This window comes from Pseudomonas sp. H2_A10, from assembly GCF_054680085.1.
In genome coordinates, this window is the sequence record NZ_CP162821.1 from 4,341,196 (window position 1) to 4,456,538 (window position 115,343).

Annotated in this window: 68 protein-coding genes and 4 pseudogenes (2 of these 72 only partly in view); 29 read left to right on the plus strand and 43 right to left on the minus strand. The window is 62.5% G+C overall.

The annotated features are described in order from the left end of the window. Positions 1–89, plus strand: the final stretch of a protein-coding gene (gene dhaL / locus AB4O23_RS20340; RefSeq protein ID WP_065878333.1) for a dihydroxyacetone kinase subunit DhaL. Its footprint begins 556 nt before the window's first position; only the last 89 of its 645 coding nucleotides appear in the window; its start codon lies beyond the left edge, outside the window; the stop codon is at positions 87–89. A gap of 51 nt (positions 90–140) precedes the next feature. Here the strand turns inward: dhaL and sohB are convergent, their stop codons facing one another. Continuing rightward, entirely contained in the window at positions 141–1,166 is a 1,026-nt protein-coding gene (gene sohB / locus AB4O23_RS20345) for a protease SohB (protein ID WP_017528007.1), read from the minus strand. Between the two features lie 195 nt (positions 1,167–1,361). Here sohB and AB4O23_RS20350 point away from each other — a divergent pair, with 195 nt between their 5' ends. Both AB4O23_RS20350 and AB4O23_RS20355 read left to right on the plus strand, forming a co-directional pair. Then, on the plus strand, positions 1,362–2,072 hold the full coding sequence (locus AB4O23_RS20350; protein WP_135196533.1) for a histidine phosphatase family protein: 711 nt from the start codon (positions 1,362–1,364) through the stop codon (positions 2,070–2,072). Positions 2,073–2,128: 56 nt separating this feature from the next. Next, a complete protein-coding gene (locus tag AB4O23_RS20355) occupies positions 2,129–2,443 on the plus strand; it encodes an SCP2 sterol-binding domain-containing protein (protein ID WP_005788868.1) in 315 nt (104 codons plus the stop codon). Between the two features lie 116 nt (positions 2,444–2,559). Here AB4O23_RS20355 and AB4O23_RS20360 read toward each other — a convergent pair whose 3' ends face one another. Beyond that, on the minus strand, positions 2,560–3,969 hold the full coding sequence (locus AB4O23_RS20360; RefSeq protein WP_135196532.1) for an OprD family outer membrane porin: 1,410 nt from the start codon (positions 3,967–3,969) through the stop codon (positions 2,560–2,562). A 289-nt stretch (positions 3,970–4,258) separates the two neighbouring features. On the opposite strand from AB4O23_RS20360, the gene hglS reads away from it, so the two are divergent. After that, a complete protein-coding gene (gene hglS, locus AB4O23_RS20365) occupies positions 4,259–5,635 on the plus strand; it encodes a 2-oxoadipate dioxygenase/decarboxylase HglS (protein WP_017528010.1) in 1,377 nt (458 codons plus the stop codon). 126 nt (positions 5,636–5,761) lie between these two features. On the opposite strand, the gene AB4O23_RS20370 is transcribed toward hglS, so the two are convergent. Beyond that, positions 5,762–5,986, minus strand: a complete 225-nt coding sequence (locus AB4O23_RS20370; protein WP_017528011.1) for a DUF465 domain-containing protein — start codon at positions 5,984–5,986, stop codon at positions 5,762–5,764. 174 nt (positions 5,987–6,160) lie between these two features. Here AB4O23_RS20370 and tkt point away from each other — a divergent pair, with 174 nt between their 5' ends. After that, positions 6,161–8,215, plus strand: a complete 2,055-nt coding sequence (gene tkt / locus AB4O23_RS20375) for a transketolase (protein ID WP_460106178.1) — start codon at positions 6,161–6,163, stop codon at positions 8,213–8,215. 110 nt (positions 8,216–8,325) lie between these two features. Here tkt and uvrA read toward each other — a convergent pair. The 7 genes and pseudogenes from uvrA to AB4O23_RS20410 form a co-directional block, all read right to left on the minus strand. Further along, positions 8,326–10,844 (minus strand): annotated as a pseudogene (gene uvrA, locus AB4O23_RS20380) (excinuclease ABC subunit UvrA). A 2-nt stretch (positions 10,845–10,846) separates the two neighbouring features. After that, a complete protein-coding gene (locus tag AB4O23_RS20385) occupies positions 10,847–12,553 on the minus strand; it encodes an ATP-binding protein (protein ID WP_017528014.1) in 1,707 nt (568 codons plus the stop codon). 109 nt (positions 12,554–12,662) lie between these two features. Then, the gene (locus AB4O23_RS20390) at positions 12,663–15,755 is read right to left on the minus strand and encodes an error-prone DNA polymerase (RefSeq protein WP_206665933.1); all 3,093 of its coding nucleotides are present in this window, start codon (positions 15,753–15,755) and stop codon (positions 12,663–12,665) included. Further along, complete coding sequence (locus AB4O23_RS20395) at positions 15,731–17,143, minus strand: Y-family DNA polymerase (RefSeq protein ID WP_065878322.1); 1,413 nt, start codon at positions 17,141–17,143, stop codon at positions 15,731–15,733. The genes AB4O23_RS20390 and AB4O23_RS20395 overlap by 25 nt, the downstream gene beginning before the upstream one ends. Before the next feature lie 7 nt (positions 17,144–17,150). Beyond that, positions 17,151–17,765: a translesion DNA synthesis-associated protein ImuA gene (gene imuA / locus AB4O23_RS20400; RefSeq protein WP_065878320.1), complete on the minus strand. Its 615-nt coding sequence runs from the start codon at positions 17,763–17,765 to the stop codon at positions 17,151–17,153. Beyond that, positions 17,765–18,382, minus strand: a complete 618-nt coding sequence (gene lexA / locus AB4O23_RS20405) for a transcriptional repressor LexA (protein ID WP_017528018.1) — start codon at positions 18,380–18,382, stop codon at positions 17,765–17,767. The genes imuA and lexA overlap by 1 nt, the downstream gene beginning before the upstream one ends. Before the next feature lie 69 nt (positions 18,383–18,451). Then, on the minus strand, positions 18,452–18,889 hold the full coding sequence (locus AB4O23_RS20410; RefSeq protein WP_017530336.1) for a DUF3995 domain-containing protein: 438 nt from the start codon (positions 18,887–18,889) through the stop codon (positions 18,452–18,454). A 93-nt stretch (positions 18,890–18,982) separates the two neighbouring features. Between AB4O23_RS20410 and AB4O23_RS20415 the strand changes: the two genes are divergently transcribed. Both AB4O23_RS20415 and AB4O23_RS20420 read left to right on the plus strand, forming a co-directional pair. Continuing rightward, positions 18,983–19,372: a DUF2946 domain-containing protein gene (locus AB4O23_RS20415; protein ID WP_017530335.1), complete on the plus strand. Its 390-nt coding sequence runs from the start codon at positions 18,983–18,985 to the stop codon at positions 19,370–19,372. A gap of 95 nt (positions 19,373–19,467) precedes the next feature. Next, positions 19,468–21,594, plus strand: a complete 2,127-nt coding sequence (locus tag AB4O23_RS20420; protein ID WP_020379922.1) for a TonB-dependent receptor — start codon at positions 19,468–19,470, stop codon at positions 21,592–21,594. Positions 21,595–21,675: 81 nt separating this feature from the next. On the opposite strand, the gene AB4O23_RS20425 is transcribed toward AB4O23_RS20420, so the two are convergent. Then, positions 21,676–22,692 (minus strand): ABC transporter substrate-binding protein, encoded by a 1,017-nt coding sequence (locus AB4O23_RS20425; RefSeq protein WP_017530333.1) that lies wholly within the window; start codon positions 22,690–22,692, stop codon positions 21,676–21,678. 133 nt (positions 22,693–22,825) lie between these two features. Next, complete coding sequence (locus AB4O23_RS20430; RefSeq protein WP_050554011.1) at positions 22,826–23,275, minus strand: hypothetical protein; 450 nt, start codon at positions 23,273–23,275, stop codon at positions 22,826–22,828. Positions 23,276–23,688: 413 nt separating this feature from the next. On the opposite strand from AB4O23_RS20430, the gene AB4O23_RS20435 reads away from it, so the two are divergent. The 3 genes from AB4O23_RS20435 to AB4O23_RS20445 all read left to right on the plus strand — a co-directional run bounded on the left by AB4O23_RS20435 (position 23,689) and on the right by AB4O23_RS20445 (position 24,614). Beyond that, a complete protein-coding gene (locus tag AB4O23_RS20435) occupies positions 23,689–23,955 on the plus strand; it encodes a hypothetical protein (RefSeq protein WP_026067460.1) in 267 nt (88 codons plus the stop codon). Between the two features lie 114 nt (positions 23,956–24,069). Next, complete coding sequence (locus AB4O23_RS20440; protein WP_026067459.1) at positions 24,070–24,300, plus strand: hypothetical protein; 231 nt, start codon at positions 24,070–24,072, stop codon at positions 24,298–24,300. A gap of 71 nt (positions 24,301–24,371) precedes the next feature. Further along, on the plus strand, positions 24,372–24,614 hold the full coding sequence (locus AB4O23_RS20445) for a DUF2789 domain-containing protein (protein ID WP_017530330.1): 243 nt from the start codon (positions 24,372–24,374) through the stop codon (positions 24,612–24,614). Here AB4O23_RS20445 and AB4O23_RS20450 read toward each other — a convergent pair. From AB4O23_RS20450 to AB4O23_RS20510, 13 genes are all read right to left on the minus strand, one after another. Beyond that, positions 24,580–26,289 carry a methyl-accepting chemotaxis protein gene (locus tag AB4O23_RS20450; RefSeq protein ID WP_460060369.1) on the minus strand — a complete coding sequence of 570 codons (1,710 nt, stop codon included), beginning with the start codon at positions 26,287–26,289 and terminating at the stop codon, positions 24,580–24,582. The two genes, AB4O23_RS20445 and AB4O23_RS20450, sit on opposite strands and share 35 nt — an antisense overlap. Before the next feature lie 98 nt (positions 26,290–26,387). Beyond that, positions 26,388–26,792 carry a TraR/DksA family transcriptional regulator gene (locus AB4O23_RS20455; protein WP_003191666.1) on the minus strand — a complete coding sequence of 135 codons (405 nt, stop codon included), beginning with the start codon at positions 26,790–26,792 and terminating at the stop codon, positions 26,388–26,390. 358 nt (positions 26,793–27,150) lie between these two features. After that, on the minus strand, positions 27,151–28,173 hold the full coding sequence (locus AB4O23_RS20460) for an ABC transporter permease (protein ID WP_460146897.1): 1,023 nt from the start codon (positions 28,171–28,173) through the stop codon (positions 27,151–27,153). Between the two features lie 58 nt (positions 28,174–28,231). Further along, complete coding sequence (locus AB4O23_RS20465; protein WP_026067457.1) at positions 28,232–29,785, minus strand: sugar ABC transporter ATP-binding protein; 1,554 nt, start codon at positions 29,783–29,785, stop codon at positions 28,232–28,234. 65 nt (positions 29,786–29,850) lie between these two features. Then, complete coding sequence (locus AB4O23_RS20470; RefSeq protein ID WP_017530326.1) at positions 29,851–30,780, minus strand: sugar ABC transporter substrate-binding protein; 930 nt, start codon at positions 30,778–30,780, stop codon at positions 29,851–29,853. 64 nt (positions 30,781–30,844) lie between these two features. Continuing rightward, positions 30,845–31,021 carry a hypothetical protein gene (locus AB4O23_RS20475; RefSeq protein WP_175404205.1) on the minus strand — a complete coding sequence of 59 codons (177 nt, stop codon included), beginning with the start codon at positions 31,019–31,021 and terminating at the stop codon, positions 30,845–30,847. Between the two features lie 110 nt (positions 31,022–31,131). Then, complete coding sequence (locus AB4O23_RS20480; RefSeq protein WP_068934752.1) at positions 31,132–32,178, minus strand: Gfo/Idh/MocA family protein; 1,047 nt, start codon at positions 32,176–32,178, stop codon at positions 31,132–31,134. Between the two features lie 155 nt (positions 32,179–32,333). Continuing rightward, the gene (locus AB4O23_RS20485) at positions 32,334–33,344 is read right to left on the minus strand and encodes a bifunctional inositol 2-dehydrogenase/D-chiro-inositol 1-dehydrogenase (protein ID WP_017530324.1); all 1,011 of its coding nucleotides are present in this window, start codon (positions 33,342–33,344) and stop codon (positions 32,334–32,336) included. Positions 33,345–33,363: 19 nt separating this feature from the next. Then, the gene (gene iolD, locus AB4O23_RS20490) at positions 33,364–35,295 is read right to left on the minus strand and encodes a 3D-(3,5/4)-trihydroxycyclohexane-1,2-dione acylhydrolase (decyclizing) (RefSeq protein WP_017530323.1); all 1,932 of its coding nucleotides are present in this window, start codon (positions 35,293–35,295) and stop codon (positions 33,364–33,366) included. A gap of 10 nt (positions 35,296–35,305) precedes the next feature. Next, positions 35,306–36,121: a TIM barrel protein gene (locus AB4O23_RS20495; protein WP_017530322.1), complete on the minus strand. Its 816-nt coding sequence runs from the start codon at positions 36,119–36,121 to the stop codon at positions 35,306–35,308. Positions 36,122–36,147: 26 nt separating this feature from the next. Beyond that, entirely contained in the window at positions 36,148–36,936 is a 789-nt protein-coding gene (gene iolB / locus AB4O23_RS20500) for a 5-deoxy-glucuronate isomerase (protein WP_017530321.1), read from the minus strand. After that, positions 36,933–37,826 (minus strand): myo-inosose-2 dehydratase, encoded by an 894-nt coding sequence (iolE, locus tag AB4O23_RS20505; RefSeq protein WP_017530320.1) that lies wholly within the window; start codon positions 37,824–37,826, stop codon positions 36,933–36,935. The genes iolB and iolE overlap by 4 nt, the downstream gene beginning before the upstream one ends. 106 nt (positions 37,827–37,932) lie before the next feature. Beyond that, on the minus strand, positions 37,933–39,870 hold the full coding sequence (locus tag AB4O23_RS20510; protein ID WP_460060373.1) for a bifunctional 5-dehydro-2-deoxygluconokinase/5-dehydro-2-deoxyphosphogluconate aldolase: 1,938 nt from the start codon (positions 39,868–39,870) through the stop codon (positions 37,933–37,935). A gap of 284 nt (positions 39,871–40,154) precedes the next feature. Here AB4O23_RS20510 and AB4O23_RS20515 point away from each other — a divergent pair, with 284 nt between their 5' ends. After that, a complete protein-coding gene (locus tag AB4O23_RS20515; RefSeq protein ID WP_017530318.1) occupies positions 40,155–41,063 on the plus strand; it encodes a MurR/RpiR family transcriptional regulator in 909 nt (302 codons plus the stop codon). Positions 41,064–41,194: 131 nt separating this feature from the next. Here AB4O23_RS20515 and AB4O23_RS20520 read toward each other — a convergent pair whose 3' ends face one another. Beyond that, positions 41,195–42,088 carry a hypothetical protein gene (locus AB4O23_RS20520; RefSeq protein WP_017530316.1) on the minus strand — a complete coding sequence of 298 codons (894 nt, stop codon included), beginning with the start codon at positions 42,086–42,088 and terminating at the stop codon, positions 41,195–41,197. A gap of 315 nt (positions 42,089–42,403) precedes the next feature. Between AB4O23_RS20520 and AB4O23_RS20525 the strand changes: the two genes are divergently transcribed. Together AB4O23_RS20525 and AB4O23_RS20530 are read left to right on the plus strand one after the other, a co-directional pair. Further along, on the plus strand, positions 42,404–43,087 hold the full coding sequence (locus AB4O23_RS20525; RefSeq protein WP_010564812.1) for a response regulator transcription factor: 684 nt from the start codon (positions 42,404–42,406) through the stop codon (positions 43,085–43,087). Continuing rightward, positions 43,065–44,459, plus strand: coding sequence for a sensor histidine kinase (locus tag AB4O23_RS20530; protein WP_017530315.1), 1,395 nt, complete (start codon positions 43,065–43,067; stop codon positions 44,457–44,459). The genes AB4O23_RS20525 and AB4O23_RS20530 overlap by 23 nt, the downstream gene beginning before the upstream one ends. 79 nt (positions 44,460–44,538) lie before the next feature. Here the strand turns inward: AB4O23_RS20530 and AB4O23_RS20535 are convergent, their stop codons facing one another. From AB4O23_RS20535 to AB4O23_RS20545, 3 genes are all read right to left on the minus strand, one after another. Further along, positions 44,539–44,955, minus strand: coding sequence for an SRPBCC family protein (locus tag AB4O23_RS20535; RefSeq protein WP_135196527.1), 417 nt, complete (start codon positions 44,953–44,955; stop codon positions 44,539–44,541). Between the two features lie 277 nt (positions 44,956–45,232). Further along, the gene (locus AB4O23_RS20540) at positions 45,233–46,027 is read right to left on the minus strand and encodes a class II aldolase/adducin family protein (protein WP_017530313.1); all 795 of its coding nucleotides are present in this window, start codon (positions 46,025–46,027) and stop codon (positions 45,233–45,235) included. Positions 46,028–46,133: 106 nt separating this feature from the next. Continuing rightward, on the minus strand, positions 46,134–47,039 hold the full coding sequence (locus AB4O23_RS20545) for a LysR family transcriptional regulator (RefSeq protein WP_137220258.1): 906 nt from the start codon (positions 47,037–47,039) through the stop codon (positions 46,134–46,136). Between the two features lie 217 nt (positions 47,040–47,256). Here AB4O23_RS20545 and AB4O23_RS20550 point away from each other — a divergent pair, with 217 nt between their 5' ends. The 6 genes from AB4O23_RS20550 (at position 47,257) to AB4O23_RS20575 (ending at position 54,049) form a co-directional block, all read left to right on the plus strand. After that, a complete protein-coding gene (locus AB4O23_RS20550; RefSeq protein ID WP_017530311.1) occupies positions 47,257–47,868 on the plus strand; it encodes a cysteine dioxygenase family protein in 612 nt (203 codons plus the stop codon). Then, the gene (locus AB4O23_RS20555) at positions 47,865–49,445 is read left to right on the plus strand and encodes a rhodanese-related sulfurtransferase (protein ID WP_065878313.1); all 1,581 of its coding nucleotides are present in this window, start codon (positions 47,865–47,867) and stop codon (positions 49,443–49,445) included. Before AB4O23_RS20550 ends, AB4O23_RS20555 begins: the two co-directional genes overlap by 4 nt. Before the next feature lie 99 nt (positions 49,446–49,544). Beyond that, a complete protein-coding gene (locus AB4O23_RS20560) occupies positions 49,545–50,519 on the plus strand; it encodes an ABC transporter substrate-binding protein (RefSeq protein WP_017530309.1) in 975 nt (324 codons plus the stop codon). 11 nt (positions 50,520–50,530) lie between these two features. Next, positions 50,531–51,886 carry an LLM class flavin-dependent oxidoreductase gene (locus AB4O23_RS20565; protein WP_065878311.1) on the plus strand — a complete coding sequence of 452 codons (1,356 nt, stop codon included), beginning with the start codon at positions 50,531–50,533 and terminating at the stop codon, positions 51,884–51,886. Between the two features lie 37 nt (positions 51,887–51,923). After that, positions 51,924–53,093 (plus strand): acyl-CoA dehydrogenase family protein, encoded by a 1,170-nt coding sequence (locus AB4O23_RS20570; RefSeq protein ID WP_065878309.1) that lies wholly within the window; start codon positions 51,924–51,926, stop codon positions 53,091–53,093. Further along, on the plus strand, positions 53,090–54,049 hold the full coding sequence (locus tag AB4O23_RS20575; RefSeq protein WP_068934740.1) for a D-isomer specific 2-hydroxyacid dehydrogenase family protein: 960 nt from the start codon (positions 53,090–53,092) through the stop codon (positions 54,047–54,049). Before AB4O23_RS20570 ends, AB4O23_RS20575 begins: the two co-directional genes overlap by 4 nt. Here the strand turns inward: AB4O23_RS20575 and AB4O23_RS20580 are convergent. From AB4O23_RS20580 to AB4O23_RS20600, 5 genes are all read right to left on the minus strand, one after another. Beyond that, complete coding sequence (locus AB4O23_RS20580; RefSeq protein ID WP_017530305.1) at positions 54,036–54,917, minus strand: LysR family transcriptional regulator; 882 nt, start codon at positions 54,915–54,917, stop codon at positions 54,036–54,038. The two genes, AB4O23_RS20575 and AB4O23_RS20580, sit on opposite strands and share 14 nt — an antisense overlap. Before the next feature lie 195 nt (positions 54,918–55,112). Then, the gene (ycaC, locus tag AB4O23_RS20585; RefSeq protein WP_017530304.1) at positions 55,113–55,730 is read right to left on the minus strand and encodes an isochorismate family cysteine hydrolase YcaC; all 618 of its coding nucleotides are present in this window, start codon (positions 55,728–55,730) and stop codon (positions 55,113–55,115) included. 29 nt (positions 55,731–55,759) lie between these two features. Continuing rightward, a complete protein-coding gene (locus tag AB4O23_RS20590; RefSeq protein WP_460060378.1) occupies positions 55,760–57,598 on the minus strand; it encodes an amidohydrolase in 1,839 nt (612 codons plus the stop codon). Then, complete coding sequence (locus tag AB4O23_RS20595; RefSeq protein ID WP_065878303.1) at positions 57,595–58,185, minus strand: antibiotic biosynthesis monooxygenase; 591 nt, start codon at positions 58,183–58,185, stop codon at positions 57,595–57,597. Before AB4O23_RS20595 ends, AB4O23_RS20590 begins: the two co-directional genes overlap by 4 nt. Before the next feature lie 100 nt (positions 58,186–58,285). Further along, positions 58,286–58,756 (minus strand): Lrp/AsnC family transcriptional regulator, encoded by a 471-nt coding sequence (locus AB4O23_RS20600; protein WP_017530301.1) that lies wholly within the window; start codon positions 58,754–58,756, stop codon positions 58,286–58,288. 123 nt (positions 58,757–58,879) lie between these two features. Between AB4O23_RS20600 and AB4O23_RS20605 the strand changes: the two genes are divergently transcribed. Next, positions 58,880–60,100, plus strand: a complete 1,221-nt coding sequence (locus AB4O23_RS20605) for a methionine gamma-lyase (RefSeq protein ID WP_135196525.1) — start codon at positions 58,880–58,882, stop codon at positions 60,098–60,100. 11 nt (positions 60,101–60,111) lie between these two features. On the opposite strand, the pseudogene pvdP reads toward AB4O23_RS20605, so the two are convergent. After that, positions 60,112–61,736: pseudogene (pvdP, locus tag AB4O23_RS20610) on the minus strand (pyoverdine maturation tyrosinase PvdP). Positions 61,737–61,878: 142 nt separating this feature from the next. Here pvdP and pvdM point away from each other — a divergent pair. The 7 genes from pvdM (at position 61,879) to AB4O23_RS20645 (ending at position 72,092) form a co-directional block, all read left to right on the plus strand. Beyond that, the gene (gene pvdM / locus AB4O23_RS20615) at positions 61,879–63,222 is read left to right on the plus strand and encodes a pyoverdine-tailoring dipeptidase-like protein PvdM (protein ID WP_017530298.1); all 1,344 of its coding nucleotides are present in this window, start codon (positions 61,879–61,881) and stop codon (positions 63,220–63,222) included. Between the two features lie 19 nt (positions 63,223–63,241). Next, a complete protein-coding gene (gene pvdN / locus AB4O23_RS20620) occupies positions 63,242–64,510 on the plus strand; it encodes a pyoverdine-tailoring periplasmic protein PvdN (protein WP_460106190.1) in 1,269 nt (422 codons plus the stop codon). Between the two features lie 31 nt (positions 64,511–64,541). Continuing rightward, a complete protein-coding gene (pvdO, locus tag AB4O23_RS20625) occupies positions 64,542–65,414 on the plus strand; it encodes a dihydropyoverdine dehydrogenase (protein WP_116079592.1) in 873 nt (290 codons plus the stop codon). A gap of 117 nt (positions 65,415–65,531) precedes the next feature. Beyond that, positions 65,532–67,184 (plus strand): cyclic peptide export ABC transporter, encoded by a 1,653-nt coding sequence (locus AB4O23_RS20630; RefSeq protein ID WP_065878297.1) that lies wholly within the window; start codon positions 65,532–65,534, stop codon positions 67,182–67,184. 272 nt (positions 67,185–67,456) lie between these two features. After that, entirely contained in the window at positions 67,457–69,871 is a 2,415-nt protein-coding gene (locus tag AB4O23_RS20635; RefSeq protein ID WP_460069245.1) for a TonB-dependent siderophore receptor, read from the plus strand. Between the two features lie 228 nt (positions 69,872–70,099). Beyond that, the gene (locus AB4O23_RS20640) at positions 70,100–71,815 is read left to right on the plus strand and encodes an S-type pyocin domain-containing protein (RefSeq protein WP_068934733.1); all 1,716 of its coding nucleotides are present in this window, start codon (positions 70,100–70,102) and stop codon (positions 71,813–71,815) included. A gap of 1 nt (position 71,816) precedes the next feature. Further along, a complete protein-coding gene (locus tag AB4O23_RS20645; RefSeq protein ID WP_065878292.1) occupies positions 71,817–72,092 on the plus strand; it encodes a bacteriocin immunity protein in 276 nt (91 codons plus the stop codon). A gap of 55 nt (positions 72,093–72,147) precedes the next feature. Here AB4O23_RS20645 and AB4O23_RS20650 read toward each other — a convergent pair whose 3' ends face one another. The 3 genes and pseudogenes from AB4O23_RS20650 to AB4O23_RS20660 all read right to left on the minus strand — a co-directional run bounded on the left by AB4O23_RS20650 (position 72,148) and on the right by AB4O23_RS20660 (position 109,359). Further along, complete coding sequence (locus tag AB4O23_RS20650) at positions 72,148–73,107, minus strand: alpha/beta hydrolase (protein WP_065878290.1); 960 nt, start codon at positions 73,105–73,107, stop codon at positions 72,148–72,150. A gap of 61 nt (positions 73,108–73,168) precedes the next feature. Then, positions 73,169–93,757: pseudogene (locus tag AB4O23_RS20655) on the minus strand (non-ribosomal peptide synthase/polyketide synthase); the annotation flags it as partial. 173 nt (positions 93,758–93,930) lie between these two features. Continuing rightward, a complete protein-coding gene (locus AB4O23_RS20660) occupies positions 93,931–109,359 on the minus strand; it encodes a non-ribosomal peptide synthetase (RefSeq protein WP_460060384.1) in 15,429 nt (5,142 codons plus the stop codon). Positions 109,360–109,568: 209 nt separating this feature from the next. Here AB4O23_RS20660 and AB4O23_RS20665 point away from each other — a divergent pair, with 209 nt between their 5' ends. Continuing rightward, positions 109,569–109,820, plus strand: a complete 252-nt coding sequence (locus AB4O23_RS20665; protein ID WP_065877936.1) for a type II toxin-antitoxin system HicA family toxin — start codon at positions 109,569–109,571, stop codon at positions 109,818–109,820. Continuing rightward, positions 109,817–110,181: pseudogene (locus AB4O23_RS20670) on the plus strand (type II toxin-antitoxin system HicB family antitoxin). The gene AB4O23_RS20665 and the pseudogene AB4O23_RS20670 overlap by 4 nt, the downstream one beginning before the upstream one ends. On the opposite strand, the gene AB4O23_RS20675 reads toward AB4O23_RS20670, so the two are convergent. From AB4O23_RS20675 to AB4O23_RS20695, 5 genes are all read right to left on the minus strand, one after another. Further along, positions 110,182–111,354, minus strand: a complete 1,173-nt coding sequence (locus AB4O23_RS20675; protein ID WP_065877933.1) for an MFS transporter — start codon at positions 111,352–111,354, stop codon at positions 110,182–110,184. It abuts the pseudogene before it with no gap. A 40-nt stretch (positions 111,355–111,394) separates the two neighbouring features. Then, positions 111,395–112,750 carry an MATE family efflux transporter gene (locus AB4O23_RS20680; protein WP_065877943.1) on the minus strand — a complete coding sequence of 452 codons (1,356 nt, stop codon included), beginning with the start codon at positions 112,748–112,750 and terminating at the stop codon, positions 111,395–111,397. 193 nt (positions 112,751–112,943) lie between these two features. Continuing rightward, positions 112,944–113,750: an ammonia-dependent NAD(+) synthetase gene (nadE, locus tag AB4O23_RS20685; protein ID WP_017530277.1), complete on the minus strand. Its 807-nt coding sequence runs from the start codon at positions 113,748–113,750 to the stop codon at positions 112,944–112,946. Position 113,751: 1 nt separating this feature from the next. After that, on the minus strand, positions 113,752–114,969 hold the full coding sequence (gene pncB / locus AB4O23_RS20690) for a nicotinate phosphoribosyltransferase (protein WP_017530276.1): 1,218 nt from the start codon (positions 114,967–114,969) through the stop codon (positions 113,752–113,754). 11 nt (positions 114,970–114,980) lie between these two features. After that, positions 114,981–115,343, minus strand: the 3' portion of a protein-coding gene (locus AB4O23_RS20695; RefSeq protein ID WP_116079732.1) for a nicotinamidase. It continues 285 nt past the right edge of the window; 363 of the gene's 648 nt are visible here — the last part of the coding sequence; the start codon falls outside the window, past its right edge; it ends in the stop codon at positions 114,981–114,983.

The window sequence follows — 115,343 nt, forward strand, 5'->3', positions numbered from 1 at the left end:
GTTCACTGGGCGTGCTGGATGCCGGAGCGGTGTCGTGCTGCCTGATCCTTACGCGGTTGGCGGACTCTATCCAGCCCCGCTTGACCTGACAGGGCCGCAAGCCCGCTCCCACAAGGGATTACCTGGATTTCAGTTTTGGGTTACCAGAAGCGCTGCTGGGTCAAGCGGCTCCACCAGGTCAGCAGCACGCGGTCCACCGAACCGCTGGCCGCCAGGCCCACGCGCTCCTGCAGGCTTTTACGCTCGGCATAGTGCAGGTGGAACACCTCGGCGGTCTTGGCCTTGGTGGCCAGGTATTCGTCGCTGGTCTGCAGTTCGTCGACCAGTTGTTTGTCGAGCGCCGCAACACCCAGCCACACTTCCCCGGTCGCGACCTCATCAATCGCCAATTGGGGGCGATAGCGCGACACGAAGTTCTTGAACAACTGATGGGTGATGTCCAGGTCTTCCTGGAACTTCTCGCGGCCTTTTTCGGTGTTTTCGCCGAATACCGTGAGGGTGCGCTTGTATTCACCGGCGGTCAGCACTTCAAAGTCGATGTCGTGCTTTTTCAGCAGGCGGTTCACATTGGGCAACTGCGCCACTACGCCGATGGAGCCGAGGATGGCGAACGGTGCGCTGATGATCTTCTCGCCGATGCACGCCATCATGTAGCCGCCGCTGGCCGCTACCTTGTCGATGCACACGGTCAACGGCACGCCCGCCTGGCGGATACGCGCCAGTTGCGAGGACGCCAGGCCGTAGCTGTGGACCATGCCGCCGCCGCTTTCAAGGCGCAGCACCACTTCATCCTTGGGCGTGGCCAGGCTCAGCAGCGCGGTGATCTCGTGGCGCAGGCTTTCGGTGGCCGAGGCCTTGATGTCGCCGTCAAAATCCAGCACGAACACCCGTGGCTTGGCCTCGGGTTTATGCTTGCTGTTCTTCTTTTCGGTTTTGCTTTCGGACTTGCGCAAGGCCTTGAGTTGGTCCTTGTCGAGCAGGGTCGATTCCAGGCGTTCACGCAGGCCTTTGTAGAAATCATTGAGCTTGCTGACCTGCAATTGGCCGGCGGATTTGCGACGACCTTTGCTGCGCAATGCCGCGAAGCTGATCAGTACCACCAGAATAGCGACCACCAGGGTGACGGTCTTCGCCAGAAAGCTCGCGTATTCGGCCAGGAAATCCATGTTGCTCCTTACAAGTGCAGTGCGCCAGGCGCGGATTGTCCCAGCATACCGGCGGCCAGGCGTTCGGGCCAGTGATCAAACCGCCAGCAACCCAGCACTCCAACAGCCTTTTAAAACAAGCGTATGTTTTTTCATTGACAGCTCCCTGGCATCCTCATAACCTCGCCAGACTTTCAACGTACCGGGAAAACGGACGTGGGCAGCATCTATCTGATTCGACATGGCCAGGCCTCCTTCGGTGCAGACGATTACGACGTGCTGTCGCCCCTCGGCGTGGAACAAGCCCAAGTCCTCGGTCGCCACCTGGCCGACATGGGCCTGGTATTCGACCGCTGCATAGCCGGCGACCTGCGCCGCCAACAGCACACCGCCAGCGCTACGTTCGATCAATACAGCGCCCGGGGCCTGCCGGTCCCGCCGCTGGAAACCGACGTCGCCTTCAATGAATTCGACGGTGAGGCCATTATTCGCGGGTTGCTCCCTGACCTGCTCGGCGCCGAACCCAACGCGATGCACATCCTGCGTAACGGCGCGCAAAACCGCAGCGAATTCCAGCGCATCTTCGCCCTGATCATCGAGCGCTGGCTGGCCGGCACCTATGATCCGCCAGGGCTGGAAAGCTGGCAGGGGTTCGTCGAGCGCGTTCAAGGCGGCCTGCAACGTATTCTCGAGGCAGCGGACAATTCGCACAAAGTCGCCGTGTTCACCTCGGGCGGCACCATCACCGCCCTGCTCCACCTGATGACCCGAATGCCTGCCGCCCAGGCCTTCGAGCTGAACTGGCAAATTGTTAACACCTCGCTCAACCAGCTGAAATTCCGCGGTCGCGAGGTGGCACTGGCTTCCTTCAACAGCCATACCCACTTGCAACTGTTGAAGGCGCCGCAGCTCATCACCTTCCGGTGAATTGCGGCCAACCGTGACCCCAGGGTCACTGGACTCTACCCCAAAGGATCGAAACCATGACTGACGTAGCTAAAGCCGTAGAAGCAATGAAAGCCAAATTCAACCCAAGCGCTGCCGAAGGCCTGGACCTGGTATTCGGTTTCCGCATTGACGACACCAAGAATTTTTCCCTGGTTGTCAAAGACAAGACCTGCGAGCTGCAAGAAGGCGAAAACCCGGACGCCCAAGTGACCCTGGTCATGGACAGCGAAACCCTGGAAGGCATCGTCGACGGTTCCACCGACGGCATGCAGGCCTTCATGGGCGGCAAGCTGCGCACCGAAGGCGACATGATGCTGGCGATGAAGCTGAGCGAGTTGTTCCCTTCCTGATTCTCGGGCAACCCTGAATCTCTGTGGGAGCGGGCTTATGCCCGCTCCCACATTTTTTTGCGTCGCTGGTAGCTCACCGTCAACGCCGGGTACCTACACAGTGGGGCGCAGCCCGGTTAGAAGATCGCGTAGGTGTAGTTGAAGATCAGACGGGTCTGGTCCTGGTCGGCGGTGCCGGTGTTTTTGCCGTGATAGGTACCGGTACGCAAGGTGGTACCGAAGCCTTTCAGCGGACCTGCCTGCACCACATAGTCCAAGCGGAAGTCGGCTTCGTTTTCTTTCTGGTCGGGGCCACCGGCGACATTGGACTTGATGTCCTTGCCGTCCAGATACGCCACGGACGCCTTCAGGCCCGGTACGTAGGCCTTGAAGTCATAGGCATACTGGCCGAAGTTGACCTGCTCGCCTGCCCGGGAGAACTGGCCGACCACCGCATCGGTAAACAGGTAGAAGTCGCTGCCGCCGGCGCCTTGCGCGTGCGGGTCGGCCAGGCTGCCCTGGTTGACCCAGACGAAGCCACCGTCATCCCCCACGCCAATGTGGCCGAGCATCAGGCTGCTGCCACCCAACTGATAAGTGAAGGCTGCGCTGTAGGTTTTGTTGTCCACTTCGCCAGCATGCTTGGCATAGCCGCCGTTGTTGTTGAACGCATAGCCACTCGAACCATTCTTGCCGTCGCTGGTGCTGTCGAAGTAACGCAGGTCGGTCTTGAACGATTGGTCATTGCCCAACGGCAGCACGTGCACCAGGCCTACATAGTTCTGTTTGTAGAAGTCCTGCAGCTGCGCGTAGTAGTACTGCAGCGTCAGGTTTTTTGCCAGGCTGTTGTCGGATGAACCGAAGGGTTTGTAGTCCACGCCACCGAATTTGAAGCTGTCGCTATCGCGCTGGCCACCGGCAACGCTCAACCCCGTGGAGTTACTGGAAGCACGGCCTTCGACGCGGTTCAGCTCACCGCCGGTGAAGGTCACGTTGGGGATGTCGTTCGAAGTCAGAACGCCGCCGTCAAAGGTCTGCGGCGCCACACGGCTGTCGTTGGCGACCAGGATGGGCAACACCGGTGCCAGGCCACCACCGACGTGCAATTCGGTCTGGGAAATCCTGAACTTCACATTACCCGCAGCGCGACCAAAGGAGTCGGCAGGTTCGGTACCGTTGTTCCTGGTTGGAAAGAAGCTGTTGCCGTTGCCCGCCAGGCCGGGGCCGGCGGCGTGACCGTCGCCGCCATCGAGGCGCAAGGCACCGAACGCCATCACGTCGAAACCGACGCCGAGCGTGCCTTGGGTAAAGCCGGATTTGTAGTCAAAACGCAGCGCGGTTGCGGCTTCGCGCAGGTCGTTGTTGGTACCCGAGCGGTTGTCTGCGCTGTAGTACATGGTTCGTGAGCTGATGGACGCATGACTGTCCTCCACAAAACCGCTGTGACCGTTGCCCGTGCCCAGCGCGCCGAGCCCGAAATCATCCGCGCAAGCCTGCTGTGCCAGCACGGCGGCGGTGATGGATAACGCCAGTGTAGATAGCTTCATTAACGACGGCCCCTGAATATTTTTTTATGTAAAAGGTGTGCGAAACGGCGTTTTCATCCCTACAAACGTGACGATTGTTTCATGGGGGCCGGGGCGGACTCCGTGAAGAATAAGTTAGGAAAACCGCTCGAAAATGAAGTTTTGCCAGGCGCGGTTTTTGACATATTCGTGTCATCTCATTCATTTGCAGAATGAAGTCCAGAGGAATCTTCGTTTGCAAGCGCACCCTGGGCCCAACAAAATCCAGAAAACGGTCACACCTATCACGTCCGTCATCAGGAATTTTTCTATGCCAAGTACCGCACATGTGAGCCCCGACGAGATCCGCAAGGGCTTTTCCAAGGCCATGTCCGATATGTACCGAGATGAAGTTCCCCTGTACGGCGCGCTGATGGATCTGGTGGCCGAGGTCAACACTCGCGTGCTCCAGAGCGAACCGGGTGTGGCGCAACAACTGCAACGCACCGGCGAGATCCAGCGCCTGGACAGGGAGCGCCACGGTGCCATCCGCCTGGGCACTGCAGCGGAACTGGCGACCATCGGCCGCCTGTTCGCAGTGATGGGCATGCAGCCGGTGGGCTATTACGACCTCACGCCGGCGGGCGTGCCGGTGCATTCCACAGCGTTTCGCGCGGTCCATGAGCATGCGCTGCAAACCAGCCCGTTTCGTGTGTTCACCTCGTTGCTGCGCCTGGAGCTGATCGAAAATCGCGAGTTGCGCGCTTTCGCCGAAACCGCCCTGGCCAAACGGTCGATCTTCAGCCCAGGCGCCCTGGCGCTGATTGGGCAGGCGGAAACAGACGGCGGCCTCGATGCCGAGGACGCCGCGCACTTTATCCGCGAGGCCCTGGAAACCTTCCGCTGGCACCACGCCGCCACCGTCACCGCCGCGCAATACCAGCAACTGAGCGACCAGCACCGCCTGATCGCCGACGTCGTCGCGTTCAAGGGCCCGCACATCAACCATCTGACTCCGCGCACCCTGGACATCGACCAGGTGCAGGCCGCCATGCCCGGCAAAGGCATCACGCCCAAGGCCGTGATCGAAGGCCCGCCGCGCCGCCAGTGCCCGATCCTGCTGCGCCAGACCAGCTTCAAAGCCCTTGACGAAGCCATCGCCTTCACCGACGCCCAAGGCAGCCACAGCGCACGTTTCGGCGAAATCGAACAACGCGGCGTCGCGCTGACGCCCAAGGGCCGCGCCCTCTACGACCAACTGCTGAACGCCGCCCGCGACGAACTGGGCGCATTCCCCAACGAGGCTAACGCCGCACGCTACACACAATTGATGGAGCAGCACTTCCAGGCCTTCCCCGACAACCACGCACACATGCGCGAACAGGGCCTGGCGTACTTCCGCTACTTCGCCACGCCAAAAGGCCTCGCGGCACGCGGCCACGCCGACCAACCACGCACGCTGGAGGCTCTGGTCGCCGCCGGCCACGTCGATGTAGAGCCGTTGGTGTATGAGGACTTTCTACCGGTGAGCGCGGCGGGGATCTTCCAGTCGAACCTGGGGGATGGCGCGCAAAGCCACTACGCGGCCCATTCGAACCAGGCGGCGTTCGAACAGGCGCTGGGGCGCAACACAATTGATGAGCTGAAGTTGTATGCGCAAACGCAGCAACGCTCGGTGGATGCGTGCCTGGACGCACTGCTGGCCTAAACCCGATGCCCGCGCCGCTCCAATGGCAAAGGCGTGTGGGTGGCGAGGGCGTGTCAGTTGATGCATCGGTGCCTGACACACTGCTATCGGGAGCAAGCCCCCTCGCCACGGTCGTTGCGGGACTGCTTAACCCAATCGCCCCACAATTTCATCTTTGATCAGAAGCCGCTTTTTCTTCAGTTTCTCAACATCTTCATCGCTGGCACTGGCTGATTCCGCCTTGAGCACCTCCCCGTCGGCAGCGTCATATTGCGTGAGCAGCGAGTCCAGGCGTTTATCGTTCGCCCTGCGTTCGTGAACGACTTCCTTGCTCAACCCCAAATCCTGATACAGGTCGTGTTTCACTGGCATGGCGTACCTCCGCATGTTGATCAATGGTCTACGCCCTTGAAGCTAGCCCATTCCTGGCGGTCTTGTCATGTTTGCGCTCAATACGCCCCGTTCGTCGCGGTAACGGCGATGGGACAAAACCTTTGCGACGCCCTGCCCTCAACAATAGATCGTCCTTCGAGGGAGACCGGTTTCATGACTCACGCGGCTACCACTGTCGACACTCAATGCATCAACACCCTGCGCACTCTGGCCATGGACGCCGTGCAGAAGGCCAATTCCGGCCACCCCGGCACGCCCATGGGCCTGGCGCCGGTGGGGTATACGCTGTGGAGCCGGTTCCTGCGGTATCACCCGGCGCATCCCGACTGGCCCAACCGCGACCGTTTTGTGTTGTCGGTGGGGCATGCGTCGATGCTGCTGTATTCGCTGTTGCATCTTGCCGGTGTGGTGGAGATCGATGCCCAGGGCCAACGCACCGGGCAACCGGCGATCAGCCTGGACGATATCAAGCAGTTTCGCCAAGCCGACTCAAAAACCCCAGGGCATCCGGAATACCGCATGACCACCGGCGTCGAGACCACTACCGGGCCGTTGGGCCAAGGCTGCGCCAACAGCGTGGGCATGGCCATGGCCGAGCGTTGGCTGGCCGAGCGCTTCAACCGCGACGGCCAGGTGTTGTTTGACTACAACGTCTACACCCTGTGCGGCGACGGCGACATGATGGAAGGCATCAGCAGCGAAGCGGCATCGATGGCCGGGCATTTGAAGCTGGATAACCTGTGCTGGATCTACGACAACAACACCATCAGCATCGAAGGCCACACCGAGTTGGCGTTCAGCGAGGACGTGATCAAGCGCTTCCAGGCGTATGGCTGGCACACCTTGCACGTCGCCGACGCCAATGACTTGCAGGCATTGAGCGAAGCCCTGGAGACCTTCCAGGTCAACACCGGCGCACCGACGCTGATCGTGGTCGACAGCGTGATCGGCTACGGCTCGCCCCACAAGCACAACACCGCTGCCGCCCATGGCGAACCGCTGGGCGATGAAGAAATTCGCCTGACCAAGGCGGCGTATGGCTGGCCGCAGGATTCGAGCTTCCTGGTGCCCGATGAGGCACGCACGGTATTACGCGACGCGCTGCAGGCGCGCGCCGAGCCGCTGTACCAGCAATGGAACCGGACCCTGGCCGCTCTTGACCCGCAGTTAGCCGACGAACTGCGGCGCATGCGCGCCGGCGAAATGCCCGCGCAGTGGCAGGCAGATCTGCCGGGTTATGCGGCGGATGCCAAAGGCGTCGCCAGTCGTGCGGCAGGCGGTGAGGTGTTGAATGCCTTCGCCCGGCAAATCCCCTGGCTGATCGGTGGCTCGGCTGATTTGTCGCCGTCGACCAAGACCCACCTCACCTTCGACGGCGCCGGGCGTTTCAGCGCCGACGACTACCGCGGGCGTAACCTGCATTTCGGCATTCGCGAACACGCCATGGGCGCGATTGCCAATGGCATGGCGCTGTCCTACCTGCGCCCGTACACCTCGACGTTCCTGGTATTCAGCGACTATATGAAACCGCCGATCCGCCTGGCGGCGATCATGGAGTTGCCGGTGGTGTTTGTGTTCACCCACGACTCCATCGGCGTGGGCGAGGACGGGCCGACCCACCAGCCCATCGAACACCTGACGCAATTGCGCGCCACGCCGGGGCTGCTGACCCTGCGCCCTGGCGATGCAAATGAAACCCTGGAGCTGTGGAGAGTCGCCCTGGCGCAAACCCATCGGCCGAGCTGCGTGGTGCTGTCACGCCAACCGCTGCCGACCCTGGACCGCACGAAGTATGCGGCAGCGACTGGCGCAGCCAAGGGCGCTTATGTGTTGGCCGGGGCGAACAAGCCCGAAGTGGTCCTGATCGGTACCGGCAGCGAAGTCAGCCTGGCCGTGGCGGCCTATGAACAGCTCACCAACGAAGGGGTCGCCGCGCAATTGGTGTCGATGCCCAGCTGGGAATTGTTCGAAGAACAGGACCAGGCTTACCGCGACAGCGTGTTGCCACCGGCGGTAAAGGCACGGGTAGTGGTCGAACAGGCAGGGCCGTTGGGATGGGACCGTTATGTCGGACAAACCGGCGCCAAGGTGGTGATGAACAGCTTTGGCGCGTCGGCGCCGCTGGCCAAGCTGCAGGAGAAATTCGGCTTTACGGTGGAGCATGTGGTGAAGCAAGCCAAAGCGCAGATCCAACTGAATCAACACTAAACCACATGTGGGAGGGGGCTTGCCCGATAGCGGTGAATCAGTCATGTAAATTTCTTCTGACCCACCGCTATCGGGAGCAAGCCCCTCCCACATTTGAAGCTTTTTTGCGCTTAGGTGAGTGCCCGTGCCAGGAATGGCGCGGTGCGACTCTTTTTGCTCCTGGCGACTTTCTGTGGCGTGCCACTGGCAACCACCTTGCCCCCCAGATCCCCTGCTCCCGGCCCGATATCGATCACCCAGTCACTCTGCGCGACCACGCGCATTTCATGCTCGACCACCACCACCGTGTGCCCCGCATCCACCAGATGGTTGAGCTGGCTGAGCAGGCGATCCACATCCCGTGGATGAAGCCCCGTGGTCGGCTCATCCAGCACATACAAGGTCGCGCCCCGGGCGTTGCGTTGCAGTTCGGTGGCCAACTTGATGCGTTGCGCCTCGCCGCCGGACAGTTCGGTAGCCGGTTGGCCAAGCCGCAGATAACCCAGGCCGATATCGCGCAATACCTGCAACGAACGCAACACACCCGGCTGCTCGGCAAACACCTCGACGGCCTGCTCAACGGTCAGGCCCAGCACCTGGGCGATGCTCAAGCCCTGCCATTTGATCGCCAGTGTCTCGGGGTTGTAGCGCGCCCCATGGCAGGTCGGGCACGGCGCGTACACGCTGGGCATGAACAACAACTCGACGCTGACAAACCCTTCGCCCTCACAGTTGGGGCAACGGCCCTTGGCGACGTTGAAAGAGAACTGGCCGGCATCGTATTGGTGCTTCTTCGCGGCGGGCGTGGCGGCGAACAGTTTGCGCACGTTATCGAACAGCCCGGTGTAGGTCGCAAGGTTCGAGCGCGGCGTGCGGCCAATGGGTTTCTGGTCTACCTGCACCAGGCGGCGGATATGTTCCAGCCCGCTGCTGATGCGGCCACCGAGGGGTTGCGGCGCGTCATCTTCCAGGCTCTGTTCTTCGTCATTGTCGACCACGCGCCCAAGGCCTGCGCCCACCAGTTCCAGCAGGGCCTGGCTGACCAGACTGGACTTGCCCGAGCCGGAAATGCCGGTCACTGCGGTGAAGCAACCCAGCGGGAATTCCACGCTCAGATCATGGAGGTTGTTACGCGTCACACCCGCCAGTTTCAACAGGTGACGGGGTTCACGGCGCGCCTGATTCGACGGGCGCGGTTCGGCAAACAGATAGTCACGGGTCTGCGATGCCTGCACATCCACCAAGCCGGCGGGCGGGCCGCTGTACAGCACTTGCCCGCCATGCTCGCCGGCGGCCGGGCCGACATCGATCAGCCAGTCGGCGCGGCGCATGGTTTCCAGGTCGTGCTCCACCACAAACAGCGAGTTGCCGGCGGCTTTCAAACGCTCAAGCGCGGTGAACAGCGCCTCGCCATCCGCCGGGTGCAGCCCTGCCGACGGTTCATCCAGCACATAGATCACGCCAAACAATTGCGAGCCCAATTGCGTGGCCAGGCGCAGGCGTTGCAACTCGCCGGACGACAACGTCGGCGTGCTGCGTTCCAGGCTCAGATACCCCAAGCCCAGCTCGGTCAAGGTGCTGACGCGCTCCAGCAAATCCTGGGCGATACGCTGCGCGGCCAGGCGCTTTTCCACGGACAGTTTCATCGTGTCCTGCCCCGCCGCCACCGGCCGCAGCAACTCGGCCAACTGCGCCAGCGACAGCTGCGACAACTCGCCAATGTCCACCCCGGCGAACTTCACCGAGAGTGCCGCCCGGGTCAGGCGCTTGCCCTCGCACAACGGGCAGGCGCTGCCCTGCATGAACTGCGCGACGCGCTTTTTCATCAGCGCGCTCTGGGTATGGGTGAACGTGTGCAGGATATAGCGCCGCGCGCCGCTGAAGGTGCCCTGGTAGCTCGGCTCCAGCTTGCGCTTGAGCGCGTCGCGGGTTTGCTGCGGGGTGAAGCCGGCATACACCGGTACCGTGGGGGTTTCTTCGGTGAAGAGGATCCAGTCGCGGTGTTTTTTCGGCAGGTCACGCCAAGGGATATCCACGTCGTAACCCAGGGTTACGAGTATGTCGCGCAGGTTCTGGCCCTGCCAGGTCAGGGCCAGGAAGCTACCGCGCGCTGGCGGATGGTCAGCGATGGATCCGGCACCATCAGCGCTTCGGTCACTTCATACACGCGGCCCAAGCCATGGCATTGCGGGCACGCGCCCTGAGGCAGGTTCGGCGAAAAGTCCTCGGCATAGAGCATCGCCTGCCCTGGCGGGTAACTGCCGGCGCGGGAGTACAGCATGCGGATCAGGCTGGACAAGGTGGTGACGCTGCCCACCGAGCTGCGCGCGCTTGGCGTACCACGCTGTTGTTGCAGGGCCACGGCGGGCGGCAGGCCCTCGATGCTGTCCACGTCGGGCACGCCCACCTGGTCGATCAGGCGCCGCGCATAGGGCGCCACCGACTCGAAATAGCGCCGCTGAGCCTCGGCATACACCGTGGAAAACGCCAGGGACGATTTGCCCGAGCCCGACACGCCGGTGAACACCACCAAGGCGTCCCGGGGAATGTCCACATCGACATTGCGCAGGTTGTGTTCGCGGGCACCCCGCACCCGCACGAAGCCTGGGCGTTGGGCGGTGATCGAAGGGATGTTGCGCGGTGAAGTCATGGTCAACCTTGTCTTGCGGTAAGCACGCGGCGCACGCGTAACGTCAGGGCTTCGGGGCTGTAGGGCTTGCTCAGCAGATGAATGTCGCGGCTCAGCAGGTGGTTGCTGGAGAGGATGTCGCGGGTGTGGCCGGAGGTGAACAGCACCGGCACGGGAGGCGTTTGCCCGCGGGCCCACTGCGCGAGGTCGGTGCTTTTGACGCGGCCCGGCATTACCACGTCGGTAAAAATCAGGTCCGGTTGCAGGCCGTCTTTGAGCTTGAGCATGGCCTGGTCGCCGTCTTCGGCGGTGAGCACGGTGTAGCCCGATTGTTCGAGCACTTCCACGACGGTCAGGCGCACGCCTTCATTGTCTTCGACCACCAGGATCGTTTCCTGGCCGCCCTCGGGCGCCAAGGGTTCGGCCGATGTTTCCGGGCGTTCCTCGCCCAGGTTGCGCGGGAAATACAACTGCACCAAGGTGCCCTTGCCTTCTGCGCTGCACACATCCACGTGCCCGCCGCTTTGGCGCACAAAGCCGAACACCATGCTCAAGCCCAGGCCGGTGCCGTGGCCGTCGCGCTTGGTGGTGAAGAACGGTTCGAACACCTTGGCCTGGATCGCCGGTGACATGCCCACACCGGTGTCGCTCACCGCCAGGCGTACGTATTCGCCGGGGCTGATGCTTTTGCCGATGCAATCATCGGGGTTGAGGATGATGTTTTCACCGCTGATGCGAATCACGCCCTCGCCCTTCATGGCATCCCGCGCATTGATCGCCAGGTTGAGCAAGGCGTTTTCCAGTTGGTTGCGGTCGACATGAATGCGCCACGGATCACGCGGCAGTTGCACATCAATGCGGATGGTTTCACCCAGTGCGCGCTGCAGCAGTTCGCCGAGGTTTTCGTAAATGCGCAACGGGTTGTACACCGCCGGAGACAATGGCTGGCGACGGGCAAAGGCCAGCAGTTGTGTCGACAGCTTGGCGCCCCGCTCCACCGCTGCAATGGCCGCGCTCACACGCCGCTGCACCTGGGGGTTGTCCGGTTCATGGCGGGCCAGCAAATGCAGGTTGCCGGCGATCACTTGCAGCAGGTTATTGAAGTCGTGGGCCACGCCGCCGGTAAGGCCGCCGATGGCTTCGAGTTTTTGCGACTGGCGCAACTGCTCCTCGGCGGTGGAGCGCGCCTGCACTTCAGCGGCCACGCGCTGTTCGAGATTATGGGTGAGTTCCTGACGCACCTGTTCGGACTTCACCAACTCGGTGGTCTCGACCACAATCGCCAGGACGCCGGCCGGTTGCTGGTCATCGCCGGCGACGGGGCTGTAATACAGGTCCAGCCATACGGTTTCCGGTTGTCCGTTGCGCAGCAGCACCAGGTCCTTGTTGTTGAACGACAACGTGCCTCCGGCCAGGCAGGTGTCCACCACATGCCGGTTGAAGTCGGCCACTTCCGGCCAACCCAGCTCCACCGGCGTACCCAGCAGGTACGGGTGGCGACCACCGGCAAACGCCGAGTAGCTGTCGTTGTAGATCATGTGGCCCAGGCGCCCCCACAGCATCACCATCGGCACCGGTGAGGCAAGCATCATTTGCACGGTACAGGCCAGGCTGGTGGACCACTGGTCGATGGGCCCGAGGTCGGTTTTTGACCAGTCAAAGCCGCGTATACGCTGAGCCATTTCACCGGCCCAACCTTCACAGCCATGGGAATTGGATAAGAATTGCATTGTTAAGCTCTGGGCAAAGACAGGACAGTCGCCATTTTTGGAGCTTACACCGAGCAGATGGTTTCATTTGGTATAAATTTGGCAGTAACCACCACGCTGTCCCCAGGCTTCAGTGAAAATCCCGGCTGCGCACATCGATGCCTTCCAGCAATACGCTGAGGTCGGTCAAACGCCCGGCGATCAAGTGCCGCACCTCGCCCACCGCCTCCCACCGCCCGTCCACTTTGAGCAGCCGCGAGCCGACCAGGGCCTGGCGCTGACGTTCGGCCAGGTCGCGCCAGACCACCACATTGAGGTTGCCGAATTCGTCCTCCAGCGTCACAAAAGTCACGCCGCTGGCGGTGCCTGGGCGTTGCCGACCGGTGACCAGGCCCACCACGCTGACGTTACGCCCATGCTCCACCGCCATAAGCTCGCGGGAACTGCGACACCGACGCTTGCGCAACTCATCGCGCAGCAACGCCAGCGGGTGCGGCCCAAGGGTGGTGCCGAGGGTGGCGTAATCGGCGCGCAGGTCTTCGCCCAGCGTGGGCGCGGGCAAGTCCACCCGCGTTTCATCGCAGCCGGGCAACCCGGCAAACAGCCCCAGTTGTTGGTGTACGCCGGCCACGTCCCAGCGCGCCTGGTGCCGGTTGCCGGCCAGGGCGCGCAAGGCGCCCGCGTCGGCCAACAACGCTTGGGCGCGGGCATCCAGCCCGGCGCGCGCGCCCAGGTCGGCAATGTCGCTGAACGGCCGGCGCTGACGGGCGGCTTCGATGCGCCGCCCGTCCTCTTCGCGAAACCCGCTGATCATGCGCAGCCCCATGCGGATCGCCGGTTGCTGGCCGTCGATGGGCTCCAGGCTGCAATCCCAGTCGCTGGCTCGCACATCCACCGGGCGGATCTGCAAGCGATGGCGCCGCGCATCCTGCAGGATCTGGTCCGGGCTGTAGAAACCCATGGGCCAACTGTTGATCAACGCACAAGCAAACGCCGCCGGCTCGTGGCATTTGAGCCAGCAACTGGCGTAGGTCAGCAAGGCGAAACTGGCCGCGTGGGATTCCGGAAAGCCATAGCTGCCAAACCCCTTGATCTGCTCGAAAATCTGCGCCGCAAAGGCTTCGGTGTAGCCGTTTTTCAGCATGCCGGTGCGCAGGCGCTGCTGGTGCGGTTCCAGGCCGCCGTGACGTTTCCAGGCGGCCATGGAGCGGCGCAACTGGTCGGCCTCGCCAGGGCTGTAGTCGGCGGCGACCATGGCGATCTGCATCACTTGTTCCTGGAACAGCGGAATGCCCAGGGTGCGCTCCAATACGCTTTTAAGTTGCGGCGACGGGTAAGTGGTTGCTTCTTCGTTGTTCCGTCGGCGCAGGTACGGATGCACCATGCCGCCCTGGATCGGCCCCGGTCGCACAATCGCCACTTCGATCACCAGGTCATAAAACGTCCTGGGCTTGAGCCTGGGCAACATCGACATCTGCGCCCGCGATTCGATCTGGAACACACCGATGGTGTCGGCCTTGCTGATCATCGCGTAGGTGGCCGGGTCTTCCTTGGGTATCGTCGCCAGGGCCAGGTCGAGGTCACGATGACGGCGCAGCAGGTCGAAGCACCGGCGAATCGCGCTGAGCATGCCCAGGGCGAGGATATCCACCTTGAGCAGGCCGACCGCGTCCAGGTCGTCCTTGTCCCATTGGATGATGGTGCGTTCGGCCATGGCGGCATTTTCCACCGGCACCAGGGTGTCCAGCGGGTATTCGGAAATCACGAAGCCGCCGGGGTGCTGGGACAGGTGCCGGGGAAAGCCGATCAATTGCCCGGTCAGGGTCAACACACGGCGCAGCAACGGGCTGTCGGGGTCGAAGCCCGCTTCGCGCAGGCGTTCCAGTGGCGGCGTCGCATCACTCCAGCGCCCGCAGCAGTCGGCCAGGGCGTTGATCTGGTCCGGCGGCAACCCCAGCGCCTTGGCCACGTCGCGCACCGCGCCGCTCGCGTGGTAACTGCTGACCACCGCCGTCAACGCCGCGCGGGTGCGGCCATAACGCTGGAACACGTATTGCAGCACTTCTTCACGGCGCTCGTGTTCGAAGTCCACGTCGATATCCGGCGGCTCGTTGCGTTCCTCTGACAGGAAGCGCTCGAACAGCATGTTCGTCAGGCTCGGGTTGATCTCGGTGATACCCAAGGCAAAACACACCGCCGAGTTCGCGGCCGAGCCTCGCCCCTGGCAGAGGATCGAACGGCTGCGGGCAAAGCGCACGATGTCGTGCACCGTGAGGAAATAGCTTTCGTAACCCAGCCTGCCGATCAACGCCAGTTCGTGATTGATCTGTTGCAGGGTCTTGGCATCGATACCCTCGGGCCACCGCTGGGCGATACCTTCTTCGGTAAGAACGCGCAGCCAGGATTGCGCATCATGCCCCTCGGGTACCAATTCGCGCGGGTAGCGGTAGCGCAACTGGCCGAGGTCGAAGGTGCAACGGCGCGCGATGCTCAGGGTCTCGTCAAGCAAGGCTTGCGGGTACAACGCATTCAGCGCATCGAGACTGCGCAAATGCCGCTCGCCATTTGGGTGCAGGCGCGTGCCGGCGTCGGCCACCGAGACGTGATGGCGGATGGCGGTCATGGTGTCTTGCAGGGCGCGTCGACCACGCGCATGCATGTGCACATCACCGCAGGCCACTGCCGGGATATCCAGGCTCGCGGCCAACTGCAGGCGCTGCTCCAGATGGCGCGCATCGTCCTGGCCACAGTGCAGGTGCACCGCCAGCCACAGGCGCCCGGCGAAAGTACGGCGCAGCCACTGGATCGAGGCCTGGGTGTCGCTGTCTTGCGCGACCCACACCGCCAGCAGGCCGTTGAGGGGTTGGTCGAAGTCTTCTTGCAGCAGGCGATAACGGCCCTTTTCGGCGCGGCGTCGGGCCAGGGTGATCAGGCGGCACAGGTACTGGTAGCCGCTGAGGTCTTCCACCAGCAGGACCAGTTTCGGGCCGTTTTCGATGCGCACTTCGCTGCCGATAATCAATGGCAAGCCCACCGCCTTGGCCGCCTGCCAGGCACGCACGATGCCCGACAACGTGCATTCATCGGTGATCGCCAAGGCGCTGTAGCCCTGGCGCTTGGCGCGCTCGAACAACTCCAATGCACTGGAAGCACCGCGCTGGAACGTGAAGTTGGACAGGCAATGCAGCTCGGCGTAGCTCATGCGAACCAGCCTTGCAGCCACAGGCCATCGGCTTGCCCCACCGTGCGGTAGGCCCAGCCTTGCTGGCCGGCGCGGGTCTGGATCAGGTAGTAGTCGCGGCGGATGTCGGCGCCGTCCCACCAGCCGGTTTCGATACGCTCCGGCCCCATGAGGATCCGCACGCCCTGCTCGGCCAGCAAGGTGGGCTCGTTGAGCAGCCAGCCGGGACGTTGCACCTTGTTCAAGGTCGGGCATGGGCGAGTGTCCGCCGCCGCTTGCCAGGCGCATTCGGGCCGATGGTCGGCGTGAAAGCGCAGGCCTTGCACCGCCTCATCGCCCAGGCGCGCGCGCAGGCGTTCGCGCAGTTGCTCCCAGGGCAGGGTCTGTTGCGGGCGGTCGTCGAACAGGTCCTGGCGCTGCGGCACAAATACCGGCAAGTCGCGGGCCACCAGGCGAAAGCCGCGCACCGGGGCGCTGACTTGCAACTGCTCCAGGCGCCCACGGGCCAGTTCGAAGAGCATCGCAGGTTCACGTTCGGCGCTGAGCAGGCCGACCTTGATCACGCTGTCGGGCGCCTGGGCGTGTTCCAGGTGCAGGTCAAAACGCTGCACGCCACTGTCGCGACCACACAGGAATGCCGACAAATCGCCGGTCAAGCGGCGCAGCGGAAACAGCAGCGCCTGGTGGGATTGCACGTCGAAATTCAATTCGATGCGTTCATCGAACTGGTCCGGCGGCTGGTAAAACCCAAGGGCCAAGGGGCGTTGTCCGGTCAGTGCATCCAGGTGTTTGAGCAACGTGGCGTCGAAACGCCGCGCCAAGGTGTGCCGGGGCAAAGCCTGCACCTGCGCCAGGGTACGCAGGCCCATGCGCGACAATGCGGTGGCGGCCTGGGACTCAAGGCCGGCGCGGTCGATGGGCAGCGGCGCCAAGGCTTGCGCCAGGGCCTCATCCGCGACGGCCAGGCCATCGTAGAGATTGGCCAGCACCCGCGCCGCGGCCGGGTTGGGTGCGGCGACGATACGGTGACGAAAGCCCAGTTCGGTCAGCTCTTTGCGCAAACGCGCTTCAAACTGCGGCCAGGGCCCGAACAGTCCCAGGCTCGATTCGATTTCAAACAACAAGGCGCGTGGGTAATACAGGCTGACCTGGGAGCTGAACTGATAGGCCCAGGCGGCCAGGAACTGCTGCCAGCGTTCGATTTCGGCGGGGTCGTATTCGGCGCTGGCAAAGGTCTTGGCCAGGGCATGCGCCGCCGTCAGCGATTGGCCGGGACGCAGCCCCAAGGTACGGGCAGCATCGTTGACGGTTTGCAGCACACGCCGCTGCGGCGTGCCGGCCAGCAACGCCAGGGGTTGCTCGGGTTCGGGATGCACACGCTGCACGCCGTCCAGTGCCAATTGCGGGAACACAATACACACCCAGCGCATAGCAACCTCAATGCCCGCTCAGCGCAATCGGCGCCGGATGAGCCAGGCCGCCACGGCATTTGAGCACCCGCACTTGGGCAGGCCTGGCTTCGACGGTCAGGCGCAGGGCGGCGGGAGATGAGTTGACTGCCTCGCTGATGGATCGCCAGGCAAACGCCAGGGTCTGCCCGGTTTCCGCCGCCACCTGCAAACGCCGCAACGCGCGATCATCGGCCTTGCGCGGCCAACACAACACCGCGCCGCAACTGCCGGAGCGCAGGCATTGCTCCACCGCCCACAACGCGTCGCGCTCCTCGGCCTGCACCACCGAGAGTTGGCGTAAATCGACCCCGGCGTTCTGCCAGGCGTGGGGGTACGGCGTATACGGCGGGGCCACCAGCACAATGCGTTCTCCCGCCGTGGATAAGCGCGCCAGGGTCGGCAGCACCAGTTGCAATTCGCCGATACCTTCATTGGCCAGCAGGATTTCACTCAGGGCCGACTCAGGCCAGCCGCCGCTTGGCAGCACCGCATCCAGCGCCGTAAGCCCGGTAGGATGCACACTGGCCGGCGGCGCGGCGGGCCGGCCTTTCCAGACGCGGCCGCCATTGAACAGCGTATCCAGTGCAACCACGGCGCCCATCAACCTTGCCTCACCAGGCCGCAGAACACCCCTTCAATGGCCAAGTCCTGGTCAGGCCCCACCACAATGGGTTGATACGCGGGGTTGCGCGGCAACAGACGCACGCTGTCGCCATTGCGTTCGAAACGCTTGATGGTGACTTCACCGTCCAGGCGCGCCACCACGATCTGCCCGGTCAGGGCCTCGGCACTGCGGCGTACACCCACCAGGTCGCCGTCGAGAATGCCGTCTTCGATCATCGAATCGCCCTGTACCCGCAGCAGGTAATCCGGCGTTTTCGCGAAGGTAGCGGGGTCCAGTTGCAGGCGGCTGTGTACGTCGGCATCGGCGCCAATCGGCCGGCCAGCGGCGACACGCCCGAGTACCGGCACATCCAGCCATTCGGGACGGGCGGGTTGATTGAGCAGGCGAATACCACGGGCCTGATTGGGGTTGACCTCGATAAAACCGGCTTCGGTCAGCGCCACCACGTGTTTACGCGCGACGCTGCGCGAGGCAAAGCCGAACGCTTCGGCAATCTCGGCGAGGCTGGGGGGCTGGCCTTGCTGCGCGATACGGTCGCGGATAAAGGTCAGGATGGCGGTACGGCGGGGGGTCAGGTTCGTCATGGAGTACATTTGTACTCCTGTAGGAGTTTTCTTACAATAGCCGGTAGTCGCGTAGCAGGGAACGTAAGGCGCAGGTCCTCAACTCCACGCCACCACCAATAACCCTGCCCCCAACACCAGGCACAACGGCGAATAAAACCACGTATCCAGCCGCGCAAACCGCGACCCACTGACCTTCTTGAAAAAACCCACCAACTCCGAATCCCCAATTGCCCTGGCAAACATCACTACGGCAATCGCGCTGATCCCCCACTGCAACGCCCGATGGGACACCGGCGAAAAGTACAACCCGGCACGCAGGCACACCAACAGTGCAATCGCCACCAACCCCATCGCCACCAAAAAGGTGCCCAGTGCCGAAGGTTTGAACGCCGGGCGTGGCCCGCTGGCGAATTCACCGGGAAGTTGGGGGATGGCGGCGAGGCTGCCGAGTTTGCCGCCGGCGGCCCAATACAAGTGGACCATGCTGATGCAGGTAAAAATGCCGACAATCCACCGTGCGACGACGAAGCTCATGACTGGCTCTCCCTGGAAAAGTGCGAAAAAGCATAGTCGCCCTGAGATTTTTTGCAGGCATTTCGTCGGCGGCTGATGGTAAAGTGCCGCCCCATGAAAATCGCCCGTGCCGATCGCTCGCTCATTGCCTGGATGCTGTATTGCTGCGTCCTGTTCAATGTGTTCGCCTGCAGTATCGGTCACGGGCAGATGGTGGGGATGCAACTCAATGGGATTGGCGGTCAGTTCTGTACCGTAGACCCGCGCACCCAGGCCCCCAAGCCGACCCACTCCACCGGTGAGAACCTGCCCACGCTGTCCAAGGCGTTCGGTTGCCCGCTGTGTTCCACCGGCGGCATGGGGCCCGCGCTCAGTTCCAGCCTGAATGTGGCGGTGTTGCCGCAACCTCACGCCCCACCACCGGCCATCGTTCTGGCTGCTGACATCCCTGCCCGCTTCACCTGGCCCACGGCTAACCCGCGCGCGCCGCCCGCTTTCGCCTGATACCTGCGCTTTTTGATCTGCACTGACCTGCGTTTCCGTAAGGAAGTACGTACGGCTGTGCGTTGTTTTCAAGCCACGTTTTTCAGGATTCAACCATGAAGCATTTACCCCTGTTGGCAGGCCTGTTCGGCTGCCTGCCTGTCTGCGCCTGGGCGCTCGAACTGGCCCCGACCACCATCGATGGCCAACCAACGCCCGAGCCCGGCCTGGCCCTGGACCAACCCAGCGGCGTGGCGTCGCGGTTGGGGCTAAGCGTGCGGGAGACCCCGGCGTCGGTAGCCATCGCCAACCGCAATGATATCGAACGCCATGGCGCCAAGACCTTCCGCGATGCGGCCAACACCCTGCCCGGCGTCAACGCCAGCGCGCCGCCGGGGTTTGGCGGTTTTGTGTCCTATCGCGGGTTTACCAGCAGCCAGATCACCCAGATGTTCAACGGCATCAACGTCGCCACCGGCCTGGCACGGCCGGTGGATGCCTGGATCTATGATCGGGTGGAACTGGTGGGCGGCCCCTCCTCCCTGATCAACGGCGCCGGCGCCGTCGGTGGCTCGCTCAACTATGTGACCAAGCTGGCCACCCGCGAGGAACAGGCCGCCGAGGGCCAACTGACCTATGGCAGCTACGACACCGCCGGCATGGCCTTCGGCGTCAACCATGCGCTCACCGAGCCGAGCGCCGAGGTGCAGCATTACGCGCGCCTGGATGTGAGCCGCAACACCAACCACAGTTATATCGACCGTGACCAGCGCGACGCCTGGAGCCTGGCGTTTTCCTTACTCAGCGACCTCACACCCAGCCTGTCCCACACGCTGGCCTTGGAGTATCAGGATGAGCATGAAGACAGTCCTTACTGGGGCACGCCGGTGCTCAACCCCAAGGCTGGCGAATTGAAGATCGACACGCACAACCGGTTCAACAACTACAACGTCGCCGATGGCCGCTACGAGCAGCGAACACTGTGGGCGCGCTCGATCATCGACTACCGGATCAACGACAGCACCACGCTGAAAAACACCCTCTACCATCTCGACAGCCAGCGCGATTATCGCAACCTGGAAACCTACCAGTACACCGCCGATAACCGTGCGGTGAACCGCTCGACTGCCTACCAGGTGCGCCATCAAGGTGAACAGAACGGCAACCAGTTCGAACTGCGCCATGACGCCAGCTTGCTGGGGCTGGCGACCACCTGGTCCGGCGGTTTTGAGTACAAGGTCAACAGCACCACCAACAGCCCATTGAATGTATCCGGCAAAAGCACGGTGGACCCAAACCACTACAACCCTGGCAATTTTTATGACATACCGGGCACCCGGCCGGGATTCGTAAGGGACAAGACCAACGCGGTGACCACCCAAGCGCTGTTTGTGGAAAACCGGCTGGGCCTTAGCGACAAACTATCCCTGCTCACTGGCCTGCGTTACGACGCTATCGACCTGGATGTCACCAACCACCGCGTGGTCACGGCGAGCAACCCCCGCCACTTCAAGCGCAGTTGGGAACCGGTGACCGGCCGCGCCGGCCTGACGTACCAGTTCATGCCATCCGCCAACGTGTACGTGCAATACAGCACCGCCGCCGAGCAGCCCACTACCACCACACAAGTATTTGATGTATCGACCGGCAAACAGTGGGAAGTGGGCAGCAAGTTCGACTACCTGGACGGTCGTGGCTCCGCCACCGTCGCGGCCTATCGGATCGAGCGCAAGGACTTTGCCGTGACCGATCCGCTGGACCCGACCAACAGCATCCCGGTCGGCGCGCAGTCGTCCAAGGGTATCGAGGTGGCCAGTTCGCTGCGTATCACTCCAGCGCTTCTGGCAGAGGGCAACTTCGCCTGGGTAGACGCCGAATACGATGAGTTCAACGAGAAGATCGCCAGCGGCGCTGTGGTCTCACGCAAGGGCAACACGCCAACCAACGTACCCAAGCGTGTAGGCAACCTGTGGCTGACTTATGATTTTGCCGATGACTGGCAAGGCGGGGTGGATACGCGGTATGTGGCCCAAGTGTATGCCGACAACGCCAATACGCTGACCGTACCGGCCTACACCCTGTTCGGCAGCTTCCTGCGCTACAAGGTGGACTCGCACACCTCGGTGACCGGTCGGGTACGCAACCTGACTAACGCGGTGTACGCCGAGTTTGCCCATGTGTCGCCGGCTTACTATTTGGGATCGCCAAGAACGTTCGAGGTGGCCGTACACACCCGGTTCTAAGCCCGGCAATACCCTCCGAACGCGGGAGCAGGCTTGCTTGCTCCCGCACTTTTGAGGACCACTCGAAAGCAAGAACGGGGGTTATTTCAGACTCGCTTCAACCTTCCCCGCCACCTCCTCGGTCAACCATGCCTTCCACACCTCAGGGTGTTCTTTCATAAACACCTGGGCCACCTCGCGTGGCGCCGTGTGATTCTCGCTCATGGTCGCCAAGGCTTTATTCAATGGTTCGATCGGAAACTCGACCTTTTCAAAGAATGCCGCGATCTGAGGGTGTTCTTTCTGGAACGGCGTGGACACGCCGATACTCAACCTGGATGCCAACGACCGCGTCGGCTTTGGATCAGGATTATCCGCATCCGTCAGGGTTTTCCAGGCCTCGGCGTCGAACGGTGGTTCCTCCAGCTGGATCAGTTTGTAGCGCCCCATCAAAGGCGTAGGCGACCAGTAGTAGAACAAGACCGGTTTGCCCCGGCGTATCGACGAGGCGATCTCGGCATCCAGTGCCGCGCCGGAACCGCTGCGGAAATTCACGTAGCTGTCGTCCAGGCCATACGCCTTGAGTTTCTGTTTGTTGACCACTTCCGAGGTCCAGCCGATGGGGCTGTTGAGAAAGCGCCCTTTACCGGGGGACTCCGGGTCTTTGAACACGTCCTTGTAACGCGCCAGGTCCTTCACGCTTTTAAGCTCCGGCGCCAGCGGCTTGAGCCCTTTGGCGGGGTCGCCCTTGACCACGTACTCCGGCACCCACCAACCTTCGGTCGCGCCTTTGACCGTATCGCCCAGGCCCACCACCTTGCCTTCGGCCTCTGCCTTGACCCACACCGGGCTGCGGCCGGCCCACTCTTCGCCGATCACCTGGATGTCATTCTTGGCCAGGGCGGTTTCCAGGGTGATGGTGGTGCCGGGCAAGGTGTCGGTGGGCAGGTCATAACCCTTCTCGACAATCACTCGCAGTATTTCGGTGATCAGGCTGCCGCTTTCCCAGTTCAGGTCGGCAAAGTGCACCGGTGCCTGTGCGGCACAAACCGGCAGCGAAGCCATGGACAGGCTCAGGGTCGTCAGCGACGCGGCCAACAGCGTTCTCAATCCTTTCATGCCCTTGCACCTCGCGATATCGCAGCAGATAGCGGACGGCTTTGCTGCTTATGCGCGAAGCCTCTGAGTAGTTAAGTCAACTCAACTGTAGTAGAGGTTCCGGGAGATAGGAGATGTTCGCAGGATGTGCGGATTATTCACTGGCCTTGAACGTGACCAATTCACCCTTGCGCCACTTGGCGGCCTTGCCGGTCACGGCCTTGAGGGTTTTGGTCAGGCCTTCCTGCAATTGTTCGTTGGCGGCAAACACCAGCATCACACTGTGGCCTTCCTTGAACACGATGCCCTGGCCTTCGGCCGAAGAAACAAAGGCGTAGTCGCCCAGGCCATACACCGTCAATTTGATATCGCGAAACTTGAGTTCGAACTTGCCACCTTCGCGACTGGGTAATACCGCTGCGCGGAAATGGTCGCCTACTTTGAGTTCCAGGCGGGGTTTGTCATCCACCACCATCGCCGCTTCGGTATCGATTTCAGCGATGTAGATGCCTTCCGGCGTCTGCTCAGTGATGTAGACGAAACGGGATTGAAACTGCTTGACCAACTTTGCGCGCAAATCACCCAGCACGAACAACGCGTGCATATCCAGATTACTGACTGCCAAGGAAACGCCCCCACATCGAAAAGAGCGCCGTCCGCCAAAGGCGGGCAGCACAAAAAAACGGCCATTTCGGCACGGTTACACACATTTTTTGAAAAAAACTGAAGAAGATCCCGCTGCCCTGCCAGAGGCAGGTACAGGCGTACACGACAAGCCTCACGCGAGGTCATCCTGCGCCACAGGAAATCACAGGTTCAATAGCCAGAGAATACCGGTCGACCCGCTTCAGAGAATAACCCTATTAAAAACGCAGTTTCCGACAGCTCATACAATTGAAAACACGAGCGCTGGAACCAGGTGCCACCCGCCGACGACAATACTAAAACAGCTACGGGGGTCAAAACCACCCGTAACGCTGCTGGTGTATCAACAAGATCGATCGACAGGAGCTGACCATGCAACGACGTCACTACGACGCTACGTCTTCCCGCACTCGTTCATCATGTCAGGAAGAACGGCAATACTACTGCTTGCACAGCGTCAAGGGGTACTCCAATTCAATTCTTTACCAAGTGGTACCCGCCGGGCGCAACTTCTTTCATATCCTTGAAGTGACCAGCGGCAGAATCAAAGGCTTTCGCAGTGACCACATCCAGGCCTGCGAACTGGCCAAGCAGTTGGAAACCAGCCTGCACGGTGCAATCGTTTCGTCACCTGGATGACTTTACTGCGCCGTCGCCCCTCAACAACTGCCATACTGGCCCGTCGATTGAAACTTGCCCCGTGCGGGTCAGGTTTCATCAGTGCAGTTGATTACCTCGAAGGGAAGGCGATACGTGACGGAATTTGATATTGGCGAATTTTTCATCCATGGCGACGCAAGGGAAGTAGACGGTGAGTTTCAAGCGGTGATCGTGATGCGTGCCAAGCCGCCGCTGACTGCCGTCACCCTGCATCAGGTTGAAAAAGACCGCTGGTTCAAGACCCTGGACACCGCCGCTGCCGCCGGAAAAGAATCCGCCCTGGCACTCAAGACGGCCGTGGATTCAGGCGCATTGACTTCCTGACAATCCGATCGAACTCCTGCGCGGCACAGCTCTCCCATGCATAACGATGCTCAGCCTGCAGGGAGAAACCCATGGATACGACTAGCCCAACGCTGCAAACCTTGTTCGAACAACTGGGCCTGGATTCAAGCCAGGAAGCCATCGAACGATTCACGGCAGAGCACCGCCTGCCAGACGATATAAAGCTGATCGATGCGCCGTTCTGGAGCGAGCAACAGGCCGCTTTCCTCAGGGAGCAGTTGCATGTCGACGCAGAATGGGCGCCGGCCGTGGACGACCTCAACGCCCTGCTGCACGAACCTCCCCAGGCCTGACGCTCTTCGCGGCTTGCGGCTTATACCCCAGGCGCAAGCCGCCCCAATGCCGCCCCTTGACCATGATCGGCACCGACAAGTCGTGCATCAACTCGCCGGTATCGCGGGTGTAGGTCTGCAATAACACGGCTTGTTGATGGCTGCCGCAGCGAATCCCGGTACGGTCGTCAAACTTGCGCTTGGTGCGGTTCTGTACCGCATCGACCTGGGCGTCGCCGGTCAAGGCCTGGGAAAACGCATTATTGTGCGTGGGCACATAGCCCTGCTGTGTGCAGGCGATGGCAAACACCAGCCCCTCATGACGCGGCAACAACGCTTCCTGGATCGCCGGCAGGACCTGATCGGTGTAGCCGTCAAATCGTGTGTGGTACTTGCTCGGACGGGTGTTGGGAATGGGCGTGTAAGTGCGGTCGAACAAATCGTCCAGGCTGATGCGATTTTGCTGCACATCGGCCTCCATTTGTGCCGCTATGCGGCTGGCGCCCTCACGCGCCAAGTCGTAGACGCGCTGGTGATAGTCATCCAGCCCGACTTCCGCCAGGCGCTCGCTGATGGTTTCGGCCTGCCCTTCCATTTGCACCGCGGCATCGGCCAGTTGCCGGGTTTGCTGGTCGCTCACGTCCAGATCGCTGCGCATCTGCTCCACGGCATGGAACAGGCTGTCGAGTTGGGTGCGGTTGGTATCGGTGCCCAGGGCGATCTCATTGACTTGCCCTTCCACATCCGCCGCCAGGCTGGCGATGCTGTGCAGCTGTTCGCCGGCGCGTTCCACCTGCTCGACGCCAGTGTTCAGGTCCGCTGACAACTGGCGAATCTGCTCCACCACCTGGGCCGTGCGCTGCTGGATATCCGCGACCATCACCCCGACTTCATCGGTGGCCGTGGCCGTGCGGCCGGCCAGCCCGCGAACTTCGTCGGCCACCACGGCGAAGCCCCGCCCGTGCTCCCCGGCGCGCGCCGCCTCAATGGCGGCGTTAAGCGCCAGCAGGTTGGTCTGGCTGGCGATGGACTGAATCACCAGGGTCACGCGCTGGATTTCTTCGCTGCGCTGGCTCAAGGCCTCGATCAGCTCGCGACTGGCATTGGCGCGCTGGCTGAGCTGGTGCATGCGGGTGATCGACTGGGCCAGCACCTCACGGCCTTCGGTACTGCGCTGATGGGCCTGGCTGGCGGCGCCCAGGGCGTCGCGGCTCAATTGCGAGGTGACCTGCTCGGTGCTGATCATCACTTCGGCGCTGCTGACAATCTGCTTGGCCGCACTGAGTTGGGACTGTACGCGGGCGGCCAACTGCTTGACCGAATAGGCCACGCCGGCAGCAGACAGTGCGTTATGGCTGGTGGTGTAGGACAGGTCGCGGGTCAGGTCGCCAATCGCATCGTTGGCCGCGGATTGGGCCATGGCCGGCTTGGAATGTTTAAGGCGCGGTAGCCAGATCACCAGTACGGCCAAAGGCAGGCAGAGGTAAAGCGGCAGGTTGGCAAATGCCAGGCCCAGCAATACCAGCACCAGGGCGGTGCTCTGCATAAGCGGCGTGAGCCAACCGGGCAAACCGCGCACCACCGGTTGCGGTGGCACTGCTGCGCCCATCAGAGTTCCGTCTCCAGCCATCGTCGTTACCCCGCTGCTTGTCGTTATTGTCTCTGCATTAAACGCCACTACCAGGCCATTATCCATGGGCCTTTAGTGGGGTAGCGTGCAATAGATCAATAGACGGGAGGAGTAACGGGTCTTTCTCTGGGGGACCGCTTGAACAATCCCCCAGTTTCACCGCATCAGGCTTGGCGCTGGTGCTTGTCGATCTGCTCGTGGCGCTCTTGGGCTTCGATGCAGTACTTGGTGGTAGGGCTGATCAGCAGGCGCTTGAGGCCGATAGGCTCGCCGCTGTCATCGCACCAGCCAAAGGAATCTTCCTTGATGCGTTCCAGTGCCCGCTCAAGCTGCGGCAGCATGCGCTGGTCGCGGTCGATGGCGTTGACCAGCCAGGTGCGCTCTTCTTCCACGGAAGCGGCGTCGGCCGGGTCAGCCGGGGTATCCAGGCTTTCAATGGCGATACGGTTCTGTTCAATGCGCTCGTGGTGTTCCACTTTCATGTCTTGCAGCAACTTCTCAAAAAAAGCGTGCTGTTCGGCATTCATGTAGTCATCCGCCGGCATGGCCAGCAACTTTTCCTTTGTCATTGATTTCTCTATAAAAAATACGTGCATTAAGGCGAATAAGGGAGCGTTCCGGTCGACCTTTGCAGGCCTCGGAAGGGCGCCATCCATTCCAAGCGCCACCCGGCACTCAATTTACGAGGGGCGGCAGTCTAAGGCCGACTTGAGGGCGCAGCAACTGAAAAGACAGGCATTTTTACCGATACAACCCCAAAAGGCACCAGGACGGGCTTGGCGAACGGTTATCGGAGTGCGTTTATAGCAAGAAATTCAGTCTTGTGGAGCTATATAGAAGACAAACGGTTGAAACAGACGGTTGATGATCCATTGTGGGAGGGGCTTGCCCCCTCCCACATGGAGTTGTGTTGCCCTTTAAGCCGTATCAGCGCTTGAGCTTGCGCTTGTTGCGGTATTGGTCGATGACGACGGCCACCACGATGATCAAGCCCTTGATGATGTCCTGGATATACGCGTCCACACCGACAAAGGTAAACCCACTGGCCATCACGCCCAGGATCAGTGCGCCGATCACCGTGCCGGTGATACGCCCTACCCCGCCCGCCAGGCTGGTGCCGCCGATCACTGCCGCCGCAATCGCATCCAGCTCATAAGACATCCCCATGCCTGCCTGGCCGGTGGCGGCGCGGGCCGAGGCCACCACGCCAGCCAGGCTCGCCAGAAGACCGGCGATGCTGTAGACGATGATCAAGTGGCGCTTGACATTGATCCCCGAAGTCCGCGCCGCCTGCATGTTGCCGCCGATGGCGTAGGTGTACTTGCCGTACTTGGTGTAGCGCAGGGCGATATGGAAGATCACCGCCACCACCAGGAAGATGATCACCGGCATCGCGCCATGGCCGATGGCGGTGTACGAATCCGAGAGCATGCTCACCGGCTGGCCTTCGGTGTAATAACGCGCCAGGCCACGGGCCGAGACCATCATGCCCAGGGTCGCAATAAAGGGAGGAATACCGGTGACGGCGATGATACTGCCGTTGATCGCCCCGGCCAGCAACCCCACCCCCAGGCCCATGGCGACCGGGATCCAGACCGGCAAGTCCGTCAGGCTGGGGAATACCGCCCGGGAAAAATCGGAAGTCTGCGCCAAACTCGCGGCAATCATCGCCGACAGCGCCAGCACCGAGCCGGACGACAAGTCGATCCCCGTGGTAATGATCACTTGGGTCACGCCAATGGCCAGCAGGCCGATGATCGACACTTGCAGAATCATCAGCACCAGGCGCTGGGAATTCATCAAAAAGCTCTGGTCCCGCACAATCCAGCCGAACATCTCAAACACCAGGCCGATGCCGATCAGCACCAGGAAGATGCTCAGCTCGGTAGGCAATCGCCGCCGGTGCTTGACCGGTACCGTGGCAGGCTTGTTGTCTGTTATTGCGTTCATAGCCAATCACCTTCTTATTCTGTGGCGCGGGCCAACCGCAGGCCCGCGCGGCTGCTCGTCAGTGGACCGCGGTCATACCGGAGGCCAACTGCATGACTTTTTCCTGGGTCGCATCCGCGCGGTCCAGGGTGCCCATCAGTTCGCCTTCGTGCATCACCATCACCCGATCGCTCATGCCCAGCACTTCGGGCAGCTCCGAGGAAATCATGATCACCGCCATGCCTTCGCTGGCGAGGAACGAGATCAAGCGATAGATCTCGGCCTTGGCCCCCACATCGATGCCCCGGGTGGGTTCATCCAGGATCAACAACCGTGGGTTGGTCATCAGCCAACGGGCGAGCAAGGCTTTCTGTTGGTTGCCGCCCGACAGGGTGTCGATGCACTGTTCCAGGGACGGGGTTTTCACCCGCAGCTTCTTGCACATGTCTTCGCACAGCGCGCGCAGGGCTTTCTGCTGGATAAAGCCATTGCCTGAATAGTGCGACAGCACCGCCATCTCCATGTTTTCCAGCACCGACAGGCAGGGGAACAGGCCACTGAGCTTGCGGTCTTCGGTCAACAGCGCAAAACCTTTTTCAATAGCCATGTGCGGGTCGCTGATGCGTACCGCCTGGCCATCCAGGGTGATCTGGCCACCGTCGCTTGGGGTAATGCCGAACAGGGTCTCCGCCACGTTGGTGCGGCCCGAGCCCATCAACCCGGCGATGCCGAGGATCTCGCCGGCGTGCAGGTCGAACGACACGTCCTTGAACACTCCGTCCAGGCGCAGGTCGCGCACCGACAGCAGCAAGTCGCCAATCGGAGTCTCACGCACCGGGAACAACTGGCTCAGTTCACGGCCCACCATCATCGAGATCAGGCTGTCACTGTTCATGCTGTCGGCGCGTTGCAGGCCGATGTACTGGCCGTCACGGAACACCGCCACTTCATCGGCGATGGCGAACACTTCGTTCATTTTGTGGGTGATGTAGACGATCCCTTTGCCCTGGGACTTGAGGTCGGCAATGATCGAAAAGAGGTGGGCGACTTCCTTCTCGGTAATCGCCGATGTGGGCTCATCCATGATCAGGATGTCGGAGTCGTAGGACACCGCCTTGGCAATCTCGACCATCTGCCGCTCGGCGATGCTCAGGTTGCCCACCTGCTCTTCCGGGTCGAGGTTGATGCGCAGGCGCGCCAGCAACTCGGCGGTGCAGCGGTGCATTTCGCGATGGTTGACCATGTGCAGGCTGTTGAGCTGCTCGCGGCCGATCCAGATATTCTCGGCGATGCTCATGTGCGGCATCAGGTTGAGTTCCTGGTGGATCATGGCGATCCCGGCCTTTTGCGCCGCCAGCGGTGTTTCAAACACGATCGGCTTGCCGCGCAGGCGGATTTCACCGGCGTCGGGCTGGTAGATGCCGGCGATGATTTTCATCAAGGTCGACTTGCCCGCGCCGTTCTCCCCCATCAGCGCCAGCACGGTGCCGGGGCGCACGCGCAGTTGCACATCGGCCAGGGCCACGACGCCGGGAAAGCCTTTGCTGATATTGACGATTTCCAGCAGGTAGGGTTCTTCCAGCGGCAACGGCTGGATACCGGGAGGCTGCGAGACAGCGGCTTGAGCGAGCATAAAGAAGTACTCCATCGGCAAGGCGGGCACGACCGCCCTGCCGTTTCGTTGTTGTTATGTCAGGGCTACTTGAACTTGGCGACGTTGTCCGGCGTGATCAGTTGGAACGGGATGATCACGTTCTGCTCGATGGGTTCGTTCTTGGCCATCTTGCGCGCCGTTTCGACCGACTTGTCCGCCTGGCCCTTGGCATCCTGGAACGCCGACACCGTCATGTCGCCCTTGGTGATCGCGTTGAGGCCATCCGGCGTGCCGTCGACACCCGCGATCAGCACGCCTTTCTTGCCTGCCGATTTCAGCGCCATGGACGCGCCAATCGCCATTTCATCGTTATTGGCCAGCACCGCGTCGAAATCGCGGCCTTGAGTCAACCAGTCATTGACCAAGGTCATGCCCCTGTCACGCAACCAGATGCCGGTCTGTTCCTGCTCGATCTTGATGCCTGGGTACTTGGTCAGGACCTCCTTCACGCCCTTGGTGCGGTTGGTGGTGGAATTGTTCGCCAGGTCACCCAACAGAATCACGACGTTGCCCTTGCCGCCGAGTTTTTCGGCGATGTATTGCATTTGCAACTTGCCGGCCTCGATGTCATCGGACACCACCGCCGCGACGCCTGGGGCGAGCGTCGCGCTGTCAGGACGGCGGTTGACGAACACCAGCGGAATTTTTGCAGCGGTAGCGGCCTTGATAATGTTCGCCGTAGAGGCGGTGTCCACCGGGTTGACGATGATGGCGTCGACTTTCTGGCTGATAAAATTCTCGACCTGGCTCAGTTGCTTGACCACATCGGCGCGGGCGTCTTCGAACTGCAACTGCACGCCGTCACCTTTTGGATAGGACTTGGCTTGCTTGTCCATGTCTTCGCGCAGGTAGGTTAGGAACGTGTCATCGAAGGCGGACATGCTCACGCCTATCTTCAGGTCGGCAGCCGAGGCAACACCGCTGGCCAGGAGCATGGACAGGGCCAGCGCGGTAAAACGGATCGGGGTCTTCATGAACGGTCTGTCTCCAGTTTCTTGTTGGTTTTGTGGACGTTGCGTTTATCAGAGGTTGCGTTTATCAGCGCTCGGCGGGCAGTCGCACGACCGGTGCGCCGGGAATGCAGCAGACCAGCGCGCCGTGGTTTTCGACGCACAGCACATTAAGGAAGGAGAAGTAGAACGGCCGGGCGCGGGGCAGAGCGCGGGGCGTTTGGGCGGGGCGTAAAACTCGCAGTACAGCGTTGAAGATTTTCATCTGACGGTACCTGGTTGTTTTTGATCTTGTTTTTGTTGAGTCGCCGGGGATCGGGCCCAGACGTACTTTATGCAACCTGGAAAAGACTTTATTGGAAAATAATTTCCATATCAACTTGTTTTAGAATTTAATTCTATTTTTGTTGAAACCACCTGCTGGCGCTCGGCGCTCAGGCGTGCGGCGTCCAATATACGGGTGGTTTCCAGGGCGTCATAGGCGCTCACGGGCAACACGCCCTGCCCTTGCACAGCGGCTTGCAACTGGCGATAGAACTGCGTCCAGCAACCTTTCTCCGACGGCACCCGCTCGCGCTCCCCGCCGTGTTCGAACCAGCCCCAACGGCGATGCTCTTCAGCGCCCCAGTGCTCGCCTTCGGTTTTCGGTGATTTGCCGGCCATCAGCGCTTCTTCCTGACCGTCGAGCCCCTCCACGGTGTAACAGCCCGCACTGCCACTGACGCGAAAACGCGGGGCCTGGCTGTTTTGCAGGGCATTGCCCCACAGGTGGGAAATCACCCCGTTGGCGTGGGTCAGGGACACGAAAAAACCGTGGTCGACGCTGGGGTGTTCGGCCGTGTAGTGCAACTGCGCGAACACCCGGTCCACCGGGCCGAACAATTGCAGCGCCTGGTCCACCAGGTGGCTGCCCAAATCGCGCAGCCAGCCACCGCCGCTGGCGTTGCCCACCGCTTGCGGGCTGTAGCGTTCCACCCGCGACTCAAACCGGGTAATGGTGCCCAGGGCACCGGCGTCGATGAGCTTGCGCAGGGTCAGGTAATCCGAGTCCCAACGCCGGTTCTGGTAGACGCTCAGCAACACTTCATGGCGCTCGGCGGCAATGATCAGTGCACGGGCCTGTTCGGCGTTGGCGGCGAAGGGTTTGTCGCTGACCACCGCCAGGCCATGTTCGATGGCTTCCAGCACCAGCGCCGGGCGGCCTTTGAGAGTGGTAGAGATAACGAGGGCGTCGACCCCGGCTTCGACGATCTGGCCGATGCAGTCGAAGGCTTGGAGGCCGGGGTGGTCGGTATTCAACTGTTGGCGGCGCTCGGGGGAACGGGTGACGACGCCAACAAACGTGGCGCCGGGCAGTGTTGCAATCAGCGGCGCATGAAAAAAGCGCCCTCCATGGCCGTAGCCGACTAGTCCGATTCGCATGAACTCACTCCTTCTTAGAAGTGGAAACCGAGTCAAATGTGGGAGGGGGCTTGCCCCCGATAACAGTGTGTCAGTCAAAAAAAATTTATCTGACCCACCGCCATCGGAGGCAAGCCCCCTCCCACACCGACTGCATTCCACCTGTGGATTTGCGATCAGCCGTAGAAGTGCGGGCGATCCGGCAGGCTGATCTTGACGATCTGCTCACTGCCCTGCGCCTGGATACACGCATCCGCCGCCACCGCCGCCGCGAAACCATCCCACGCCGACGGCCCACCGACCTGGCCAGCGCGCACGCTGTCGATGAACGCCTGCAACTCCACGTCATACGCGCCGATGAACCGGTCTTTCCAATCCATCAGAATCGCATTGGACAACTTCGCGCCGCTGCGCAGTTGCACCTGGGAAGGCTCCGGCAATTTGGCGATACCGGTCTCCCCCACCACTTCGCACTGGATGTCATAGCCGTATTGGCAGTTCACGAACACTTCCACGTCGATACGCGTGCCCTTGGCGGTCTCCAGCAGCACGATCTGCGGGTCGCGCAAGTGCGCCAACGCCTTGCTGGTCTTGCGCGGAAACACCACTTGCACGGAAACGTAGTCGTCGTTGAGCAACCAACGCAGTACGTCCAGCTCGTGGATCAAGGTGTCGGTGATCGCCATGTCGGTCTTGTAGTTCTCACCTACCGTCGGGTTGCGGTGGGCGCAGTGCAGCATCAACGGCTCGCCGATCTGGCCGCTGTCGATCACCGCCTTGAGGGCGCGATAGCCTTCGTCATACGGACGCATGAAGCCCACTTGCACCAGGCGCTTGCCGTGGGCCACTTCGGCGTCGACGATCCGGCGGCAGCCTTCGGCAGTCACCGCCAGGGGTTTTTCACAGAACACCGGTTTGCCGGCGGCGATGGCGGCGAGTACGAATTCTTCATGGCTGGGACCCCAGGAGGTCACCAGGATGGCTTCAACCTGTGGCGAGTTGATCAGCGCATGGCCGTCCGGGTACACCTCGGCGCCCAGTTTCAAATCCGCGACCACCTTGGCCGCTTGCTCAAGGTTGATGTCGGTCACCGCCACCACCTGGCTATTGAGCAGGGTCTGGCTGCAACGACGAATATGGTCACGGCCGATGGCACCGGTACCGATCACTCCAAGCTTCAACGACATACAAACACTCCTCTTGTTATTAGTACTGCCGGGCCTTCGCCAGGTGTTCATTGAGTTTTTTTGCAGCGGCATTCGTGCGTTCGCTGGTGGACACCTGCGCCACGCCCACCCGCCACCACGACAGGTAGCCGTGGACCATGGTTTTGGGCAGGACCTTGATGTCGATCAGGGTCGAGACCGTTTGCGTGCGCGCATCGGCCAGCGCGGCCTGGAGTTGCTCGACGCTGCTGACCTTGTAGGTCTTGCAGCCATAAGCCGCCGCGCTCATGGCGAAATCCACCGGCACCAGGCCGCCGTCGAGCTTGCCGCTCTCGGGGTTGCGGTAGCGGAACTCGGTGCCGAAGCTGTCCATGCCGTTACCGATCTGCAGGTTGTTGATGCAACCGAAGGCCATGTTGTCCAGCAGCACCACGTTGATCTTGCGGCGCTCCTGGATCGAGGTGGCCAGCTCGGAATGCAACATCATGTAGGAGCCATCGCCGACCAGCGCATACACCTCCTTGGTTGGTTCGGCCAGCTTCACGCCGAGGGCGGCGTTGATCTCGTAGCCCATGCACGAGTAGCCGTATTCGACGTGATAGGTGTTCACGCCTTTGCTGCGCCAGGCGCGCTGCAGGTCGCCGGGCAGGCTGCCGGCGGCGGCGACGATGATCGCATCGTCGGCCAGGCTGTCGTTGAGCACGCCGAGCACCCGGCTCTGGGTCAGGCAGGAACCGGTCAGCTCGATAAATTCACGCAGTACCGCACGGTCCAGGTGGTCGTCGACTTCCGGCACGAAGGCATCGCCCGAGTACTCCACCTGATGCACACGGTCCACTTCGGCATCCAGTTGCGCCTTGGCGTCACGCACCTGTTCACCCCAACCGGAGCGGTAATCGCCCAGGGCGTCGGCCAGCGCGTCGAGGGCAACTCTGGCATCACCCAGCACCTGTACGCCGTCGAGTTTCAACGCATCGCAGGGGCTGATATTCAGGTTGAGGAACTTGACCTCGGCATGCTTGAACAGCGACTTGGACGAGGTGGTGAAGTCGGTGTAGCGGGTGCCGATGCCGATGATCAGATCCGCCTCGGGCGCCAACAGGTTGGCCGCCAGGCAGCCGGTTTCGCCAATGCCGCCGACGTTAAGCGGGTGGCTGGACACCAGCGCGCTTTTACCCGCTTGAGTCTCGGCGAACGGAATATCAAAGCGCTCGGCGAAGGCTTGCAGCGCGGCATTCGCGCCGGCGTACTTGACCCCGCCACCGCAGATGATCAGCGGTTTGCGCTTGCCGCGAAAAGCCGCCAACGCATCGCCGATCATCGCCGCGCTGGGCGGGCGCCGGTCAATACGGTGCACGCGCTTTTGCAGGAAGTAATCCGGGTAGTCCCAGGCTTCGGCCTGCACATCCTGGGGCAGCGCCAAGGTCACGGCGCCGGTTTCCGCCGGGTCGGTCAACACACGCATGGCATGGATCGCGGCGCTCATCAGTTGCTCGGGACGGTTGATGCGGTCCCAGTACTTGCTCACCGAGCGAAATGCATCGTTGGTGCTGATGCTCAAGTCGTGGAACTGCTCGATCTGTTGCAGCACCGGGTCGGGCTGGCGACTGGCGTACACATCGCCGGGCAGCAACAGCAACGGAATACGGTTGGCGGTGGCGGTCGCCGCGGCGGTGAGCATATTCGCCGCGCCGGGGCCGACCGATGCGGTGCACGCGTAGATCTTGCGGCGCAAATGCTGCTTGGCAAAACCGATGGCGGCATGGGCCATGCCCTGCTCGTTGCGGCCCTGATGCACCACCAGGTCGCCACTGTCCTGCTCCAGCGCCTGGCCCAGGCCCAGCACGTTGCCGTGGCCGAAAATCGTGAACACCCCGGCGACAAACTTGCTCTGTACGCCATCGACTTCGACGTATTGGTTATCCAGAAACTTCACCAGGGCCTGGGCCATGGTCAGTCGGGTTGTGGTCATGTCGCCCCCCTTAACGTTTTTGCAGGTGGGCAATGCTTGCGCCCAAGGCCTGCTGGATATCCGCCAACTCATGCACACTTTTCGCGAACGGCTCGAACGACAGGTAGCCGCTGTAGCCGGTGCTGAGCAAGGTGTCGATCTGTGCGGCATTGCCAAGAATATCGCCCTCGCCCACCAGTACGCGGTGGCCGTCACGGATCGAGTTGAGCGGCGCCTGGGCATCTTCCACGCCGGAGATATGGACCAGGCCGGTCAGTTGCGGGAAGAACTCCTGCTCGCCGGCCAAGTGATGGTGGAACGTGTCATGGACCAGGCGGAACACGTCCAGGCCACCGATGGACTGGATCGCGTCCACCGCCACGCGTTTGCGGCGCATCGAACATTCTTCGAACCCCAGGGGCTCGACGAAACCCAGAAGCCCATACTCGCGCAGGATCGGCGCCAGCTCGCTCAAGGCGGTGCGCAAACCGGCGGCGCGCTGCGCCTCATTGCGCGTGTCGCCGGGCTCATTGAACGGGCACATCACCAGGCCTTGGGCACCGCATTCACGGGCATAGGTGGCCAGCTCGATCGCCTGGGCGCGGCGTTCGTCGTTCCAGACGTCAAAGGGGTACAGCGCGTTGATCGACAGCACCGTAATGCCCTGCGCCGCGCATAACTCACGCACGCGGCTGGCGGGCGTGCCGTATTCGATTTGACGGTCTGCGAGGTCATTGCGGATCTCGATGGCGTCGCACTTGAGCGCAACCGCCAAGCCGATGAAGTCCGGCAGGGACAGGTTGGGCGCGACCATGCGGTTAAGGGCAAAACGTAGAGGCGACTTCATTGTTGTTGTTCTCCGTCCAAAACCGCTTAAAGGTCCAGCAGCCAGCTGTGCTGCGGGTCGTTGTGAAAGTGCCAGGCACGCTTGGGGCCGGCCATGACGTTGAGGTAATAAGATTCGTAGCCATACGGCACGCTGACCGGGTGATAACCCTTGGGCACCACCACCAGGTCGCTGTTTTCCACCGCCATGGCCTGGTCGATGCTGCGATCGTCGGTGTACACCCGCTGGAACACGAAGCCCTGGGGCGGGTTGACCTGGTGGTAGTAGGTCTCTTCCAGGAAGCTCTGGTGCGGCAGGTCGTCGGTGTCGTGCTTGTGCGGCGGGTAGCTCGATGAATGCCCCGACGGCGTGCGCACTTCCACCACCAGCAGCGAATGGGCCGGCTCGCTGTCGGGCAGGATGTCGCACACATAACGCGTGTTGGCGCCTTTGCCGCGCACACTGCGCTTGCAGTCTTGGGGGCGGATCAGGCGTGGTTCGTAACCCTGCGTACCGGGCGCGGCGCACACCGCAATCTGCACGTCGCTCAAGGCGGTAACCTGGGCCGAGGTGCCAGGCGGCAGGTAGGCGGCGAACGGCGACTTGTCTTCAAATACCGACTGGCGATCACCGAGGTTCTGCCAGTTGAACCCTTCGCCTTCGATATTCACCCGGCCGCTGAGCAGTACCAGGCACAGCTCCTTGTCGCCGGCGCTGACCGGCAGCGTTTCGCCCAGGCTCAAGCGGTAGGCACTGAAACCGACGTACTCAAGGCGCCCTTGTTCCAGGGCAACCATGGTCTGCCCGCGTTTGCTGCTTTTAACCAACAAGCTCATGGTTGGGTCCTCTCATTGAGCAGAGCGCGCAAGGTGTCGTAACCCTTTTTCGCGTAGATATAGCTGGGCGCCACGGCCGGGTCCTGCTCGGCTTCCACCACCAGCCAACCCTTGTATCGCGCGGCCAGCAGCACATCGAGCAGCTCGGCAAAGTCGATATCGCCATCGCCGGGCACCGTGAAGGTGCCGTTGACGATGCAATCGGGGAAGCTCCACATCTGGTTGCGCGCCAGTTGCACCACGGGCTTGCGCACGTCCTTGAAATGCACGTGGCAGACGCGCTCGATATGCGTGCGCAGCACTTGGAGAGGCTCGCCGCCGCCCATGTAGCAGTGGCCCGAGTCGAACAACAGACCGACTTCCGGCCCCGTTCGCCGCATCAGTTGGTCGATGTCTTCGGGGGACTCGACGTAGGCCCCCATATGGTGGTGGTACGCCAGGCGCACGCCCTGGGACAGGGTAAAGCGCGCCAGTTCCGTGAGCTTGTCGGCGTAGTCCTGCCAGGCCTGCTCGCTGTGAAAACGCGGGCGTTCGATCAGGCGAATGCGCGAGCCCTGGATCGAATCGGCCACCTCGCCGTACACCAGCACCGTGGCGCCGTTGTGTTTGAGTAACTCGACATGGCCGGCAATCGCGTCGATTTCCTCGGCCACCGAACGCCGCGCCAGGCGGCTGGAATACCAGCCGGAGACCAGCGCCAGGTCATAGGGGCGCAGTACCTCGCTCACGCCCTTGGCATCCTTGGGGAACTTGCCGTTGAGTTCAAAACCTTCGTAGCCGATCTCCTTGCCTTCGCTCAAGGCGGTGCTCAGCGGCGTTTCACCACCCAGGGCCGGCAGGTCGTCGTTGCTCCAGGAGATCGGGTTGATGCCAATTCGGATTGCGGGCATGGCTGCACCTTTTTGTTGTTTTACCTGAGATCGCTTGGATCTGCTTTATGTGGGAGGGGGCTTGCTCCCTCCCACATTTGATTGCATTGCACCTGTAGAGCGGTGTTCAGCCTCGGGCACTGCGCCAGGCGTTGATAAGCTGTTCGAACGTGGCCTGCACCTGCTGGACCAGGGTTTCATCATCGATCTGCCCCGCCATCCACGCCTTGCTCGGCTCCTGGAAGATCGTGCGACCCACGGCAAACCCTCGGCAGGTAGTGCTCAGGCGTGCTTGCCGAAAGCCGTCGGCCAAGCATTCCGGCGAGGCGTTGAGCCCCAGCAGCACCACGCCACGGCAATACGGGTCGCGCTCGTTGATCAGCGCATCGAGTCGTGTCCACTCCTCGGCCGTCTGCGCTTCGATCTTCCACCACGCCGGGTAGATGCCCAGGTTGTACAAGCGCTTGAGGCTGCGGTAGAGCACGTCCGGGTAGGTGGACGGATGATCCTTGGGCGGGATGACTTCCAGCAGCAGTTCATGACCGCTGACCACAGAGGCGTCGTACACCGCCTTGAGTTGCGCCTCCTGTTCCAGGCGCAGCATGGGCTCGTCGTCGGGATGGTATTGCACCAGGCACTTGATGATCTGCTCCTGGGGCCAGGCGATCAGATTGCTGCCAATCGAACGGCCGTGCTCGAAGGCCAGCGGGCGCGAGTTCTGAACCTCAACCGGGCGCGCGACCCACCAGCCGCGACCGCTGGCGGCGTTGAGCGCGTCCTGGCCGAAGCGCTGGTCGGCCAACAGGCCCACGTCGGCGTCAACGCCCTGCTCGGCGAGCTTGTGTTGCACACGTTCGATGGCCTGGATAAACAGCTGCTTGATATCGCTGATACGCGCCGGGTCCTGGCCGCCGCGTTGCGCCAGGTCGACCAATTGCCAGCGGTGGTCAAACGCGAAGATGAACAGTTGCTTCCAGGCCTTGCGCGGCACGCTGACGCGATGCAGTCGCTGCAGGGTCACGTCCTGGTCGGGCCGGGTGATCGGCACCGGGCTGTTGAACAGATAATCCAGCTCGGCCGGGGTTGGCATCGCCGGGGCGCAGGCGTGGCGCGACACCACCAGGCCACCGCAGGCGTTGGCCAGTTGGCTGCAACGCTCATCGCTGGCGTCGTTGAGCCAACCACTGAGAAAGCCCGACATGAACGCATCACCTGCGCCCAGCACGTTAAGCACCTCCACGCGTACACCGGGGTAGATCGCGCCGTCTTCCAGGCGCGCAGGAATCGCCCCGTGAATCACCGTGCAGCCCTGCGGGTCGAGCTTGACGACCAACGTAGCCGGGGTGATTTCGCGCACGGTACGCAGCGCGGTGAGCAGGTCTTCACTGCCGCCGGCGATCAGGAATTCTTCTTCGGTGCCCACGATCAAGTCGAAACGCGGCAGGATCTTCTGCACATGCGCGCTGACCGTCTGGTCGGCGACAAAACGGGTTTCACCGTCGGCCTTGCCCGCCAAGCCCCACAGCACCGGGCGGTAGTCGATGTCCAGCACGCGCTTGACGTTGTGTTTGGCGGCGTAGTCCAGGGCCTGGATGCTGGCCTTGTACACGCTGTCGGTAGAAAAATGCGTGCCGGTGATCAGCAGCGCTTTGCTGGAGGCGATAAAGGCTTCGCTGATGTCCTCGGCGCGCAGGGCCATGTCGGCGCAGTTTTCGCGGTAAAACACCAAGGGGAAGGTTTCGCGGTCCTTGAGGCCCAGCAACACCAGGGCGGTGAGGCGTTCCGGGTCGACCTTGATGCCGCTGACGTCGCAACCTTCGCGGGCCAGGGATTCCACCAGGAAACGCCCCATATGGTCGTCGCCCACACGGCTGAGCATCGCCGACTTGAGCCCCAGCCGCGCGGTGCCGAAGGCGATATTGGCGGACGACCCGCCGAGGTACTTGGCGAAGCTGGACACGTCCTCAAGCCGCGCACCCACTTGCTGTGCGTAGAGGTCGACGCCCAGGCGCCCGAGGCAAATCAGATCCAATTGACGCCCACTGGCAAAACGAGTCTGGCCCATGCTGGCTCCTGTTATTTTTATCAGCCTGCGTTGTGCCGCCGTGGCGACGGCAAACGCTCTTGGTGGGAGCAGACTAGAACGTTCAGCGACGCCAATCAATATTTATTCCAGAATTATTTTTAGTGGAATATTTTTTCCAATAAGCCGGCATAATGGCACGCCAGCCGCCGTGCATCGTTTCAGCAGGCCACGGGGGCCGTGATGCCGGGGTATTTTTTTGCGCCTACCCTGTAGACTTGCGCCACCCATCAGCGCATCAGACGAACACGCCAGAAGGATTGCCCATGTCCCGCACCGATCCCGAGACCACCCTGGAAGCCCCCCTCGCCAGCCCTCCGATCAATGCCGAACGCCTGTTGCAGCTGATCACCGACGAATACGAAAGCCTGCCCCGCCAACTCAAGCGCATCGCCAGCTACATGAGCCAACAAAGCGACCGGATCATGGTCGACCGCATCAGCGACATCGCCCGCGAATGCGAAGTACACCCCTCGGCCATCGTGCGGTTTTCCCAGCGATTCGGGTTCAGCGGGTTCAGCGAGATGCAGGCACTGTTTCGCGAGGCCTACACCCACAAGACCACGCCGGTGCAGAACTACCAGCAACGCATCCGCAGCATGATCGCCAATAAATCCCAGAAGGCCAGCGGCGGCGACCTGGCGCGCGAATGCGTCAACGCCACGCTGTCGGGCATCGAGCGCCTGGGGCTGGAACTGGATGACGTGGCGTTCGACAAGGCCGTGGACCTGGTGGTCAACGCCGACAATATCTATGTGGTTGGTGTGCGCCGCTCCTTTGCGGTAGCGGACTACCTGGTCTACAACCTGCAGCACACCAACAAACGCATTCACCTGATCTCTGGGCTGGGCGGCAGCTACCGCGAACAGATGCGCAGCGTGCGCGCCAATGACCTGGTGATTGCCATCAGCTTCACGCCCTACGGCAAAGAAACCCAGCACTGCCTGCGCATCGCCCAGCATCACCAGGCCAAGACCCTGATCATCACCGACAGCAACCTGTCGCCCCTGGCCAAGCGGGCGAATGCGGTGCTGTTGGTGAACGAAGGCTCGTCGTTTGCCTTCCGCTCGTTGAGCGCCACCCTGTGCCTGTGCCAGGCGTTATTTATTGCGGTGGCGTACCGGTTGGAGTTGAAGGTGGATGAGATCCACGAGCAAGTCGGGTTCGACGACTGACTAAATGGACCGCGCGGGGCTCGGGGTCAGTGCATGAAGATCGCGATCAGGATGATCACCGGGATCGGCACGCCGAGGAACCACAGAAGTAATGAACGCATGATGCTCTCCTTGAATGAATGGGCCTTGAATTAACGAACGTAGGTTTCGGTATCGACGTACACCACCGCATCGCGACGACGACCGCCGAAGGTGGCAGCGAAGCTGGCGAAGAATGCACCGATCAACAAGGCGATGAACATCCACAGCGCGGTCCAGGCCGCGACTTTGGCGGCGGTGTCGGCGGCCTGTTTGGCTTTGAGCTTGGCGTCTTCGACGGCTTTACGGGCGTCGCCGTAGACCTTGTCGATACGCGCTTCGGCGTCGGCCTGGCTGAGGTTGGTGCGTTGGCTGATCAACTGCGCCAGGTAGGCGCGGTCTTCAGCGGCGAGTTGGCCATCGTTGCTCAGGGTGCGCGCAAAGATCCGCGCGACCACGCCATGGGCGGCGTCATCGCTGACGGCCACGGGGCGATCATCGCGGAACAAGCTGTCGACGTAATAACCGAAGTCGTCGCCCTTCACGCCCTGCGTCGCAGTACCGGCGGCCTGGGCCGCACCCGAGGCCACGCTGGCCCCGGCTTGCACGCCGCCGCCGACCACACTGCTGACCGAGCCGACCACCAGGGTCGCCGTCACCAGCGTGGCCACCGCCCAGGCCAGGAAACCATGGGCGGTGTCGCGAAAATACACCTCATCGCCATGCATATTGGCCCACTTCACGCGCAAGCGGCCGGCGATGTAACCGCCCAGCCCGGACGCCACGATCTGGGTAAACGCCAGCCAAACAATGGTGGAAATGCCCAGCCCCTTGGCGCTGATACCGCTGCCGGCCCACGGCGATACCGCCGAAAAGCCCAGGCCGAAGCCCAGCAATACCAGGATCAGGGACAATGCGGCCGCCGCAGCGGCCCCGGCAAAAATCGCCCCCCAGGAAACCCCGGAGCGCGTGCTCGATTCTTGCAGCATGGATGAGGATGTGATCATTGTTGTTGTGCTCCTGACAGAAAAAGGGTGTTACCCACTCCAAATTGCAGGCGCCGTGCCAGTCGACAAATAAAACAAAACCTTTATATTTCAACCACCTAACTAAATTGAACTTACCCGAACCATGCAACTTGCAATAAATGACAGCGTGAGGCGGGCGTAATGCATTCCCACGCCCAGCCCTGCGTGGGCGAGAGCGGGCGCGCGATTGAACGGCGGCGGTTCTGCAAAACATGAAGTTTTATTTAGGAAGCGTTCAGGCATTTGTTGGCAAAATAGCCGCACTTCAGTGTGAATCGCTCACCAGGTAATCCTATGACCCGCATTTTGACCATCGAGGATGACGCTGTAACGGCTCGCGAGATCGTCGCCGAGCTGAGTAGCCATGGACTGGACGTAGACTGGGTGGACAACGGCCGCGAAGGCCTGGTCCGTGCCGTGAGTGGGGATTACGACTTGATCACCCTCGACCGCATGCTCCCGGAATTGGATGGCCTGGCCATCGTCACCACCCTGCGCACCATTGGTGTGTCCACGCCAATCCTGATGATCAGCGCCCTCTCTGATGTGGACGAACGCGTGCGCGGCCTGCGCGCCGGCGGTGATGACTATCTGACCAAACCGTTTGCCTCCGATGAAATGGCCGCGCGCGTCGAAGTGCTGCTGCGGCGCAAAAGCACGGTCAAGGAATTTGAAACCGCGCTGCGCGTGGCCGACCTGGAGCTCAACCTGATCAGCCGCGAAGCCAGCCGCGCCGATCAGCCCCTGAGCCTGTTGCCCACCGAATACAAATTGCTCGAATTCCTGATGCGCAACACCGGGCAGATCCTGTCGCGAATGATGATTTTCGAGGAAGTCTGGGGCTATCACTTCGACCCCGGCACCAACCTGATCGACGTGCATATCGGTCGCCTGCGCAAGAAAATCGATCCCCCGGGCCTCACGCCGCTGATCCGCACGGTACGAGGTTCGGGTTATGTCATTGCTGAACCCCTCTAAAGGCTGGCGTTCTTCCAGCAGCCGTTTGCTGGCGCTGTACAGTTCGCTGTTCGTGGCCTGGAGTTGCATCCTCATGGGGGTGCTGTATTTCGAGGTGTCCGGTTACCTGAGTGATCTGTCGCGCCATTCGCTGATGCAGCGCCAGCACCTCTTCCAGCGTTTTGACGGTGAAGAGCTGGTGGAAGCGTTGACCACCAGCATGACCTTCGACATGAAGGGCGTAGACGCCTACGGCCTGTTCGACGAGCAATTCCACCCGCTGAGTGGGCCGATCCGCGCGATCCCGCCCGACCTGCCCCTGGACGGCAAGATCCACCCGCTGAGCAACTGTGTCGACTCCGACGACCCCAAGCTGCCCAAGGACAGCTGCGATGCCGTGGCGACCCACACCGACGACGGCCGCTGGCTGGTGCTGGTGCGCGCCAACGGTTCGCTGTTCGGCGTGACGCGGATTATCTGGCACGCGTTGTTGTGGGCGCTGTCGTTGACGATTATCCCAGGCGCGGCCGGCTGGCATTTGCTACGTCGCAGGCCGTTACGGCGTATCCGTGGGATCCAGGCCAGTGCCGAGGCCATCGTCGCCGGCGACCTCACCCACCGCCTGCCGCTGTCCAATCGGCGTGACGAACTGGACATGCTCGCGGCCATCGTCAACGCGATGCTCGACCGCATCGAGAAGCTGATGAACGAGGTCAAGGGCGTGTGTGACAACATCGCCCATGACCTGCGCACCCCGCTCACCCGCCTGCGGGCGCAGCTCTACCGCATCCGGCAAGAGGCCGATCAGGGTTGCGGCTACGCGCTGAAACTGGACGACGCGATTGCCGAGACCGACACCCTGATGGCACGCTTTCGCGGGCTGTTGCGCATCTCCGAACTGGAAGACCACCAGCGCCGTTCCGGTTTCCTGGTCATGGACCCGCTGCCACTGCTGCGCGAATTGCACGACTTCTACCTGCCGCTGGCCGAAGAAGGTGAATTGCAGCTGCGCCTGGAAACCCCGGAGTCCCTGCCGTGGATCACCGGCGATCGCGCACTGCTGTTCGAAGCCCTGTCCAACCTGCTGAGCAACTCGATCAAGTTCAGCCCGGCGGGCGGTACGGTGATTTTGCGCGGGGTCAACGATGCCGGCAGCACCCGCATCGAAGTGCACGATTCCGGGCCGGGCATACCGGTAGCGGAACGCGCGGCGGTGTTCCAACGGTTTTACCGCGTGGATGAAAGTGACCAGCAAGGCGGGTTCGGATTGGGCTTGTCGATCGTGGCGGCGATCATCAACCTGCATGGGTTCAGGCTGGAGGTGGGCAGCAGTCAGCAAGGCGGCGCACGCTTGGTGCTGGAGTGCCGCCAGCAACTGATGCCCGAAGCCTGATCGATAAGCCGGCGAGGTCCAAATGTGGGAAGCGGCTTGCCCCCTCCCACATGCGTCCGGCATTGCCGGCTAGAGCGAGTCAGGCCGGGAAGTTCGCGCGCAGCGCCTCAAGCCCACCCTGGTAGACGCCAGTAAACAGCTCTTGCGCCGCCTCCTCCGTAATATCCGCCGTCGGGGTAAACACACCGGACCAGGTCACCTTCGCCGACGTGTCGGTCAACGCCTCGACCTGCAACGTCGCCAGGTACGCACTCACCGGAAATGGCGACGCTTCAATGGTGTAGCTGTAGGTACGCGCCACATTATCGAAGGTCTGCAAACGCTCGACGATCGCACCGCCGTCAGCGGTGGTCAGGTGACGCAGGCGGCCGCCTTCGCCAGGTTCGCTCTTGGCGATCAAGGGTAGCCAGTCCGGCAGGCTGTTGAAGCCGCCCACTAATTGCCAGACCGTGTCGGCCGATACCGGGATTTCAATCACTGCAAATGCTGTTGGCACGGTAAATCTCCAAACGTCATGGGAAAACGTTGCCCAGCCTGCCACGCCATGGCCTTCAATGCATCAATTCCCGCAACTGATCGACCCGCTCGGCACCCTATGCCCCTGCCCCAGCGGCCCAAGCGCTCACTTTGAAATGCAGCTAAAAAGTGGGAGGGGGCTTGCTCCCGATTGCAGTGGGTCAGTCAACCGATGCAGTGACTGACCCACCGCCATCGGGAGCAAGTCGAATCGTCGCACCGCCCCTCCCACAGGTCGATCTTCACTTGGCTCGGGATCAGTTCTTGTAGTCGGTATCCGTGCGTTCCAATTGGCGAATCAGTGCATTCCAATGCCGCGCCACGCCGGGGCCTTCGCCGCTGCTGTGGGCCTTGGCCTGTTCTTCCACCTTCGCCACCACCGCCTGCGGCGGGAACACCAACTCCGCGTTGCCGGCCGCCTGGGCCGCGATCTGGATATTGCATGCGCGCTCCAGACTTTGCAGTTGCTGGAACGCATGCTCGACGCTGATACCCGCCGTCAACAAGCCGTGGTTACGCAGGATCATCACGCTCTTGTCGCCCAGATCCGCCACCAGCCGCTCACGTTCGTCCAGGTCGAGGGCGATGCCTTCATAGCCGTGGTACGCCACGCGCCCGGAGAAGGCGATGGAATGCTGGGAGATCGGCAGCAAACCGTCCTTTTGCGCCGACACCGCAATGCCGTCGCGGGTATGGGTGTGCAACACCGCTTGCAGATCAGGCCGCGCACCGTGGATGGCGCTGTGGATCACATAGCCGGCGTAGTTGATGCCCAGGCCGGTGGGGTCGTCGACGAGGGTGCCGTCAAGATCGACCTTGACCAGGTTGGAGGCGTTGATTTCATCGAACAACAGCCCGAAGGCATTGATCAGGAAATGTTCCTGCGGGCCCGGCACGCGGGCGGAGAAGTGCGTGTAGATGTGGTCGGTCCACTTGTACAGCGCCGCCAGGCGGTAGGCGGCGGCCAGTTTGACGCGCACCTCCCACTCCTCTGGCGTAACGCGTTGGCGGACGGTGCTGGAAACGTTGGAAATCGAGGTGACGCTGCTCATGGCAAAACTTCCTGGATGGCCTTAAGGTCTTCCAGGCAAGCCTAGGGGTTTGCAAAAAATAATAAAAAGCACATTTTAATCTAAGCTAATTATTATTTTTTTCATATCAAGCTGCATCCTCGATCTTCTGCAAAGAGGCTGCGACCCACTGGCCGAACGCATCCACCGGCCCTTGCAGGTTGCCCAGAAAATGCGGGTAGATCAGCCACAGGTTCATCACCGGCTTGAAGTCCTTGAGCGGCATCACCGCCAAGTGTTCGCGGTGCGCGCTGCGTTCCAGCAACGGGCGCGGCACCAGGCCCAGGCCCAGGCCATCGGCGACCAGGCCCAGTTGCAGCTCGGTGCCGAAGGTTTCCAGGTTGACCCGCAACGCCAGGCCCTGGTCGGACAAGGTGCGCTGCAAACCGGCACGGAACCCACAGCCGTCCGGGTTGAGGACCCAACCGTTCTGGTACACATCCGCCAGCTTGCACGGTTTTTTCGGCAGTTGCGCCTTGGCACACACCACCACCAGTTCCATCTTGCCGATGGACTCGCCGACGATGTTGTCCGGGAAGATCTTGCCGGCCGGGAACAACGCCGCCGCCGCATCCAGCTCGCCGCGCTCGATCTTGCCCACCAACTGGCTACCCCAGCCGGTGGCGACCTGCGCGCGCAGCTCAGGGTATTCGCTGCGCAGGTGCTTGAGCGCATCCAACAGCACCACATCGCCGATGGTCTGCGGCACGCCCAGGCGCAACAGGCCGGTGGGCGGTGCGTCGGTGGCCACCAGTTCGCGCAGGGCGTCCATCTCGCGCAGGATCAAGCGGCATTGTTCATACACACGGGTGCCGATCAAGGTGGGCTTCAAGGGTTTGGTGTTGCGGTCGAACAACGCCACCCCCAGCGCCTGCTCGAAGTTCTGCACGCGGCGGGTGATGGCCGGCTGGGTCAATTGCAACGACTCGGCGGCATGGCTGATGGACTGGCAACGAATCACTTCGACAAAGGCATCGATATCGTCAATTTTCATTTGGGCCGCACATAGAGAACCGTCATTAAGATGTGTGCGAAGCATAGTTGCGCGAACGGCATCTGGATAGCTCGGCCTGTGATCGATAACGTCTAAGCCTAGTCTGCCCGGTTCTAAATTACCTTCAGCTATAAGCTAATCATTAAAAAATAGCATATTAAATATAAACATTATGCTTAGATAAACCCATCACCACCGACCACTCACTGGAAGCGCCATGACCCAGGCCCGACACCCCGAGAGACTCAGAGCCTTTATAGGCGCCCTGGCGGAACTGATCGACGGCAACCCACGCGAAGGCGACCTGCTGCACCGTGGCGGCAAGCTCCTGGCGCAACTGGTCAGCCATGACGACTGGCTGCCCGACGAATTTGCCCAGCCCGATCCCGAGCGCTACCAGCAGTTTTTACTGCACGCCGACTCGCGCCAGCGCTTCAGCGTGGTCAGTTTTGTATGGGGGCCGGGGCAAAGCACGCCGATTCATGACCATCGGGTATGGGGGCTGATCGGCATGTTGCGCGGCGCGGAATTGTCCCAAGGCTTTGAACGCGCGCCCGATGGCCGCCTGGTCGCCGAAGGCAAGCCGATTGAACTGGTGCCAGGCCAGGTGGAAGCCGTATCGCCCAAGGTCGGTGATATCCATCAGGTCAGCAACGCGCACAGTGACCAAGTGTCGATCAGCATTCATGTGTACGGCGCCAATATCGGTGCGGTACGCCGCGCGGTGTACCAGCCCGACGGCAGCGAAAAACTGTTTATTTCCGGTTACTCCAACGCCTTTCTCCCGAACATCTGGGATTTGTCCAAAGAAAAGAGCCCTGCCCTATGAGCACACCGACCCGCAGCTTCTCGCAGATTCGCCAGGCCCTGTTGGCGCGTGAGGAAATCGCCCTGATTGATGTACGCGAAGAAGCGCCCTTCGCCCAAGCCCACCCGTTGTTCGCGGCAAACATCCCCTTGTCCAAGCTGGAACTGGAGGTGTATTCGCGCATTCCACGGCGCGATACCCAGGTGACCGTCTACGACAACGGCGAAGGCTTGGCCAGCCGCGCCGCCGAGCGCCTGCTTGCACTGGGCTACACCCAGGTGAGCCTGCTTGAAGGTGGCCTCCACGGTTGGCGCAGCGCCGGCGGTGAGCTGTTTATCGATGTGAACGTGCCCAGCAAGGCCTTTGGCGAACTGGTGGAGAGCGAGCGCCACACGCCGTCGCTGGCCGCCGAAGAGGTACAGGCCCTGCTCGACAGCCAGGCCGATGTGGTGGTGCTCGACGCTCGCCGTTTCGACGAATACCAGACCATGAGCATCCCCACCAGCATCAGCGTGCCCGGTGCCGAGCTGGTGCTGCGCGCCCGGACACTCGCGCCCGACCCGGCCACCCGCATCATCGTCAACTGCGCCGGGCGTACCCGCAGCATTATCGGCACTCAATCACTGATCAATGCCGGCGTGGCCAACCCCGTTTCAGCGCTGCGCAACGGCACCATCGGCTGGACCCTGGCCGGGCAGACACTTGCCCATGGCCAGGCGCGCCGCTTTGCCCCGACCGCAGAAGAACACCGCCACATTGCCGCCCAAGATGCGCGCCGCGTCGCCGACAAGGCCGGCGTCGGCCGCGCCACCCTGGCGGATCTGCAACGCTGGCAGCAGGAAACGACCCGCACCACCTACCTGTTCGATGTGCGCACCCCGGAAGAATTCGAAGCCGGCCACCTGCCGGGCGCGCGCTCCACCCCGGGCGGCCAGTTGGTGCAGGAAACCGACCACGTCGCCAGCGTGCGCGGCGCGCGGCTGGTGCTGGCCGATGATGACGGCGTGCGCGCCAACATGTCGGCGTCCTGGCTCGCGCAGTTGGGTTGGGCGGTACACGTGCTGGATGATTTGCAACCCGCGCACTTCAGTGAGAAAGGTGCCTGGGTCGCCCCGGTACCCGTCCCACCCCAAGCCGAACTGATCAGCCCGCACACCCTCGCCGACTGGCTGGGCCATGGCGATACCGTGGTGCTGGACTTCACCGCCAGCGCCAACTATGTCAAGCGCCATATCCCCGGTGCCTGGTGGGTGTTGCGCGCGCAACTGCCCCAGGCCCTGGCCAAGGTGCCCGCCACCGAGCGCTATGTATTGACCTGCGGCAGCAGCCAACTGGCGCGCCTGGCGGTGGCCGAAGTCGAGGCCCTCACCGGCAAACAAGTGTTCCTGCTGCAAGGCGGCACGGCGGCGTGGATCAACGCGCAACTGCCGCTGCAAGAAGGTGAAACCCACCTGGCCTCGCCGCGCATCGACCGCTATCGCCGCCCCTATGAAGGCACCGACAACCCCAAGGAAGCCATGCAGGCCTACCTGGATTGGGAGTTCGGCCTGGTCGACCAGTTGGCCCGCGACGGCACCCACGGCTTTTATGTGATCTGACCTGTCTTCCCGCCTGCACCTGACCGGTGCAGGCCGCACCGACCCCTTTCCCGGCGGAGGTAACCACACCTTTCAATATCTGCCTGGAGCCTATCGCCCATGACATTCGCCACGCCCTTCAAACGCCTGCTATTGAGCGCCGCCCTGGCCGTCGGCCTGGCGACCACCGCCCACGCCGCCGACCTGCAACCGTTGCGGGTGGCCAATCAGAAATCCACGATCAAGGCACTGCTGGAAGCCTCAGGCGAAACCAACAATGTGCCCTACACCATCCAGTGGTCGGAATTCCCTTCCGCCTCGCCGCTGGGCGAAGCCCTGAATGCCGGCGCGGTGGATGTGGGTGCCCTGGGCGATGCGCCGTACGTGTTCGCCCTGGGTGCCGGTGCCGCGCTCAAGGTGGTGCGCATCATCCACGCCGAAGGCCGCAACACCACGGCGCTGGTGGTGCCCAAGGACTCGCCGATCAAGACGGCGGCCGATCTCAAGGGCAAGAAGATCGTCACCGGGCGCGGCTCCATCGGGCATTACCTGGCGATCAAAGCGTTGGCCGACGCCGGCCTGACCAGCCAGGACGTGCAATTCATCTTCCTGCTGCCCGCCGAGTCCCGCCTGGTGCTGGATAACGGCACCGTCGATGCCTGGGCCACCTGGGACCCCTACACCACCGTGGTCACCTCGCAAAGCCATGCGCGGGTACTGGTCAGCGGCAAGCAGTTGCTGAGCAATCACCTGTACTTCGCCGCCACCAGCCAAGCCATCGCCGACAAGCGCCCGCAACTGGAGGACTTCGTCGCCCGCGTCGATCGCGCCTATGCCTGGGCCAACACCCACCCCGAGGAATACGCCGCCGCCCAGGCAAAAATCACCGGCCTGCCGTTGGCGGTGCACATCGAAGTGGCGAAGGACACCCATCTGTCTCCGGTCGCGATTGACGACAGCGTGATCCGTGGCCTGCAAGCCACCGCCGACACCTACCAGAAAGAGGGCCTGCTGCCGCGCCACATCGACGTGTCCCAGGGCTTCGACAAGCGCTTTAACGCCACGCGTACCCCCAACGATCAAGCCTCGCGCTGAAGGAGCAGAACATGAGCCAGTCACATCCATCCACACCACGGCATTTGAAACTGGGGGCCATGGTGCATGGCGTCGGCCACGGCTGGGGCGAATGGCGCCACCCGCAGGCGCAACCAAATGCCAGCACCCATTTTGCGTTCTACAAGCAGCAGACCGAGTTGGCCGAAGCCGCCAAATTCGACTTTGTGTTCATCGCCGACAGCCTGCATATCCATGCCAAATCCAGCCCGCATTACCTCAACCGTTTCGAGCCGCTGACCATTCTGTCGGCATTGGCCGCGCTGACGACGAATATCGGCCTGGTCGCCACAGTGACCGTCAGCTACACCGAGCCCTACCAAGTGGCGCGCCAGTTTGCCTCCCTGGACCATATCAGCGGCGGCCGCGCCGGTTGGAACGTGGTGACCTCCTGGCTCAGCGGCACCGCCGATAACTTCGGTAAAGCCCAACACCCACCCCATGCCGTGCGCTATCGCATCGCCAAGGAACACCTGAATGTGGTCAAGGGCCTGTGGGACTCCTGGGAAGACGACGCCTTCACCTATAACAAGCACAGCGGCGAATTTTTCACCCCGCACAAGCTGCATGCGTTGAACCATAAGGGCGAGTTTTTCTCGGTTAAAGGGCCGTTGAATATCGCCCGTTCGCGCCAGGGCCAGCCGGCCATTTTCCAGGCCGGCACCTCGGAGGACGGGCGCAACTTCGCCGCCGAAAACGCCGACGCGATCTTTGTGCATGTGGAGAGCATCGAGGAAGGCCTGGCCTACACGCAGGACCTCAAGCGCCGCGCCAAAGGCTTTGGCCGCGACGTGAACAGCCTGTCGATTCTGCCCGGCATTCGCCCGATTGTCGGCCGCGACGCCGCTGAAGTGGAAAGCCGCTATCAGCAAGCCGTGGACCTGGTCACCGTGGAAGACGCCATCGTCGCCCTCGGCCGCCCGTTCAACGACCACGACTTCAGCCAATACCCCTTGGACGAACCCTTCCCGGAACTCGGTGACCTGGGCTCCAACAGCCAGAAAGGCGGCTCCGATCGCATCAAGCAACTGGCGCGCGACGAAGGCCTGACCCTGCGCGAAGTGGCCTTGCGTTTCTCGCGGCCCAAGCGCGATTTTGTCGGCACCCCGGAGCAGGTCGCCGATGCGATCCAGGCGTGGTTCGAGGCCGGCGCCAGCGATGGTTTCATCATCAATTCGGTGCTGCCGGACGGTTTGCAGTACTTCACCGAATGGGTGGTGCCGGTGTTGCAACAGCGTGGCCTGTTCCGCAGCGAATACAGCGGCCAGACCCTGCGCGACAACCTCGGCCTGGCAGTGCCGGCCAATCGCTACAGCGTCGTCCACGCCCCGCAAACGGCATTGGCTTGAACAATGCCCCTGCCCTTTTTTTGACCGAGTACTTGTTATGACCCAACCGTCCTTACGCTCCGTGGAAGTCGCGCACTTCGACGCCCTGCTCGAACGTCTCACCCTTGAGCTGGCCGACACCGCGCCGCAGTACGATGAAAGCGGCGCCTTCCCCCATGCCAATTTCAAACGGTTGCACGAGCACGGCCTGCTCGCCCTGACGGTGCCCAAGGCCTTGGGCGGCAGTGGGGCCAGCCTGCCCCAGGCACGCAGGGCGATCAGCGCAATTGCCAAGGGCGAGCCGTCCACGGCGTTGATCCTGGTGATGCAATACCTGCAACACACGCGCCTGCAAGACAGCAAGAGCTGGCCTGCGCACCTGCGTACCCAAGTGGCGACGCAAGCGGTACGCAACGGCGCGCTGATCAACGCGTTGCGCGTCGAGCCCGACCTCGGCACCCCGGCCCGTGGCGGCCTGCCGGCAACCACCGCCGTGCGCACGGCCGAGGGCTGGCGGATCAGCGGGCGCAAGATCTACTCCACCGGCAGCCATGGCCTCAGCTGGTTCAGCGTCTGGGCGCGCAGCGACGACGCCGACCCGCTGGTGGGCACCTGGCTGGTGCCCAAGGACAGCCCCGGCATCCGCATCATCGACACCTGGGACCACCTGGGCATGCGCGCCACCTGCAGCCATGACGTGGTGCTCGACAACGTGCTGGTGCCGCTGGATCACGCGGTCAGCGTCAGCCCCTGGAGCGCGCCGCAACCCGAGCTGGATGCCGAAGGCTTGCTGTGGATGTCGGTGTTGCTGTCCTCGGTGTATGACGCCGTGGCCCAGGCCGCGCGCGACTGGCTGGTGAACTGGCTGGAAGAGCGCCAGCCGTCCAACCTGGGTGCCGCGCTGTCGACCCTGCCGCGCTTCCAGGAAACCGTTGGGCATATCGACACCCTGCTGTTTGCCAACCGCAGCCTGCTCGACGCCGCCGCCGAAGGCCATACCCCGGCGGCCCATGCGGCGCAGTTGAAGTACCTGGTGACCCATAACGCCATTCGCGCGGTGGAGCTGGCCATCGAGGCCTCGGGCAACCCCGGCCTGTCGCGCCACAGCCCGTTGCAGCGGCACTACCGCGACGTACTGTGCAGCCGCGTGCATACCCCACAGAACGACGCCGTGCTGCAAGGCGTCGGCAAAGCCGTGTTCGCCCAACGCCAGAAGGTACGCGCATGAGTCAGGTGATTATCGCCAGCCAACTGGACGAGGACTTCAACCAGGTGATCCGCGAACGCCTGGCGTCGCTGCATCCCCAGGCCCAGGTAATCGGCGTGCCCATCGGGGTACCGAGCGACCTGCCGCCCCACGCGAATATCCTGCTGCTGCGCCCGATCAACGTGCGCGGCTACACCGCCCCAAACACCCCACCACCGGGCTGGCCCTACGGCGCGCAATGGGTGCATCTGGTTTCATCGGGCATCGACTTCTATCCGCAATGGCTGTTCAACGGCCCGCCGGTCACCACCTCGCGCGGCAGCGCCGCCGACAACCTGGCCGAATTCGCCCTGGCGGCGATTTTTGCCGCATCCAAGCATCTGCCGGACATTTGGGTGAAAGACTCACACTGGAATTTCACCCCATTGCGCCCCCTCAAGGGCACCACGTTGGGCCTCTTCGGTTTTGGCGCGATCGGTGAGCGCCTGGCGCACAAGGCCCAGGCATTGGGCATCAAGGTGATAGCGCTGCGGCACAGCCAGGCGCCTTTTGCGCCAGGCGTGGAAGCCGCCAGGGACATCCACGATCTGTTCGCCCGCGCCGACCACCTGGTGCTGGCGGCGCCGTTGAACGAGGCCACCCGCAACATCGTCGACCGCGACGTATTGGCCCGCGCCAAGCCAGGGCTGCACCTGATCAACATCGCGCGCGGCGGGCTGCTGGATCAGGAGGCGCTGCTCGAAGCACTGGACAACGGCCGGATCGGCCTCGCCTCACTGGACGTGACCGAGCCGGAACCCTTGCCGGACGGGCACCCGCTGTACAGCCACCCACGGGTGCGTGTGTCGCCACACACATCGGCGATTTCAACCAACAGCCGGCAGGAGATCGCGGATACGTTTTTGGCCAACCTGCACCGCTACCTCCGTGGCCAGGCCCTGGAGAACCTCGTCACTGCGCCGCTCAACAGCCGCTAGCCAGGCGCTCGCGCAGAAACGCCACCAGCGCCTGTACCGGTCGCGAACTCTGCCGGTGCTGGGGATACACCGCCGACAAGGTCAGGGCCTCAGGCGCAAAATCTTCGAGAATCGTGACCAGGCGACCGTCCTTCAACGCATCGCCGACGATAAAGGTGGGCAAGTACGTGACACCTAAGCCGGCAATGGCGGTGTCACGCAGCAGATCGCCGTTGTTCACGCGCATGCGACCGCTGACATTCAGCGCCTGCAGCTTGCCTTTGAAGCGCCACTGCACCTGGCGACCATGACCATAGGGCAGGCAGTCATGCTCGGCGAGGTCTTCAGGTTTTTGCGGCGTGCCACGCAGCGCCAGGTACCCGGGGCTGGCGCAGTAGACGCGTTCGATACTGGCAATACGGCGGGCAATCAGGGTGGAATCTTCCAGGATGCCGATACGCAGCACCAGGTCGTAACCCTCGCCGATCAGGTCCACCGGGCGGTCGCTGAGGTCGACTTCCACCGACACTTGCGGGTGGCGCTGCAGGAACAACGGCAACAGGCAGCCCAGGTGCGCCATGGCGAACGACAACGGCGCGCTCAGCCGAATGGTGCCGCGCGGTTCGCTGTTCTGGCCGGCGATACCCTGCTCCACCTGTTCGACTTCACCGAGCAGGCGCAAGGCCGACTCGTAGTAACTCTGCCCCAGCGGCGTGATATCCAGGCGACGTGTGGAGCGGTTGAGCAGACGTACGCCGAGGCGGTCTTCCAGCTGGATCAGGCGGCGACTGACGAACTGCTTGGACAGGCCCAGTTGCTCGGCGGCAGCGGTGAAACTGCCGGACTCCATGACCTGGCAGAACAGACGCATGTCTTCGAAGGGGTTCATTGTCGCTTCTCGGTGGACATTTATTGGATTTATAACTGGATAGTCGCAACACCACAAATCAAATGTGGGAGGGAGCTTGCTCCCGATAGCGGTGGGTCAGTCTCAGCATCAATGACTGATACACCGTTATCGGGAGCAAGTCGAATCGTCGCACCGCCCCTCCCACAAGGGACTGCCTACAGCTCTGAGACCGAATTACTTGGCAGTCAACGCCGAGTAGCTGTTCATCAGGTTGCGGTAGTTGGGGATGCGCGGCGACAGCAGGTTGGCCAGGCCTTCCATGTCGTTGCGCCAGTCAACTTGCAGCTCGCAGGCCACGGCGAACCAGTTGACCAGTTGCGCACCGGCAGCGGTCATGCGCGCCCAGGCGGCTTGTTGCACGGTTTCGTTGAAAGTGCCGGAAGCGTCGGTGACCACGAACACTTCAAAGCCTTCGGCGAGGGCGCACAGGGTTGGGAACGCTACGCATACGTCGGTCACTACACCGGCGATGATGATCTGCTTGCGGCCGGTGGCTTTTACCGCCTTGACGAAATCTTCGTTGTCCCAAGCATTAATCTGGCCAGGACGGGCAATGTACGGCGCGTCCGGGAACAGCTCTTTCAACTCGGGAACCAACGGGCCGTTGGGGCCGCTCTCAAAGCTGGTAGTGAGGATGGTCGGCAATTTGAAGAACTTGGCCACGTCGGCCAGGGCCAACACGTTGTTCTTGAATTCGTTGGGGGAGAAATCCTGTACCAGGGAGATCAGGCCAGTCTGGTGATCGACCAACAGTACGACGGCATCGTCTTTGTTCAAGCGTTTGTAAGTCATGGGTTAACTCCTTCGTGGGTTTTTAATAGTCAGAACGCAAAGCATGAGCAGCCAAACGCACCCCAGAAGCCCTGGAAGTCGCTGACCGGCACACTGGAAAGGCGGGCTTTTTCATGGCCGTGGGCATGCACGCCGCAGGGGCCACTGCATTGGTGTACTTGAGCTTGCAAAGGTGAACTGGGGCGCCAGTGGCCCGGCACCTTGGCCACCGGCGACCAGTCGGGCAGCACCGGCACGCGCGGCGGTGCGTAATCTTCGAAGTCGCCGGCGCCGTACACCACGTTGCCGCCGACCACGGTCAGTACCGATTCAATCCACTTGATGGCTTCTTCATCGACGCTGAAAAAATCCGCCGACAGCGCCGCAACGTCCGCCAATTGGCCGACCTTGATCTGGCCTTTCTTGCCCTGCTCGGACGAGAACCAGGCGCTGCCGTGGGTGAACAGCTCCAGCGCGGTGAGGCGCGGCAGGCCTTCGGCGTGCAGTTCCAGGCCACCGACGGTGCGCCCGCTGACCATCCAGTACAGCGAGGTCCATGGGTTGTAGCTCGACACTCGCGTGGCGTCGGTGCCCGCGCCTACCGGCACACCCTCGGCGAGCATGCGCTTGATCGGCGGCGTGGCCTCGGCGGCCTTGGCGCCGTAGCGCTCCACAAAATATTCGCCCTGGAACGCCATGCGGTCCTGGATCGCAATACCGCCGCCCAGGGCACGTACGCGCTCGATGTTTTGCGGCGTGATGGTTTCGGCGTGGTCGAAGAACCACGGCAGGCCATTGAACGGGATGTCGCGGTTGACCGTCTCGAACACGTCGAGCATGCGCGAGATGGATTCGTCGTACGTGGCATGCAGACGGAACGGCCAACGTTGCTCCACCAAGTGGCGCACCACCGGCTCCAGTTCCTGCTCCATGGTCAATGGCAGGTCCGGGCGCGGTTCGAGGAAGTCTTCAAAGTCCGCCGCCGAAAACACCAGCATCTCGCCCGCGCCGTTGTGACGCAGGTAGTCGTCGCCCTGGTGCAGGGTGACGCTGCCGGTCCAGTTCTTGAAGTCGCTGAGTTCTTCCTTGGGCTTTTGAGTGAACAGGTTGTAGGCGATGCGCACCGTCAGCTGTTTGTCCTTGGCCAGTTGCTCGATCACCGCGTAGTCATCGGGGTAGTTCTGGAAACCACCGCCGGCGTCGATAGCGCTGGTGAGGCCCAGGCGATTGAGTTCGCGCATGAACTGTCGGGTCGAGTTGACCTGATATTCCAGCGGCAGTTTCGGGCCCTTGGCCAGGGTCGAATACAGAATCATCGCGTTGGGCCGCGCCACCAGCATGCCGGTGGGGTTGCCATTGCTGTCGCGCACGATCTCGCCGCCCGGCGGGTTCGGCGTGTCCTTGGTGTAGCCGGCCACGCGCAGGGCGGCACGGTTGAGCAAGGCACGGTCGTACAGGTGCAATACGAACACCGGGGTGTCCGGGGCGGCCTGGTTGAGTTCCTCCAGGGTGGGCATGCGCTTTTCGGCGAACTGGAATTCGTTCCAGCCGCCGACCACGCGCACCCATTGTGGCGTGGGGGTGCGGTCGGCCTGGTCCTTGAGCATGCGCAAGGCATCGGCCAGGGATGGCACGCCTTCCCAGCGCAGTTCGAGGTTGTAGTTCAAGCCGCCACGGATGAGGTGCAGGTGGGAGTCATTGAGCCCCGGGATGACGGTGCGACCCTTGAGGTCGATCACCTGGGTGCCGCTCCCCTTCAGGGCCATGGCTTCACCGTCGGTACCGACCGCAACGAAGCGGCCCTGGCGGATGGCGACGGCCGTCGCGCGCGGGTTTTCACGGTCCACGGTGTGGAATTGGCCATTGAACAGAATCAGATCGGCGTTCATAGGGTTTCCTTTACAGAGGCTTCGAGCCAGGGAGCGAACAGGCGGGTGGCGGCCGGCATCAGCAGGTAGACCACCAGCAGGACGATGGTCAGGGTGACCAGGAAGGTCGAGACCACGTAGTTGGACAGGAACGGGTGCAACCGCAGGATCGGGCCCCAGATAAAGGGCAGCAGCAGGGTTTGCGGCAGAATCACACACAGGCTGACCACCGCCTGCTTCCAACGCGGCGGCTTGGCCGCACTGTCGGCCAGGGGCGAGAACCAGAACTCATTGGCCGCGCCGATTTCGGTGTTGTCGCCGTCGGCCAGCATGGGCGAGGCTTCGGCGATCAGGGTGTTACGTTCGGCGGAGTCGAGCCAGGTTTGCAGGTCATGGGTGGAGCGGTAGCGCAATACGCAGGTGAACAGCGTCAGGCCGTTCTGCCGGCTGCGTACCACATCCACGCCGAGGTGGCCGGGACGCTCGCCGGCGATACGCACGATGCGGCGTAGCCAGGCTTCGTAGTTGGCTTCCTGGCCTTGTTTGATCAGGTGTTTGACCACCAGGGTGACGACTTCGTCAGGCCCTGTTTTTGCTGCTGGGTCCATGGGGTGCCCCTCTGCCTTGATGTTTCAGCGATGAGGGGAGTTTGCCGGGGTTGGGGCTGGGGAAAATTGGATGTACGTGCTGTTTGGAGTGAAACCACGGCTACCCCGGCAACGGAATCACCCGCAACGCCCGCACCGACTTATAAGAAAAACTCGAATAGATCTCCTTAACGCAAGGCAACGTCTGCAACACCTCCCGCGCAAACTCACCAAACGATTCGAGGTCCGTGGCCACCACTTCCAGCAAAAAGTCATAGCGCCCCGACACGTTATGGCACGCCACTATCTCCGGGATTTCCAACAACCGCTGCTCGAACGCTCGGGCGATTTCCTGGGTATGGCTCTCCATCATGATGCTCACAAACGCCGTCACCCCATAACCCAGCGCCTTGGGCGAGAGGATCGCCTGGTAGCCGCTGATCACCCCGCTGTCTTCCAGGTTGCGCACCCGGCGCCAGCAGGGGGAGGTGGTCAGGGAGACGCGCTCGGCCAGCTCGGCCACGGTTAAACGGGCATTGCCTTGCAGGGCGTTCAACAAGGCTTTGTCGGTACGGTCCAGAGTGACGGGCATGATTTGCCTCTATTCATGGTTTTTTGAGGATTTTCGTCCCAGGACACGGGATTTTTCGGCAAATTTTGCAATGTTCATCTGCCGTTATGAGCATAGCATCGTAGGAAATAAGGAGCGCCCGACATGAACAATAAACACCCTGCATTCGGCTTTTCCACCCGCGCCATCCACCACGGCTACGACCCCAAGGACCACCATGGCGCGCTCGTGCCGCCGATTTACCTGTCGGCCACATTTGCCTTTCCCACCGCCGAATATGGCGCGGCCTGTTTTGCCGGTGAAGCCTGCGGCCACTTCTATACGCGCATTTCCAATCCGACCCTGGCGCTGCTGGAAGCGCGCATGGCCAGCCTGGAAAACGGTGAGGCGGCGGTGTCGTTCAGTTCCGGCATGGGGGCGATTGCGGCCACGTTCTGGACCCTGCTGCGCCCGGGCGACGAGGTGATCGTCAGCCAGACGCTCTACGGCTGCACCTTTGCCCTGCTGCACCATGGCATCGGCGAATTCGGCATCAAGGTGCGCCATGTCGACCTCACCGACCTGGCCGCCCTGCAAGCGGCGCTGAGCCCCGCCACGCGCATGGTCTACTGCGAGACCCCGGCCAACCCCACCCTGCAACTGGTGGATATCGCCGCAGTAGCCGCCCTCGCCCACCAACAGCCGAATGTGACCGTGGTGATCGACAACACCTATTGCACGCCCTACTTGCAACGCCCCCTGGAACTGGGCGCCGATGTGGTGGTGCACTCGGCCACCAAGTACCTCAGTGGCCATGGCGATATCACTGCCGGTATCGCCGTCAGTTGCCAGGCCCTGGCCCAGCGTATTCGCCTGCAAGGGCTCAAGGACCTGACCGGCGCGGTGATGTCGCCCCAGGACGCGGCCCTGTTGATGCGCGGTCTGAAAACCCTGGCCCTGCGCATGGACCGCCATTGCAGCAATGCCCAGGCAGTGGCCGAGGCCTTGCAGGCGCACCCGGCCGTGGCGTGGGTCACCTACCCCGGCCTGCGCTCTTTCGCGCAGTACGAACTGGCGGCGCGGCAGATGAGCCAGGCCGGCGGCATGATCGCCTTCGAGCTCAAGGGCGGGATCGACACCGGCCGACGCTTCATGAATGCCCTCAAGGTGTTCACACGCGCGGTCAGCCTGGGCGATGCCGAATCCCTGGCCCAGCACCCGGCGAGCATGACCCACTCCACCTACACCCCGCAGGAACGCGCGCACCACGGTATCAGCGAGGGGTTGGTGCGCTTATCGGTCGGGCTGGAAGACGTCGCCGACCTGCTGGCGGACGTGCAGCAAGCCCTGGCCACGTGCACCCGCGCTTGTGCGGCGACGCCGTAACCCAAAAGGCCTCAGGTCGCCTTCACCTTCAAATGCCGCGCGTACCAGGGGCGCTGCGGCACCCGCTTGAACAAGCCCTTGAGCGCGTCTTCATCGGCGCCGAAGGTAATGCGCAGCGCGAGCTTCATGGTTTCCGGGTCCATCTCCATCGAGCGCCCAATCTGCAACCCCGGCGTGGTACTGCAGCCATGGGTGTCGGGCCCCAGCCACGGGTCGCCGACTTCGACCCAGCGCCCCGGCGCGAACCAGGCCACGCCGTTGACCTCCAGGCGGTTGACCTCGCCTGGGTGGAAGCGCTCGTGGGCGCGATACCAGTCTTCGATACGGTCGTCGATCCAGCCGTGGAAGTGCCAGAACACCGGGTTGACGTGGGAGGAGAACGGGTCGCCGAGGAAGTCGTTTTCCGCCGCATACCAACGCGCGGCGAAGTCCGCAGGGTCGCGGGCAAAAGGCACGGGCGCGCCGTTGGAAGGGTCGCGGGGCACCGAGGCCCAGCGCATGTGCAGCCAGTCGTGCAGGCCCAGCTCCATTTCGGAACCGAGTTGCCCCAGGGTGAATCTGGCCAGGTAGCGTGGGTCGCGGTACTGGGATTCCCAGACCTGGAAGTTGCTGTGGTAGGTCTCGGCCGCCTTTATGTCGCTGACCCATTGGGTGTATTCGCTGTCGTCCGGCGCCGACCAGGTGGGCGGCAGCGCGAAGCCGTCGTGGTTGTCGAAATAACGCACGAAACCCAGGCGGTCGCGCTCCAGCGCCGGCTGCGGCTCGGGAAACGCCGGCCACGACGGCAAATCCTGCAGGGCGCGCGCCGTGCCGAGCATATGCCGATGCATGAAAAAAAGTCGATGCCCGAACCGTTACGGTCCTTGTGTTTGCCCCGTGCGTCGCGTTCCTTGCCCCGGGGGCCGGGTTGCCAGCCAATGCCTCGCAGGGCGTCGCGCTTGTCTTCGGAGAGCTTGTGCCACTGGTCGCGAGTGGCGTGCCACAGTTGGTGGAACAGCCGGTGCTCGGGGGCGATCAGCCAGGCCAGCAGGGTCGGGTTCAGGCCGATACGCTCGCGGGCTTCGGGAAACACCTGCTTGTGGGCGATAAAACGGTTGTCCCGCTCCGTCAGGGCCAGGGCGCGATTCAGGTCCAGGATCTGGCCGCTGAGCGTGCCGCTGCCGGCATTGCCGAAGTCGACCCAGACCTCGTCGAGGGTCATCTTGAACTCATAGGCGGGCGCGCCATCGGCCGCATCGCGATCGATCAGGCGCCAATAGAGCAAGGCACCCTCGCCCGTCAGCACGTCACCCAGCACGCGGTAGCGCGGTTCGCCGTCGGCACGCAGGTGGGCGGCGGTATCCAGGTAGCCGCGCAGGCCACGGCCACGGGGGGCGATGTCGAGCATCAGCTCCAGGCCTTGCAACGGCAAGCCTTTGAGGCCCGCATCACGACCTTCCAGGCGCAGGCTCCAGACCCCACGCAAGCTGTTCGCCAACTGCTGGCCGGCGGTGTCGGCCAGGTCTACCGTGGCTTCGCCGGGGGTGATCGGAAACTCTTCCGCACGCGTCAACTCGCGATGGGCATAGAAGGCTGCCGGCACGGCCGCGCCGGTCAGCGCCAGGCCTGCGATGAACCCACGTCGAGAGATGGTCATTGTCTACCTTAGGAAACGGTTTTATCAGAGCTAGAACGTTTGCAGGCCGGGGAAATTTACCGCCCACCGGCCGGCGCCTAAATTTAAGCGCCCAGCACTCGTTCTTCCCTGATAGCGAAGGCCTCAACTGACTGAGATGGCAATGACAAAACCACGTTCGAAAAAGGCGCTGTATATCGGCTTGCCGCTGGCACTGGCCATCGGGGCCGGTTACCTGGTCTGGGATCACTGGTTCAAGGGCAACGCCGGCTACCCGCTGGAGGTGATCAAGCAGGCCAATGAGCTGCAGGACCGCCTGCTGTCGTTCGACAGCCATATCACCGTGCCGGTGGATTTCGGCACCGCCGGCAACGAGGCGGACAAGGACGGCAGCGGCCAGTTCGACCTGGCCAAGGCCAGTCGCGGCCGCTTGTCCGGTGCCGCCCTGACGATCTTCGGCTGGCCGGAAATCTGGAACGGCGCCAACGCACCGCACAAGCCCACCGAAGGGTTTGTCGAAGCGGCGCGCCACGAACAGGACGTGCGCTACAAGATCATCAGCGGCCTGGTGCGCGACTTCCCCAATCAGGTCGCCATCGCCTATACCCCGGATGATTTTCGGCGCCTGCACGGCGAAGGCAAATTTGCGATTTTCATCAGCATGCTCAATGCCTACCCCCTGGGCAACGACCTGAACCAGCTGGACCTGTGGGCCGCGCGCGGCATGCGCATGTTCGGCTTCAGTTATGTGGGCAATAACGCCTGGTCGGACTCGTCGCGCCCGCTGCCGTTTTTCAACGACTCGGTGGACGCGCTCGACGGGCTGTCGGACATCGGCAAGCAAGCGGTGCAGCGCCTCAACGACCTAGGCGTGATCATCGATGTGTCGCAGATGTCGACCAAGGCCCTGGAGCAAGTGGCACAGCTGAGCCGCACGCCAATGGTGGCGTCCCACTCGGCGCCACGGGCGGCGGTGGATATCCCGCGCAACCTCAGCGACAAGGAGTTGCAGTTGATCAAGCACAGCGGCGGCGTGGTGCAGATCGTGGCCTTCTCCGCCTACCTGCGCCCGCTGAGCCAGCCGACCCAGGACAAGCTCAACGCCCTGCGTGCCCGCTTCGACTTGCCGCCGCTGCCCAACCTGGCCATGGCCCTTATGCCGGGCGACGCGATCATTGCGGCCTGGCCCGAACACAAGTTCGGTGAGTACGCCAGCGCGCTGTACGCCATCCTCGATGAAGAACCCAAAGCCACCCTCAAGGACCTCGGCGACGCGATCGATTACACCGTGCGCAAAATCGGTATCGACCATGTCGGCCTGTCTTCGGACTTCAACGACGGCGGCGGCATCGACGGTTGGAACAATGTCGGCGAAATCCGCAACGTCACCGCCGAACTGATCCAGCGTGGCTACTCCGAGGCTGATATCGCCAAATTGTGGGGAGGCAACTTCCTGCGGGTGTGGGACCAGGTACAAAAAGCCGCCAAGCCATTGGCCAATCGTTAACCCTGCGCGAAGTAAGCCCATGACCAACCGCCGTACGTTTCTCAAGCAGGCCGGCGTCATCGCCGCCAGCCTGCCGCTGGGTACCGCCCTCTTGCCTCCTGCCCAGGCCGCCACGCCGCAAGACCCATGGACGGGGTTCAAGCAGCTGTTCAACCAAGACCCGAGCTACCTGCACTTCTCCAACTTTCTGCTGGCCTCGCACCCCAAGCCGGTGCGCGATGCCATCGAACGCTACCGCGCGCAGATCGATCGCAACCCTGGGCTGGCGATGGACTGGGACCTGCAGGAAACCTGGAAACGCGAAGGCCAGGTGCGTGAGTGGGCCGGTCGCTACCTCAAGGCCACGCCCGCGCAGATCGCCCTTACCGGCAGCACATCCGAAGGGTTGGCGATGATCTATGGCGGGATCAAGCTGCGGCCGGAGCAGGAGATACTCACCACCGTACACGAGCATTACGCCACCCAGAGCGTGCTGGACTTTCGCGCGCTCAAGCAAGGCACTCAGGTGCGCCGGATAGCGCTGTTCAACAGCGCCAACCAGGTGTCCACCGATGAAGTGCTGGGCAACATCCAGCGCGCCATTCGCCCCAATACCCGCGTATTGGGCATGACCTGGGTGCAGTCCGGCAGCGGTGTGAAACTGCCCATCGGCGAAATCGGCAAGCTGGTGCACGAACACAACCGCCACCGCGACGAGCAGGATCGCATCCTGTATGTGGTCGACGGCGTGCACGGCTTTGGCGTGGAAAACCTCGACTTCCCCGATATGCACTGCGACTTTTTCATCGCAGGCACCCATAAGTGGATGTTCGGCCCGCGGGGTACCGGCCTGGTCTGTGCCCGCGAAGCCGAAAACAAGTACGTCACACCGATGGTGGCCACGTTCTCCGAAGACCAGGACTTTGCCACCACCATGACGCCCGGCGGCTACCACGCATTCGAGCATCGCTGGGCAGCCGACGAGGCCTTCAAGCTGCATTTGCAATTGGGCAAGGCACAGGTGCAGGCACGCATCCATGCGCTGAATACCGAACTCAAAGATCAATTGCTGGCACAGCCACAGGTCGAACTGGTGACGCCGCGCAGCCCCGAACTGTCCGCCGGTTTCACCTTCTTCCGGGTCAAGGGCCGGGACAGCGACGCAGTCGTGGCCCACATGATGAAAAACCGCGTGGTGATCGATGCGGTGGAACGCGATGTCGGCCCGGTGATCCGCACCGCCCCCGACCTGCTGAACAACACCGATGAAATCCAGCGTTTCATGAGCCTGCTACGCCAGCGCGCATGACACCCACTTTCCCTTTGAACGAGAGGCTCAGATGATCCCAGCCCGACTCAAACCCTTGACCGCCCTGGCGCTGACCGCCTTGTGCGGCGCCCTGCTGCCCAGCCTGGCCCAGGCCGCCGCGCCACAACCGGGCAAAGTGTTCAAGGACTGCAAGGACTGCCCGGAAATGGTGGTGCTGCCCGCAGGCACCTTCACCATGGGCACCCCGGAAGACGAAGTCGGCCGCGAACCGGATGAAGGCCCGATGCATGACGTAACCTTCGCCAAGCCGTTCGCCATGAGCCGCTTCCACGTCACCGCCGCGGAGTGGGACAGCTATGTGCGCCAGACCGGCGTAAAAATCGCTGACGGCGACACCCGGCCCGGTCGCGAATGCATCGCCAGCAAGCCGCGCTACCCGCAAGGCCCACGCCAGCCGGCGGTGTGCATGGACATGGACGACATAAAAAACTACGTAGCCTGGCTGTCGAAAAAAACCGGGCAGTCGTACCACATGGTCAGCGAGGCCCAACGCGAATACGCCGCACGCGCCGGCTCGACCGGCCCCTTCCCCTTCCCTTTCGATGAAGGCAAGGGCTACAGCATCGCCAAGCACGCCAACACCTATGGCCCTGCGGATGGCTACAGCTATTCGTCACCGGTGGGCAGCTACCCGCCGAACGCATTTGGCATGTACGACATGCATGGCAACGTCTACGAGCGCGTCGCCGACTGTGAGCACGCCAACTACATCGGCGCGCCAACCGACGGCAGCGCGTGGGTGGAACCCAATTGCGAGGGGTATCAGATTCGCGGCAACGACTGGGGCGAGGCGCCGGTATTTTCACGCTCGGGCAACCGCAACACGATCTACCCGCAGACGCGGGGGGACTGGATCGGGTTCAGGGTTGTGCGTGATCTCTGACGGGGTTTGAGCCTGGTCGAAAAAAACCCTCGCCGGCCATCGGCGAGCGGCTAAATTTAGCGCCTGGCCAGACGTTTCACTGGGTATCTGTCTCGATCCCCAAGGAACTCACCCGTCATGTCCCAGCCCAAGCGCGGTGCAATTCATGAATTGTTCACCCTACTGAAACCCTTTCGATGGGTGGTCATCCTGTCCATCCTGCTGGGCATGGTTGGCGGCCTGAGCGTGACCACGCTGCTGGCGACCATCAACAGCGCGCTGCATGCTGAAACCGGTCTGACCCAAGCCGTGGTGCTGCTGTTTGGCGGGCTCTGCCTGATGGCCTTGTTCAGTTCGATCTGCTCGGATATCGGCACCAACTACGTAGGCCAGCACATCATCGCCAAGCTGCGCAAAGAACTGGGGGAGAAAGTCCTCTCGGCACCGATCGAACAAATCGAGCGCTATCGCAGCCACAGGTTGATCCCGGTGCTGACCCACGATGTCGACACTATCAGCGACTTCGCCTTCGCCTTCGCCCCCCTGGCCATTTCCCTGACCGTCACCCTCGGCTGCATGGGCTACCTGGCCATGCTTTCATGGCCTATGTTCCTGCTGCTGGTGGTGGCGATCATCATCGGCACGGTGGTGCAGTTCCTGGCCCAGGGTGCGGGTATCAAGGGGTTCATGGCGGCACGGGACGCCGAGGACGAGTTGCAAAAACACTACAACGCCATTGCCGAGGGTGCCAAAGAGCTGCGCATCAACCGCCCGCGCCGCCAACGCATGTTCGTGTCGGGCATCCAGGCCTCCGCCGACTTCATCTGCAAGACCCAGGTGCGGTCGATCAACACCTTTGTGATCGCCAAGACCTTCGGCTCGATGCTGTTTTTCGTGGTCATCGGCATGGCACTCGCGCTGCAAACACTGTGGCCCAGCGCGGACAAAACCGTGATGAGCGGTTTCGTACTGGTGCTGCTGTATATGAAAGGCCCGCTGGAACACCTGATAGGCACGCTGCCAATCGTTAGCCGGGCAAAAATCGCCTTTGGTCGTATCGCCCAACTGTCCGAACAGTTTTCATCGCCCGAGCCGCACCTGCTGCTCAATGCTCAAGGCGAGCAAGCCTGCCCGGTGCACAGCCTGCAATTGAACAATGTCAGCTACACCTTCCCGGCCGTGGACGGCAACGCGCCGTTTACCCTCGGCCCGGTCAACCTGAGTATTCGCCAGGGCGATATCGTGTTTATCGTCGGCGAAAACGGCTGTGGCAAAACCACGCTGATCAAGTTGCTGCTGGGGCTTTACGCGCCGCAACAGGGCGAAATACTGCTGAACGGGCAGCCCATCGATCCGACCAATCGCGATGAATATCGCCAGCTGTTCACCACGGTGTTTGCCGATTACTACTTGTTCGATGATGTGGTGCAGGGCGACCAGCAAATCCCCGAGGACGCCAATAAATACCTGGAGCGCCTGGAGATCGCCCACAAAGTCAGGGTCAAGGACGGCAATTTCACTACCACCGACCTGTCGACCGGGCAGCGCAAACGCCTGGCCCTGGTCAACGCCTGGCTGGAAGAACGCCCGGTACTGGTGTTCGATGAATGGGCCGCGGACCAGGACCCGACGTTCCGACGGATCTTCTACACTGAGCTGCTGCCCGACCTCAAGCGCCTGGGCAAGACCATCATCGTGATCTCCCACGATGACCGCTATTTCGATGCCGCCGATCAACTGGTCAGAATGGAAGCCGGAAGGGTACGGGTCGAGGCCGACGCCGTGGCCTGATCGGCACCGGCACGCAGGCGCGTCAGTAAAGCCCCTGGGAACTGGTGTTCCAGGGGCTTTTTCATGGGTGGGCTAAATTGCTGCGTACCTGGCTCGTATTTAACAGCAGCGAAGAACAGTACCGACGCACCACGTCTTCGCCGTCGCTATTGCCTGTTTCCCTTTAGCTGGTTTTTTGGAGCTTTTGATCCGGTTTTGCTTACGCGGCGCGTCTAATAATAATTCTTATTAACTAAAAGTCTGCCAAGACACCACTGGAGCCCTTTAACGCAATGAACACCCCAACTCCAAGCTGCTCTGCGACAACCGCCCTACGACCGATATTCAAGAAAACCCTGTTGGCCAGCGCCATGGTGGGCATGGTGCTGGCCTCCAGTCAGTCCCAGGCCACTCCTGTTGCATTGAATATTCCGGCGCAACCCCTTTCCAGTGCGTTGCAGGCCTTGGGCCATCAAGCCGACCTGCAAATTCTATACGGGGCTGACACGGTAAAGGGGCTGCAGTCGGCACCGGTGAACGGCACGCTTGAGCCCGCACAGGCACTTGATACCCTGCTGGGGAGCAGCGGCATCAACTATCAGCAAACCGGTAACACCATTTCGCTGACACCGCCCGGTACCGGCTCTTCGTTGCAACTGGGTGCCATCAGCATTTCCGGCAAGGCACCCGGCTCAACCACCGAAGGTACTGGCTCCTACACCACGGACTCCTCCAGCAGTTCGACCCGGCTGAATATCCCGCTCAAGGAAACGCCGCAATCGATCACCGTGATCACCCAGCAACGTCTTCAGGACCAGCACCTGACCAACCTGACCGATACCCTGGAAGCCGTTTCCGGCATTACCGTGGTGCGTGAAGGCCTGGGCGCCGATACCGACAGCTACTACTCGCGCGGTTTCGCCATCAACAACTATGAAATCGATGGCGTGCCCACCTCCTCGCGTCTGGACAACTACACCCAGAACACGGCCATGTATGACCGCATCGAAGTGGTCCGTGGCTCAACTGGCCTTATCAGCGGCATGGGCGACCCGTCCGCCACGATCAACATGATCCGTAAGCGCCCCACCGACGTGGCCCAGGTGAGCATTGGCGGTGAAGCCGGCAGTTGGGACCGCTATGGCGCCAGCGTCGACGTGTCCGGCCCGTTGACCGAGACCGGCAATATCCGCGGCCGCCTGGTAGTGGACTACAAGAACCAGGGCGCCTGGATCGACCGCTACAAGCAAGACAACAACCTGGTCTACGGCATCACTGAATTCGACCTGTCGGACACCCTGCTGCTGACCGTCGGTTTCAGCTACCAGACCCAGCACACTAACCAGCCACCGCGCAGCGGCTTCCCGCTCAAATACAGCGATGGCAGCCTTACCGACTTCAAGCGTTCGTTCAACACCAGCGCCGACTGGTCCTACTACGACCACGAGCAAACCACCTTCTTCACCTCCCTTGAAAAGCAGTTCGAGAACGGCTGGAGCGGCAAGGTCGAGTACAGCCGCAACGAAAACAAATACGACTCCGAAATCGTCTACCTGGCGGGAGACATCGACAAGACCACCGACCTGGGTGCCTACGTCATGCCCAACAAGTTCCAGGGCAACCCGATCCAGAACGCAGTGGATGCCTACCTGACCGGTCCGTTCCAACTGTTTGGTCGTGAGCACGAGTTGATCACCGGCGTGACCTTGTCGCAGATCCGCAACGAAAACGCACCGGACTACGGCGGCTGGGTTCGTCCCGGCGGCAGCTACGACGGCACCATTGGCGCGATCGGCGACTGGAACGGCAATGTCGCCAAGCCGGACTTCGTCAATACCGGCCGCCAGGACTTCGAAGAGAACCAGTACGGCGCCTACCTGACGTCGCGCTTTCACCTCAACGATGACACGACGCTGATCGTCGGTGGCCGCGTAATCGATTGGAAGCAGGACGACGAGACCCGCTACTTCTCGGGCGACGTGACCCAATCCAATCGTAAGGAAACCGGGGTCACCATCCCATACGCCGGCCTGGTCTACGACCTGAGCGAGATCTGGTCCGTGTACGCCAGTTACACCAAGATCTTCAACCCGCAGTCGTTGCAGACCACCAGCGGTTCCTACCTCGACCCACTGGAAGGCACCGGCTACGAAGCCGGCGTGAAAGCGGCATTCAACGAAGGTCGCCTCAACACCAGCCTGGCCCTGTTCAAGGTCGAACAGGACAACCTGGGCATTGCCGATGGCAGCAACCTTACCCCGTCCGGCTGGCAAGCCTACAAAACCAGCAAGGGCACCACCACCCAGGGCGTGGAATGGGAATTCAACGGCGAACTGGCCGAAGGCTGGCAAGCGGCGGGCGGTTACACCTACAGCGTCTCCACCGACCAGGATGACAAGCGCATCGCGACCCAGATTCCGCGCCACAGCTTCAAGACCTTCACCTCGTACCGCCTGACCGGTCCGCTGGATAAGCTGACCGTCGGCGGCGGCATCAACTGGCAGAGCAAAACCGGCTTCGACCTCAAGTACTACGAGCAGAAGAGCTATGCGGTCACCAACCTGATGGCGCGTTACGACATCACCAAGAACCTGTCGGCATCGGTCAACCTGAACAACGTGTTCGACAAGGAGTACTACTCCACCACCAGCGCCGGGGTTTATGGAGCCCCGCGTAACCTGATGACGTCATTCAAGTACAACTTCTGATCACACCTCGGGCTCCGGTAGTTCAGGAGCCCCTCTCAATAAAAAGGCGCATCAGCTTGGCTGATGCGCCTTTTTATTGGTTGCGATATTCAACGTGAGGTTTAACGGGACAACAGACACGCATTAAAAATGCATCACAACCTGACCGAACGGACAGTAGCAATAAACGCCTAAAACCCGGACATTCGATTTCTCACAAGAACTTAAATTCGTACCAAGGAGAGTCCTATGTCAGGATCAGGTGAAGGGCCCATTGAGTTGGGCCTTACTGAAATCAATGCCGTAAATGAATTACCCATTACTATTCCTGGCGGAATCGGCAGCGGGGGTAGTGGGGCCAATGCAACCAAGATCAATAATGAAGTCCGAACTATAAAAGCCATTGACCTTACGGCCAACAAACTTATTGACACATTGGACACTCATTACATAGCCGAGATCGATAAAAACGATAAAAATCTGTTAGTAGCCACTGAGGCTACGCTTACCGAACTTGAAGGGACGGCTGGTACCGGTAGCCAGTTGCCAATGGAGAAAATAAACCTCCGACTGGAAGCCATCAACAAACTGACAGCCTCGAAAAGCACGGAGCTTGAAATTCAAAAGAGTATTGTCAGTGCTTATTTCTATAAAGACCCGTTGACAGATACTCGAAGGAATGTAGTCGGTACATTCGGCACTCAACTTGGCCGTCAAGGAAGAGATAGGAATCACGCCAGCTTCATTCGTTCATATCAAGCGGCTTATGCAGCTAAACTGATCCAAGCACAAATTGACGTGCTCAACACGCAAGCAGCGGCGGCACGACAGGCATTGCTTGAGGCGCGCCAGATTCAAGCGGCCAACCGGTTTTCTGTATCCGGCCCAGCGGCAAAGGCCGGTGCGTTGCTTGTCACCACCGCCGGTACCGTGATTTCGGTGGAGACAACCACACTCTCGCTTCGCGCTGCGGTCAGTGCGGCCATCGCCGCACTCAATGGTTTGGTTGCCAGTGTCGGCGCTGGACTTATCGTGGGTATTTCAGCACTTTTCTACTCGCCAAAACTCGCGAATGGCGAATTGCCCGAACGCTACACGTTCAGTACCCCGCTCTCAGACCTCCTACCCGATACAACGGATGATCTAAGCGCTATTGCGGCGGAAGGTGGCACGATTGACTTGCCTTATCGACTCAGCTCAAAAACCGCCGCCAACGGGCAATCAGAAGTTTTCGTAGTCAAGACCGATGGGGCCATACTGCCTTCGCGCGTGAACGTCTTGGCAGCGACCTATGACGCGCAACAAAATCTGTATAGCGTCACGACGGCAAACACACCGCCCCGTACCCTGACGTGGACGCCTATCGTTGAGCCGGGCAATAACTCGTCCACCACACCCGCCGAACAGAGTGAACCTGCGATCTACCCCGGCGCCACGGTAACGCCCATTGAAGGGCGAACAGATATATTCCCTGGAGTAGTCGAAGCCAGCTTTGATGATTTCATCACAGTGTTCCCTGCAGATTCGGGAATCCCTCCAATCTATGTGATGTTCAAGGATAGACGGGAGGATCCTGGGGTGGTGACAGGAAATGGACAACCTGTAACGGGCAACTGGTTGGATGCTGCATCGCGAGGGGAAGGCGCGGCTATCGCATCGCAACTTGCTGATCAATTGAAGGGGAAAGAGTTTAAAAACTTCAAAAGTTTCCGAAAATTCTTTTGGACTATAGTATCTCTTGACCCCGTGCTATCGGCTCAATTCAAAGGCGCGAACAGGACGCTGATTAAAAATGGAACGTCTCCTTTCACAATTCCCAGCGAACAAGTTGGTGGACGTGGCCAATTTGAAATTCATCATATTATTCCCGTTCACCCCTCCGGGGCTGTATACGACATTGACAACATGCGCATCATGACACCTAGGCTGCACATCCAAACCCACTCAAAAAAAGGGGATCAATAACATGCTATTGAAAGAAAAGTACGAGGACTACACAGAGGCTGAATTCCTCGAACTGCTTGAGGAGTTTTTTACAAACAAACACAACCTTGAGGATGACGCACTTGGAAAACACATCAATACACTCGCAAACCACTTTACGAAAGTCACAGAACACCCAGAAAAAAATGGCCTTATCTTCTATCCGGCAGAAGGCGTAGAGGATAGCCCTGCTGGCATTCTTAACGTCGTCAAAAAATGGCGAGCCGCCAACGGCAAACCCGGCTTCAAACAGCCCTGAACCTACAAGCTCCCTACCGCACGTGACGGCAGGGAGCCGGCTCCTCCTCCAACCGTTACGCGAATACCTCCCGCAACGCCTGCGCGATCTGTTCCTGCGCTTGCTCAGCCTCGTCAATGATCGCCCCCATGCGCAAGAAGTCATGGGTCATGCCCGGGTACACCGTCACCTTTACCAACGCCCCGCCCTCGCGTAGATGCGCAGCGTAGGCCAGGCATTCGTCGTGCAGCGGATCGCATTCGCCCAACACCATCAACGTTGGCGCAAGGCCTGGAGGCACCGCGCCGAGCAGCGGTGAAAAGCGTGGGTCGCGGCGATCGGCGACGTCGCGCTCGTACAGCCCGTAGAACCATTGCAGCGTGTCTTTTTCCAGCAGGTAACCCGAGGCGTAACGCTCCAGTGAGGGTGTGCTGCGGCTGGCGTCAGTCACCGGGTAAATCAGCACTTGCAGGCGTGGCTGGACCGCCGCGCGTTCGGCGGCCAACTGCGTGGCCAACACCGCCACCAGGCTACCGCCAACGCTGTCACCGGCCAGCGCCAGGCGGCGGGTGTCGATGCCCAACTCGGCGCCCTGCTCTACCAGCCACTGCCAGGCGTCTGCGGCATCGTGGGCGGCGGTGGGAAAACGCCATTGCGGTGCCAATCGGTAAGCCACGGACACCACCGCGCAGCCGGCGATTTCAGCCAGGGCGCGACACAGGGCATCGTGAGAATCAAGGCTGCCGACCACGTAACCACCACCATGAAAGTACAGCACGGCCGCCGAAGGCGTGGCTGGGCTCAGTGGGCGGGCACTGTATAACCGCGCAGCCAACCGCTGACCATCACGGGTCGGGATGCTCACGCTGTCGACCTGCTCGAGGTCGGCGGCACCGGCGTCCATCATCTGCGATGAAAGGTCGAATTGTGCTCGCGCCTCTTCAGGCGACAACTGATGCATCGCCAGGTTTTTTCCCGCCGCGCGACCGCTGTTTACCAGCTCGAGAAATGCAGCAATATCCGGGTTCAATGACATATAAAACACTCGCTGAGCCGGGCGGGCGTGGTGCCTCGCCCGGCGTTTATTCCAATAATGTTCAGATGACCGCGGCAGGCTGTGCCAGCGCATTGACCAGCCCCTGCAACACCGACTCGGCGCGCGGCACATCGAAGTGACCACAGCCAAGCACATGCCCGGTGGTGGCCTGCCCCAGTTGCGCGGCCAGGCGCGCGGCCTCGTCGGCACGACCCTCGGTCCACCAGCATTCAGGTTGCACCGGCAGGTGTTCACACGCCGCCAGTTGCAACGAGAGGCGCTTGAGGTGACGTGCCACCATGAACACCTGGGCCAGTTCCTCGGCACCGAAGCCTGGACGGTGTGCATCGCCCCCTTCACAGGTCAAGGCTTCGGTAAACAGCTGGCGCAGGTTGTCAGGCGTTTCCGCGCCGGACGGTTGCAGGTGCGGTGCCAGGCTATGCCGCGTCACGTCGACAAATTCGCGCAGGTCGGCCTGCCAGTCATCCGCCTGGGCTGCCGGTTCACCGGGCACGTAAGTGTCCAGCAAGCCGAGCAGCGCCACCGTCTGCCCCTGGCGTTGCAACTCCGCCACCATCAACGCCGCCAGCGTGCCCCCCAACGACCAACCCACCAAGTGGTAAGGCCCTTGGGGCTGCTGTTGGCGCAAATAGCCGACATAGTCGCGGGCCATGTCCTGCAGCGATTGATCCTTCCACAGCGGGTCGAGCAACATCCGCGACTGGAGGGCGATCACTTGCCGTTCAGCGCCCAACGCGCGAGCCAGCGGTTCATAGTCGAACACGGTGCCAAAGCCGGCATGCACGCAGAACAGGGGCGCACGCCCCGCCACTGCCGGGCTGAGTGCCAATAACGGGGAACGCTGTTCAGTGGCCGCAGCCTCGGTGGTGAGTTCACCAATCGTCGGTTTTTGCATCAGGTCGCGCAGCTTGAGGCTAAAACCCTGGCCCTTGAGCGTCCGGCAACGTGCGACCAACTGCAGGCTGAGGATCGAATCACCGCCCAGTTCGAAGAAGTTGTCATCCAACCCAACACGCTCAACCTTTAGCAAGGTCTGCCAGATAGCCGCCAGCGCCTTCTGCACCTCGCTCACCGGTGCCACATAGCCCGCCGTCGCCACACTGGCGGATGGCTCTGGCAGCGCCTTGCGGTCCAGCTTGCCGTTTGGCGTCAATGGCAACTGTTCCAGACGGATCAAATGGGTGGGCACCATGTAATCCGGCAGACTGCCTTGCAGTTGCTCGCGCAGGCGCTGTACCAGACCTTCGTCGGCGCTGCCGTCAGCGGCGATGACATACCCCAGCAGCTGTTTGCCGCTGCCGGTATCGCGGGCGATTACCACGGCGTCACGCACTTGGGCACTGTCTTTGAGGCGCGCCTCGATTTCACCCAGCTCGATCCGGAACCCACGGATTTTCACCTGCTGATCAATTCGCCCCAGGTAGTCAGCGGTGCCGTCCGCACGCAGCCGCACCAGGTCACCCGAGCGGTACATGCGTGCGCCATCACGCCGCGAAGGGTCAGGCACAAACCGTTCGGCGGTCATTGCCGGCCGGTTCAGGTAGCCACGCGCCAGCCCTTCACCCCCCAGGTACAACTCGCCGGCCAAGCCATTGGGCAGCGGGTTGAGGTCCATATCCAATACCTGGGCACTGCGGTTACCGACGCGGCTGCCGATAGGTGCATAGGGCGCACCGCAAACCGCGTCGGGGCCGGCTTTCCAGATCAGCGGCGTCACGACTGTTTCCGTCGGGCCATAGCCGTTGATGATGAACTGCGCACGCAAGGCGCGTTGGGCCAACTCGAAACTGGCCTGCGCCACCGCATCCCCGCCAAAGCAATAGATGCGCACGGGCGGAGGGTTGCCGTCGCGCTCGGCGTGCTCGGCCAACTGTTGCAGGTACACCGGCGGGAACGCCGCCACCGTGACGCCATGGGCGTGCATGGCGGCATAGGTCTGCTCGGGGGTCCACAGGCTGTCATCGCGGATCAACAAGCGGCCACCGTGCGTCAGGGTGGTCAACCAACGCTCGTGGGCGCCGTCAAAGGCGAACGACATGAAGTGCAACTCGCAATCGGCAGGGCTCATCTCATAGCGCTCACCAATGGCCTGGCAATGCATCGCCAGCGGGCCATGACTGACCGCCACGCCTTTGGGCAGCCCGGTGGAACCTGAGGTGTAGATCACATAGGCGAGGTTTTCGGCGTGAATGCTCAGCTTGGGGGCGACGGCCGGGAAGGCGTCAAGCACCAGCTGATCAAGCGCCAGAACATGCACACTGGCCGGTATCGGCAACTGCGCAGCCAGGGCCTGCTCGGTCAACAACAGTGCAATACCGGAGTCCTGCATCATGTAGGCCAGGCGTTCGCTGGGGTAGCTGGCGTCCAGCGGTACATAAGCGCCACCGGCCTTGAGCACCGCCAACAGCGCGATGATCATGCCCTCGCTGCGCGGCAAGGCCACGCCGACCCGTACATCCGGGCCGACACCTTCGACGATCAATGCCTGGGCCAGGCGGTTGGCTCGCTGGTCCAACTCGCTGAAGGACAAGCGCCGCTCGGCAAACAACACTGCGCCGGCATCACCCTGAAGGGTCGCCCACTGAGCGATGCGCTCATGCACCCATTCCGCTGTGCGTGCCGCTGGCGCTACGCCGGCCCCGGACGCAGTGGCCAGCGGCAGACCGATGGCGCCCAGGGCTTGCCCGGCATCCTCGGCCAGACGCAGGAGCAGGCCTTCCATATTGGCGCGAATGCCTTCCACTGCGGCGTCGTTGAAGTGTTCGCGCAAGTACATGTATTCGATCACCAGGCCGTCTTCGAGGGTCACCATCAGGTCCATCGGGAAGTCGGTAAGGCCGGCGCTGGCGGCGTCGCCGAACGCCAGGCTGCCGTCCTGCCATTCGCGCAGGGCCTGGTCGATCGGTTGGTTCTCGAACACGATAATGCTGTCGAACAGCGCCTGTCCGGCCTTGCCTGCCCAGCGCTGGATATCCGCCAGAGGCGTGTATTCGCGCTCGCGCATATCCAGGTTATAGGCCTGCAACTGCCGCAGCCAATCACCCACGGTTTGCTGGGGCGCGATCTCCTGGATCACCGGCAAGGTGTTGATGAACAGGCCCAGGATACGTTCCGAACCCGGCAGGCTTGCCGCACGCCCCGACACGGTGGCGCCAAACGTGACACTGCGCTGACCGCTGTAGCGACTGAGCAGCAGCAACCAGGCGGCTTGCACCAATGTGTTCAGCGTGACCTGCTGGCTTTGGACGAAGCGTTTGAGCGCATCGGTCGCGGCCGCGTCGAAGCGGCTGTACAACGCCTTGTGGCCCTTGCCCTCGGGCATCGCGTTGACGGTATCGGCCAGGTAGGTCGGCTGGTCCAGTACGGCCAGTTGTCGGCGCCAGAACTGTTCGCCGGCCCTGGCATCCTGGCGTTGCAGCCAGCCAATGTAATGCTCGTACGGCAAGGCCGGTGCCAGCGCCTGCCCGGAGTATTGGGCCAAGACCTCGCCGATCAACTGCGAAATGCTCCAGCCGTCGATCAGGATGTGGTGGTAAGTCCACACCAGTTGATGGCTGTTGTCGTCCAGGCGCACCAGGATGATCCGTTGCAGCGGCGGCTGGTCCAGGTCAAACCCCTGCACGCGTTCGCTGTCGGCCAACGCTTGCACGCGCTGCTCAATGTCGGCGCAACCGCGCCAGTCGAGTTCGCGCAGCGGTACTTCCAGATGGTCCATGACAAACTGCAGCGGTTGCTCCAGGTCTTGCCAGACGAAGCCTGTGCGCAGGATCGGATGACGCGCGAACGCCACCGCCCACGCCTGCTTGAACCGTTCCACCTGCAAGCCGGTGACCGGCAGGCACAACTGGTTCACATACAGCTCGGCATCCGGGGCGTTCAGGCCCAGGAACAGCATGCCTTGTTGCATCGGCGATAACGGATAGAGGCTTTGCACCCGGGCGTGCGGGATCGGCAAGTCCTCTAGCTGCTCGGCGCTGAGGCCGTGCAGCACTTGGCCTGGAGTGGCCATGAATTGCGCGTCGCGATCATCCAGAGTGACCACACGCAGTGCCAACGTGCGCACGGTGGGGAACTGGAACAGGTCTTTGGGGCTCAGGCCCAAACCCAACTCGCGGGCGCGGCTCACCACTTGGATCGACACGATGGAGTCACCGCCCAAGGCGAAGAAGTTGTCGGTGACACCCACTTGCTCCAGGCCCAGCACCGCTTGCCAGATACCCACCAGGGCTGTTTCGACCGCTGATTGCGGCGCCACATACGCCTCTTGCACCTGCTCGGGCACCGGCAACGCCTTGCGGTCCAACTTGCCGTTGGCCGACAGCGGCAGTTGCGCCAATGCCATCCATTGCGCGGGCACCATGTAATCCGGCAGGCCGCTGTGCAGGTGAGCGCTCAGCTGCGCCTGCCAATCGGCGTTCGCCGCCGGCTCCAAAACGACGTAACCCACCAGCTGCTTGCCATCGCGAGCCACCACCACCGCTTCACGCACGGCGGCATGCTCCAGCAGGCGGGCCTCGATTTCGCCCAGTTCAATACGCAGGCCGCGGATCTTCACCTGGTGGTCGATACGCCCGGCGTATTCGATCACCCCATCAGCGCGGTAACGCGCCAAATCGCCGGTGCGGTACAGCCGCTCACCGGCCACGAACGGGCTGGCGACAAAGCGTTCGGCGGTCAGGCTTGGGCGCTGGTGGTAACCCCGCGCCAGGCCGACGCCCGCCAGGTACAGCTCGCCGGTCACGCCCGCCGGCAGCGGCTCCAGGCTGCTGTCGAGGATATATGTGGCCAGGTTGGCAATCGGCTGGCCGATCGGCACGCTGTCACGGCCTTCGTCCATGCAGGTCCAGTGGGTCACGTCGATGGCCGCTTCGGTCGGGCCGTACAGGTTGTACAGCCCCGCGTTCGGCAACTTGGCGAAGACCTGCTGCTGGATATCCACCGCCAGCGCTTCACCGCTGCACACGATGCGCTTGAGGCCGGTGCAGCTGCTGACGGCGTCGTCCTGCAAAAACGCCTGCAACATCGACGGCACAAAGTGCAAGGTGCTCACCTGTTCACGGTTGATCAACTCGACCAGCTTGGCCGGGTCACGGTGATCACCCGGCGCCGCCACGACCAGGCGCGCGCCGGTCATCAGCGGCCAGAAGAACTCCCACACCGACACGTCGAAGCTGAACGGGGTTTTCTGCACCACCGTGTCGCTGGCGTCCAGGCCGTAGGCGCCTTGCATCCAGCACAGGCGGTTGGTCAGCGCCACGTGGCGGTTGCCCGCGCCCTTGGGCTTGCCGGTGGAGCCGGAGGTGTAGATCACGTAGGCGAGGTTTTCGCCGGTCAGGGTGATACCTGGGTTGACGGTGCTGTAAGCCGCCAGCCAGTCGCCCGGTTGATCCAACGCCACGCTGCGGATCGACACCGGGATCGGCAGGCGCTGCAACAACGCCTCCTGGGTCAGCAGCAACTGAATGCCGCTGTCTTCGAACATGTAGCTCAGGCGATCCTGCGGGTAGTCCGGGTCCAGCGGCACGTAGGCGCCGCCGGCCTTGAGGATGGCCACCAGCGCCACAACCATTTCGATGGAGCGCTCGGCCGCCACGCCCACCAGCACGTCCGGGCCAACGCCTTGCGCGATCAGGTAATGCGCCAGTCGGTTGGCACGCTCGTTGAGCTGGCGATAGCTCAGGCGCTCTTCACCGAACGCCAGCGCCGGCGCGTCCGGGGTGTGCCGCACCTGGGCTTCGATCAGTTGCTGCACGGTGTGCTGCAATGGGAAGTCGGTGGCGGTGGCGTTCCAGCCGTCGAGCAAGGTGCTGCGTTCGCTGGCCGGCAGCAGGTCGATATCCCCCAGCAGCGTCTCGCCCTCCAGGCAGCCCAACAGGTTCAACAGGCCTTCGGCGATCTGCTCGATAGCGGCCGTGCGGAAACTGCCCAAGTCATAGCTCAAGTGCAATGACAAGGTCTCGCCGAGGTTGACCAGCACCGTCAACGGGTAGTTGGTCTGCTCGTGGTTGGTCACGGTGCCGAAGCCCAGGCCACCGCTTGCGCCTTGCTCCAATGCGGCGGAGACCGGGTAGTTTTCGAACACCAGGATGTTGTCGAACAAGGCTTCACCGCCCTGCCCGGCCCAGCGCTGGATATCGAACAGCGGCGTGTGCTCCTGCTCGCGCAGGGCAACGTTCTGGCCTTGCAATTGCGCCAGCCAATCGGTCAGTCGCTGTTCCGGTTGTGGGCGGGCCACCACCGGCAAGGTGTTGATGAACAGGCCTATCTGCTGTTCAACCCCAACCAGTTCAGCCGGGCGCCCCGACACTGTCGCGCCGAAGGCAACCGTGTCGTGGCCGGTGTAGCGTTGCAACAGCAACAGCCACGCGCTCTGCACCAGGGTGTTGAGGGTGACTTTCTGCTGACGGGCGAACTCGCCCAGGCGCTGGGTAAAACCGCGATCCAACACACGCACATGCTCGGCGTGCCCGCCGGCAAGCGCCTCGCTACCCTGGCTGATGCTATGGGCCAGGCGCGTCGGTTCACTCAACTGGGCCAACTGCTGCTTCCAGAACGCTTCACTGACAGCCCGATCCTGGCGTTGCAGCCAGGCGATGTAGTCGTGATAGCGCCCGGCAAGCGGCGCCACCGGCGCACCGCTGTAGCGTTGCAGCACCTCACCGAACAACTGCGCATTGCTCCAGCCGTCCAGCAGGATGTGGTGATTGGTGTAGATCAGGTGATAACGATCGGTCGCCGTACGTACCACGGTCAGGCGCAACAGTGCGGGCTGTTGCAGATCGAACGGCTGAACGCGCTCTTGCTCGGCGAGGTCATCCAGCGCCGTTGCAAGCGCGCTGTGCTGTTGCCAGTCATGAAGACTCAACGGCACCACCACGTGCTTGTGCACCACTTGCACCGGCCGCTCGAACGCGCCCTGCCAGAGGAAGCCACTGCGCAGGATGTCATGTTCATCAATCGCCGCCTGCCAGGCCGCGCGGAAACGCTCGACCTGCAAACCGTCGACATCGACACGCAACTGGTTGATATACGCGCCGCTTTCCTGCTCGTACAGGCTGTGGAACAACATACCGTGCTGCATCGGCGACAACGGGTAGATATCGGCAACCGCGCGGGCCGCCCATGGCAAGCTGTCCAGTTGTGCCTGGGTGAGGTGCGCCAGCGGGAAATCCGACGGTGTGACCGCGCTGTGGGCGTCATCACAACAATGGGCGACCAGTGCACTCAGTTCGCGCACATAGTCGTCCGCCAGGGCCTGAATGGTCTGCGGTGCAAACATCCTGTGGCTGAAGGTCCAGCTCAGGCTCAACTCGCCGCCATACACCTGGCTGTTGAGCGTCAACCAGTTGGCCAGCTCGGCGTCCAGGCTTTGCTCGGCACCGGCCGACTCGCCCGCCGGCACGAACAAGGCCTGGTCATCGAACTGGTTATCGAACTGCCCCAGGTAATTGAACGTGATGCGCGGCATCGGCAGGCCACGCAGCGCGGCCTGGCTCGCTTCGTCACCGAGGTAGCGCAACGCACCAAAACCGAGGCCTTTGTGCGGGATAGCGCGCAATTGCTCCTTGACCGCCTTGATCGACGCGCCGAGGTCGTCCGCCACCTGCAAGCACACCGGGAACAGGCTGGTGAACCAACCCACGGTGCGGGTCAGGTCCAAGTCGTCGAACACCTCTTCACGGCCATGCCCTTCGAGGGCGATGCCCGTGGCGTGATCACCCGTCCAGCGGGCGATCACGCGTGCCAGGGCAGTCAATAGCAGGTCGTTGACCTGGGTACGGTAAGCGGCCGGCGCCTGTTGCAGTAATTGCCGTGTGGTGGTCACATCCAATTGCGTCTGGATCGTCACCGCATGCCGATTCAAGCGCTCGCCGCCCTGGAAGTCGCACGGCAACTGCGCGGTGCCGTGCAACTGGGCCTGCCAGAACGGCAACTCGGCTTGCACGCCGGTGCTGCGGGCATAGCCCTGCAAACGCGTGGCCCATTGCTGAACCGCACTGGTCTTGGCCGGCAGGCGTATGGCCTGGGCGGACGGAACCTGTGCGTAGGCGCTTTGCAGATCCTCCAGCAATACACGCCAGGACACGCCGTCGACGACCAAGTGATGAATGATCAGCAACAGGCGCTGGCTGCCGTCCGCCAGCGTCGCCAGCAAGGCACGCAGCAATGGCCCGTCTTGCAGGTTCAGGCTGCGTTGGGCTTCAAGGCCTGCTGCGGCAAGGTCTTGCGGCCGGTCAAGGTTGACCTGCGACAGCAGCGAATACTGCGCTTGCACGTCGCTGAAGTGGGCCGTCCAGGCGCCCTCCTGCTCGGTAAACCGCAGGCGCAACGCGTCATGATGGGTGCAGACCGCGTCCAGTGCGCGCGCAAGGCTCGCTGCGTCGAGGGCATGGCGTGGCTTGAGCAATACCGATTGGTTCCAGTGATGACGCTCGGTACTCACTTCTTCAAAAAAGTGCTGCTGCAGGGGCAACAACACTGCCGCGCCCGTCAGCGGGGATTGATCAATTACCAGCGCTTCGGCACCGGTCTTGGCCACCAACGCCAGGCTTTGTACCGTCTGATGCTGGAACAGGTCTTTGGGCGTGAAACGAATACCGGCCTGACGCGCCCGGCTGACCACCTGGATCGACACAATGGAATCGCCGCCCAGGGCGAAGAAGTTGTCGGTGACGCCCACTTGCTCAAGGCCCAGCACCGTTTGCCAGATACCCGCCAGCGTCACCTCGACCGCATTCACCGGTGCCACATACGCCTGTGCCTGGGCCGTTTCGGGGGCCGGCAACAGGTTGCGCGCCAGCTTGCCATTGGGGCTCAACGGCATCTGGGCCAGCAACAGGATCGACGCCGGCACCATGTACTCGGGCAGTGTTCGCAGCAAGTGGGCTTTGAGTTGCACCGCATGATCAACGCCGCCAAAACCGGCCTCGGTGGGCACCACATAACCCACCAGCTGCTTGCCATCGCGAGCCACCACCACCGCTTCACGCACGGCGGCATGCTCCAGCAGGCGGGCCTCGATTTCGCCCAGTTCGATACGCAGGCCGCGGATCTTCACCTGGTGGTCGATACGCCCGGCGTATTCGATCACCCCATCAGCGCGGTAACGCGCCAAATCGCCGGTGCGGTACAGCCGCTCACCGGCCACGAACGGGCTGGCGACAAAGCGTTCGGCGGTCAGGCTTGGGCGCTGGTGGTAACCCCGCGCCAGGCCGACGCCCGCCAGGTACAGCTCGCCGGTCACACCCGCCGGCAGCGGCTCCAGGCTGCTGTCGAGGATATATGTGGCCAGGTTGGCAATCGGCTGGCCGATCGGCACGCTGTCACGGCCTTCGTCCATGCAGGTCCAGTGGGTCACGTCGATGGCCGCTTCGGTCGGGCCGTACAGGTTGTACAGCCCCGCGTTCGGCAACTTGGCGAAGACCTGCTGCTGGATATCCACCGCCAGCGCTTCACCGCTGCACACGATGCGCTTGAGGCCGGTGCAGCTGCTGACGGCGTCGTCCTGCAAAAACGCCTGCAACATCGACGGCACAAAGTGCAAAGTGCTCACCTGTTCGCGGTTGATCAACTCGACCAGCTTGGCCGGGTCACGGTGATCACCCGGCGCCGCCACGACCAGGCGCGCGCCGGTCATCAGCGGCCAGAAGAACTCCCACACCGACACGTCGAAGCTGAACGGGGTTTTCTGCACCACCGTGTCGCGGGCGTCCAGGCCGTAGGCGCCTTGCATCCAGCACAGGCGGTTGGTCAGCGCCACGTGGCGGTTGCCCGCGCCCTTGGGCTTGCCGGTGGAGCCGGAGGTGTAGATCACGTAGGCAAGGTTTTCGCCGGTCAGGGCCACGCACGGATTGGACGTGTTGTAAGCCGCCAGCCAGTCGCCCGGTTGATCCAACGCCACGCTGCGGATCGACACCGGGATCGGCAGGCGCTGCAACAACGCCTCCTGGGTCAGCAGCAACTGAATGCCGCTGTCTTCGAACATGTAGCTCAGGCGATCCTGCGGGTAGTCCGGGTCCAGCGGCACGTAGGCGCCGCCGGCCTTGAGGATGGCCACCAGCGCCACGACCATTTCAATGGAGCGCTCGGCCGCCACGCCCACCAGCACGTCCGGGCCAACGCCTTGCGCGATCAGGTAATGCGCCAGTCGGTTGGCACGCTCGTTGAGCTGGCGATAGCTCAGGCGCTCTTCACCGAACGCCAGCGCCGGCGCGTCCGGGGTGTGCCGCACCTGGGCTTCGATCAGTTGCTGCACGGTGTGCTGCAATGGGAAGTCGGTGGCGGAGGCGTTCCAGCCGTCGAGCAAGGTGCTGCGTTCGCTGGCAGGCAGCATATCGACCTCACCCAAGGCACGCTCGGCAGACTCGGCAAGCCGGGCCAACAGCGTCTCCAGGCAAGCCGCCAACCCGGCAACGGCGCAAGCATTGAACTTCGATTCCATGTAGCTGAACTGGAATGCCAGTTGCTCGCCCACGTTAACCAGCAACGTCAGCGGGTAGTTGGTGCGTTCATGGCTGTGTACCGCACCAAAGCTCAGCTCGGCAGGCTCGCTGTGCTGCAACGCTTCGGAGACCGGGTAGTTTTCGAACACCAGGATGTTGTCGAACAAGGCTTCACCGCCCTGCCCGGCCCAGCGCTGGATATCAAACAGCGGCGTGTGTTCATGCTCACGCAACGCACTGTTCTGTGCCTGCACCCCTTGCAGCCATTGCGCAACACTTTGCTCAGCGGATGGGCGAGCAATGACCGGCAATGTGTTGATAAACAGGCCGATTTGCTGCTCGACGCCTTTGAGTTGTGCCGGGCGCCCCGACACCGTCGCGCCGAAGGCTACCGACGCCTGGCCACTGTAGCGCTGCAACAGCAGCAGCCACGCCGCTTGCACCAACGTATTGAGCGTGACCTTGCTGGCCCGCGCGAAATCACCGAGGTGCCGGGTTTGCGCGCGATCCAGGGTCAGGAAGTGATCGCCATAACCGCTGGCGGATACACCCGCGTGCGGGTTGTAAGCCAGCGCCTGCGCCAGGCGCGTGGGCTCATCAAGCAAGGCCAGTTGTTCGCGCCAATACCCTTGGCTGACATCAGCGTCCTGGGCTTGCAGCCAGCCGATGTAATCGCGGTAGCGCCCGGGTGCGCCTGCAGGCGCCTGGCCGCTGTAGCGTTGCAACACTTCGCCGAGCAACTGGGAGCTGCTCCAGCCGTCCATCAGCAGGTGATGGCTGGTGAAGATCAAGTGGTGCCGTGCAGTGCCCGTACGTACCAATTGCAGGTTGAGCAACGGCGCCTGCGTGAGTTCAAACCCCTGCTCGCGCTGGCTGGCGGCCAGTTCATCGAGGTCGCTTTGCAGCGTCTGGCGGCCTTGCCAATCGTGCAGTGCGTAAGGCAGATCGACCTGCTTGAATACCACCTGAACCGGCTGCTCCAGCTCGCCCTGCCAGACGAAACCGCTGCGCAGGCTGTCATGCGCATCCAGCGCCGCCTGCCAGGCCTGGCGCAAACGCTGCGGATCAAGGCCGTCGACATCCAGACGCATCTGATTGATGTAGTCCACGCTATCGGGCTCATACAACGTATGGAACAGCATGCCCTGCTGCATCGGCGACAGTGGGTAGACGTCCTCGATACGCGCCACCGCGATCGGCAGCGCATCCAACTGAGCCTGGTTCAAGCGTGCCAGCGGGAAGTCCGATGGCGTCACCCCTTGGTGGTGGGCGCAGTGTTCGATCAGGCCAACAAGTTCCTCCTGGAAATCAATGGCCAGGCGTTGAATGCACGCGGGATCAAACATCTGCGAACTGAAGCGCCAGTCCACACTCAGTTCCCCGGCGTACACCTGGCCATTGAGCGTCAGCCAGTTGCCCAGTGGAGCCTCCAGGCTGTGTTCGGCGCCCGCCTGTTCGCCGGATGGCGCAAACAGCGCGCCCTCGGCCTCGTCGAAGCTGCCATCGAACTGGCCCAGGTAGTTGAAGGTGATGCGCGGTGTCGGCAATGCCCGCAAGGCCTGCTGCACCTCTTCGTCGCCCAGGTAACGAAGCGCGCCGAACCCAATCCCTTTTTGGGGAATCGCGCGCAGTTGCTCCTTGATGCCTTTGATCGAATCAGCCAGGGTCGAGGCCGGCGAAAGCTTGACCGGGAACAGGCTGGTGAACCAACCCACGGTACGTGTCAGGTCCAGGTCGTCAAATACCTCTTCACGGCCATGACCCTCCATTTGAACCAGCGTGGAAGCCTGCCCCGTCCAGCGGCAAATCACTCGCGCAAGCGCCGTCAACAGCATGTCGTTGACCTGAGTCCGGTAGGCCGCGGGCGCCACTTGCAACAGCTGTCGCGTCTGCAGGCTGTCCAGGCGACTTTCTACGGTGTGGGCGTAACGGCTTTGCAGGCTGCCATCGGCACGCTGACGCGGTAAATGTGCAGGGGCACCGTCCAGCTGCGCCTGCCAGAACGGCAGCTCGGCCAGCAAGGCAGGGCCACTGGCATGCGCCTGCAAGCGCTCGGCCCAGGTTTTGAACGCGCTGGTCTTGGCTGGCAGTTGCGCCGTGCCGCCGGCGACCAACTGCCGGTAAACGCTCTGCAAGTCTTCAAGCAAAATACGCCAGGAGACACCGTCCACCACCAAGTGGTGGATCACCAGCAACAGTCGCTGGGAGCCGTCGGCAAGCGTCGCCAGCACCGCACGGGCCACGCTCCCACGCGCCAGGTCCAACGAGCGCTGGGCCTGCTCACACAGGTCCAGCAAGGCTTCGGCATCTGCGACCTGGGCTTGCCACAGCAGCGGCGCGGCCTGTAACTGAGTCGGCAGCAGGTACCGGGCAGCCGCTTGCGAGGTGAACGCCATGCGCAATGCGTCATGCTGCACCACCAACGCCTGCAAGGCCTGCTCCAGGTAAGCCGCGTCCAACGGTGCGTAAGGCTTGAGCAACACTGACTGGTTCCAGTGATCGCGCTCGGGAACAGCCTGGTCGAAAAACACCTGTTGGACCGGCAACAGCGGCGCGTCACCACTGACCGGCGCTTGATCGATCACAACCCGCTTGCCGTCGGTGCGAGCCACCGCCGCAAGGCTTTTCACCGTCTGGTGCTGGAACAGGTCCTTGGGCGTGAAATGAATACCGGCCACGCGGGCGCGGCTGACGACTTGAATAGAGATGATCGAGTCACCGCCCAACTCGAAGAAGTTGTCGTTCAGCCCCACCTGGTCCAAGCGCAGCACTTCCTCCCAGAGGGTGGCAATTCGTTGTTCAAGCTCGCTGCGCGGGGCCTCATAGTCGAGCGCAGACACACCGGCCTGCGGCTTGGGCAATGCCTTGCGATCGAGTTTGCCATTGGGGGTCAAGGGAAAGGCGCTGAGCACGAGCACATGCGCCGGCACCATATAGCCGGGCAGCACCTCCTTGAGCTGCATCTTGATCAAGCCTGGCAGGCGAGCATCCTGCAGTTGCGCCGCATCGGCCGGCACCACGTAGGCAATCAGTTGCTGCCCGCTCAAGCCTGGCTGGGCGACCACCACCGCCTCACGCACGTGAGGCCGCCCCTGCAGGCGTGCTTCGATTTCGCCGAGTTCAACCCTGAAACCACGGATTTTCACTTGGTTGTCAATGCGCCCGATGTAATCGGTGGTGCCGTCTTCCCGCTGGCGCACGAGGTCGCCGGAACGATACAGCCGCGCACCGGGAACACCGAAAGGATCCGGCACAAAGCGTTCGGCGGTCATCGCCGGCCGATTGAGATAGCCGCGCGCCAGGCCCGTGCCGCCCAGGTACAACTCGCCACTGAGCCCTTGGGACAATGGGTTGAGCTGATCGTCCAGCACGTACGTGCTGCGGTCACCTATGCGGCTGCCGATCGGCGCGTACGCCGCGCCACATTCAAGGTCGGGGCCGGCTTTCCAGATCAGCGGCGTGACCACCGTTTCGGTAGGCCCGTAACCATTAATGATGTGTTCGGGACGCAAAGCGCGCCGGGCCAGTTCGAAGCTGGCCTGGGGTACCGCGTCGCCGCCGAAACAGTAGATGCGCACGGGCGGCGGGTTGCCATCGCGTTCGGCGTGCTCGGCCAATTGTTGCAGGTACACCGGCGGGAATGCGGCGACGGTCACCCCGTACTCGTGCATGGCGGCGTAGGTCTGCTCCGGCGTCCACAGGCTGTCGTCACGCATCAGCAGACGACCGCCGTGGGTCAGTGTGGTCAGCCAACGCTCATGCGCGCCGTCGAAGGCAAACGACATGAAGTGCAATTCGCAGTCCGTTGCAGTCATGGCGTACCGTTCGCCGATCGCCTGGCAGTGCATGGACAACGGGCCGTGGGCGACGCTGACCCCCTTGGGCTGCCCCGTGGAGCCCGAGGTGTAGATGACGTAGGCCAGGTTATCCGGGTGCAGGTCGAGCTGCGGCGCGGTTTCGGGCCCGTCGCGCAGGTCCAGGCGATCCAGCTCAAGCGTGTGCAAGCCTGGAATCTTCGGCAATCGCTCAGCCAGGCGCGAGTCCGTCAACAACAAGGCGACACCGGAGTCCTGCATCAAGTAGGCCAAGCGCTCCTGCGGATAGCTCGCATCCAGCGGCACATAGGCGCCGCCCGCCTTGAGCACAGCAAGCAGTGCCACCATCAGTTGCTCGCCACGCGGCATGGCCACGGCGACGCGAACTTCCGGGCCGACCCCTTCGGCAATCAGCGCATGAGCCAGGCGGTTGGCGCGGCGGTCCAATTGCGCGTAGGTGACCGGTTGGCCGTCGACAATCAGCGCAACGCTGCCAGGCGCCTGCATGGCGATGCGCTCATGCACATAAGGCTGCACGGCGTAGGGCTGAGGGCTATTGCCGGCACGCAGCTGCGCCCATTCGTCGGCGGTCAGCAGGTCCAGTGCACCGGTCGGCCGCTGAGGCGATTGGCTGAACTGCTCAAGAAGGTGTAGCAACTGCGCATTCAGGCGGGCAATCACCGGTTCACAGAAACTGCGCAAGGCGTAGCCGTAGTGCAGCGACAACGTCTCGCCGAGGTTGATGCCCACTGTCAGCGGGTAACTGGTTTGCTCCAGCGTCGACACTTCACCGAAGCGTGGGCCGCTGCCTTGCCCTTGTTGCAAGGCTTGCGACAAGGGGTAGTTTTCAAACACCAGAATGCTGTCGAACAAGGCTTCACCGCCCTGCCCGGCCCAGCGCTGGATATCAAACAGCGGCGTGTGCTCGTGCTCACGCAGGCTCAGGTTCAGTGCCTGAACCGTTTGCAGCCATTGAGCCACGGTCTGCTGCGCCTGGCTGCCGGCAATCACCGGCAACGTATTGATGAACAAACCGATTTGCTGTTCGATCCCCTGCAAGGCCGACGGTCGGCCCGACACCGTCGCACCGAAGGCGACCGTGGCCTGGCCGGTATAGCGCTGCAGCAGCAGTAGCCAGGCGCTTTGCACCAGCGTGTTCAAGGTGACTTTCTGTTCCCTGGCAAAAGCGTTGAGGCGTTGAGTGGCGGCGCCATCCAGCAGATGTATCAGTTCGCCATGCCCAGTCACGCCGGCCACCCCTCCCGACACGCTGTCGGCCAGCCGGGTCGGCGCGTCCAGTGCGGCCAGTTGCGCCGTCCAGAATTGTTCGCTGGCGGCGTTATCGCGCGCCTGGAGCCAGGCGATGTAGTCACGGTAACGCCCCGCCGACTGAGCCACGGGGAGCCCCGCATAGCGTTGCAGCACCTCGCCGAACAGCTGCGCGTTACTCCAGCCGTCGAGCAGGATGTGGTGATTGGTGAAGATCAGATGATGTCGGGCTTGAGCCGTGCGGATCAGACACAGGCGCAGCAATGGCGCACGATCGAGTACAAAACCACTGTTGCGCTGGGCCTCGGCGGCGGCGTCGAGTGCCGTGGCAAGGTCGTCACGGCCCTGCCAGTCGAGCAACTCCAGCGGCACCTGGACCTGACGCGTGATCACCTGCACCGGCTGTTCGAATACGCCTTGCCAGAGGAAGGCACTGCGCAAGCTCTCATGCGCCGCCAGGGTAGCTTGCCACGCGGCCTCGAAACGATCGCTGTCGAGGTCATCCACGTCCACGCGCAGCTGGTTGATGTAGTCCACTCCTTCCTGCTCATACAGGCTGTGGAACAACATGCCCTGCTGCATGGGCGACAACGGGTAGATATCCTCGATCGTGCGCAGCGAGTAAGGCAGCGCATCCAACTGCATCTGGGACAGGCCGGCCAACGGGAAGTCCGAAGGGGTTACTCCGCTGTGTCCAAGGTCGCAGCAATGGCTGACCAGAGCGGCCAGCTCAACGGCATACGCATCGGCCAGCCGTTGCACCGTGGCGTCGTGGAACATCTCGCGGCTGTAGGTCCACTCAAGACTCAGCTCCCCGCCATAGACCTGGCCATTGACGGTCAGCCAGTTGCCCAGCGGTGCATCAGCATGTTGTTCACTGCCCGAGGATTCACTGGCGGGCACGAACATGGCGTCCTGATCAAACTGACCGTCAAATTGCCCAAGATAGTTGAACGTTACGCGCGGCTCCGGCCGCTCAGCCAAGGCAGCCCGTTCAGCCGGGCCGCCGAGGTAGCGCAGCAGGCCATAGCCCAGGCCTTTTTCCGGTACGGCGCGCAATTGCTCCTTGACGGTTTTCAACGATTGCTCAAGGTCGGCGGCGGGTGTCAGGCGCACTGGGTACAGGCTGGTGAACCAACCTACCGTGCGGCTCAGGTCGATCTGTTCAAAGAGGTCTTCGCGGCCGTGGCCCTCCAGCTGGATCACACTGGAGTCGGCACCGGTCCAGCCGCAGAGCGCCCGCGCCAGCGCAGTCAGCAACAGGTCGTTGACCTGTGTGCGATAGGCCGCTGGAGCGTCTTGCAGCAGTCGCCGGGTCAGGTCGGCACCCAAGCGCGTCTGCACGGTAGCGGCGTGACGATTCTGCAGGCCGCCCTGGTGGTTGTCGCAGGGCAGATCGCCCGCGTCATCACCCAGTGTCTGCAACCAATAGTTCAATTGCCCTTGCACGCCCTCACTGATGGCGTGTTGCGTCATCTGCTCGGCCCAGGCTTTGAAGGCACTGGTTTTGGGCGCCAATTTTACCCGGCGCACCGAGGCCAGTTGTGCGTAGGCACTTTGCAGGTCCTCCAGCAAGATTCGCCAGGACACGCCGTCGACGACCAGATGATGGATCACCAGCAGCAGACGCTGGCTGCCATCGACCATTTGCACCAGCAGCGCGCGCAACAGCGGGCCGTCTTGCAGGTTCAGCGACTGCTGGGCCTCATTGCAACGGGCCTGCAGTTGCACGTCATCATCTGCCTGGGCTTGCCACAGCAATGCCTGGCCGGGTTCGACGCGAGCATGGCTGGCCTGGCCCTGCGGCGTGAAGGTAAGACGCAGCGCGTCGTGATGCGCCAGCAGCGCCTGCAAGGCCTGCTCCAGGCGCAAGGGGTCGATGGTCTGGGCACACGTGAGCAACAACGATTGGTTCCACTGATGCCGCGCGGGAATATCCGTGGCAAAGAACCACTGCTGGAACGCCAGCAACGGGGTGGCGCCAGTGACCGGTTGCTGATCGATCAGCCGCGCCGTGCCCACCTGGGCGACACGCGCCAGGCTCTGGACGGTCTGATACTGGAAGACATCCTTAGGCGTCAGAATGATGCCGGCCTGACGGGCACGGCTGACCACCTGGATCGACACGATGGAGTCACCGCCCAGGGCAAAGAAATTGTCAGTGACGCCCACCTGCTCACGCTTGAGCACTTCTTGCCAGATCGCCGCGATGCGCTGTTCCAGATCGGTTTCAGGCGCGATGTAGACCGCTTGTTGCAGGCTGGCGTCCGGCACCGGCAACGCCTTGCGGTCCAACTTGCCGTTGGCCGACAGCGGCAGTTGCGCCAATGCCATCCATTGCGCGGGCACCATGTAATCCGGCAAGCCGCTGTGCAGGTGAGCGCTCAGCTGCGCCTGCCAATCGGCGTCCGCCGCCGGCTCCAAAACGACGTAAGCCACCAGTTGCTTGCCATCGCGAGCCACCACCACCGCTTCACGCACGGCGGCATGCTCCAGCAGGCGGGCCTCGATTTCGCCCAGTTCAATACGCAGGCCGCGGATCTTCACCTGGTGGTCGATACGCCCGGCGTATTCGATCACCCCGTCAGCGCGGTAACGCGCCAAATCGCCGGTGCGGTACAGCCGCTCACCGGCCACGAACGGGCTGGCGACAAAGCGTTCGGCGGTCAGGCTTGGGCGTTGGTGGTAACCCCGCGCCAGGCCGACGCCCGCCAGGTACAGCTCGCCGGTCACGCCCACCGGCAGCGGCTCCAGGCTGCTGTCGAGGATATATGTGGCCAGGTTGGCAATCGGCTGGCCGATCGGCACGCTGTCACGGCCTTCGTCCATGCAGGTCCAGTGGGTCACGTCGATGGCCGCTTCGGTCGGGCCGTACAGGTTGTATAGCCCCGCGTTCGGCAACTTGGCGAAGACCTGCTGCTGGATATCCACCGCCAGCGCTTCACCGCTGCACACGATGCGCTTGAGGCCGGTGCAGCTGCTGACGGCGTCGTCCTGCAAAAACGCCTGCAACATCGACGGCACAAAGTGCAAAGTGCTCACCTGTTCGCGGTTGATCAACTCGACCAGCTTGGCCGGGTCACGGTGATCACCCGGCGCCGCCACGACCAGGCGCGCGCCGGTCATCAGCGGCCAGAAGAACTCCCACACCGACACGTCGAAGCTGAACGGGGTTTTCTGCACCACCGTGTCGCTGGCGTCCAGGCCGTAGGCGGCTTGCATCCAGCACAGGCGGTTGGTCAGCGCCACGTGGCGGTTGCCCGCGCCCTTGGGCTTGCCGGTGGAGCCGGAGGTGTAGATCACGTAGGCGAGGTTTTCGCCGGTCAGGGCCACGCACGGATTGGACGTGTTGTAAGCCGCCAGCCAGTCGCCCGGTTGATCCAACGCCACGCTGCGGATCGACACCGGGATCGGCAGGCGCTGCAACAACGCTTCCTGGGTCAGCAGCAACTGAATGCCGCTGTCTTCGAACATGTAGCTCAGGCGATCCTGCGGATAGTCCGGGTCCAGCGGCACGTAGGCGCCGCCGGCCTTGAGGATGGCCACCAGCGCCACAACCATTTCGATGGAGCGCTCGGCCGCCACGCCCACCAGCACGTCCGGGCCAACGCCTTGCGCGATCAGGTAATGCGCCAGTCGGTTGGCGCGCTCGTTGAGCTGGCGATAGCTCAGGCGCTCTTCACCGAACGCCAGCGCCGGCGCGTCCGGGGTGTGCCGCACCTGGGCTTCGATCAGTTGCTGCACGGTGTGCTGCAATGGGAAGTCGGTGGCGGTGGCGTTCCAGCCGTCGAGCAAGGTGCTGCGTTCGCTGGCGGCCAGCATCGACAACGTTTCAACCGGCTGTTCTGGCGCGGCCAGCATCGCGTCGAGCAGTGCGAGCCAATGGCCGGCCATGCGCTCGATGGTCGAGGCGTCGAACAGGTCCGAGGCATAGGTAAAGCCTGCCGAAACCCCAGTGCCGTGCTCAACGGTATTGAGCGTCAGGTCAAACTGCGCCGAGTGACTTTCCCACTCCAGCCCCTGCACCTGCAAATCGGGCAGTTGCATGGACGTAGCCTGCCGGTCTTCGGCCTGGTGGTTGAACATGACTTGGAACAGCGGGTTACGGCTCAGGCTACGCTCGGGTTGCAGCACCTCAACCAACTGCTCAAAAGGCAAGTCCTGATGCGCCTGCGCATCCAATGCGGTTTTGCGCACCTGTTGCAGCAGACCGCGAACACTGGTGCGGCTATCCACTTCAGTGCGCAGCACTTGGGTATTGACCAAAAAGCCGATCAGCCGCTCGGTTTCACTGCGACTGCGGTTGGCGATAGGCACACCGACGCGGATATCCGCCTGGCCACTGTAGCGGTGCAGCAGCAGTTGGAACGAGGCAAGCAATACCACGAACGTGGTGACGTTCTCACGCTGGCTCAGACGCTTGAGCGCTTCCAGGCGCTGAGCGCCCAGCTCAACGTTGACCGAGGCGCCGGCAAAGCTCTGCACCGCTGGGCGCGCATGGTCGGTGGGCAGCTCAAGTACCGGCTGCTCGCCGGCCAACTGGGCCTGCCAGTAGCCCAATTGACGCTCGCGCTCCCCCGCCTCCATCCAATGCCGCTGCCACAGTGCATAGTCGGCATATTGTACCGGCAGCGCCGGCAGTTGTGCCGGGTGCCCCTGGCTGAAGGCTGCGTACAGCTGCACCAACTCATTGACCATGACCTGCAAGGAAGCACCGTCACAGATGCTGTGGTGCAAGGTCAGAACCAGCACATGCTGGTCCTCGGCAAGCCGAAGCAGACGAGCCCGAATCAGCGGCCCCGTTGCCAGATCGAACGGCTGGGCGATCTCGGCTTCTACCACGGCCTGCAAGCCGACCTCACCTTCGGCCGCCCATCGGGCTTCATGGGCCTCGGCCACCAGCGATGCGCCGCCTGTCGCGGCAATGCACTGCAGCACACGGTCTGCGCCCTGGACAAACGTGGTGCGCAGGCTTTCATGGCAAGCCATCAGTCCCGCCAGGCTGTTATTCAAGGCGTCAAGATTCAAGCTACCCGTCAGGCGCAGCGCCTTGGACAGGTTGTAGGCGGCGCTGTCAGGTTCCAGTTGCCACAGGAACCATTGGCGCTGCTGGGCGTATGAAAGCAATAGAGGCTCGTCGGCGTCACGCTTGAAGATAGGCGCAACACCGAACAGGTTAATTCCTTTTTGCTTGAGCAAGACGGCCAGCGCCTTCCTTTCCTTCGCAGAAAGCGCTCCCACCGACTCGATTAACTTTTGCACGCCATAGCCCTCAATTAAGAAATCAGTTTCTCAAGATCATTGGCTGATAGACGTTTGAGGGCCTCCAGAGATTTAGTCAGTTCATCCTGCAAAGGCTGTAAATCGCCTTGCAGGCCCTGTAGTTCACTGCAGAATTCGCCCAGGTTTTGTGTGCCGAACAGCAGGTTGAGCGGAACATCCAGCTCCAGTTGCTGGCGAATGCGCATGACCACTTGCGTCGCCAACAACGAGTGCCCGCCCAGCGCAAAGAAGTTGTCGTTGAGCCCCACTTGCGCGATTTCCAGCACGCTTTGCCAGATCTGCGCCACCTGTTGGGCCAGCTCGCTGTCCGGGGCCACGTAGGCCTGGGCCGCCTGCCCGGCGTCCGGCTTGGGCAGCGCCTTGCGGTCGAGCTTGCCGTTGGGGCTGAGCGGCATACGCTCCAGAACCTGCACATGGTTGGGCACCATATAAGCAGGCAGCGCCTGGCCCACATGTAGCTTGAGTTCAGTGGCCGGGGCTGGGTGTTCGCGCCGACCTTGCTCGCCAAGCACCACGTAGGCCACCAGTGACGTATCGTCGACGGCTACCACCACCGCCTCGCGTACATGCTCATGCTCAAGCAGCCGTGCTTCGATTTCCCCCAGCTCGATACGCAGGCCGCGCAACTTGACCTGGTGATCGATACGCCCGGCGTATTCGATGACCCCATCGGCGCGATAGCGCGCCAGGTCACCGGTGCGGTACATACGCTGGCCCCGCCCTTGCGGGCTGACGACAAAGCGCTCGGCGGTCAATGCCGGGCGCTGGTGATAACCCCGCGCCAGCCCTTCACCCGCCAGGTACAGCTCACCCAGCACGCCCGCCGGCAGCGGTTCCAGATTGGCATCCAGAATGAAGCACGCGAGGTTGGCGATCGGCCGCCCGATCGGCACGCTGTCACGGCCCTCGTCAAGGCACGTCCAATGGGTCACATCGATGGCCGCTTCGGTCGGGCCGTACAAGTTATACAGCCGCGCCTTCGGCAGCCGCGCGAACACCTGCTGCTGGGCGTCCACCGGCAGCGCCTCGCCGCTGCATACAATACGGGCCAGGCTCAGGCAACTGTCCACAGCGTGCGCCTGCATGAACGCCTGCAACATCGAGGGCACAAAATGCAGGGTCGTCACCTGCTCACGGTTGATCAGCTCAACCAGCCGTGACGGATCACGGTGGTCGCCGGGAGCAGCCATCGCCAAGCGAGCCCCTGTCATCAATGGCCAGAAAAACTCCCAGACCGACACATCGAAGCTGAACGGGGTTTTCTGCAAGACCGTGTCCGCGGCACTGAGCCCGTAGGCCTGCTGCATCCAGCACAACCGATTGACCAGCGCCGAATGCCGGTTGCCCGCGCCCTTGGGCTTGCCCGTGGAACCAGAGGTGTAAATCACATAGGCCAAGCCTTCGGGGTGCACGCTGACCCGCGGGTTGGCGGCACTGTAACCTTCAAGCCAGGTGGCCGGCTGGTCCAGCAGCAGGGTGCGCACACCGGCGGCGAGCGGCAGGCCATCAACCACCCCCGCTTGACTCAGCAACAACGAGACGCCGCTGTCCTCGATCATGTAGCGCAGGCGATCCTGCGGGTATTCCGGGTCCAACGGTACGTAGGCGCCCCCCGCTTTGAGGATGGCCAGCAAGCCGACCACCATTTCAATCGAGCGCTCCAGCGCAATCCCCACCAACCGCTCAGGGCCCACGCCGGCTTCGATCAGCTTATGCGCCAGGCGGTTCGCCCGCGCATTGAGTTGCGCATAGCTCAGACGCTCGTCGGCAAACACCAGCGCCGTGGCGTCGGGCGTGCGCAGCACTTGCTGCTCGATCAGGTGCTGGATGCTGCAGGTCAATGGGTAGGTGGTTTCAGTGGCGTTCCAGCTGTCTACGATCTGTTGACGTTGCGCACCGTCCAGCAAGCGCAAATCGCCAAGCCTGGCCTGCTCGCCGCTGTCCGCCATTTGCAGCAACAGGTGCTGAAGGTGCCCGGCCAATTGCTTGACCACGCCAGCATCGAAGTGTTGGCGGTCATAGGCAAACTGCAGCGACAGCGTCTGGCCGGCGTCGACCAGCACCGTCAACGGCACACTGGTCTGCTCATGGCTGCTGACCTCGCCAAACGCGATGCCCGCCGGCGCGCCCTGCTCCAGCGCTTGCGACACGGGGTAGTTCTCGAACACCAACAGGCTGTCAAACAGAGCGGTGCCGCCATGCCCCGCCCAGCGCTGGATATCAAACAAAGGCGTGTGCTCGTACTCACGCAAGGCCAGGTTGAGCGACTGCACGTCTTGCAGCCAGGCACTTACCAACTGTTCACTGCGAGGGCTGGCGATCACCGGCAATGTATTGATAAACAAGCCGACCTGCTGCTCGACACCCGCCAAATCGGCGGGACGCCCCGACACCGTGGCACCGAAAGTCACGGTCGGCTGCCCGGTATACCCCTGCAACAGCAGCAGCCAGGCACCTTGCACCAGGGTGTTGAGGGTGACTTTGCGAAGTCGGGCAAAGTCGCCAAGGCGCTGGGTGTGCTCGCGATCAAGCAGCTGCTGATGGCTACCGTGGCCAGGCTGCGACTCACTCTGCGGCGCGTCAAGACTGCGCGCCAGCAAGGTCGGCTCCTCCAGGCTGGCCAACTGCTGCTTCCAGAACGCTTCGCTGGCAGCGTCGTCCTGACGCTTGAGCCAGGCAATGTAGTCGCCATAACTGCCCGTGCGCGGGGCCGGGGCTTGCCCGCTATAGCGTTGCAACACCTCGCCGAGCAACTGCGAGTTACTCCAGCCGTCCATCAAGATGTGATGGCTGGTATAGATCATTTCGTAACGTTCGGGAGCCGTGCGAACCACCGCCAGACGCAGCAGCGGCGGCCGTGCCAGGTCGAAGCCCTGATGCAATTGCTGTTGCGCCAGCGTCTGCAGGGCGGGTTCCAGATCCGCGCGTTCAAGCCAGTCATGGGTTTCGAAGGGCAACTCGGCGTGACGCTGAACAATCTGCAGGGGCTGCTGATGTTCGCTTTCCCAGATAAACCCGGTGCGCAAGACATCATTGTTATTGACGCTGTCTTGCCAGGCCGCTCGAAAACGCTCGACGTCGAGCCCCTGGACGGCAACGCGCATCTGGTTGATGTAATCGCCACCGTTTTGCGCAAGGCGACTGTGGAACAACATGCCTTGCTGCATCGGTGACAAAGGATAGATATCGGCGATATCACGCGCAGGAACTGCCAGGCGGTCCAATTGCACCTGACCCAGGCCAGCCTGGAGGAAGTCCGTAGGCGTGACGCCTGCCGCCCTCCCGTCACAGCAATGTGCGATCAGCGCCTTGAGTTCGAGCATGTACTCGTCCGCCAGCCGCTGCACGGTGGTTTCAGCAAACATCTGCGTGCTGAAACTCCAGTCCATGCTCAGCTCGCCGGCGTAGACCCGACCATTGAGCGACAGCCAGTTGCTCAGTGGCGCCCGCTCGCTCTGCTCGGCACCCGCGAATTCTGTAGCAGGGACGAACAACGAGGTTTCATCGAACTGGCCGTCGAACTGCCCCAGGTAATTGAAGGTGATCCGCGGTACAGCCAACTGGCTAAGTGCCGCACGGGACGCCTCATCGCCCAGATAACGCAACACGCCAAAGCCGATGCCCTTGTGCGGCACACCGCGCAATTGCTCCTTGATCGCCTTGATCGAACCGTCCAGCGAGACTTCGGGTGTAAGGCGTACCGGGAACAAACTGGTGAACCAGCCCACGGTGCGGGTGACATCCAGGTTGTCGAAGAGTTCTTCACGCCCATGGCCTTCCAACTGGATCAGCGCACTGCTTTGTGCGCTCCAGCGCGACACCACGCGCGCCAGCGCCGTCAGCAGCAGGTCATTGACCTGGGTGCGATAAGCCGCGGGGGCCTCTTGCAGCAACTGGCGGGTCAGCGCCGGGTCCAGACGTGACTGCACGGTTGCCGCATAGCGGTTTTCCAGGCTGCCCTCGATGTTGTCACACGGCAGTTCGCCAGTGGCGCCCTGGGCCTGCCAGTACGCGAGTTCAGCCTGCAACTGGGTACTTTGGGCGTATATCTGCAAACGCTCGGCCCATGTTTTGAAGGCGCAAGTCTTGGCGGGCAAGCGGATGGTTTGCGCGCCATGAGCCTGACGGTAGGCCAGTTGCAGATCCTCCAGCACTATGCGCCAGGACACGCCATCGACCACCAGATGATGCACAACCAATAACAGGCGCTGGCTGCCGTCGGCCATGTGCGCCAGCAATGCGCGCAGCAGGCCTCCCTGCAAGTCCAGCGAACGCTGGGCGCGATCGGCCCACTGCGCAAGCGCCTGGCTGTCGTCGACCTCGGCTTGCCACAGCACCACCGGCCGGTCAGCGGGTGAGCGGTGGCTGGCTTCCCAGCCCTGTGCGCCCTGGCTGAAACTCAGGCGCAAGGCATCGTGATGCCCGATCAGCGCCTGCAGCGCCTGCTCCAGTGCCTCGGCCTGCAAGGCCTGGGCAGGACGCAGCAACACCGACTGGTTCCAGTGATGGCGCTCGGCAATAGCCTGTGCAAAAAAGTCCTGTTGAATCGCCAACAGCGGTGTGGCGCCCGTCACCGGGCCCTGTTCGACCACGGCCTGCGGCGGCGCATGCCGCGCCACGCGTGCCAGGCCCTGTACGGTTTGATGGGTAAACAGCTCTTTGGCGGTGAAGTGAATACCGGACGCACGTGCGCGGCTGACCAACTGGATAGAGACAATCGAGTCACCACCCAGCTCGAAGAAGTTGTCGCTCACCCCCACCTGATCGAGTTTCAACACCTCCTGCCAGAGCCCAGCCAAGCCTCGCTCCATTTCATTGCGAGGCGCCTGATAGCCCGCCAGGGCAGGCTGTAATTCAGGTACCGGCAACGCTTTGCGGTCAAGCTTGCCGTTAGGCGTCAGGGGCAAACGCGCCAGCGTGACCCACTGCGCCGGCAGCATGTACTCGGGCAAGGTCTGCTTGAGCCAGTCACGCGCGTCTTCATGCAACGCCTGCGGCGCCGGCTGTTCAGACACCAGGTAGGCGATCAAACGGGTACCGTGCTCACCGTCATGGGCGACCACCACGGTTTCGTCGATCGAGGGGTGTTGCAGCAGCCGCTGTTCGATTTCCCCCAGCTCGATCCGGAAACCACGCACCTTGGTCTGGTGGTCGATACGTCCCAGGTACTGGATGTGACCATCGGCCAGGTAGCGCACCAGGTCACCGGTGCGATACAGGCGCTGCGCCCCCGCCCCGAAGGGGTTCGGCACAAAGCGTTCCGCGGTCAGGTCCGGACGCTGCAAGTACCCACGGGCGATACCGGCGCCGGCCAGGTACAACTCGCCCGCCACGCCGATCGGCACCGGCTGCAAATGCTCGTCAAGGACATAGCTGTCGGTACCCGCCAACGGCCGCCCGATGCTCGGCTGCCCGCCCGCTACTCGTCGCACATACGTCGAATAGGTAGTGTCTTCGGAAGGGCCATACAGGTCGTACACATGCTGCAGCGTCGGGTGACTGTAAAGCGCGTCGACCAGTGGCTGCTTCAACGGCTCACCGGCCAGGTTGATGATGCGCACGCTGGCGGGGATTTGCCCGGCCGCATGCAGGGCGGCAATCGCCGACGGCACGGTGTTGATCAGCGTGACGCGATCGCGCGCCGGCAAATCGGCGAGGGCCAGGGCGTTTTCGGCGAGCACAAAGAAGCCACCGCTGCCCAGGGTCACAAACAGTTCCCAAACCGACAGGTCAAAGCAGATCGAGGTAGACGCCAATACGCCCTGCAAGTCTTCGCGACGATAGACCCCCTGGGCCCACTGGACCAGCGACACCGCGTTGCGATGGCTGATGGCGACGCCTTTTGGCTTGCCCGTGGAACCCGAGGTGTAGATGACATAGGCCAGGTTGTCGGCATGCGCGAGTGCAGGCAGGTCGGCACAGTCCGGGGCGCTTGCATCAACGTCTTCGGGTACGACCACCAGCACGTGCGCACCACCAACCTGGGCCGGGTCATTGCTCAGCACCAGGCGCGCCTGGCTGTTTTCAAGCATGTAGGCAATGCGATCGGCCGGGTAATTCGGGTCCAGCGGCACGTAGGTGCCTCCCGCTTTGAGCACCGCCAGGAGCGCCACGACCATTTCCACCGAACGTGGCAGCAACACGCCCACGCGAACCTCAGGGCCTACGCCACGAGCCCGCAGGCGTCGAGCCAGGCGGTTGGCGCGCGCATTGAGCTGGCGATAGTCCAACGCCTGCTCGCCAAACAGCATCGCCAGTTGCTCGGGACCTGCATCGGCCTGAGCTTCGAACAGCTGGTGCAGGCCGCCGTCGAAGGTGGCCGGTAGTTCAAGGCTGTTCCAATCGCGCAGGATAACCTGGCGCTCGTCGGCGCCCAGCAGCGGCAATTCGCTGATCGCCTGTGCAGGCTGGCTGACGATAGCGCGCAACAGGTTCTGCCAGTGGCGCGCCAACTGCTCGACGGTGCCGCGTTGGAACAAGTCCGTGGCGTAGGTCAACGACGCCGCCAACCCGCCCGCCACTTCCACCGTATCCAGGGTCAGGTCGAATTGCGCCGTGCCACTGTCCCAGGCGATGCCTTCAATGGACAGGCCCGACAACCGGACCTGGCGTTGCTCGCGGTTCTGATGGTTGAACAGCACTTGGAACAGCGGGCTATGACTCAGGCTGCGCTGGGGCTGCAAGGCCTCGACCAGTTGCTCGAACGGTAAGTCCTGGAACGTTTGGGCCTCGAGCACCGACTGGTGAACCTGCCGCAACAGGGCTGTGAACGACAGCGCGTCGCCGAACTCGGCGCGCAGCACCTGAGTGTTGACGAAAAACCCGACCAGCCCCTCGGTTTCCAGGCGATTGCGGTTGGCCACCGGCACGCCGACACGGATATCGTTCTGGCCGCTGTACCGGTGCAGCAGCATCTGGAACGAGGCCAGCAACACCGTGAACAATGTGACCTGTTCGCGCCGCGCCACCTGCTGCAAGGCGCTCGCCAACTCGTCAGGCAAGGCGAAGTCCAGGCGGGCGCCTCGAAAGCTCTGCTCGGCCGGCCGGGAGAAATCGACCGGCAACTCCAGCACCGGCTGCTCGCCGCCCAGTTTGTCGAGCCAGTAGGCCAATTGCCGCGCATTGTCGCCACCGGCGACCCATTGGCGCTGCCAGGCGGCATAGTCGGCGTATTGCAAGGGCAAGCTCGCCAGCACGGGCTCGCTGCCCGCACAGAATGCGGCGTAAAGACTGACCAGTTCGTCGACCACGATCTGCATCGACCAGCCATCAGAGACGATGTGATGCTGGGTGATCACCAGCACATGGTGGTCTGCGGTGATCGCAAGCAATTTGACGCGCATCAGTGGCCCGTTGAGCAGATCGAACGGGCGCTGAATCTCCGCTTCGACACATCGTTGGATCTGCGCAGCTTCCACGTTTTCTCGCAGCACCGGCAGTTCAACGTGGGCATGGATCACCTGCAAGGTACGTTCGCCCTCCTCCACGAAGGTGGTACGCAACGCCTCATGCCGCTGCACCAGTGCCTGGAACGCTTGTTCAAGCGCAGGCACATTCAATTGGCCGCGCAAATGCAACGCCGTCGGTACGTGATACGCCGCACTGTGCGGATCCAGTTGCCAAAGGAACCACTGACGCTCCTGGGCCGACGACAGCGGCATCGGCGCCCCACGCTCCATCGCCACCATGGGAACACTGTCCTGCGCCTGCAGGCTCTCGCAAGCCTGGGCAAAACCCAGCAACGTGGGATGCTCGAACACGCTGCGCAGCGGCACTTCCCGCTTCAGTTCATGGCGCACACGGGAGACCACCTGGGTCGCCAACAGCGAATGCCCGCCACGCTCGAAGAAGTGGTCACCCAGGCCGACCTGCTCAACCTGCAACACCGCCTGCCAGATGGCCGCGAGTTGCTGTTGCAGAAGGCTCTGCGGCGCCAGGTAGGCGGCCCGCGGCTGATTCAGGTCGGGCGCGGGCAAGGCGCGGCGGTCGAGCTTGCCATTGTTGTTCAACGGCAAGGCGTCCAGCAGCACCCAGTGCGTCGGCACCATGTAGTCGGGCAAGGACTGGCGCAACACCGCTGCCAACCCTTGGCCGTCGATGCCGGCCTCACGGGCGACGACATACGCCACCAGTTGCGCGCCGGCTGGCCCGGCCACGGCAATCACTGCCGCCTCGCGCACCTGCGGCAGCGCTTGCAGGCACGCCTCGATTTCGCCCATCTCGATCCGGAAACCACGGATTTTCACTTGATGGTCGATGCGCCCTACGTATTCCAATGCCGCGTGTTCGTTGTAGCGCGCCAGGTCACCGCTGCGGTAGAGCCGCGCGCCGGGCACACCGGAAAACGGGTCCGGCACAAAGCGTTCGGCGGTGAGCGCCGGGCGGTCGAAATAGCCCTGGGCCAGGCCGGCCGCGGCGCCGATGCACAACTCACCAACGCCGCACGTCGGCAGCAACTGAAACGCACTGTCCAGCACGTACAGCGTACGCCCGTCGATAGCGTGCCCGATCGGCATGCCAAAGGTGTCATTGGCATCCGCCAGCTGACAGTCGTGCACGCTGGACACCACGGTGACCTCGGTCGGGCCATAGGTGTTCACCAGGCGCACGTTGCCCAACCCCGCCGCGTGCCAGGCGCGTACGCCCTCCACCGCCATGGCTTCGCCGCCCACATGCACCTGGCGCAGGCTACCCAGAGCGCGGCCGTCAACGGCGCACTCCTTGGCCAGCAAGTACCAATAGGCCGCGGGCAGGTCGGCGAGCGTCACGCCCTGGTCGACGATTTCCCGAGCCAACTGCCCGGCATCCCACAGTTCGTCGCCGCGCATGATCAGCGCCGCGCCGACGCACAACGGCGGGTAGCACTGTTCGACAAACCCGTCGAAGCTGAAGGTCGCAAATTGCAGCACGCGGTCCGCGGGTGTCAGTGCGCTGTAATGCGCCGCCGTTTCACAGAATTGGCCGAGGGCGGCATGGTCGATGGCCACGCCCTTGGGCCGCCCCGTAGAGCCGGAGGTGTAGATCACGTAGGCCAGGTCTGCCGCCATGGCCTGATTGGGCGGGTTGGTGGCCGGGTAGACGGCCAGTTCCGCACCCGACACGGTGAAGTCGACGCGCACCAGGGCGGCGGGTAACGGCAGATCCTGCAGCAACCCGGTTTCGCTGAGCAACAGGTCGAGGCGGCTGTCGGCCAGCATGTAGGCCAGGCGTTCGTTCGGATAGTTCGGGTCCAGCGGCACGTACGCGGCGCCACTCTTGAGCACCGCGAGCAGGCTGACGATCAGTTGCGGCCCGCGCCGTGAGGCCAGGCCGACCCGCTGCCCCGGCCCGACACCGTGCGCCAGCAGGCAATGCGCCAGGCGGTTGGCCCGCTCATTGAGCTGGGCATAGGTCAGGCGCTCATCCCCGGCCTGCACCGCCAGTGCGTTCGGCGAGGCCTCGGCCTGGGCCGCAATGCGCTCGTGCACACGGTCATGACGGGCCACCGAACCCAGCGATTGGCTCAGGGCAAGCAGGTCGCGCTGCCCGGCGGTGTCGAGCAGTTGCAAACGGCCCAACGGTGCATTGGCATCCGCCACCCATTGCACCAGCAGGTGCCGCAGGTTGGCGGCCAGTTGTTCAACCTGGCGCGCGCTGAAACGCGCACAGTCGTAGCTGAACTCCAGGCGCAGGCTGGCGCCCAGTTCTATCCCCAGGGTCAGCGGGTAGTGGGTGCGTTCATGGTTGTGCATCCGCCCGAAGGTCAGGCCTGCCGGTGCGCCTTGCTTCAGGGCCTCGGCGACCGGGAAGTTTTCAAATACCAGCAGGGTGTCGAACAAGGCGCCCTGTTGCCCGGCCCAGCCCTGGATGTCGTAGAGCGGCACGTGTTCATGGTCGCGCAGGCTTACGTTCAAGGCTTGCAGTTCACGCAGCCGGTCGCCGGTGGATTGCGCAGCCGAAAACGTGCTGATGATGGGCAAGGTGTTGATGAACAGGCCCAACTGCTGCTCGATCCCCGGCAACGGCGCCGAGCGCCCGGCGACAGTGGCGCCGAAGGCCACGCAGTCCTGACCGGTATAGCGTTGCAGCAAGAGGCTCCAGGCGCCCTGCAGCAGGGTATTGAGGGTGACTTTCTGTTGACGGGCAAATTCGCTCAGCTCACGCGTTATGGCGTCTTCCAGCACGAGCTGATGCTCAGCCGTGCCGCCGCCGTCAACCGGTGGCCGCAAGGCTTCTGCCAGCAAGGTCGGCGCCTGCAACGGTGCCAGGGCGGCTTTCCAGAACGCCTCGCCCGACCCTTGCTGTTGCAGCCAGCCCAGGTAGTCGCGGAACTGCCCCAACGGTGCCGGTACGGCCTGGCCGGCGTAGTGGGCAATGACTTCACCGAGCAACTGGGCGTTACTCCAGCCATCCATCAGGATGTGATGGCTGGTGAAGATCAGATGCCAGGCCTCGCCGGCACCGCGCACCAGCATCAGGCGAAACAACGGCGCGGTATCCAGCGCAAAACCTTGCTCGCGTTCGGCGCCAGCGAGGGCATCGAGGTCGGCATTGAGGTCTTCAATCACGTGCAACTGCACGTCAACCTGGCGCTGGATCAGTTGGTGGGCGCTGTCCAGGCCCAGCCAGTGGAAGCTGCTGCGCAGGATGTCATGTCGGTCCAGCGCAGCCTGCCAGGCGCGGCCGAACGCCAACAGGTCGAGGCCCTGGATATCCAGGCGCAACTGGTTGATATAGGCCTGGGCGTCGGGCTCATACAGGGTGTGGAACAACATGCCCTGCTGCATCGGCGACAACGGGTACAGATCGGCGATGGCCGGCCCCGCCACGGGCAATGCGTTCAATTGCTGCTGGCTCAGGCGCGCCAGCGGGAAGTCCGAAGGCGTGGCCTGCCCGGCCGGCGTGGCGCAGCAATGTTCGATCAAGGCCTTGAGTTCCGTCGCGTACTCATCGGCCAGGCGCTGGATGGTCGCCGTGTCGAACATCTCGCGGCTGAAGCCCCATTGCAGCGTCAGTTCGCCGCCATACACCTGCCCTTCCACGGTCAACCAGTTGGCCAGCGGCGCCTCGGGGTCCTGGGCTTGGCCGCTGCCCTGGGCCGCCGGCACAAACAGTGCCGACTCGCTGAACTGGCGGTCGAACTGGCCCAGGTAGTTGAAGGTGATACGCGGCGCCGCCAGGCCCGCCAGGGCTTCACGGGCGGCCGGCGCTCCCAGGTAACGCAACAGGCCATAGCCGATGCCTTTGTCGGGCACGGCGCGCAGTTGCTCCTTGACCGACTGGATCGCACTGGACAATGGCCCCTCAGCCTGCAGGCGCACCGGGAACAGGCTGGTGAACCAGCCAACGGTACGGGTCAGGTCAAGGCCATCGAACAGGTCTTCGCGGCCGTGGCCTTCCAACTGGATCAAGGCGCCGGGCTGACCGCTCCACCGGCTGACGACACGTGCCAGGGCGGTCAGCAGCAAATCGTTGACCTGCGTGCGATAGGCCGCCGGCGCTTCTTGCAGCAACCGGCGGGTGTACTCGGCGTCGAGGCGCACGTCGAGTTTGCTGCCCAGGCGGTTTTGCAAGCCGCCGTGGGGGTTGTCGCAGGGCAAGTCCATGTCGGCGGACTGGGCCTGCCAGTACGCGAGCTGTTCATCGAGGTTCAGGGCATGGGCCTGCAACTGCTGCGCCCACTGCTGGTAGGCACTGGTCTTGGCCGGTAGCGATGCCTCGGCATACGCCTGCTGCACGTCTTCAAGCAGGATGCGCCAGGACACGCCGTCAATCACCAGGTGATGGACCACCAGCAACAGGCGTTGGGTGCCGTCAGCCATGTTCACCAGCGCGGCGCGCAGCAGCGGCCCCTGCTCAAGGTCAAGGCTGCGCTGGGCTTCGTCGCAGAGCGCGGCCAGCTCAGTGTCATCGACGGCATGGGATTGCCACAGGGCAGGCCCGGTGACCGGCGCGCCATGAGTTTGCAGCCAGCCGTCGGCCCGTTGCGCAAAACGTAGGCGCAGGGCGTCGTGATGGTTGAGCACTTGGGTCAGGGCGGCTTCCAGGCGCGTCGGCTCCAGGGCTTCACGCGGGGTCAATAGCAACGACTGGTTCCAGTGCTGGCGCGCCGGGATGGCCTGGGCAAAAAAGCTCTGCTGCACCGGCGTGAGGATCACCTCGCCGCTGACCGGCCCCTGGTCGATAACGCTGGCCTGCTCCAACGTCGCCACCAGCGCCAGGCTGCGCACGCTCTGGTACTGGAACAGGTCGCGCGGGCTGAGGCGAATCCCGGCCTGGCGCGCACGGCTGACCACTTGGATGGAGATTATCGAGTCGCCACCCAGCTCGAAGAAATTGTCTTCCAGGCCAACGTGCTCGACGCCGAGCACGTCGCTCCAGATCGCCGCAAGGGCTTTTTGCAGAGCGTTCTGCGGCGCGACAAACCCCTGCTGCGGCGTGGCGTCCGGCAACGGCAGCGCCTTGCGGTCGAGTTTGCCATTGGCGGTCACCGGCAGCTTGGCCAGGTACACCATGTGGGTCGGCACCATGTATTCCGGCAGACTGCCGAGCAACCAGGCCTTGAGGTCCGTCGGCGCTTCGCCGTCCGGCACCAGGTAAGCCACCAGTTGCTTGCCGCCCTGCACCAGCACCACCGCCTCACGCACACCGGGGTGTTGCATCAGGCGTGTCTCGATTTCGCCCAGCTCGATACGCAAGCCACGCAGCTTGACTTGATGGTCGAGGCGCCCGAGGTATTCGATGACACCGTCGGCACGTTGGCGCACGCGGTCGCCGGTGCGGTACAGGCGCGCGCCGTCGGCAAACGGGCTGGGCACAAAACGTTCGGCGGTCAGCGCCGGGCGCCGGTGATAGCTGCGGGCCAGGCCGGTGCCGCCCAGGTACAGCTCGCCCGACACGCCGGCAGGCACCGGGTTGAGTTGGGCGTCGAGTACATAGGTGCCGAGGTTGGCGATCGGGCGACCGATAGGCACGGCGTCGCGGCCTTCGTCGGTGCAGGTCCAGTGGGTGACGTCGATGGCTGCTTCGGTGGGGCCGTACAGGTTGAACAGCCCGGCCTGGGGCAGTTTGGCGAACACTTGCACCTGCGCATCCAGCGGCAAGGCTTCGCCGCTGCACACGATGCGCTTGAGGCTGCCGCAGGCCTGCACGCCCGGCTCATGGATAAACGCCTGGAGCATCGAGGGCACGAAGTGCAAGGTGGTAATGCCATGGCGGCCGATGGTGTCGATCAGGCGGGCCGGCTCGCGGTGTTCGCCGGGGGCGGCAATGACCAGCCGCGCGCCGGTCATCAGCGGCCAGAAGAACTCCCAGACCGAGACGTCAAAGCTGAAGGGGGTTTTTTGCAGCACCGCGTCGCTGGCGTCGAGGCTATAGGCCTGTTGCATCCAGCACAGACGGTTGACCAGCGCGCGATGGCTGTTGCCCACGCCCTTGGGCTTGCCGGTGGAGCCGGAGGTGTAGATCACATAGGCGAGGTTCAGCGCCTGGATCGTCACGGCCGGTGATGCGCTGCTGTAACCGTCAAGCCAACCGGTTGCCTGGTCCAGGACCATCACACGGATTGCGTCGGTGGGCAGCAACGGCAGCAGGCTGTGCTGGCTGAGCAGCAATTGGATGCCGCTGTCCTCGATCATGTAGGCCAGGCGGTCCCGGGGGTATTCGGGGTCAAGCGGCACGTAGGCGCCACCAGCCTTGAGAACGGCCAGCAAGCCCACCACCATCTCCACCGAGCGCTCAACGCAAATGCCCACCAATGCATCGGGGCCCACGCCCTGTTCGCGCAAGGCATGGGCCAACCGGTTGGCGCGGGCGTCGAGCTGGGCGTAGCTCAACGTGGTGTCGCCGAACACCAGTGCCGGGGCCTGCGGCGTGGCCCGGGCCTGGTCTTCGATCAACTGATGAATGCCGCGCTCGGTCGGGTAGGTTTGGGTGGTCTGGTTCCAGTCCCGAACCAGCACCTGCTGCTCTGCGGCGGTTAGCATCGGCAGTTCGCCGATGCGCTGCTCGCCGTCGGCAACCATGGCCTGCAACAGGCTGATCCAGTGCCGGGCCATGCGCTCGATGGACGACGCGTCGAACAGGTCGTTGGCATAGGTCAGCGCGGCGTGCAGGGTGCCGGATTTTTCATAGGTATCCAGAGTCAGGTCGAACTGGGTGGTGCGGCCCTGCCACTCCACCAGTGCCAGTTCCAGGCCGGAGGCGGTACTGACGGACGCGATATCGGCGACCGCCGGCTGGTGGTTATACATCACCTGGAACAGCGGCGTGTGGCTGAGGCTGCGCTCGACTTTCAGGGCTTCCACCAAGCGCTCGAACGGCAATTCCTGATGGGCCTGGGCGCCGAGCGCGTGCTCCTTGATGCCTTGCAGCAACTCGGCAACGCGGGTTTGCCCGGTCAGCTCGGTGCGCAACACCTGGGTGTTGACGAAGAAACCGATCAGCCCTTCGACTTCACTGCGGTTACGGTTGGCAATCGGCACCCCGACACGGATATCGCCCTGGCCGGTGTAACGGTGCAGCAGCACGTTGAAGGCGCCCAGTAACAGCATGAACAGCGTGACGTTGTGCTGTTGCGCGCAACTGCGCAGCTGCGCGGCCAGTGCCGGCGCAATCGCGAAATTATGACGCGTGCCCTGGTAGCTGGGCATCGCCGGGCGTGGGCGGTCGGTGGGCAGTTCCAGCACCGGATGCTCATCGCCCAGGCGCGCCTGCCAATATTCCAGTTGACGCGCCTGCTCCCCGGCTTCCAGCCAGCGGCGCTGCCACAGGGCGTAGTCGCTGTACTGGATGGGCAGCGCCGGCAATTGCGGCGCCTCGTTGCGCTCATGAGCGTCGTAAAAGCGGATGAACTCGTCGATCAGCACGTTCATTGACCAGCCATCGGAGACGATGTGGTGCAGGGTCAGCAGCAGCACGTGTTCCCGAGCATCCAGCTTGAGCAACTGCACCCGTAGCAGCGGACCGTGCTCCAGGTCGAACGGCAACAGCGACTGGTGGGTCGCCGCATCATTGACCGCTTGCTCACGTGCCGCCGGCGCCAAGCCGGTCAAATCTTGCTGTTCAATCTCCAGCAACGGCTCCAGGGCGACCTGCCGCAGGCGCTCATCGGGCTGGCGCTGGAATACCGTGCGCAAGGTCTCATGCCTGGCCACCAGGCCGGCGAACGCCTGCCGCATCGCACTCAAGCTCAGCTCGCCCTTTAAACGCACGGCGCCTGGCAAGTTATAGGCGCCGCTGGCCGGGTCCAATTGCCACAGAAACCACATGCGCTGCTGCGCATAGGACAGCGCCTGGCGGTCCTCGGCCTCTACCCCTGCCGGAATCGGAAACCGCGAGAAATCGACCCCTTCTTTCTGCAGTGCCTGCTGGAACAGCTGGCGCTTTTCCAGGGGTAACCCGATAAACCGGCGAGCAAGTTTCAAGGAGTCTTCAGCATTCATTTGTTGGGATCCGGAGCAATAGGCAGGAAGCACAAAGGCACGTCGTCCCTATAAAACGAATCGCAAAGGGAAAAATTAGCGGCGGCTGGAAGGCTGGGAAGGAGGCGTCATCAAGGGTTACATCAATTTCAGGAAAGCCACGCAGACCGGAGCTAGCATTGACGCCCATCACTTTTTGCAACTACATTTAGTTACACGCAGGGAACGCCGTGTCCAAAAATGAAAAGCTGCTCGCCAAATTGCTCAATGAACAAACGTTATTTACCTGGCCCGAATGGGTCACGCTATTGCGACGGCTGGGCTACACACAGATTGAAGGGGCTGGAAGCCGCGTCAAGTTCGACATCGGCAACCCCAGTGCAATGATCACCTTGCACAGGCCTCACCCCGGCAACGAACTGAAACACTACATTCGGCGCCAGATCATCGAACACTTGCGATCAGGAGAACTGATTCCGTGAACAACCAACTCAAATACAAAGGCTACATAGGCTCCATCGAAACCAGCCTCGAAGACAACTGCCTGTTCGGCAAGATTCTGTTCATCAAGGCTTTGGTCAGCTATGAAGGCAAAACCGTCGCCGAACTGGACGCGGCGTTTCACGAGGCGGTGGATGACTACCTCGCGACGTGCCAGTCGCTGGGGCAAACCCCTGAGAAACCTTGCAAAGGCTCGTTCAACGTGCGCGTCGGCCATGAACTGCATCTGGCTGCGGCCCTGGCCGCGGCACGAAAAAAGTCACGCTCAACGACCTGACCCGTCAGGCGCTGAACGAATTCCTGCACCATCACAGCGCGGATGCAGGCCCGGCGCTTGGCTGATCAGCCCAAGCGCCGATAACCCAACACTGCCGAGCCCGATACCACCGCCCCTGCCGCCAACGCCACCCAGAAGCCGCTGGTGGCGCCGAAATGGTCGATCATCCAGCCGGAGCCGGCGGCACCGATGGCCACGCCGATGCTCAGGCCGGTGATCAACCAGGTCATGCCTTCGGTCAGGCGACTGGCTGGAACCACCTGCTGCACCAAGGCCATGGACACGATCAGAGTGGGCGCGAAGAACAGCCCGGAAACGAAGATCGCCACCGCCAGGCCCGGAATGTTGGTTACCAGCAACAACGGCAACGTGGTCAACGCCGTGGCCACCCCACAGAACAGGAACTGCCGGGGCAACGGCGCCTTGAGCTTGAGCGTGCCAAACGCCAGCCCCGCCAGGCACGAACCGATGGCGTACACCGACAGCACGATACTGGCCGCCGCCGGCTGGCCCTGATGTTGGGCAAACGCAACGCTGACCACATCCACCACGCCGACGATGACGCCCATGGCCAGCAGCAGGATCATCAAAATCAGTACCGAAGGCGAAGCGATCAGCCAGCCCGCGTGGTGCGCCTGGTGTTCATGCACGGGGGGTTCAGTGGCCCGTTGCAACACGAACGTGGTCACTCCTGCCGCCAGCAACAGCGCGGCCACCAGCGGCCCGGCTTCGGGAAACAGCACCACACTGAGGCCCACCGAAATCGGCGGGCCGATGATAAAGCACACCTCGTCGAGCACGGACTCCAGGGCAAACGCGGTTTGCAGTTGCGGCTGCCCCCGGTACAACTCGGTCCAGCGCGCGCGCACCATGGCCGACATATTCGGCATACAACCGGCCAGGGCGGCAAACAGGAACAACGTCCAGTTCGGCGCCTGCAAACGGGTGCACAGCAACAGCATCAACAACGCCCCGCCGCCGATCAACGCGGCAACCGGCAGCACCCGCCCCTGGCTGTAACGGTCCACCCACCGTGATACCTGCGGCGCGCAAAACGCCGTGGCCAAGGCAAACACGGCGGCCACCGAGCCCGCCAGGCCATAGCCGCCATGCACCTGAGAGAGCATGGTAATCAGGCCGATACCGGTCATCGACACCGGCATGCGCGCCAGCATGCCGGCCAATACGAAAGCCCGGGCGCCAGGCACCTGGAACAACTCGGCGTAGGGGTTTGCCATGATTTAGAAGCCTTCTGTCCTTAAATTGCGCAGCCTGTTATCACACCAGCCGCTTGATCTGCTTATGTCGCCACACCAACCGGTAGTACGCGACCTGCAAGGCCAGCATCGCCAGGTAAGTCACCGGAAATGCCATCCAAACCCCTTCAAGGCCAAAGTGCGCATTGAACAGATACGCCACCGGCAATTCCACGCACAGCACGCAGAATATCGAGATGGCCACCGGCATCAACACCACGCCGCTGGCGCGCATGATCCCGCCGATGACCGCCTGAAAGCCGAACACCAGGATGCTCCACAGCATGATGTGCAACAGGTGTTCGGCATTGACTCGCGCCGCGTCGTCGGTGATGAACAGCCCCAGCAACCAATGAGACAGCCCATACCCCAGCACAATCAGGCCACCGGTGAGACAGGTGTTGATCAACAACCCAGTGCACAGGATCGGCCCGATGCGCTCCAGGCGCCCGGCACCAATCGCCTGGGCGCCCAGGATCGAGGCGGTGATGGCAATCGACAGCGCCGGGAACTGCACGTAGTTGACGATCTGCGTCACGGCGCCGTAAGCCGCCGTGGCCTGGGAACCGTGGCCATTGACCAGCGCCAGGATGACCAGCTCGGACAACGACAACACCACCATCTGCAAGCCGGTGGGCAGGCCGATACGCAGGACTTTGCCGAGGATCGCGCGGTCCAGGCGCAAGGCCGCAAGCAGTTCGCGATCCGGCGCCATCACATGGCGCTTATGGCGCAGGCGCAACACCAAAAACAGCATCGCCAAGGCGTTACCCACCAGCCCGGCATACACCGCGCTCTGGATCCCCATGGGCGGCAGGCCGATCCAGCCGCGAATCAGCGCAGGCGTCAGCAACAGGCCTGCCAGCGTTGAGACCATCAACGCCAGCAAGGGTGAAACGGTGTCGCTCACGCCGCGCAGCAACTGGGTATAAAGGATAAAGACCAGCAGCAGCGGCATGATCAGCATCATCATCTGGGCGTAACCCACCGCGTCGTCAAGCACATCAATCGGTGTGCCCAATGCCTGCAACGCCGGCCGCGCAAACAGGCTGCCCAACACCGCCGCGATCAACCCCACCAGGGCGCCCAGGGCCAGCGTGGCGCCGGTAATCGACTTGACCATCGCCGTTTGCTGGGCGCCCCACGCTTGGCCGATCAGCACCGAAGCGCCCGCCCCCAGGCCGATCACCAGGGCGATAAAGAAAAATACGATGGGAAACATCCCCGAAACCGCCGCCAACGCCTGGGTACCCAGCATTTGCCCCACATAGATACCGTTGAGGGTGCCGGAAAAGCTCTGCAGGAAGTTGGACAGCACCATCGGTGCCAGAAAGAGCAGGTAGACCTGCCACAGCGGGCGTTGCAAAGGGCTTTGCATGAAAAACGGGGCCTCGAAGAACAAAAGCGTCCGAGGGTTATACCGTAAGTGGATCCAATGTTCTTGTGCTTTGACAGCCGAGCGTATTGGCGCCGAGCCCGCACAGCGGCCCCCGCATTGGCCCTGGCCGCGATCTGAAGGCGTGGGAACCAGGGCCAATCGGTTCGGCTGGAATTCGCGCAACCATCAAATGCTAGGGTGCGACAGGCAGCGCCCGCTTGTGCGCGGTCTTGCGGTACGCTCCCTCGACAATCGCTCGCACCTGCTCGCTCACCGGCTCGCCCATCAAGTACGCATCAATCTCGGCGTACGAGCAGCCGTATGCGGCTTCATCCAACTTACCCGGAGCCAGTTCTTCGAGGTCGGCGGTGGGGTGTTTGTGCACCAGGTTCGCCGGGGCGTCGAGGGCGCTGGCCAGCAGGCGCACCTGGGTTTTGGTCAGGCCGGACAAAGGGGCCAGGTCGCAGGCGCCGTCGCCGAATTTGGTGAAAAAGCCCATCAGCGCCTCGGCGCCATGGTCGGTGCCGACCACCAGCCCGTTATGCAGGTTGGCCACCGCGTACTGCGCGATCATGCGGGTGCGCGCCTTGACGTTACCCTTGATGAAGTCGAGCTGGGCAGCGTTGGCATCGCCAGCAGACAGGCTGGCCATGAGGCCGTCGACGCCGGCGGCTATGTTGAGGGTGTCGATATGGTCCGGGACGATGTAATCGAGGGAGGCCTGGGCGTCACTTTCATCGGCCTGGGTTTTGTAGGGCAGGCGCATGGCGATAAAGCGTGCGGTGTAGCCTTCGTCGCGCAGTTGCTCCACCGCCAATTGGCACAAGCGCCCGGCGGTGAGCGAGTCCACCCCGCCGCTGATGCCAAGTACCAAGGCCTTGCAGCCCGACTCACGCAACGTGGTCTTGATGAAGTCGATACGCCGTTGGATTTCCTTGGCTTCACCGCCCTTCACCAGGGTGCGGTCGATCTTCAGTTCCCGCGCGATACGGTCTTGCATGTCACACCTCCACGTTGCCGACATTGAATACCTTGGCTGCATACTGCAAAAACGAGGCGTCTTCGCAGACGTTCTTGATCGGGTCATCCGAGAATTTCACCACCGGTTCGCCGTGGACCCGCACCAGCTTCATCACGATGCTCAGGGGTTCCACACCCTCCACATCGCAGGCAAGGCTGGTGCCCATGCCGAAGCCGAATTTGGCCTTGCCACGCACATGGCGCAGGATCGGCAGGCATTTTTCGAAGTTCAGGCCATCGGAGAACATAAGGTCTTTGGTCATGGGGTCGATACCGAGTTCCTTGTATTTGGCCAACACCTTGTCGGCCCAGGCGATGGGGTCGCCGGAGTCCTGGCGCAGGCCGTCATAGAGCTTGGCGAAGTACAGGTCGAAGTCCTTGAGGAAAAAATCGGTGCTGATGGTGTCGGTCAACGCAACGCCCAGGCGGCCACGGTATTCACGCACCCAGTTTTCCAGGCCGGCGTTCTGGCTTTCGCGCAGGCGGCCCAATTGCTGGTGCACCATCATCCACTGGTGCGCCATGGTGCCGATCAGCGGCAAGTCGAACGCGTAAGCCAGGTGCGCGTTGCTGGTACCGACGAACTGGCCGGGGAAGTCGCGACGCATGATGTCCACGACCTCGCGCTGAGCCTTGAACGACAGGCGACGGCGCGTGGAGAAGTCCGAGACACGCAGGTCGGCGAGTTCCTCGCGACTGAGGTTTTTTTCCAGCCAGTCGAATTTCTGATAGAGCTTGCGGGTGACAGCTTCCAGGGTCACGTCGGGGTATTTATCACGGTTGCGCAATTCGCTCACCAGTGCCAGCACCGGCTGCTCGAACATGATGCAGTGCAGCATCGGCCCGATGACACGGATGTTCAGTTGGCCGTCGACCTCGCTGACGTGGATGTAGCGCAGATTGAAGCGGAACAGGCCAAGGAAGCGCTCGTAGTCCGGGGTGAGGTATTCGCGAAAGCGCGGGTTGAACAAAAAGCGCAGCTCGCCTTCACGCATCTGCAGGCCGGCGAGCTTTTCCAGCTCGTCGCGTAACGGCGGGATCAAGTGACCGAGGTTTTCCTTGGAGCGCACGATGAAGTTGTATTCCACATCCACATTGGGGTGCTGGTGCAGCACGGCCTGCATCATGGTGAAGGTGTAGTAATCGGTGTCGAGCAAGCCCTGGATCACCGGGGTTTCGTAGTCGTAGGCACTTTCCATGGTGGTTCTCCTTAACGCGTGGCCATCGCGGCCAGTTCTTCGCGGGTGCTGCTGATCACAGCACCGGCCTTGAGCAACTCATTGACAGCCTGTACGCCGCCCTCCTCGCTGATACCTCGGCAGGCCGGCAGGTGCAGGACGACCTCCAGGCCGGCCTTGAGCAACTGCAAGGCGGTGGTCTTGACGCAATAGTCCAGGGCCAGGCCACCGACAAGCACGCGGACCACGCCTTGGGCCTTGAGGTACTCGATCACGCCGGTGGACAGTTTGTCGTGCAGGTCGTGGTAGCACGCGCCGTACGGGTGAAGGTCGGGTTCGACGCCTTTCCAGATGAAGTAATCGTAGTCATACGGCGTGGGCAGTTCATCGAGCAG

Bases quoted from the DNA above. Each gene is read 5' to 3' on its own strand.
- sohB (WP_017528007.1), bottom strand. From the start codon at position 1,166: ATGGATTTCCTGGCCGAATACGCGAGCTTTCTGGCGAAGACCGTCACC.
- AB4O23_RS20355 (WP_005788868.1), top strand. From the start codon at position 2,129: ATGACTGACGTAGCTAAAGCCGTAGAAGCAATGAAAGCCAAATTCAAC.
- AB4O23_RS20360 (WP_135196532.1), bottom strand. From the start codon at position 3,969: ATGAAGCTATCTACACTGGCGTTATCCATCACCGCCGCCGTGCTGGCA.
- hglS (WP_017528010.1), top strand. From the start codon at position 4,259: ATGCCAAGTACCGCACATGTGAGCCCCGACGAGATCCGCAAGGGCTTT.
- AB4O23_RS20370 (WP_017528011.1), bottom strand. From the start codon at position 5,986: ATGCCAGTGAAACACGACCTGTATCAGGATTTGGGGTTGAGCAAGGAA.
- tkt (WP_460106178.1), top strand. From the start codon at position 6,161: ATGACTCACGCGGCTACCACTGTCGACACTCAATGCATCAACACCCTG.
- AB4O23_RS20385 (WP_017528014.1), bottom strand. From the start codon at position 12,553: ATGCAATTCTTATCCAATTCCCATGGCTGTGAAGGTTGGGCCGGTGAA.
- AB4O23_RS20395 (WP_065878322.1), bottom strand. From the start codon at position 17,143: ATGCGCTGGGTGTGTATTGTGTTCCCGCAATTGGCACTGGACGGCGTG.
- imuA (WP_065878320.1), bottom strand. From the start codon at position 17,765: ATGGGCGCCGTGGTTGCACTGGATACGCTGTTCAATGGCGGCCGCGTC.
- lexA (WP_017528018.1), bottom strand. From the start codon at position 18,382: ATGTACTCCATGACGAACCTGACCCCCCGCCGTACCGCCATCCTGACC.
- AB4O23_RS20410 (WP_017530336.1), bottom strand. From the start codon at position 18,889: ATGAGCTTCGTCGTCGCACGGTGGATTGTCGGCATTTTTACCTGCATC.
- AB4O23_RS20415 (WP_017530335.1), top strand. From the start codon at position 18,983: ATGAAAATCGCCCGTGCCGATCGCTCGCTCATTGCCTGGATGCTGTAT.
- AB4O23_RS20420 (WP_020379922.1), top strand. From the start codon at position 19,468: ATGAAGCATTTACCCCTGTTGGCAGGCCTGTTCGGCTGCCTGCCTGTC.
- AB4O23_RS20425 (WP_017530333.1), bottom strand. From the start codon at position 22,692: ATGAAAGGATTGAGAACGCTGTTGGCCGCGTCGCTGACGACCCTGAGC.
- AB4O23_RS20430 (WP_050554011.1), bottom strand. From the start codon at position 23,275: ATGCACGCGTTGTTCGTGCTGGGTGATTTGCGCGCAAAGTTGGTCAAG.
- AB4O23_RS20435 (WP_026067460.1), top strand. From the start codon at position 23,689: ATGCAACGACGTCACTACGACGCTACGTCTTCCCGCACTCGTTCATCA.
- AB4O23_RS20445 (WP_017530330.1), top strand. From the start codon at position 24,372: ATGGATACGACTAGCCCAACGCTGCAAACCTTGTTCGAACAACTGGGC.
- AB4O23_RS20450 (WP_460060369.1), bottom strand. From the start codon at position 26,289: ATGGATAATGGCCTGGTAGTGGCGTTTAATGCAGAGACAATAACGACA.
- AB4O23_RS20455 (WP_003191666.1), bottom strand. From the start codon at position 26,792: ATGACAAAGGAAAAGTTGCTGGCCATGCCGGCGGATGACTACATGAAT.
- AB4O23_RS20460 (WP_460146897.1), bottom strand. From the start codon at position 28,173: ATGAACGCAATAACAGACAACAAGCCTGCCACGGTACCGGTCAAGCAC.
- AB4O23_RS20465 (WP_026067457.1), bottom strand. From the start codon at position 29,785: ATGCTCGCTCAAGCCGCTGTCTCGCAGCCTCCCGGTATCCAGCCGTTG.
- AB4O23_RS20470 (WP_017530326.1), bottom strand. From the start codon at position 30,780: ATGAAGACCCCGATCCGTTTTACCGCGCTGGCCCTGTCCATGCTCCTG.
- AB4O23_RS20475 (WP_175404205.1), bottom strand. From the start codon at position 31,021: ATGAAAATCTTCAACGCTGTACTGCGAGTTTTACGCCCCGCCCAAACG.
- AB4O23_RS20480 (WP_068934752.1), bottom strand. From the start codon at position 32,178: ATGCGAATCGGACTAGTCGGCTACGGCCATGGAGGGCGCTTTTTTCAT.
- AB4O23_RS20485 (WP_017530324.1), bottom strand. From the start codon at position 33,344: ATGTCGTTGAAGCTTGGAGTGATCGGTACCGGTGCCATCGGCCGTGAC.
- iolD (WP_017530323.1), bottom strand. From the start codon at position 35,295: ATGACCACAACCCGACTGACCATGGCCCAGGCCCTGGTGAAGTTTCTG.
- AB4O23_RS20495 (WP_017530322.1), bottom strand. From the start codon at position 36,121: ATGAAGTCGCCTCTACGTTTTGCCCTTAACCGCATGGTCGCGCCCAAC.
- iolB (WP_017530321.1), bottom strand. From the start codon at position 36,936: ATGAGCTTGTTGGTTAAAAGCAGCAAACGCGGGCAGACCATGGTTGCC.
- iolE (WP_017530320.1), bottom strand. From the start codon at position 37,826: ATGCCCGCAATCCGAATTGGCATCAACCCGATCTCCTGGAGCAACGAC.
- AB4O23_RS20510 (WP_460060373.1), bottom strand. From the start codon at position 39,870: ATGGGCCAGACTCGTTTTGCCAGTGGGCGTCAATTGGATCTGATTTGC.
- AB4O23_RS20515 (WP_017530318.1), top strand. From the start codon at position 40,155: ATGTCCCGCACCGATCCCGAGACCACCCTGGAAGCCCCCCTCGCCAGC.
- AB4O23_RS20520 (WP_017530316.1), bottom strand. From the start codon at position 42,088: ATGATCACATCCTCATCCATGCTGCAAGAATCGAGCACGCGCTCCGGG.
- AB4O23_RS20525 (WP_010564812.1), top strand. From the start codon at position 42,404: ATGACCCGCATTTTGACCATCGAGGATGACGCTGTAACGGCTCGCGAG.
- AB4O23_RS20530 (WP_017530315.1), top strand. From the start codon at position 43,065: ATGTCATTGCTGAACCCCTCTAAAGGCTGGCGTTCTTCCAGCAGCCGT.
- AB4O23_RS20540 (WP_017530313.1), bottom strand. From the start codon at position 46,027: ATGAGCAGCGTCACCTCGATTTCCAACGTTTCCAGCACCGTCCGCCAA.
- AB4O23_RS20545 (WP_137220258.1), bottom strand. From the start codon at position 47,039: ATGAAAATTGACGATATCGATGCCTTTGTCGAAGTGATTCGTTGCCAG.
- AB4O23_RS20550 (WP_017530311.1), top strand. From the start codon at position 47,257: ATGACCCAGGCCCGACACCCCGAGAGACTCAGAGCCTTTATAGGCGCC.
- AB4O23_RS20555 (WP_065878313.1), top strand. From the start codon at position 47,865: ATGAGCACACCGACCCGCAGCTTCTCGCAGATTCGCCAGGCCCTGTTG.
- AB4O23_RS20560 (WP_017530309.1), top strand. From the start codon at position 49,545: ATGACATTCGCCACGCCCTTCAAACGCCTGCTATTGAGCGCCGCCCTG.
- AB4O23_RS20565 (WP_065878311.1), top strand. From the start codon at position 50,531: ATGAGCCAGTCACATCCATCCACACCACGGCATTTGAAACTGGGGGCC.
- AB4O23_RS20570 (WP_065878309.1), top strand. From the start codon at position 51,924: ATGACCCAACCGTCCTTACGCTCCGTGGAAGTCGCGCACTTCGACGCC.
- AB4O23_RS20575 (WP_068934740.1), top strand. From the start codon at position 53,090: ATGAGTCAGGTGATTATCGCCAGCCAACTGGACGAGGACTTCAACCAG.
- AB4O23_RS20580 (WP_017530305.1), bottom strand. From the start codon at position 54,917: ATGAACCCCTTCGAAGACATGCGTCTGTTCTGCCAGGTCATGGAGTCC.
- ycaC (WP_017530304.1), bottom strand. From the start codon at position 55,730: ATGACTTACAAACGCTTGAACAAAGACGATGCCGTCGTACTGTTGGTC.
- AB4O23_RS20590 (WP_460060378.1), bottom strand. From the start codon at position 57,598: ATGAACGCCGATCTGATTCTGTTCAATGGCCAATTCCACACCGTGGAC.
- AB4O23_RS20595 (WP_065878303.1), bottom strand. From the start codon at position 58,185: ATGGACCCAGCAGCAAAAACAGGGCCTGACGAAGTCGTCACCCTGGTG.
- AB4O23_RS20600 (WP_017530301.1), bottom strand. From the start codon at position 58,756: ATGCCCGTCACTCTGGACCGTACCGACAAAGCCTTGTTGAACGCCCTG.
- AB4O23_RS20605 (WP_135196525.1), top strand. From the start codon at position 58,880: ATGAACAATAAACACCCTGCATTCGGCTTTTCCACCCGCGCCATCCAC.
- pvdM (WP_017530298.1), top strand. From the start codon at position 61,879: ATGACAAAACCACGTTCGAAAAAGGCGCTGTATATCGGCTTGCCGCTG.
- pvdN (WP_460106190.1), top strand. From the start codon at position 63,242: ATGACCAACCGCCGTACGTTTCTCAAGCAGGCCGGCGTCATCGCCGCC.
- pvdO (WP_116079592.1), top strand. From the start codon at position 64,542: ATGATCCCAGCCCGACTCAAACCCTTGACCGCCCTGGCGCTGACCGCC.
- AB4O23_RS20630 (WP_065878297.1), top strand. From the start codon at position 65,532: ATGTCCCAGCCCAAGCGCGGTGCAATTCATGAATTGTTCACCCTACTG.
- AB4O23_RS20635 (WP_460069245.1), top strand. From the start codon at position 67,457: ATGAACACCCCAACTCCAAGCTGCTCTGCGACAACCGCCCTACGACCG.
- AB4O23_RS20640 (WP_068934733.1), top strand. From the start codon at position 70,100: ATGTCAGGATCAGGTGAAGGGCCCATTGAGTTGGGCCTTACTGAAATC.
- AB4O23_RS20645 (WP_065878292.1), top strand. From the start codon at position 71,817: ATGCTATTGAAAGAAAAGTACGAGGACTACACAGAGGCTGAATTCCTC.
- AB4O23_RS20650 (WP_065878290.1), bottom strand. From the start codon at position 73,107: ATGTCATTGAACCCGGATATTGCTGCATTTCTCGAGCTGGTAAACAGC.
- AB4O23_RS20660 (WP_460060384.1), bottom strand. From the start codon at position 109,359: ATGAATGCTGAAGACTCCTTGAAACTTGCTCGCCGGTTTATCGGGTTA.
- AB4O23_RS20675 (WP_065877933.1), bottom strand. From the start codon at position 111,354: ATGGCAAACCCCTACGCCGAGTTGTTCCAGGTGCCTGGCGCCCGGGCT.
- AB4O23_RS20680 (WP_065877943.1), bottom strand. From the start codon at position 112,750: ATGCAAAGCCCTTTGCAACGCCCGCTGTGGCAGGTCTACCTGCTCTTT.
- nadE (WP_017530277.1), bottom strand. From the start codon at position 113,750: ATGCAAGACCGTATCGCGCGGGAACTGAAGATCGACCGCACCCTGGTG.
- pncB (WP_017530276.1), bottom strand. From the start codon at position 114,969: ATGGAAAGTGCCTACGACTACGAAACCCCGGTGATCCAGGGCTTGCTC.